Genomic DNA, 93,714 nt, shown 5'->3' with positions numbered 1-93,714 from the left:
TTTTCACGTGAGATTATCTGACACCTCGTATTTTAACAGGTGGTATTTCTTTTTTCAAAGTTCATTTTTATTTATTACAGGAATGCTCCTTGTTATTATTTTTAATGCATACAAATATAATTTATTATAAATTGTATCTATGTTATAATACTATTATGTCATTTTTGTATTGATGTATCAATACTTTTTTAAAAATTGTCCTGATGTACCATTTAATTGTATCGATTCAATTTTACAAAAAGTTTCTCAAACAATATGTTTAAGGAACTATAATTTTACCTATTTAATTATCACTTACCAATTGGAATCTGAACCTCTGTAAATCACTCACTTCATCTTCTTTATTCCAAATTCTATCGATATAAGATTCTCTTGGTTATCCTACTACTTTATATCCATTATCTTTAATCCATTCAAAAGCAAAATGATATGCCTCAGATAAGCCTCATATAAATTAATAAAACTGTTTTGCCCATACTTTTTTTCCTATTCTTTATTGCTTTTTCAGTTTAAGCCTTCTCCTAAAGGCAAAGTCAATAGGTGAACTTCATTTATTTAGAGATAATAATAAAAAAACCCATAATTCATATAAAATTAATGGGGTTCTGCTATTAATTATATTTATTTTTAGATTCATAAAAAACTAATACAAAAGTATCTCTTTTAATAACTCACTTTTTTAAAAACATTACTTAATTAATTTTAGAAATATAAACTTGTCTTGATTCATTAAATATGTAATCCATAATGTCTTGTTACATCCTTATATAAGTAGAACCTACTACTTTTAATAATATCAAAACTTATTTGTTAAAGAGAAATATAAAAACATAGAAAAAATCCCCTCCATAGCGTGCTCTTTCAGCTATGAGAGGGATTATAAGAATTTAGTATCAGAAATTACAGCAAAGGAATACCATGTTCAGATGCGTAAAAATGCCACTCTGCCATGAGATAGCTGTTATGCTGTATAGGTACTTTCAGTTCACTCAGATACTGTGTATCAGAACGAAGTCGTGGCGAAATTATTATAACTCTTGAAGTTATGATTTTTCCATGTAACACTCAGCAACAGTAGTCCATTTTACAGGTATCCATCCTGCTACCAAAAAACGAATCAATTGTAGTTAAACTCTAATTATCCTAGCCAGTTATTTGTATAAGCTATTATCCCAAATATACCACCAATTAATCCAGCAATTACAACCTTAAAATAAATCTCGTGCTCACACTTTTTCAAATCAATAGAATTCTTTTTTTCTGTATCCATTTGTTTCACCTCACAGGTATATATAGATATTTATTGTACAGTATAGTTCTACTATTATGTAGACATGAAATTATTGTACGATACATCTACTTAAGACATCGCTTCAAAATCTCAGAAAAACCATATTCCATAGGTTATTCAGTACGAATCATCAAAACTTGTTGTACACATATGTTTCGGTAGAAAAATAAAATTGTGACTATTGAGGAATATGTTGTTGTGCCTAGTGTGGAAGTAATCTATTTTTTATATATATTATATCAGAAAAAGCTATGGCTTCAACTGACAGTGAAGAGAGCCATTTGGGGATTGACGTCTATAGTCCTAACATAGTAAAACTTAAGTTTATTTTCTTTAAAAATCTTTTTTTAAATAGACCATATCTACAAGTTTTTTCCCATTCTCATAGATTGGATGATTGTAGTTATCTATAAAAAAGTTTTTAATACAGTGAGATTTTGTAAATCCACAGTTTTCATAAAAGGGAATTGTAAGTGGACTATCTCCTGTTCCAACAAGCATAGTTTTACATTTACCTTTGTAGTATTCAAAAACATACTCTATTAGCTTTTTACCATAGCCTTTTCCTTGACATTGTTCATATGTTGCAATGTTTTTTAACTCATATACGCCATTATTTTCGCGTGTAATAACACAAATAGATTTTAATTCTCCATCGTATAGAGCAAACATATCTCCACGTTCTAAATATCTGTCAATCATATCTTCTTGCTCATCTGCCAACAAAAGCAAATCAAGAAATTGTTTTTTATTACTCTCAATCTTTATAATTTTCATTTATTTACCACCCATAGAATTATTTGTATAATATTACTGGTTATGATTATTGCTGTGGTTCGAAATTTAGCAATTCAGTCCTACTTATTTTAATAAATACTGCTACCTAATTTCTTTGCCTCAGTCAAACTCAGATGTCCATCACTTTTTTACTAAAGTGTAAAGCAATAATTCTGCTTTCTTTTCATGCCACAAGAATTTGGCTCTACATATTCAAATCCAAATTGAGAATAGAGTTTGTCTGCAGGCCTATTAGCAATCAAACATACATATGCATGTTGATCAGTGTTCTGCTCTAAATAGGAATCAATTTCTTTCATAATCATTTTTCCTAAGCCTTTATGCTGATAATCTGGATCTACCATAATATCAGAAATAACAAAAGTTATGCCTTGATCACCAACAATTCTTCCAAATGCAATCAACTTTTCCTTATCCCATAAAGTAACAATGAACAATGAATTTTTTAAGGCAATCTCAGTCTTTGATAAGTCTTTTGTTCCCATTCCTGTTCTATGTCTTAAAGAAATATAATCTTTTGCTGAAGGAGCACTATATCTTATATCCATGCCTATTTCTACCTCCGTTATTATAAATAATTTTCAATTAACTTTACATTTCTAGGCTTTTAATAGCATTTTCTGCCCAAGTAGAATCTTTATATATAGCTCTACCTACACCGATAAGATCAGCTTTTCCTGTAGAAAGTAGTTTTTCAGCAGCATTAATTTCAGTTATTCCACCAGTTAGAATAACTGGAACTGACACAACATCCTTGATAGCTTCGGTCAATGATGAAAAATAACCTTGTCCTGTTAGGTTTGGAACACTATAACCACAGAACCCACCAGAAATATCAAGAATATCTACTCCTGCTTTTTCAAAAGCCACTGCTGCAATTTTGCTATCTTCAATTGTAACTCCATCCTTCATATAATCAGAAGCACCTAGGCGAAGAAGAATTGGGAAATCATCTCCAATAACATCACGTATTGCTTTAATAATTTCCAAATGAATCTTAATTCTACCTAATATATTGCCTCCATATTCGTCTGCTCTCTTATTTGTAAGAGGAGAAAAAAATTGGTTTAGAAGATACCCATGGGCAGAATGAATCTCCACTCCATCAAAACCAGCTTCTTTTACACGTAGTGCAGCATCCTTAAAACATTTAACAATATTCTTGATTTCATCTTTATTAAGTTCCTTTGGAATATCGCCTTTACGTGGATTCACTATAGGTGAAGGTCCAACTGGTTCATATCCTGTAACATCTTTATAAGCTGCACTTCCAGCATGATTAATTTGCATTACTGCTTTAGATCCATTTTTATGGATAGTGTTTGCCAATTTTTTTAAGCCTTCTACAGCATTATCATCTGCTATAGAAAGTTGTCTTTCGCTAGCCTTTCCTTGTTGTGTAATAAAGCTATGTTCTATAATAATCAACGATATATATCCACCTTGTGATTTTTTATCATAGTAATCTAATAGTTCTTTGCTAATCTTTCCATCCTGTTCAGATTTTGAAGTAGCAATAGGCGGCATAACTAATCTATTGTTCAGAACCAATTTACATTTATTCAGTGTTTTAAGTAAATATGACATTTTTATATCCTCCCTAAAATCATAAATTTTGTTTTCTCCCAAAACTCCTATATCTTTATTAACACTAGGTACTTCATTTTTTCATGGTTATTAATTTCAGCAGAAGGTACTGATATACCTGTTTTTAATAATTCTTCAACAATCTTATCACTCACCTTTATGTCCTTATACTTTCTTATACTTGTTCTATTAAATATAGCATCCAGCTAGACATCAGTGTCTATGTCAATATCATCCTAATCCCTAAACTATCTATATGCAAAAAATATAAAGCAATGGGATGCCTTTTAACAATTTTTTCAAAAACTTAATATAGTGAAAAGCCAAAGAACTAATTACTATGTCAAGTGAATTTTAAATAAAAAAATATCCTCTATAGACTTACAGATATAGCATATATTTTTATCTGTCTTTTCTTTTTCTACTGTAAGCATTTTTTCTGAAATATCAACTCCGATGACATCCTTTGCATCATGTTCTCTATTACATATTAACAATGCAATCTAAATCCAAGACACATTTGTTGAGAATCATTATAGTAATACACTTATTTCTATATTTTTTGCCTAATATTTCTCCTGGCAAGCCATCTATTTCTCATATTTCGCCTGAAATAAATCCATTATTAATTATACTAGATGATTCAGTCCCTCCTCTGATGTTAGCATTTCAAGATTATCAAATATCTTTTTTTCATTCCAATTCCACCATTGGAGCTTTAGCAGCAATTCAATTTTCTCATCACTAAAACGTTTCTTAATAAATTTAGCAGGATTCCCACCATAAATTGCATAAGGCTCAATATTTTTTACTATTGTCGAGTTAGCAGCAATTATCGCACCGTCACCAATCTTAACACCTGGCATGATGGTAACATTTTGACCAATCCATACATCATTGCCAATCACAGTATCACCCTTAAATGGTAACTGCTCTACTGTGGGGGTGACCTTTTCCCAGCCTCCTGCGAAAATATTAAAGGGATAGGTTGTAATTCCATCCATTTTATGATTCGCTCCGTTCATAATGAACTTGATACCCTCTGCAATTGCGCAAAATTTGCCTATTATCAATTTGTCTCCCAGGAATTCATAATGGTGTTCTATATTATCATAAAATTTCTCTGGAGATTTTTTGTTGTCGCTATAATAAGTGTATTCACCGATTTCAACATTTGGTCTTTTAGGCAAATTACTTATATAGCAAACCGTCTTTATATTTTCATTCGGATAAAGCTTTTTCTTATCTGGTCCAGTCATAGAATACTCACTCCTCTCTAGATTTTTTTATTTTTTCATAAAGCCCTATTATAATCATTAAAAAAACAAGCCTAATTGGAGTAAATCATATTCACTAATTTCTCCATTGGAAGACTATATGCATCTATGTTTATACTCATATATTTATCACCCTTTCACATTTATAAACAAAACAAAAACCTTCCGTGCATAAAAGCTTTGGAAGGTTTATAGATATCACATATAAATAAGATTAGCACAGAAATTAAATAATTAAAAATAATTTAGTAAGTGCTCTATAAATATACTCTAAATATGATACTATCATAATCCTATCCAAAACTCTTATAGCAGTTTATGGCAATTCTAACTAGACTCTCCTATTTAAAAACATAAAAGATGTTTGAATTTCACCATAACTAATTTAACTACTTAAAACTGGATAAGATTATTTGATCATTTTAGCTGATCACCCCTTATTTTTATTTTAATATTTCACATTGATTATAAAACTTTTAGCTTATAAATGTCAAGAATCATGTCTTCAACAATTTAAATAACTATGACTAATAATTTTTTAAGAATAAAAATTGACCTGCTATAGAATTTTCATCTAACATTAGATCGTCCAGAGTTCCTGCTGAAATTACTTTGCCTCCAATGATTCCACCTTCTAGCCCGAGATCTATTATCCAGTCAGAAGCCTTTATGACTTGTTGATTGTGTTCTACTACAATTACTGTACTTCCCTGAATCTACTGTTTAGTTTAGAGGTATAAGAGAATTTTCTACATCAATTGGCTGTAATCCTGTTGTTGGTTCATCGATTAGATATAGATTATTCTTACCATCGTTATTAACCAACTCTTTCGCTAGCTTTAACCGTTGTCCTTCGACCCCAGAAAAAGTAGTTAATGCTTGACCCATCTCTATATAGCCAAGCCTACATCTCCAAGCAACTTTAAAACATATACAATTTTAGAATAATCATTGAAGACATTCAAAGTATCTCCAACAGACACCCGTAGAATGTCCTTTATAGAATAATCCTTATATTTTATTGATAACACCGTATTATTAAATTGGTTTCCACCGCAAACTGGACAAGAAATTTCCAAGTCCATGAAAAATAGCATGTTGTTTGTTACATATCCAAGTCCTTGGCAATTTTCGCAACGTCTTTCTTTCAATTTAAACGAAAAATGCTTAGTGGTTAATCCTCTGTCTTGAACATCCTTTAATCCATCAAAAATTCTCCTTATTTCAGAATAAACCCCAGAGTAAGTCGTCACATTTGAGGGCTTGATTCTAGTAAGGGAAGCTTACTCCACTGCGATAATCTGGTCAAAAGCTTCAGCTCTGGTGCCCAACCGACAATCTCTTTTATCATTTCATGTCTATAGCATCAAAAAAATTAATATTTTTTTACAATATGTTTATATATTTATTAATCATGGTGCCTTTTAATTAATAAAGAAGGGTAAACATGTTCTATTAATAACTGTTCGAAATATTCGTACTGTTTTTCTTGTTTGCTTAATAAATTCTTTATTATATTCTTTCCGTTAAAATAAGAAAGAGAGTAAATTCTTTTAAAGACTGATTCTTTAAGATTGGTAATAACACGATATAATACTTCATCAGATTGCAAAGTATATTCTTTCATATATTTCTTTACCTGTTCTTCTGAACAACCGTCATTAAGCAAAATAGCAGCATTTCCATAAATCTGGTCTAATGAATTTGTTCTAGCAGCTTTAATTAAACAAGCTAAGTTAACATCATCTGTTTTTATATCTAGTCTTTTATATATATTTTCCTGCATCCATCTTGCTGCATCTTCTGGTTCGAATATTATGTCAAAAGCAATCTCTCCAATTCCTTCAGAAATAACAAGTCTTGGACTAATTAGAATAGCTATTTGATGTTCAGTATAATCAATAGCATGTGAGTATTCCATTTCCTTCATGCAAAACTCCGTATGGTGCCCAGGGTATAATTCATGACTTATAACAGGCAATAAGTTAAATACATTCAGTGGAATATCTTCATTTATTTGCATAAGCGAACTATAATTCCCTAGATACCAAGTAGCTGCTCCAAATTTTTTATTGGAAATCATCTTAAGTATTACTTTTTCCTCTACAGGAAGATCTACTACTTTTTTTGTACGTTTACGTATTTCATCTATAACAGAATTTATTATAATCATTTTTTCATTTCTATTTTTAAAAGAATAAATATTTCTTTTATTCCAGTTATCAAACCTATTAAATATATCTCCTTTACCAGGTAACCCTTGCTTATATAATTCTATTCCTTGTTTAAAATATTCTTCAGGAACCCATTTTAATTCAATATCTAGACATTGTTCAACTTGTTTATTAAAGCTAATTTTTTCCTTATTCAATATACGTAATGTCATTTCCATCGCTTGAACTTGCTTTTCTAAAAACTCATATCGTTGATTTTCAAAATTTTGCTTAGGTAAAGCCTGTATCAACCTACTTGCAGATTTCATTAAGTTACCTATACTTTTATAATTTTCCTTTACTACTATTTCACTTAGTTCATCAGGCCCAATATATGCATCAATAAAATGATCACCAGACTTTTTAAACAGTTTATCAATCCGAAGTGCCAACAGAATGTATTCTTTAAACCATGGATGTAACATAATCCTCCTCCTCTATTATTAGATTATTAACTCAAAATCTAAAGTAGTTAAAACTCCTTTAGTTAAATATATCTAACTGGGTATACCCAAGCACAATATCTTTTTTCTTATTTACTGATGATCTAATTGTTCTTTTCAGCAGTAAATTTCTACCGAATGCACTGTCACCTCACAGGGTGATGAAGGGTAGATTATGCTCATAATTTGTATATTTTATGTAACTATAATTTCTCCTTAATAGGTAAAAGTAAATCAATTTGAATAGTACTGTCATCAGGCGAAAGCATATATTTATTAATATAATTTAAATGTTCTTCCATACATTCCTGCTCAATTAATTGCTCTTTGAGATTGAGTTCATATTTGCTGTTATTTTGCACCCAATTAAGTAGTTTGAACCACTCATCAAAGTTCCCCATAGGGATCATATAAGCGCAATATAAATCCCCGGCAAAATACTTTTTGACAAAAGGAGGGTTTACTTCATAATCATCGGGAATAGTAATCCATCTTTCATAACCATGGTCACTTCCATCTGGCTTGTTTCCATTCGGATTGTTAAAACCGTAATGCCTGAAGTCTGGCTTGATTTCAAAAAGTTTTGTGTCCCTAATAAACTGATTCAGCAAATTACCACTTTCAATTTCAGGAACGTCACCTATACAATGAATACTTGCTACTGTGGAAGGTGACACATAAATAATTCTTACCTCATTATCATGTAATTTGTTTAAGCTTTCGACTGCTTTACTTAGCTCTTTCATTGATTTTTCCTCCTTAAAATTGATCTTAGAAAGGCTCAATGGTTCAACAATCCTTAAAATATCATTATCCTGAAGTAAGTCCAACTTGACATTGACTTTTATACTTTCACTCAGTCGAACAACCAATGTATTCAAAATAGTCCTTATAGTTGTGAGAGCTATTATTTCATTATCAAGCTCAGAAATGTTTTGCTGAAATACTTCAATTATCTCTGTTTGTTCGGTATCTTGAAAAACAAGTTTTATATGTTTTAAAAGTATCCGCAATTTTCGCAATATGTTAACTTGCTACAGACGCTTCACAGCAGCTTCATCATATGTACAATATGCATAATCCTTTATCTTTGTACTTGCCAATATTTCAATTTGTTCGTAAGATGCTGTCAAGTAGGGATTAAGAAAAATTGGTATTTCAGTTATTTACGTCAATACCATGCATACAGTTGTCTCGGTTTATATAGTGTAGATAATCCGACTACTCATGCGGCTATATCGTTACGGAGACAACATGGCAGTTTGCTTATACTATTCATTGCTACTCACCAACTGAAAACAGATAACCCGAACTATACTTGTCACAACCATCAAGAAATACTTCCGCAGTCCAGTATTTTTCTGGGTACGGAATATTAACGCCATCGCCGAGGATAATATTGCGCGTGACATCGTACATGGCATCGTTATCGTAACCCTCACGGGAATGCATGGCGTCCATGTCGCCGGAGAACGTTGCGAACGCGAAGCGCGAATAGTAAGGCGGCCCCGCCTCAGGAACGTCGTGCGGCACAAAGTCAAACGCGAGAAATCCATCAGGCACAGGAGTGTCCGCTTTCATGAACCGCCCCCAAACACCATGCCACGGGCCAACATCCACGCCTAGCCCGTAATGGTGCATAAACAAAACATCATAGTCAAAGTCCGATTTATGCTCGTTCATGGCGTCCAGAATACAGAAAAGTTTCTTGCGAACCTCCATATTGTCTAAGTCATCGCTTTCCCGCCCGATAAAGCGCATAGCGGACATTTTTTTGTATTCAAAGCTGTCCACTTTGAAGCCCTTTTGTTGCCTCTCAACCATATCTGGCATAAACAGCGCCCACTGTACCCCTGCATCGCTGTCCTTCAAGCAATTGATATATCCAAATAAATCTACACTATCAGTACCTGTAGGGCCTGTTTTATTGCCTGCAATTTGCTCCCGTATACCGCGCTCCCGCATGGCATAAAAGTCATCAAATACCTGGGCTACCAATTCTTGTAACCGCTTGTCATGAACCAACCCCGACAGCTCGTCATCAAATCGATCCAACGCCTTGAACACCGCTGCGTTAACCACGCCAGACGGCTCTAATTCTGACAAGTACGCCCGAAGTTGTGCGTTCTGTTCTTTGAACCGCGCAAACACGCCCTGTATCAAAATTTGCTCGTTTTCGGCGAGTTTTTCGTCACTCCATTGTGAATCGTCCAGCACCCATTCGGTCAACGCATCAAAAACGCCCGGATTTTGCCCCCTTGCTTTAGCCGCCCAGCTAACAATCCTTTTGTATTTCTCGGCATCCGTCAGTTTCTCGCCCTTTTGCCATTCGATGTCGCTCCAATAAAACTCGTCAATCAGTTTACGTGACATATCAAATCCTCCTTGAATGATAACGTTAATGGACAGCGGAAAAAACAGCTTAACCTTTCCCCACTGCACTTTCGATGGCGGCACGCCGTGAAACCGCGTAAACGCCTTGGAAAAGCTCTCCTGCGTATCGTATTGATACCGCATAGCCACATCAATGATTCTGCTATTTGGTTGTAACAAATCTTGTGCAGCTAAACTAAGTCGTCTGTTGCGGATGTACTCGCCTATGGTCATGCCCATCACCAAATGAAAAATAAGCTGAAAATGCGAGCTTGACGCATAGGATTGGTTCGATACTTCGTCTATGTTAATATCGTCAGTCAAGTGCTTTTCGATGTAATGAATAGCTTTCGAAAGACATTGAATCCAGTTCACAAGCCACCCTCCTTTCAATGAATATTTTACAATAGCATCACCCATAAAGTCATGTCTTAAAATGCGGCGTTTTGTCCGCTCTAAAAAACTCACCGCTAAGAACAGTTTTTAATTATAATGGTTCCGTCTATATTTCAATCAATAGGCATTTAACAAAGTCTTCAAATATACGATTTAATCTCTCATAATATAAATTTACAGCACCTGCGCAAATCAAGTAGTAAGCTCATATAATAAAACAACTTTGCCTTAAATAATACCAACCGAACCATTCATTGTCAATTCAGCGTTTTAGTCCCAACCGAACATCAGCCCCATCTTTTCGTAATAACGCAACGTTCTTGTGGAAATATTGAAGCTTCTTGATACCTCACTAATTGTCATCAAAACCACCATCCCCTTTCCAATTAAATTATAAAGGACAACATGACATCAAAGTCAATAGTAATTTATAAAATATCTTTACATGAGATTATATAGAAAGTCTTTAACTATAAAATCTATTCCCGTATACTTAATTCACTCCTGGCTGTACGTCTGAAATGATGCAAACCATCATTATACAACTAATATCTTTGTAGTAAAACATGTATAGAGAAGGGAGCTTACGGCAGCAAAAATCTAGCCTATTCATCTTTTATAGTTTTTTCACTTTTGTAGGAATCATAATTGCCAAGATAGCTTACGAAAGCTTGATCTTCTATTGCAATTAATCTATCACAGATTTTATTAATAAAATATCTGTCATGGGAAATAAAAAAGATTGTCCCCTTAAAATGAGATAGTGCCGCCTCTATACTTTCTATAGAAGCTATATCCAAATGGTTTGTTGGTTCATCAAGAATTAATAGATTGACATTTTGAAAAAGTAGTTTACTTAGCTTTAGACGGACTCTTTCACCTCCAGATAAAAGTTTGATCTTTTTGAAAACATTCCCCCCAAAAAACATGAATTTTGCTAAATACTCTCTTGCCTTTCCTTCAAGGACAGAAATATCCTTCCGAAAATACTGGAGGACTGTGAGTTCTTCATTTTCAAAAACTATGTTCTGAGGTAAATAAGCCATCATTACATTTGCACCTAAAACCACTTCACCTTTATCTGGTAATACCTCTCCTAGCAGCATTTTCAGAAAAGTGGTTTTGCCGCAGCCATTAGGACCAACGAGTGCAACCCTTTCACTATATTTAACTAAAAGATTGGAATCTTTGAAAATTATTCTATCTTCAAAACTTTTGGATAAATCTGTAGATTTTATTACTATATCTCCTGAGCGTTCCGTTGTTTTAATATTCATCTTCATATTACTCTTGTTTAAAATGGGCTTTTCAATCCTTTCCATTTTATCAAGCTTAGTTTGCATACTAGCAACCCTTTTGAAAAATTTATTGTTATCAGCTTTCATAGCCCACTGCTTTAATTCCTTGATAGACTGTTCAATACTATCTATTTTCTTCTGCTGCTCTTTATAATCATTGGATTGAATTCTTAACTTCTCTTCCTTTTGCCTAATATACTCAGTATAGTTACCCATGTAAGATTCACTTTCTTTATTCTCTATCTCAATGATTTTTGCAACAACATGATTAAGAAAGTATCTATCATGGGATACAACAATAACTATTCCTTTATAGTTCTTGATGTAGGTCTCTAACCATTCTACTGAATCCATATCAAGATGATTGGTAGGCTCATCAAGTAGTAACACATCTGGGGCATCAATTAGAAGTTTACCAAGAGTAACAGTCGTTTTCTCTCCACCACTTAGCAAATTAAAGTCCTTATTCAAAAAGTTTTCATCAAATTTTAGTCCTTTGCATATCTTGCTTATCTTTTCTCCAATTTCATATCCTCCCTTGAATTCATATAACTGGGTTAGCTCACTGTATTTCGTCAAAGTTTTTTTTAAATCATTGTCATCAAAATTCATCATATCTTTTTCTAGCTCACGCATTTCCATTTCTATACGATATATCTCTTCGAAGCTTAAGTTTAAAACATCTATTACCTTCATTTCATCATCATATTGTGGTATTTGCTCAAGATAGGCGCAACTAGTATATTTGGAAATATTCACCCATCCCTCATCATATCCAGGAGGGACCGGAGCATAAGGATACCCCGCACAATGATTAAGCTTTAATATTCCTGCAATTAATTTAAGAATGGTAGTCTTACCGCTTCCATTATCACCTATTATGCCTACCTTTTCGCCCTCTTTAATTAGAAATGAAATATTCTTAAAAATAAGCGCTGTACCCATATATTTTTTTACACAATCAAAAGATATTTCATGCATTTTAATTTTTTCTCTCCATTCTAAAACTTATTGAAATATAAATACCTCTATAAAACAAACGTTATTATTTTTTTATACAACTTGTGGTAATTTATCATCAATATATAATATATCATGTGCTTACATGAGTTAATACCTTAATCTTTTTTCATAAAAATACTTGAAATCGATAGTCATTAATTATATCAATTACTGTATTTAAAGGAGACCTACTATATGGAAATTTTAGTAAGTTACTAATCTTATTAATGTATATCATAATTCTTTTCTTTTTTATAAACAACATAGAACATTATCACAGTGAAGTAATTTTTTATAGGGGATTGCTTCTATTAAAAAGAATTATTTTTGAATAGCTGATCAAAAGTACATATTTATTAAGCATGCATTTTTTGTTTAAGGATGATTTGTTTTATAGGTTCAAAAATGGTAATATATGTACATAATGTAATAAAAAAGGGGATAACATATGAAAATACATAACCATATGACGTATATTAATATTAATGAATTGTATCATGAATTTCAAAAATCATACAATCATTATAAACAAGAGGAATTGAATCTAATGAAAGACCAAATTATAAACCTTGTTGAAAATAAAGTGATTGATGCCATCAGATTAAACGATGAATGGTTTGTAAATGAACTTGATGCGAGTCATTATGTCCATACCATGATCAATAAAGAAAGGTCTGAAAAAGTCTTTTATGGTGGAAGATTTGGTTTTGATTTATCAGACACAAAACTTGAGGGTAGAATCTTAGATTTAGGTGGAGGTGGTGAAGGCGTCATCGGTCAACTAAAAGGTGAGCAAGTGATTGCGATTGATCCTAATAAAGGTGAATTAGAACAAGCTCCTGAGGGTGGGTTAAAAATCGTCATGGATGGAAAAGATCTAAAATTTTTAGATCACACGTTTGATACTGCAACATCTTTTTTTACTCTAATGTATATACCTAAAGCGGATCATAAGCAAGTTTTAAGTGAAATCTATCGTGTTTTAAAAACGAATGGTGAGTTTGTAATGTGGGATATTAACATTCCACAAATTAATGAACCTCAAAAAGAATATTTTGGCGTTTATCTTGAAGTGCATCTCCCCAAAAAAATACAAACAGGGTATGGTGTGAGGTTAAGAGAACTTCAAAAAGAAGACTATATTGAGTTGGCCAAATCAGTAGGATTTGAAATTGTTGAAGCAATCGATTATGGCATAACTGCCTTTTCCATTCGATTTATCAAAAGATAAAGAAGGGGCTATCAATAAAAAAATCATAAAATTCTTTAAAAATATTGATAAAGTATAATATTTAAGGTTACTAGCGAAACTCACAGTAGGGCTCATTTGTTAATAATGAACATCCGGGATTTTTACATTACCATCAATTTCACCCTCATCAAGTGTTATAACATATCTCTTTTAAATGTAAACAACCCCCAAACCTTTCGGTATGAGGGTACTTATCTTTATATTGAATATTTGCCGAATATTTAAAACCCTGAATATATAGCTTATTTTCTAACTATCAACGCCACCGTCTCCACGTGCCTTGAGAGTACAATAATGATGTCGTCTGGATCTGTTTATTCCTTGATGGGAGAGTATTTTCAAACATTTTATGTTTCATATTAATACCCAATTTCTAGCACAGAAATTTAGCTTATTATAAGTTTGATTATTTTGAAAGCAGATTAAACATTATCTGGGCCATTTCTGCCCTTGTAGCCCTCCTTGTAGGATTGAGTTCTCCAGCACTTCCAGTTATTGTTCCCTTTTCTATCAGTAATGTAATTGCTTGTTTTGCCCATGATTCTATCTGTTCTGCGTCTGTGAAATCTGCCATGGTCATCTCAGAACTACCTTCTGGAAGACTACCGATTATCTTCAATGCATTATATATTAGAACAAACATCTCTTGGCGAGTAATCTCTCTCTCTGGTTCGTATCTGTTGTTTCCTACACCTTGGGAAATACCTAGAGCTTTTGCTGATGACAAATAGTTTGTATAATATGTGTTCCCAGCATCTGCAAAATTATCTGCTGGATATACATCAGGAGAAAATCCATATGCTCTCATGAGCATCGTTATAAACTGACCTCTAGTTAGTTTATCATCAGGACTGAAATTCCCATTGCCTGTTCCTGTTGTAATACCTCTTGCAGCTATGAAGTTTACAGCTTTACTGTACCACTGGTCATTTCCCACATCTTTAAAGTTTATTTTGTTATATACTATACCATAATCACAGAAATAGTTAGTATGAAATTTCATAGTTCTAGTAGTAGCATTATAAACTCCATTAGGTATGGATCCTACATTACCACCTTCATCAATGTGCCATATCACCATACTTTCAGCATTGAAAAGCTCATCATCATTTAGAGTATATGGTATTGATATAGATATTGGTATATAAGATTCCTTCAAGTCTATTTCTTTTCCATCAACTAACATCGTAAACTTCGTAAATGGCCTCTCCCCTATGGCTTCTCCTATTTTTCTTGGCAATAATGACTTATCACCAGATTCAATAGTAATACTGGTGGTCTTATCTAGGTTTTCTGACATTGCAGAAAACATGACTCTTGAGAGCGTTATACTTCCTAAAGGTGTATCAAAGGTAATTAATCCATTATTAGATGAAGTTATTAAACCTACTGGTACCTCCAAGGCATATGATTTTGCTCCAGAAATCTTCGGAATAGACAATACTACATTTTCATTTTCCGTAAAGCTCTTACCTTCCAACGCCCCAAAGGTAATTATGGCATTGCCATCTATAATCCTTATTGAAACCCTATGTTGTATGCCATTTATAAGGACAGTCATGGTGGAATTATTCTCAGTTTCTCTATCATCTACTTTCCCACTATTATCATTATCTTCTTCATCTTCTTCTCCACTATCTTCAGAACTGAGGTTTCTAATATTGACAATATAATCCTGTTGCTGTTCTCCATTCACTACGGTTACTACAAATCTGTTTATTCCATAGGATAGGGTAACAAGCTGAGAGATTGTAATTGGACTACCATTTTGTTTAATCGTAATAGTGCTTTCTGGGTCTTCTGCCTCTGCTAAAATAAAGGTTTTCTTCAAATCCTTAACATCAATATCATATTGGTATACATCATCTTTAAAATCTAGATAAACTCCATCCATTTTAAGCATTGAAAGCTTTGTACTATTCTCATTGATTTCAGTAAAGAAAACATCCACTAATGCACCTTCCTGTGTAAAATCTAAACTAGTATTAAAACTCTCCTCTCCACGGATTTGAACTAAGCTACTTAAACCATTATTTGGGTCATAGCTTTGCTGTTTTTCTAAAATTTTACCACTTTCATCCTTGAGAAATGCTACGAAATTTCCATTGGAAATTCCATTGATGGAATTATTAAAAGCTTCTATCTTAACCTCCGTCTGTCCCTCTGTTCTATGAAGCATACTTCCAATATTAACAGGCATACCGTATTTTTCTACAAGGCTGCGGATTAATATATAGTTCATGTCGTTACCAATTTCAGCATCTTCAATAATTTCTTCATTTTCTATAACTTCAGCATTAAAAAATACTAAGGCACCGCCATCTGGAATCTCTCCATCTTCATTTAAAAATTCCTTCAAACCATCTTCATCTAAGACCATATCTAATGATAGTGCCCCATCATTTATTAATTCTAATCTTTCTCCATCTGAAATAGTTTCTTCTGAAATAGGGCTATTCATATCAAAATCAGGTGAGTTGTATATTTCCAATTTAACAGTATGAATACCTTCTTTAAGCTCACCGTAAGCCTTGTTACTGAGCTGAATGTTGAATCCTCTTTCCCTTTGTTTTTCCTTAGTCACAGTAATTTTATCTATAGCTACATCCACCATATCTAATTTTAGGATTCCACTTTTAATGTCTTTAGAATCTTCATATTCTGCAGTAATGGTATAATGTATATCATCGACTGGGTCGGGTACAGGGAAAAACACAACTAATTCCTTAGTATCCCCTGGATTTATATATTCATCAAATGTATGAGTTACACCTTCAATGGTTATAGTTATATTATCAATTGACTTGATTCCCAGGTTTTGAATATTGAAAGCTACAGGCATATCCATCCCGGGAATAACATCCTCAAATAAATAATCAGGTTCATCAACAGATATTTCATTTTGATAGCTAAATTTTGCCGTAATTAAATCACACTTTTCATCTATAGAACTGTAATCAGATACCATCATAACAAATTGAAGTTCATCTGTTTCTGGAATTGTAACTACCTCATAAAAATCAGCAGTATTTTCCCCATCTAGTTCTACTAATTTAACCTTTCCTGAATATCCTATGGTTCCGTCAGCCTCTTTTATTAGCTTTATTCCCCATATATTATCTCTATAAATATCTGAAGCACCTTCTGCTGAGCTTATATCTGGTTCGTCCCATACAATTGTTAAATCATCCAGATTTTTCGCTCCTTTTACAAAGCAAAAATCCGAGTAAGAATAATTACTTATTTCTGATGGATTACCGATCTCTTGTTCAAGTTCTTTATATAGATTTCCATTACCATCCATGGCTAGAATTTGAATAGTATTCTCTGTGTTCCAACCAATTACAAAACCTTCATCACCATCTGGTAATTCAACAACAGTAATTTGTGGATTTGTATCTTGAATATCATCATTAGTCAATCGAAGATTGTTCTTTATTTTTCCTTTCTCATCAAGCAAAGTAGCCATAATTTCTGAGCTACCTCCTTCTTTTTTAACCTGATAAAGAACAGCTGATGTTCCGTCTGTTAGCATTGCTACTTGAGTATCTTCTACATGATCAATAGTATCGTTATATAATACCTTAGGTACATCCCAATCCGTCCCATCGTAAGTTGAATACAATATTTCATATCCTGCACTAAAATCCAAAGGATTTTCTCGATCTCCTGGAATCACACTATGCCAAGCAACAATTGCCCTGTTTCCTTTTGCAGCTACAACAGGTACCATATCTGATGTACTATTGTTGGTCAATTGTATGGTTTCAAATTCTCCCGTACTAGAATCATATACTGCTGTCATTATTTCTGTAGCATCTAGTACATTTACTATATCCTCATCAGTAGCTTCTTTCCCTTCCATGTCTTCAATATCTGTAAATGTTCGTGTCCACACTACTACAGCATTTCCCTCTGTACCAGCGATTGCTGCATCGCTATCTGGGTAGTCAGATGATAAGATTTCCTCACCCTCTGTAAATACTCCTTCTATACTATCTCGAAGGGCAAAATTTACAGCGGTATCCTGTAGATTAGTACTATCCATATCATGAATATATACCATTATTTTCCCATCTTCACTCATTACAGGATTAGAAGAAGGATATGCATTAGTTAAAATTGGGCTTATACTCTCCGAAGAAAATATATCAAGGCTCTTTAGTCTAGATCTTCCAGAACCTTCACCCCATGACCTATAGTTATTGTAAAGATAGTTTCTATCTTGGAATGTTAAGTTATCAATTTCGGACTCATATTCTTCCTCAGCTTCAATGATATAATATCCGTCACTCATTCTGATAATTTTACCACTTTTGAAAACATCGTTGATTTCGTTAAAATCATTATATGTCCATGATTTCCCTGCACTTAATAGCTCATACTTTCCTTTTTTAGAAAAGAATAGAAATTGAAGCTTATATTCTATACCAGTTGATCCTGATACAGTTAATTTCTGTCCATTTTTTGAAATATCCTCAAAATCGTACCATAAAAATTTCTGTTCATGGTTAATTTGTCCATATGGACCTATTTTTATTGCGGTGACTTTTAAATCAACACCTGCTCCACCAAAACCGTAGATATATCCATTAGGCCTCAACTCAGTAATATAGGCTGTTGAATCTTCAACTATATCATAGATGGTTTTTAACCCAATTTCTGTTGTTACTCCAGTTTTAAATTCTGCTGTAACAGGAAATCCACCTATTGAGGTGTTGTGAATTTTAGAATAGTGAACTCCTCCGCCGATATAACTATCGGATTTAAGCAGTCTCATATCCCATTTGTTTTTATTCTTATTCCAGTAGATTTGACATTCCATATAGGAACCGCCACCATAGGTTTTACTCCTACCAGATACTCCTATTCCAGATTTCGCTTCCTCCATAGTCTTTTTACTCTGCTTAATGTAATTACCCTTGCCCATAGCCTTGATATCACTAAAACCAGGTAGATACTCATAAGATGTTGATTTCCCTTGGGTAACAAATAATCCAGAAGGATTATCCCTTGCATAGTTGCCTAAAGAAAACCTAATTATACCTCTATATATTAAAGGATCCTCCGTAGGGATTATTTCAAGACCTATAGAACTAATACTGCCACTAAAGCCACTTAAAAATTCTAAAATCTCTTTTACATCACTATCTTCCCCGAGACTACTGTATGAACCTGCATCTTCAATAGAACTTAAGACATTGTAGCGAATATCATAGATCCCATTCTCCCAATTATTACTACTAGTCATTGAAGGAAGAAATAAATTTTGTAATATCAAAGGCTTAGATAGTTTAATTAAAGTTAGTTCATCGATTTTTCTAATAACAGGAAATAGTTGAACTGATTCTCCCCTTCCGGTACTTAAAACTAGACCATTGTTTATAGAATGTTTCATATCCATAGAAACGTGTAATACGCCCGTTCTTGAAAAAGGATAGATATCCGTAGGCTTTACTCTAGTTGTGCTTCCCCAATAAAACCCAAACTTATCTTGTAAACTAACCTCATAGATAGCATCCTTTGCATTAGAAAAAATTAAATCCATAGATACTATTGCCTCATTAAAGGTATTACCTATACCTATTATGCTATCAAAACTGTATTTTTCTCCATCCAATGTAAGGGACTGAGAAGTGACAATAACATTGTTTTGAATGCTACTATCCTTCGTTTCTTGAATTTTTCCAGATGCATAAATCCCTTTATTCGCATTGTTAGGATCTCGGATTTCATTATTTGTTAACTCTATCATTAATGGATAGTGAGTATTTTCCCTAGTAGAAACTTCAATTTTATACTCAATTTGAGTATCAGGATCTAAGCGTCCATAAATGTCTGTAAATTCTTTAGGATTAAATGTTAGATTATATATTCCATTAGTTGCACTGACAATCTGATCTTCATTGCCCTTTTTCCCGTTTATAGTAGTTCTTTCTATATATTCTCCATTGACATATACGCCTCCACGTATGATAATATCCTCTGTAAAAGGAGATCCATCATCGTATTTGTATAAATTTAGATTTACATTGTATTTACTTGATGGCACAAGCTTTACTGTGTTTTGTGGATAAATATCAAAGTTATTTGAAGAATTTTGATTGGCTACTAATTGAGAATGATTAAAAACCGTTGTACCATAAACATCTGCTTTATCTATGGGATAAAAAACCACATCACTGGCGATTCCAGTTTCTTCATATACTCCGAGACGACCCCAGTAATCTGTTTTAACTGTTTTTTCTTCTTTATTTCCATTTTTGTAGGTTACCAGACATTCACTTTGTGGATAGGTGTAAAAAACATATAGTTTATCTATAGGCTTGTCTTCAACTATAACTGGTAATGTGGTTTCTATACCTGTATTGTAGTGGGTAGCTGTTACAGAGCTAATTCCACTATCAATAGCCTCAAGAACCAGTGATGCTCCTGGCTTCATAAGCTGAGTGGTGTCCTCAGTTATATCAATATCTTTATATTTTAATACTAAATTCCCTTCATTTCCTACTTTCCAAGTAATTTTATCTGCTATATTGCTTAAATTATAGTTTTCATTATATATAGATAGCTGAGAGACTTTGTCAGAAAAATTCATTTTTCTATTATTGCTAACTGCAGATATAATTTGACTACTGTCCATCTTAGAGAAATCAAGAGATGGCTTGATAATAAGTTCATTTGTAAACTCTTCATTTACCAGTATTTTTAATGCATTGCTATTATAAATATATATCGTATATGAGTCAAAAGACCATACTTCGTCACATTCATTCTTTGCTTCCAAAGAAACAGTATATACATCTAGTAGACCATCTGGATCCACAGACTCTATTGAAATCCTATGATACCGATTCATATCTTCAGGACTATTGGCTGAATATATAGGATCTTCTCTTTTATTTTTCTTAACAGAGAGACGATACTCCGTATTTTCATTTTCATTTTCAATATTAAAACTAACATCAAAATGAGAAGAATCATCAGTCATATAAAAACTATCTGGTCTATCTAGAATAGCCTTTACAGGCAATGATTTTACACGAATATTTGCTTCTGCAGTATAGATATACCCTGTTTCATTTTCTCGAGAAGATACCTCTGCAATATAGCTATATCTATCCTTAGCAGCAGTATTGGTCAGATATTTAGAAGGTATCATGAAGAAATTATTAGCACTATCTCCTATTAAAATTTCATCCTCTGTATACACTATCTCTCCCTTTTTAAAATCATAACCATCGTAATTAGCTTCATACAAGGTATAGGTAAAAGTTGTTTCTGCTTCACTTCCTCCATATACAACATTGTTATATGGAATATTGGTAGAATATTGTATCATTACATCTTGCCCATGCATACTTTCTATGTTCTTCCCACATTCAGGAATAGATAGAAAGGAACTTCCTATAGGCATTACTGTGAGAGTGCGACTTGTCACTTCAACTTCAGTTGCCAATCCTGCATTTGATGCTGTAAGTGTGAATTGAACTGTACCAGCTTTACCTGTCAAATTAATTATCCCTGTACTGCTATTAATAGTTGCCACAGTTTCATCACTGGAAGTCCACCTAAAATACTCAGAATCATCCCAAGTAGCATCAACCTTAATATTGTAGTCCAAGGATAGATTCACTTTTCCATCAGCAGAAACCCTGTCTGTAGCAGGCCATTCTTTATACTCAATCTCTAAATCTTCAGGAGAAGTAATAAAGATAATTGGCTGAACAATATATTCTGCTGTAAGACCGTAGACCAGCTCAAACTCGCTAGACTCCATTAAATATATCTCTGCAATATACTCAATATCCTCACCAGTCAAGTTTATCGGTGGAATAAATTGCCCAGTCAATTCAGTAATAAATCCACCTTCTATCTGAGCATATAGAGGGACATCTATTGCAATCCCTTCCTGTCCTATAACTCTAGCCTTTACCACGGTTATCAAGTTTTCAGTATCGTTGAGGTTGTCCGAAAGCCAGTTAGACAAATCTGTATGTTCTTTTAGTGGAATAGAAATGTAACCCATCGGCTGTATAGTTGTACCTTGCTCTATATTCACTATAGGCTCTGCACAAAAGAAAAAATCATTTATAATATTCATAGTATTCATATTAAAATCAACATAGCTAGGTAAGGCTTCTTCCTGCTCATTCCCAGAAAGATCCATTGCTCCGCTGATATTCTCTATGTATAATATTCCATTATTTTCATATAACTCTTCATCTACTTCATAAAGAAAGGTTAAGCTTTCAGAAATTGTACCATCTTTTTCTATTGGATAATAGTATTCATTATTTATACTTATTCTAATATCATCGATATAAACAGGCTCATTATATCTCAATATAATGGGAACAGTATCACCCAAAGATACATCTGAATCTAACTCAAAAGGCCTGTCAATTCCATTAAATATAGGTGCTTCTTGGTCTGAAAACCGTATTTGCTCCGAACTATCGAAACATGTATAAACCGCTTCCGTAACAGTCGAATAATCTAGGGTAAATTTAAGTGATGTACTCACCGTATTACCTTCAAGATTTCTGCCTAGTCCTACATTTTCAAGTATTTCCTCTCCTCCAAAGGAGATTTCAGTTTCGCCATCCAATATCAATGCTTCTTCTTTCTCAAAATAAGTATCATTTTTAATTTTGTAATTAGCCGAACCTGTAGCTCCACTTGTATTCTCAATGTAGCCTGTAGGCAATTGGAGATGTGTAAATACGCCCATATCAATCATAGTTCGTACATCATCTTCAATATCTATATCAATTGTAATTTCTTCCTTTTGATTTATATACTTCAATGGGTCTTCGGGGATGCTTTCAACATCCTCCAAATCTTCTAAATCATAGAGATACTCACCAGCATTTTCATATGCAATTTCATAATCAAAGCTATTTTCTATAGGTACAGGTATAGTTTCACTTCTTTTACCATCTGAAAACAAAGCATTCTCAATATTATAACAATAAATAAAAAATATACGTTCTCCTGTCCAAAAATCATCAACTTCTGATATCTGGCCATATTCTGTAGGTTTATGTATCCATGGTTTAAGTTCAATTTCCAGTTCTATCTCTGTTTCTCCTGCTTCAAAGGATATCTTGCCAGAGTCCACACTTTTTATTTTGTCAATATAGGAGCTTCCTGATAATAATCTATAGTCGAAAGAAACTTGTTCATTTCCCGGATTATCAAGAGTAAATCTAACCCTAGCTGACCTTGGAGCTGTTTCATCTATTTCTCCATTATTTATAATTTGGTAAGATATTCGTGTTCTGTGCTCTACTTCTGATTGTTCTTCTATAGAGGGTACATCCTCCCATGATAATGGTAGGGTTATACCCTCTGTGGATAGTTGGTTTATAAGAGAATCTAAAGATGATTCATGAGTTATTGAAGGCAATGAATACCCATCATGATCGTAAGTTTCTGTCCCTCCTTGAGCCAAAACCTGAATTGGTATAATGTTTATAAACATAATCAGGACAAGAAAAATTGAAAAATACCGTTTCATTAATCTCACTCTCCTTTAATTGACTTAAATATGGTATTATATATAAAAACAAAACTTTTTATGACTACAGTCATATTTGCTATCATTATATACCATATTCTGTTATAATTCAACAAGGAGGTTAAAAATATGAAAAAAGAAATTTCTAACTATAAAAATACAAAAGGAGAAAAAACAAAACGAAAATTACTTGAAAGTGCCACACGACTTTTTGAAAATAACGATTTTAATAATGTAACTGTAGACGCCATTGTGGAAGCAGCAGGAGTATCGAAGGGTACATTCTATATATATTTTGAATCAAAGGATGCATTAATTGCCAATATTCTTTCCGATTATGTCACTATTGTAGACTCTGACTATAAAAATCACTTAAGCTCTATTACACCTGATACTAAAGCTGATGATATTATACTTTCCCTCATCGCTAAAATTTCTGATGTCCTGATCAATACAATTGGCCGCGATAATATGAGTTTCATCTATAAACTACAGCTTGATAAAACATTTAATACAGATTCCATCAAGGGTTATAACCGAGAATTATACCAAATCTTTAGTGATGTCATTCAATTGGGTCTAGATCAAGGCATTTTCCATAGAGAAATTCCATTGCAAACCATAACAAACCACTTTGTCATGGCTATTAGAGGTATTAGCTATGAGTGGTGTATACGCTATCCTGATTTTGATTTGAAAGAACAAGCACTTTTACACTTTCAATTGCTTTTAAAGGGGATTCAAGTAGAAAAATAAGAAAAGCCTGTAAATCATTTTATGTTTATGATTTACAGGCTACTTTTTTGACATAATAAAAGATCCGATTTCTCAAATCTAATGGTATGAAAAAGCACCCATCAGTTCTGACAGATGCTTTCGAATTAAGCTTTATTGAGATTTGATATTATATTTTGGGTCGTATTTCTCCATAGATGCCTGTACAGCCATGAAGGCATTACAGTAATCCTCTTCCTTGCAAGGTTCGCCTTGGAACATCATATAATCTGCAGCGAGAAGTGTTACCACAAACAAAAAACCATTGAATGTCATCTATACACTCAATGGCTTAAACTATTGTTATTACTTAATTTTATTATTTTCAAGCTTCACTATCACCTCCACGTGTGTTTTGATAGAATAATGATAGAAATACGCATTAACATTAGAGTAGACCCCCTACGACCCACTTTGAGTTCAGGTGACATTTTTTGATAATAGAGTGAGCCAAAATTGCTTAGATTATACTTGATGCTATAATCGTCAAATTTATTATTTAAAACTATACTCTTAATAATTGATATAATAATAACTATATATATAACTATATTTATCTTTTATTTTTATCTAATAATTTTCAGCAATTTGAACTAACCATTGTTTATCTTCATAATTTTGAGTAACAAAATACTCATATGACTGTTGAGTTGATTTTCTCCATTGCAATATATAGTTCCCTTCAAATCCTTCGAAATCTATGGCATGTTTTCTAATCCAAATCATATTTAGTATATTCTTATTCTTTACCCTTTCAAAGTCTACAAATGATGTTGAAATGTTAGAAGTCGTCATAAAAATAATTTCCTTACCTTCATTGTTTCGAAAATATACTCTGAGTACAGGAGTTGTAAAATTATCATCATGATATTTAATAGTATATATTGAATATTCTTCTTCAATCTTAGGTAATTTTATTTGTCCAATCACTTGTTCAGCCTCATTAATACTACTAAATGTTAAATCTCTATTATTAGTAATTTTAAAATATCCCACTACTACAAAACTAATAATTAGTAATATAAAAATTGCTATTCTTTTATACCTCATACAATCCCCTTTCACATCTACTTATAGCTGGATAGTAAACTTGGTGGTTCTTCTTTTACAATTCTATCTTCTAATTTATATTCAGTTATAAAATCTTTTAATGCCAACTCCTGTCTAAAGGCTTCTTCAAGAGTGTCCGCAGATTTCTCTATCTCTAATAATAATGGATATTTTAGAACTGGGCTTTTCATTAGTTTAAAGTCTATTTGTAATTCTTCATTATATCCTGTTATGTTAGTGCCTATTATAGACATAAAATGCCTATGTCCTAATGATTCAAGTAATTTATTTATATTTCTTTTATTAACTTGATTGTTTCTCCCTAAATAAGATTTTAATATACAGCTCTCATTTGTTTCATCAGTTATCTCTTCATCGATTTCATTTCTTACATTAAAAATTCTACCTACATCGGGTTCCTTATATCCCAAATAAACTCGTGTTGTATTGTATTTGCTTACATTTGAAACTCTAAGTATTTTCCCAGCATTAAACAACTTAACTCCATACATCTTTGTTTCAAATTCTGTTGCTTTCTTCAAACAGCTATGTAAAAAAGGCAATATTTTAAAAGCTTCTTCTTGATTTTTAAAATAAAATCTTGTTTCTACTTCATAGAGTATTTTATTCTTCATAATTAATAATCCTCTTAATCATTTCTTGTATTTTTTTATTTTACTCTTTTCATTAAGTATTTCTTTAATGTTATCACATGCATAGGATAAAAAGAATTTTCACTATTTTCTAATAGGGAGTGTAATTCTTTCAGAGATAACCACCTAATATTCTTAGTTTCATTAGTTTTTTTTAGTAATTCTCCCTTAGCCTTACATATAAATGTTTGCACCATTATAGGATATTTTCCTTGTATATTCTGACTAGATAAAAATGGTGTATAATTTAAAACTTTATAGTTATTTGATTCGAAGATTTTAGCTTCCTTTTCTCCTTCAATATAAGTAACCTCTAGCCCTGTTTCTTCACAAATTTCTCTTCTTAAGCAATCAAATATATTTTCAAATTCTCTTATCTTTCCTGCTGGAATTTCAATTAATCCAGTTTCTATCATAGCATCCTTCTTATGCCTTTCTTGAACTAGTATATAATCTACTCCATCTATACTTTTTTCAATTATTCCACCTACACCAGGTTTAGCAAATAGTTCCATTTTAATTTCCCTCCAATAATATATTTGTTTACATTATCAATTTTAATTTTTTAGTTTAAAAGACCATCCTTCTTCTTTAGATTTTGAAATATTTATATAAACTATTTCATCTTCATTATAGTTGAAATTAGCAATAAACTCAGAACTTTGAATTACTTGGTCATTTGAGTCTGTAATTTCCACCCTAAAAGTACATCCATATTCTTCCCCCATATCAAAATGACAATTTTCATTAGGATCAAGCTTACTGCCCATAACATGAGTTTCGCCTAGCTTTTGAATTGCAACACTTTTAATGATTTCAGAACTTTCATTTGTAATAATCAGATTGTTTGGTGAATCTACTTTACTACAAGAAACCCCGAAAAGTACAGCAAGTAAACTACTTAATAGAACTAAATATAATAATATTTTTTTCATCTGGGATTACTCCTTTCATTTTAACCGTTCTACTTCCTACAAACTTGATTAATTTTATATTACAAGTATATTATAATAAAGGATTTTGTATTTAAAAAACGAATTATTTTAATAGTAATAATTAATAAAATTGATAATTTATATATAGGAGGTAGCTAAGTGAACATAGAAGCTATTGAGTCATTTATTTTACTTGCAGAAAACAAAAGCTTTACCAAAACTGCTGAGCTTCAATATGTTGTCCAATCAACAATTTCAAATAGAATAAGCGAGATTGAGAGGTATGTCGGAAAAGATTTGTTTAATAGAAATAACAGAAATGTAGAACTAACTGAGGCAGGAATGGCTTTTTTACCTTATGCCGAAAGAATTCTTATATTAAAAAAAGATGGAATTATCAAAGCTAGGTCTACAGGCAAGTTTGAAGATAGATTAGCAATTGGAATGGTAGAATCAATATATAAGGGTAATTTATCATCTATAATAAAAGATTATTTCAATAAATTCTCTACTATTGCACTAAAGCTCAAAATTAATGATTCAGAAGAAATTATACAACTTTTAGGAGACGAGATAATAGATGTTGGCTTTATATATACTAATCCTAAGTTAAGCAAATTTGAAGTAATCAGCATTTATGAAGATGATATAATTTTAGTTACTAACAATAATAAAGCAAGTGTAAAAAAAGAAATTACAATTAGTGATTTACTAGAATTACCTTTACTTTATGCAGATTTAGGTCCTGACTTTTTTAATTGGTTAAGTGAAACTATTGGATTTAGTCCATTATTAAAGTTTTCAGTGAATAGGATTTCCTGTGCTGTTGATTTTGTTAAAGATGGATTTGGCTATGCCTTCGTTACTAAATCATCAGTAGAAAAAGATTTGTTTAAAGGAAATTTAATTCAAATTAATTTAAATGAATTTAAACCACCCTCAAGAAAAGTTTATATGTTGATTAATAAAAATAAAATAAATTCTTTAGGGGTTAAAAATTGGCTAACTATAATGGAAAATTTATACTAAAAAGATATTTTACTAGCTCTTCAATTAATAATATTATAAATACACAAATCTCATATCCCTTTATATTTCGTATAAATACGCAATATTTCTTTTTTGCGTATTTGTTTATTTCTGTGTAAAAGTACGACCCCAATAAATAAAAACCCCCCAAACCTAAGTTTGAGGGAACATAAAATTGGTCTAAATCCGCTCTATCAACACGACCGTCTCCACGTGATATGTCTGTGGAAACATATCAACAGGTTGTAATTCTTTAACTATATATCCATACTTAGTTAAATATCTTAAGTCACGTTCCTGTGTCACTGGATTACATGATATGTAGATTACTTTTTTTGGCGAAAGTTGAATAAGAGATGATAAAAATTTTTCATTACTTCCACAGCGGGGTGGATCCAAAAATACTGTATCAATGTTCTTCTTTTCTTTAGCAAGATTAATCATAAACTCCCCAGCATCATCATTATAAAAATAAACATTTCTAATATTATTTCGTTTTGCATTGTTTATTGCATCTTTTACTGCATCTTTATTTAGTTCAACGCCTATGACATTTTTTACCTTACTGCTAACAATCAATGAGATAGTACCAATACCACAGTAAGCATCAAGGACTATTTCATTTTTATTTAGCTTCGCCATGTCGATTGCTTTATTATATAATACTTCAGTTTGTATAGGATTAATCTGATAAAAGGATTTCGGCGAAATCTGAAATACACATCCACATAGAGTATCTTCTATATATCCTTTTCCATACAGTATTTTTTCAGTGTTTCCAAGTACAGCACTAGTTTTGCGATTATTAATATTCATAACAATGGTATTGATCTCAGGATGTTTTTTTAGCAGTATATTAATAAAATTCTTTTTCCCTGGAAATACATGAGATGATACTATAAGTACTACCATTACTTGCTCACTAGCAAACCCAGTTTTCACCAAAATATGACGTAAAAAACCCTCACCGGTATCTTCATTATATGGCTTCATTTTAAAAGTCTTCATGATTTCACGTATAGATAAAACGATTTCATCTGCTCGTTTATCTTGAATGCTGCACCGTTCTAAAGCTATTACATTATGTGTATTTTCTTCATAGATTCCTGTGATAATATTTCCTTTCCTATCATAAGACGGTGTTGAATGCACTTTATTGCGATAAAAATATGGCTCCTGCATACTCAATATTTCATTAATATTGCCATAATGCTTCATAAGTTTTTCAACAACATTCTTTTTAAACTCTGATTGGCCATGATAGGACATGTGCTGCAATTGACAACCTCCGCACTGATTATAATGCTGACACTTTGGTGCAACCCTATTTTTTGACTTTTCTAGAATGCGAATTACCTTAGCATTTAAATAATTTCTCTTTTTAGACAATTCTACAATAGCAGTTTCTCCTTCAATTAAGTAAGGAACATGGATTTCTTTTCCTCTTATTTTAATTATTCCTTTTCCTTCTTCGTCCATTCCAACACATTTTATCTTTACTTGATCATTCTTCATATTTTCACCTTTTCCTTTATAGTGTATCTATGCATACTTATTATTAAGTATATGTACTATTTATAAAGCTGGTTGCTTTAGTTATTAAAAGGTTTATACTTGTAAATAATCTTCTCTGCTGCCTTGATTCCATCAACAGCAGCTGAAATAATTCCTCCTGCATAGCCTCCACCTTCTCCAATTGGATAAAGACCTGCAACATTTATACTTTCCATAGTTTCCTCTTCTCTTTCTATTCTAACGGGTGCAGAGCTTCTTGTTTCCACACCAGTCATCAAAGCATCAGATAACGCAAATCCCTTGAGTTTTTTGTCCATTTCTACAATAGCTTCTCTCATAGATTCAACAACATACTCTGGTAAACATTTTTTCAAATTAGTCAATTTTATTTCTGGCAAGTACGAAGGCTTAACATCCCCTAGCTTTTCTGATGATTTATCCATAAGAAAATCTCCGACTAACTGTGCTGGAGCACTATAATTTCCTCCACCCATTTCAAAAGCAGCCTTCTCCCATTTTCTTTGAAATTCTATTCCTGCAAGAGGATGGTCACTTTCAAAATCCTCTGCATTTATTTGTACTAGTAATGCACTATTTGCATTATCCTTATCTCTTGCATATTCACTCATACCATTAGTTACTACTGTATCAGCTTCAGAAGCAGCTGCAACAACTGTTCCTCCTGGACACATACAAAAAGTATACACAGCCCTTCCATTTTTACTTTGGTAAGTTAATCTATAATCGGCAGCTCCTAGTCGTGGATGTTCCGCTTGTTGCTTGTATTGAGATTTGTTGATTAAAGGTTGAGGATGTTCAATTCTTACTCCTATGGAAAAAGGCTTTTGCCTTATTTTTACTTTTCGTGAATTAAGCATTTCATATGTATCTCTTGCACTATGGCCTATTGCTAAAATAACCTCCTGTGTATCAAGCTTTTGAGATTTATTTATCTCAATACCAGTTATTTTACCATTTTCAATAAAAACATCTGTTACTTTGCTATCAAATCTCACTTCTCCGCCAAGGTCTATGATACTTTGCCTAATATTTTTGACAACAGATTTTAAAATATCAGTTCCTATATGAGGCTTATATGAGTATAATACTTCTTCTGGTGCTCCAGCATTTACAAACTCTTCAAGCACTTTTCTACATCTTATATCCTTAGTTCTAGTAGTTAATTTACCATCTGAAAAAGTTCCAGCGCCACCTTCTCCAAATTGTACATTCGATTCTAAGTTTATTTTCCTGTTATTCCAAAATTCATTAACATCTTTAGTCCTTGTATCTACATCCTGCCCTCTTTCCAGCAATATAGGCTTATATCCCCTTTGTGCTAAAACAAGCCCTGCAAACATACCTGCTGGTCCAGTGCCTATTATTACTGGTCGATAAAATAATTCATTATGACCAGATTTTACTTCCTTATAACTAAAGTCTGGACTTTTATTCACATTTTTGTTTTTACTTAAAACTCTATCTTCATTCTCCACATTCACATCTACAATATAAACAAAGTTTATTTCATTTCTTTTTCTAGCATCAATTGATTCTTTATAGATTTTAAAATCAATTATTTCTTGGGGGCTTATTCTAAGTTTTTTTGCAATTTTATTTCTTAATGTTTTTATATCTTCATCTATAGAAAGTTTAACCTCATTAACTCTAATCATTACATTTCTCCCTTTCATATATACTAAATGATATTATACCACATGGAACTAAACAAATTCTCCAATTAGCTTAAAAGCATGAATAGTTATTTTAAATACAATTCTTAGCCTAATACTTATTATTCTATAGCCAACAACTCTTTCAATATCAAGACTAGCACACATAAGCTTTATTAATTAAGTTTATTATATAAAAGAAATATAACTTATAAAACACCTTACTTCAATTCACATTTAAAGTAAGGTGTTTTATTAAAAACTATCTAATTACATTGAAGCCATTTCCCTACATTCATCAGCACACATGCGACATATTTGAGCACACTTCTGGCAATGATCATCTTTAAACATATCACACTCTGTTGCACACTTATCACAAATCTGAGCACATAGCTGACAATGTTCCTTTGAAAACTGTCCGTTCATCGACATCATAGCAGCAGACATTTGGCACATCATTGCACATTCAACTAATATACCAACACAGTTCTTCCTCGCATTTAAGTCAGGTTCATTTAAGCACGCATTAAAGCATTCATAGCATACCTGTGTACATTTTGCACATGCATCAATACATGCTTGAAACTTATCCGTTAAATTTGTTACCACACCCATCTCATAGCTCCTCTCCACTAGAATATTTTTAACAAATTTATTATTTGTGCGATTAGAGCTTTTTATTCTTTTTTTACCTATTTCTCGATGATAAAAAACCTAGTAAACTACCTACAGCCCCAATACTTAAGCTTACCAACATTACTATAGTAGCCAAGTTCGAAACCAGTTCTTTACTAGATGGTAATGGAATAAAGGGAAGTGGACCAGCCATCTTAGTATAAATATATTGAATTAAAAATGATGCTAGAATTGTTGCAACTATCCCTCCTATTATAGTTAACATCAATCCTTGTATTAAAAAAGGAGCTACAATGAAACCTTCAGGCGCGCCTAGTAACCTTAAGGTATTTATTTGCTCTCTGTTACTATATATACCCATTCTAATAATATGTGAAATAATAACAATTGTAGAAATACTAACAGCAACCACCACAAGGCACCCCAAGACTTTAAGCATATCTAAAATACTATTAAGGCGTTCTAATACTTCTCTATTATCCCTAACAGTTTCGATGCCACTCATGAACTGCAATTCTTCTAAGATGTTATCCATCTCCACAAGAGAAATTTTTACCTCGATGAAAGAGCTGAAGGGATTTTCATCGAAAAACTCTAGTACACGGGCATCTTTACCAAGAATCTCCTCCATCCTTCCATACGCTTCATTTTCATCAACTACTCGAGCTTCTTGTACACCCTCCACAGTCTTTATTTGCTCAACTAGCTTTAAAGCAGTACTATTATCGATGTTTTCATCACAATATACGCTTATTTCTGCTTCTCTCTGAAGTACTTCAACAACATGACTACTTACCCCCCAACCAGACAGCACCATTGAAAGAATAAAAAAAATAAGACTTATGCTTATAGCAGATAAAACGTGATATAATAGATTAATTCTTATCATCGTTTTAACTTCTTTTAAAAAATAACCTGTATTGTAAAAAGTATTCTTCATTCTCAGTTTACCCCAAGGCTCCACAGCAAATGTTTCCTCCTTCCACTTGTATCAGTTTACCCTCTTTTTTATCTTCAATCAAATGAGTTGCATGAGTGGTAATAATAACAGCTGTCTTATCATCTTTAAAGGAAGTCAAAAGATCTAGTATATTTAGCGCATTGTATATATCTAAATTACCAGTGGGTTCATCAGCTAGTATTAATAGTGGTTTCCTAGCCACCGCTCGTGCAATAGCTACTCTTTGGCACTCTCCCCATGACAAGTTCTCTACCAATGAAAATACCTTGCGTTCTAGCCCAACCTTTATTAGTGCATCATTTGCATTTTCCTTTAATTGCCCGTAAGGTATCCCTAAGAAACGCATGCCTAACATAACATTTTCTATTGCAGTTCGTCCCTTTATTAATCTAAACTCTTGAAAAACTGGCCCAATCTTCATTCGAAGCTGTCTAATGTTTTCAGTGTTGCCTTTAGCTATATGATATCCCAGCACTTTTAAAGAACCTGTTGTTGGATACTCTACTCCCATAAAAAGCTTCAATAGGCTAGTTTTTCCTGAACCACTCGGCCCTGTAATATACACTATTTCACCAGGATCAACTTGTAAATCAGTATTTTTTAAAGCCAATGTACCATTAGGATATTTTAAGCTAATACTATTTGCTTCAATCATGAATAACACCTCCAGTTATTGTACTAAAACATCTTAGGTTTTATAGTTAAAATTATCTTCTCTTTTTCAATTTCAACAGAAGAAAGGGTATTATCTCCAAGCAACGGCTTTAGATTTAATATTAAATGACCTTCTTGAAACAACTCTTCTATTGAAGACTGTTCTAACGTCATACCGTAAAAACTGCCTTCTTTTGCTTCAAATTTTATAACATTATTGTCTAAAATAATAAGATTTCCTGATAACACAAGATTTTCTTTAGGCAATTCAATTGTCATTTTTCCTGGTTCAAAGTTAAATTTCATTTCTGAAAGCAGAGGATTTTGGGAAATTATATCATTGAAGGTTTTCTCATCTATTGATCCTTTGATGCTAAAAATAGAAAATTCTATTTTTAGCGCATCTAATGACACGTTCCCTTCTTCTATAATATTTGAAAATGCTTTTGTAGTATCTGATAATAATGGTTTTAGTTTGGCCCACATCTTTTTGATATTAGTCATATATTCTTGATAATATTTACGTTCTTCCTTTAAAGACACTAAGTAATCCTCCATATTCAATTTTAATTGTTTCTTATTATCTAAGGATACTTTTAATTGTTTCTGTTTCTCTTCAATTAAAATAAGCTTTTTATTTAATTTTGTTTTTTCAGAAGACATATTTTTTTTACTTTCATCTAATGTGTCTAAGAGTTCACCAGTACCATGAGTAATATCCCTTAAAGTATTAATGTTTCTTAGAAACTCAGAGAAATTTTCTGAGTTCAAGATTATCTCTAGGTAAGACCCTGGACCTTTCTTCTGATAACTTTTTAGTACTTGCTTAAGTGCATTTAGTTTTCGTTTATAAACTGCTTCTTCACCTGAAATCTCTTGTTCTATTCTCTCTATTTCATAGTTTATTGCTTTTATTTCTTGGATAAGCTCCTGTTCTTCTTTCTCCATTGCTTCTATTTCTTGCACAGTAATAAATAATTTTTGAAGGATTTCCTTCTCATCATCAGATATGTCTGCCATTTTTTGCTGAATCTCTGTAAAGGGCTCATCGTCACCATCACCCATAGTAAAATAAAAAGGAATTAAGATAATGATAATTATTAGGCAGAAAATCACGAATACCTTTACTTTTTCTATTTTAATCATTTAACCGCTCCCTTTACTTCAGTTTTAAACTTATCTCATTAACCGTCGTATAATAATTTCTTGTCCAATTGTTTAATTCCTCTTTTATATCATCATTCATTTAATAATTCATCCGCATTTTTCGACAAAATTTATTTGTTGCCATAAAAAAAATGTATTTTTTATTCTTGGAAATAACCTGAAAACTTATTTTATAAGGTACTTGATTATTTGAATACATCATCATATAATCTATTAACGAATCTTAAAGAATTAATAATCTTCAAATGGGTATATACTAAATAAATATACTTGGTATACTAAAATTCAATAATAATTGTGGAGATGATTTCATGTTAGACAAAAAACAATTGACTAAAAGAATTCTACTAATATTAGCAGGAAGCTTCATATCTGCTGTAGGAATTAATGCATTTATAATACCTCACAAACTCTTGAGTGGTGGTGTCACAGGGTTAGCGCTTATTATTCAATATTTAACACATATTAATTCAGGTGTTTTTATATTGCTTTTTAATATACCCATTTTTCTCATTGGAATTAAGGAAGTAAACAAAGAATTTACTTTGTTTAGCCTTATTGGAATGGGTTCTCTTTCTCTATTTCTGTTGATCACTAAGGATCTTAGTCAATATCTAAAAACACATGAAATTCTTTTATCAAGTATATATGGTGGGGTTCTAGTCGGAGCAGGACTTGGTATTACTTTTAGCAATAGAGCTTCTCAGGGCGGTACTGATATAATTGCTGTGGTTATTAAAAAACGTACTGGTGCTAGTATTGGAAATATTTCCTTCATTATAAATGTTTTTATAGTTCTACTTGGCGCTTCAATAAATGGTATTGAAATAGCGTTGTATACCTTTATAACCATGTATATCTCAGCTAATGTATTAAATAGAATAATAGATGGCTTTGAAAGAAAAAGAGTGCTGTTCATAATCACACAAAAGGATGACGAAGTTGGGCAGGCTATAATGAGTGAAATAAAAAGAGGCGTAACTTTTTTAAATGGCATGGGTGCTTATACTGGGAATGAAAAAAGAGTTATCTACTGCACAGTGACCTTAAGGCAGCTCCCTAGAGTAAAGGTTCTTGTAGAAAAAATCGATCCTACTGCATTTATGACTATTTTAGAGGCTTCTGAGGTTAACGGCAGAGGATTTAAAAAATCTTCATTCTAAATATAAATCTTGTGATAATTTCAATATTAATTCTTCTTAATATAAAAAAACTGTCCTATGAGGACAGTTTTTAAGTTTATCTGCTTGTTTATTTAACTAGAGTTTACTCAATGATTACAGTGCCGTTTGACCTTACAAAGAAAGTTAACAGTTTGTTTCTACTACTATCGTCTTCGATAAATCCATCGACGTCTGCATCTTTAAATTCATCTAGAATATCATCAACTATAGCATCAAGAAAAGCTTGAGCATAGTCATCAAGAACATTCCATTCACTTTTGGATACATAAATTTCTACTGTAATATCATCCTCTTCACCATCTAGATAGATGTCTATATCTAAGTCTCTATAGCTTCCATACCAACGGTTCAAATTCCTCTCTAAATCATCTAAATCAACAGTATTCTTATAGCTGACACTGACTTTACCTTTAGATGATACAGTAAATTCTAGCAACTTATCCCCACTGTCATCATCTTCGATAAATCCTGTAATATCTGCATCATCAAATTCATCTAATATATCATCAACTATATCCTGTAGATAGTCTTCTATATCACTTTGTTTCAGTCTATTCCATTTACTCTTATAATCGCTAAGATCTACATATATCTCAACTTCAATATCATCCTCGTCGCCATCTATAGAAATATCAAATTCAATATCTTTATACTCTTCATAGTCATCCATCAAATCGTCTTCTAAATCATCTAAATCTACTGACTTATCTTTTTCACTCTCCAGTAGAGCAATCTTCTTCTCTAATTCATTAATCTTCTTATCCTTATCAAATAATTGCTGCCATAGCAATGTGTCAGTTGGATCTGGTTTGTCTGCAATTATCACTGAATATGTACTGCCATCCCAGCTTACAGTTTTTCCTAATGCTTCACCTAGCATTCTAATAGGTACATATGTAGTATCATTCACCATAAACGGTTTTATACTAGAAACTACTTGTTTACCATTGGCTACTATTTTAATGTCTCCATACCATGCATTGAGGGTTTGATACGTACCCTTTGCATACGCTACAGAAAACAAGGATAGCATCATAGTTAGTACAATTACTATAGCAACCAGTTTCTTTTTGTTTTTCATCATATTTTCCCTCCTAAATTTTTATCTGTTTTTTCGTACATAATACAACTTCTATATATTCCTAATAATTCCTTCTTTTTTTATAAAAAAGTCTTCTATTGAAGCATTAATATATTAAGTAAGCCTTTTTTGAAACCCATTTAACGGAAAGTTTATATTAAAGAAAACTAGGATTTTCCAATGGGTTATAAAAAAAACCCTGCGTTAGCAGGATTTAATTATTTATTATATCTTTTTACTTTAGACTTATTCAGTATTTTTTCTATTACTTATCTTTCTAGTTGATTTCTATCATGAGACTTTTTACCAGTAATGAGCTTACTGTTATTTATCATTTCTTCATTATCAATAGCTCCTATATCACCAGCCAACTCATAGGACATTGCATTAAAAAAATTATTCATATTATCATTTTGTATTTTTTCCTTTTTCACTAAAATCACCTCTATTTTATTTTTTACTCAAATTGTTTTTATATGCAAGGTAATTTGAGTGAGATTTTTTACAAACAACCTTTAAAAATTTTCTTGTCGTTGCTATATAGAATATGCCATATATTATAGCAAAAGCAATAATACTTATTATTGTAGGAACTATTAGTGAACATTCAAGAATGTACTCAATACTGCTATTGCAAAGCAGCTGTGAAATGCACCTACTATTAAAGGCAAAATAAAGGATATGTCTACATGTTTAGAAACTGCTTTAGAAATCTCTTTCTTATTCATACCGAGTTTTGTTAGAACTTCGTACTTAGTTTTATCCATAAAGGCTTCACTTAACATTTTAAAGTAGATAATGCTTCCTGTAGCGATAACATATACTAAAGACATAATTGCTCCTAGAAAAAATATTATTGCTATTGGCTGATAGGTTGAATAAAATGCTCTTATATGCGCAAATAGCCCTCTATTTTCCATAGTTCTACCCATTTAAGAAATCAAATACAGCTGAGCAGCTCCTATGTGAAAAACGCTTTCAGATACATTAAATTTTGGATTATGAGATGAAATAAAATTCCCGTTTGAGCCATATGATAATGAATTTTATGATTAATTATATATCTGTAATTATCATAAGTCAATTCATTAGCTATGTGTATAAGATATCAGATTTCCTAGGAAACAAATAAAAGCATTCATCTATTAATATATATACTTTTTCTAATCTTAAGAGAAAAATCCATAAATAATATTTTAAGAATATCATTTATGATTTGAAATATCTTTATTCTTATTCATGTGTATTAACTTAATTATAATTGAAATATCCATAATCCATTCTTTCTTTTTTAATTTAACCATACACATCCTATTTATTCTTATAAATCCTATTGGGGTTTTGCGGGAATCTTCCTTCTAAAACCCTTTTTTCTTGTTCTAAAACTTCCTTAATGCTCCAAAAACAGCAAAAAGCTAATATTCCAAAAAAAGTTGAACCAGTTATATTCTCCATAATTAGTGACCCAACTAATGATAATACTCCTACCAACACAAAAATAACTATACTCCTTCTTCCTAAATAATATTCTCCTTTTATTACAATAGGATGAAATATTCCGATTAGAAAAAATGCAATTAGACCATGTAAAAAACCTAAGTAGTTCATTAAATCACCCCTTAAAAACATTCATTATTTTCTGTGTAATTGTTCATATTGTACTGTATATTATTTAAAGTTTTTAATGTCAATAGAAATAACATAAGTCTACACTCTCCTCGAACGCAAAAAACAGCCACTCATTTGATTAATCTTTGTGACTGCAGTTTTAGTATATTCTTAGTTAAACTTTTCTTCAATTTTCATTATTAATAATTTTGTAATAGATACATTTCATGAATCTTTCTTCATTACTGATTATAAGTATTCAGATATTATAAATACTACAATCCTTTGTTTCAAATTTATAATCTGTAAATTTGTTATTCTAACCTTTTCATAATCTTTAAGCTATAACCTATTTTGTTTAATTGGTCTATATTCAATATAATTCCCTCAGGTGGTCTTGTGTTCAGCTTAAACACAATGGCAATTTGACCTACCTGTTGATGAAACTGTATTCTGTTCATTGGTATTTCTTTACCTAATAATTCTGACATGATTTGAGCTGTAGCTTCATGACCAATTGCTGAAATAAAACCATTCTGTTCTACATATTTTCTAGCAGTCTCAATATCTATATTTTGAATAGAATATATTCCGTTAGTGGTAGCAACCGTTCCATTAAATAGTGCAATAGGCAAATTGGTATCTTTAATCAAAGTTCTCCCCCCTCGTTTTGTCCTTATAATCTAATAGTATATACGAGGAAATAAATAAAAACAATGCTTTATAACAGATATCATTTCATCACTTGTTTCATATGGCCTAGTCTCTACAACATTGAGTTCTAAGAGAAAAAATAATTATTTTAGCTTATATATATATTATACGTTGTTTTGAATTATCTAAAATAATGAAAGTTGAGTATTATTATATTTTTGCTTATAACCCTTGATAATATCCTCCATTTTATAAAGAATTCCATGCTTTTCACATTCTTTTCGAAACACGTGCCACAGTTTTTTTGCTTTAGGAGAACGACATTCATATGCATTGCCAAACTGATTTATGTATTTTTGTTTGAGACCAGGGAACTGTTCTTCTAGCTTTTTCAAGTACCAATCTCTTTGGTTTTGCCTCAATGTTACACCAAAGGCAGGATAAATAAATCTCGCCCCACTTTCATACGCAAAATGTATTATGCCCTGTATGTTTTCCTCATTATCCTCCAGAAATGGTAATATAGGCATAAGTAATATCCCCACGAATATCCCATGCTTTGAAAGCTCTTTAATTACAGCAAATCGCTTGGATGATGTCGCCACATTTGGCTCTATCTTCTTACATAAACCATCATCACAGGTGGTAATTGTAATCTTAATTAGCACCGGAGAATGAACTTGTATTGCTTTTAATATATCTAAGTCCCTTGTAATCAAATCACTTTTAGTTGCAATAGAAACACCAAACCAATTTTTACCAATTAACTCTAATGCACCCCTTGTCAGACAGTGTTCTTTTTCAAAAGGATTATAGGGATCACTCATTGCACCTGTTCCAATTACTCCTCGTTTCCGTTTTGATTTAAGTTCCCGTGTGAGTATAGTTAATGCATCTTTTTTTGCTCTTACTTCATCAAATTTCTCAACTCTATAACATTCACTGCGGCTATCACAATAAATACAGCCATGGCAGCATCCTTTATAAATATTCATGTTATAGTTATTACCAAACCAAGAATTATTATCTGTATAGCCTGATAGGATTGTTTTAGACGGAATATACTTCATATTACAAACCTTTTTCATCAAGGAATTTTATAAATTTTTTCTCAGAAAGTATTTCATTAGTTACAAATTCACCATTATAGAATAGACTATATGTGGTAAATGGTGCAGGCGCATTTTGTGCTTGAACAGTTGTCTGATATTTTATCAATTTGAGATCGATTTCTCCTAATTCAGCAATTTTTTGAATCAACATAACATATTTTTCAGTATGTGGACATTGGTTTGAATAGTAAAGTACTATTCCTTGTTGATCTATTTTTCCATATTTAGCACAATCTTTGAATCTTGGTTTTTCTGTCTTTTCGTCGAAAGGTAAATACAATAATTCATAATATGGATAAGCTGTATCACATACCTTAAACCCTTTGTATTTTAGATATTTAGGATCTGATAAAAAAGGCTTTTTTGTTTTAGATGAAAGAACTACAATACCAGCTTTCCCTTGTGATTTGGCATCAGATATACATTCATTTAAAAGAGCATTTGCATAACTTTGTCCTTTAAATTGTCCAGAAACCCAGAAACAGTTTATGAACATATATCTATTTGCAATAATTGGACACCATGCATTTTCAGCTGGTATATATTCTATAAACACCTTTCCTCTCACATTAAGCTTTTTAAATACGAGTCCCTCTTCAAAGCGTTGCTGCAACCATGCTTTTTTAGATGATACACAATATTCATTCTTTTTATCAGAAATTGCACAGCAAATATGTTCATCAGTTATATTGATTTTGTTTACAGATATTATATCCATGCTCCACCTCTTTTCTTTTAATAAATTCAGTATAACACTCACAACTTGACAACAGTATGTCGTATTATAAATATTTTTTTGACGTTTAGGAGTAAAGAATTTTATTCAGCGCTTTCATTCCATTTAAAGATTATTTATGGTAAAATAGTAGTAGGTAATTATAAGTCCCACAAGGTCTATTTGGGTCCCGTTTTTATTTAAAATAATATATTTATCATGTAATACTATACAATAGTATTAAGGAATTTAAAATAGGCCTAGAAATACATATAAAATAATAGTTTAAGAATAGGAGGCGTCATATGTTAGTATCTGCAAGGGAAATGTTAATTAAGGCAAAAAAAGAAAAGTATGCTGTAGGCCAGTTTAACATCAACAATCTTGAGTGGACAAAAGCTATTTTATTAACAGCAAAGGAGAATAATTCACCAGTCATCTTAGGTGTATCAGAAGGTGCTGGAAAATACATGGGTGGTTATAAGACAATTGTTGGAATGGTTAAAGGATTAATAGAAGAATTAGATATCAATGTTCCTGTTGCATTACATTTAGATCATGGTAGTTATGAAGGAGCTTTAAAAGTAATAGAAGCTGGCTTCTCTTCCGTTATGTTTGACGGATCTCATTACCCTATTGAAGAAAATATTCAAAAAACAAAAGAAATAATTAAAATTGCTGAAGAAAGAGGTCTTTCTGTAGAAGCAGAAGTTGGTTCTATTGGTGGAGAAGAAGACGGTGTTATAGGAGCTGGAGAGGTTGCTGATCCTGCTGAATGTAAATTAATTGCAGATTTAGGTGTCTCCATGTTAGCCGCAGGTATTGGCAATATCCATGGAAAATATCCGCCAAACTGGAAGGGCTTAGACTTTGAAACACTAGCTGCAATTAAAGCTGCTACCATGGATGTACCTCTAGTTTTACATGGTGGTACAGGTATTCCAGCAGATATGATTAGAAAAGCAATATCCTTAGGTGTTGCTAAAATAAATGTGAACACTGAATGTCAGCTAGCCTTTGCAGCTGCCACTCGTAAATACATCGAAGCTGGAAAAGATCTTGAAGGAAAGGGTTTTGACCCAAGGAAATTATTAGCGCCTGGCTTTGAAGCAATTAAGTCAACAGTTAAAGAAAAGATGGAACTATTTGGTTCAATTAACAAAGCATAATCTCTAAATTAAAACTATAGCTTTTAAAAAACACCAAGGACTGTGATTATCACATTATTATATGCATAACCCGTCCTCGGTGTTTTTTATTTTGGAGTATTTGATAAATTTCTCAAGTAGCAAGGTGCTTTGTACCTAATAACAAAAATTGCAAAGAATCATATTCATGCTGTCCATAGTCTCTATATATAGAATTAGGATGCCCCTTTATAATTCAAGGTGCCCAAAAAATTATCTAATTTGTACAATACTCTTTTAAATATTGGCCTGTAATAGACTCACAACAATTTACTATATCTTTTGGTTGTCCTTCAAATATTACTTTGCCTCCGTCCTGACCTGCCCCAGGACCTAAATCTATAATCCAATCAGCTTGACTTATGATATTTAGGTCATGTTCTATCACAATTAAGGTACTGCCTTGCTCAACTAGACTATTCATAATTTTAATCAACTGTCTAATATCAGACATATGCAGTCCAGTAGAAGGCTCATCTAGTACATATATATTTCCTCGACTTTCCAACTCAGCTGCAAGTTTAACTCTTTGAAGTTCCCCACCTGATAAAGTATTTAGAGGTTGACCTAAAATAATGTACCCTAATCCTGCATGTATTAATCTTTTTAAAACAGATATTATCTCATGTTCATAAAAAAATTCCACAGCTTCATCAATAGTCATTTCAAGAACCTCGCTAATATTTTTCCCCCTTAATTTAAACTGGATAACTTCATCCTTAAATCTATGCCCTTGGCATGCTTCGCAAACACTTTCAACCGTATCCATAAAAGCTAAGTCGGTATATATTAATCCCAAACCATTACATTCTGGACAAGCACCCTTCGAGTTAAAACTAAAAAGAGAGGCATCAACATTGTTCTGTTTCGCAAACAAATTTCTAATGCAATCAAAAATTCCAGTAAAAGTAGCAATATTAGAGCGTTTTAAGGTATGAATTGCTCCTTGGTCTACTAAAATGGCTTCAGGATAATATTGAGGGAGTACTTGATTGATAAGAGTGCTTTTCCCTGAACCAGCTACTCCAGTAACTACAGTCATAACACCTTTAGGGATAGAAATACTAACATCTTTTAAATTGTGCAAGGATGTATGCTTTATAGAAAGCCATCCATTGGGTTTTCTTAGTTCTTCCTTTAAACTAGGTTTATAGTTCAAGAATTTTCCTGTCAATGTGTCTGCCTTTACTAAACCTTTTAAGTCTCCTTCGTATACTATTTTACCACCTTTTGTTCCGGCATTAGGCCCCATATCAATTACATAGTCTGCAATTTTAATGACATTAGGATCATGTTCTACGATTAGTACAGTATTTCCTTTGTCTTTTAGTAGTTTTAAAAGACTGTTAATTCTATTTACATCATGAGGATGAAGTCCAATACTTGGTTCGTCAAAAATATAAGTGATGTCAGTTAAACTACTTGTTAATTGTCGAACCATTTTAATTCTTTGAGATTCGCCACCAGAAAGAGTAGATGTTTCTCGATTCAAGCTCAAATATCCTAATCCTATTGAATTTAAATGATCTAAGCGATGGATGATAGCTTCCACTATTGTGGAGGAAGAAGCTCCCTTAATAGCCCCAATAAAATTAATAAGGTCACTGACTTGCATCCTTGTACAATCCGCAATATTTTTGCCATTTATTTTACACTCCAGTACTTTTTGATTAAGCCTGGCACCTTTGCATAACGGACAAACATCTCTACTTACTATATTATCAATTGCTTGTTTATATCTATTCTTTTCAGTGGAGTCTTTTTTCAGGAAGCTTCTTTCCAGCCTTGGAACAACTCCCTCATATAGAGATGTTTTTGGCCATTCAGGATGTGGATTTTTTATTTTCATGCCTGTTTTATAAAGAAGCCATTCCATCTCTTCACCCGAATATTCTACTACTTTTTTATCATTATCAAATAAACCTGAATAGACATATCTTTTCCATCTCCATCCGCCTGGTTCAAAAGTTGGGAACATGATAGCTCCTTCGTTCAATGATTTATTCTTATCAATCAATCGTTGAGTATCGATTGTAATACTCTTCCCTAGTCCTTCGCATTTGGGGCACATTCCTGCAAGATTATTGAAAGAAAAGACATCCGAATATCCAACAAAAGGCTTTCCAATACGTGAAAACAATAAACGCAGCAAAGAATATATATCCGTAATAGTCCCGACTGTTGACCTTGCATTTCCTCCAATTCTTTTTTGATTAATTACAATTGCTACAGATAAATTCTTAATTGAATCCACATTAGGCTGCCCATAGTGAGGTAGGCGATTACGGATAAAGCTTGAATATGTTTCGTTCAACTGACGCTGTGATTCTGCTGCGATAGTATCAAACACAAGGGCTGACTTTCCAGAACCTGAAACACCTGTAAAAACAGTAATATGTTTCTTTGGAACTATTACATTTACACCTTTTAAGTTTTTTTCTCTAGCCCCAATTACCTGTATATTATTTCCTTTGCTTTCTTTTCTCATAACAATTCTCCTTCCCAGTTTTAAATCACATTAGTTTCATCACATTTTGAAAACTGTTCTTCATATAATATCTATTAGGCATAATGATTTTGACTATCTGCAATAAATAATATATACTAAAAACATGACAGTTATTGTCATGTTTTTAGTATATATTATTTTAATATCATAAATACTTAGGAGGAGTTATGCCAAAAGCTAAATTAATATTTGATTTGATTATGTATGTAAATGCTAAAAGGAATTTTACTGCTCAAGATGTGGCATATGAATTTAATATATCTGTTAGAACTGCACATAGATATTTAATGGAAATAAGTGAATTAGGTGTTCCTTTATATACAGAACAAGGTCGAAATGGAGGTTACCGTATACTGAAAAATAGGATTCTTCCTCCTGTCATATTTGATGAAAATGAAGCATCAGCAATTTTCTTTGCTTTTCAATCTCTAAAATACTACAATTCCTTGCCATTTGATGCAAATATCAATTCAGCTTCAAGAAAATTATATCTTAGTCTTCCTGACGACACTAAAAAGAAGGTAAGCCGTTTAGAATCAATTTTATCTTTTTGGAATCCAAAACGTACTGTTTCTTCTCCATTTTTAAAAGAAATAATTGAGGCGTCTATAGAGAATAATTTATTAATAATTGAATATTTATCAAAAACAAAAAATAGTAAAAGAAAAGTTAAGCCTATTGGGGTTTATGCGTATGATGGATTTTGGTATATGCCTGCTTTAGATATAAAAAAAGATAGGGTTCTGTTATTTAGAGTTGACAGAATACTATCTTTAAAAAATTCTAATAAAACCTATGAGTTTCAAATGGACTTAGATGACTGGTTTAATAGCTATAAAATTGAAGCACCCATTCAATTGTATGTTGAGTTAACAAGAGAGGGATTAAGACAATGTAAAAGTATGCCATGGCTAGAACCTTATCTCCATATTATTGATAATGAAAATGGATATGTTGATACAATAATTGATAAAAGTGAAATAGAATTTGTTTCAAGCTATTTTTTTCAGTTAGGCACTTGTGCAAAAGTTATTGAGCCACAAGAGATAGTGGATAATATAAGACACCAGGCTTATAGTCTTCTAAACCATTATTTATAGTGAAGATCTTCGTGTAATGTAAGTTTTCACAAATAAATTCTAGTTATCACTTCAACACCTCAAAATATCAATAATTTTTGAAATCTTGATAGGTGACAATAACCCTTAGTGTCTTTAAGAAAATCTAGTTAGGATTTAAAGAATACATCACATTTAACATGTATCAATCCACAATAAGTGATATTATCTTTGAAAACTCAACTAGTTTCTCTTCTTCTAAATATTTAATAACAGATTCTAAATACGTCTTATCTGTAATAATAGTTTTTGATAAGGATTGAATTAGCTTAAGCATCAGGTCATCACTCATTCCTTTGTGATAAGATGCTAATCCAACTAAGTTGAATTTGAGCAAGCCGTAAATCACACATAATTTCAAATAAGAATTCCAAATTTCATTCGATTTAAACAGTTCGATACCGTAAACGAAAATGTAATTTACAAGAAAGTTTTCTATAATATAAGATTTTTTGTCTAGATAAGGCTTTAGATATTTTTCATTATTTGTCTTGTAGTACTTCTCCAACCCCTTGGCTTCCACACTTCCAAAGGCGTCTATGACTTGCATTAAACACTCTACATACCTCTTTGAAAAAAAGCTAATGCTATCGCCTTTTTCAAACTTCATTGAAAGTATAGTATTTAAATGATCAAACTGCTGCCTATTTTGATGGTGATTTCTTGTTACTTTAAACGCTCTTAGATTAGTTAGGGATTTTACTTCTTTAATTCTAGATAGTGTTTCTTCATGATGAAGACATGAAAAATCAACACCCTCTATGACTTGACTTAAAAAGTACCCTACATTCGCTACTCTTTCACTTAACTTATTTGTTCGATCTTGCAGAAGATTAATAACCTCTGTTCTAATTTCTTTAATAACTTCTATTTGCTTCACATCTTCAGTGGTTGGAACAACTACATAAAAGTCATTCAATTTTACCGTATCTATTATGTGCTCAAATTCGATGCCACCTGCATCTAATAAGGCTAGATCAGCTGCAACAGAACACGACATTTCTAAGCCTCGTTCCATTACATCTGTTACTAAGGTAATTGCTCGAGGGTAACTTTTACATGTCTTCGATAAACTGCTCTCCCCTATATTGATGAATACTTCGCAAAGATTCTTCTGATTCAAAAACGGACACAACATTTCGTTATTTAGATTAATGATTGCATAGTTATCATCATTGATAGCTGTTTTGTTTAAAGAAAGTCCTGTTTTTACAATCTTTCTAATAGTCTCATTTTCACTCATAATATATTTTTCATAGGTCCTTTTATCTATGATTATTTTCCATCGTTCACAACAGGTTTCATGACATTTGATTGGGTCGCATTGAAACTTGCTATAATACTTTGGCTGTAATATCTTAAATTCTTTTTCAGTAGTCATCTTCTTGAATTGTCTCCTTGTTAATAAGTTTTGTATCTTTACGTTGGTAATTTGCTTTCATTTATATAGAGCAACATTAATTAATATTTAAACATCAAAATCTCCTAAATTCAAGATATTTTTATATTTTATTTTCCCTACTGAAGCCTAGCTCTAAAAAACTGCTGACTTACATATCCACACAGATGAGTACATGTTTATATTTTAATGATTTCACTGAAATTATCGTTAATAAAATCAATTTTTAAAATAATAACACACCGTTCATTCAATTGATCGGTGTGTTATTCTAGTTATTCTTAAGATTTTGTTCAACAAACTCAATGAAACCAAGCATTCTTTGCTTAATCTCCCTAAGAGATTCATTATTAATTACGTGTGATACATTGTCACAATGTTCGATTGTAATGTTATCAACATACCTTATATTCCCTATTCAGGATATTTAGCTACTGCTGCCTTAGTAGTTTCAATAGCACGATTTGCTAGTTCTTCGATAGATAAGTCATTTTCCATGTTTAGTTCTAAAAATGCCATCGTGTTCAAGCCTGCAACAGTATAGTACTTTCCAGGATGATTTACACAAATAGTTGCAGCCACTCGAAATGGTGACGCACCCAATAAATCACATGCAAAAAGTACTTCATCATCATTAAAACCTTCCAATAAATGATTGACTTTATTTTCAAAAGTGGATAAGTCATCTTCTTTAGTTAAATCAATAAAATACATATGTTCTGATTGTGCGACAATCATATCTAAGTTCTGTTTTACGCCTTCAGCATATCCACCATGTCCCATCACTACTACTCTTTTCATTTCATGTCTCCTTTTCGTCTGAAACCTAAATATAAGAATATTGAGGTCCCTGTACAACTCTATAATTTAAATTTTTATTATACTAAACAAATAATGCAACTATACATAATAACCTGTTAAATAGCCAATAAATGTAAGCGCACACGCAATAGTCAAGATTAATCCCATTAATTTAAGTGGAGACCATTTTTTCTTTGAATATAGATAATAAACACCTAACGTTAATAATAATGGTAGTATCTTAGGAAAAATTGAATTAACAATTTTATCGGCATCAAAAATAACTTGGTTTTCTAATAAAGTTCCCTTTGTAGCATCAAACACATCTCTAACAATTTTAAAAGGTAAAGATGCACTAACAAATGATGCTGTCAATGCACCAACAACGATCAAACCTAGTACTGTCATTGTATCTGTTAATGTATCAAGTTTACCTGTTGACATGAATCCATGCATGCCTTCTATACCAGACTTATAACCTAGTTTAAATAGATTCCAACTTAGAACGCACGTTCCTATAGGATAAGCAAGCATATAGACAACAGGGCCTAACCACGCAATTGCTTGTGATGTTTGTGCAATAGATAAACAAATTGTTAATAATATAGGAATAATCGTTGCAACCCATAGTGAATCACCAATAGCAGATGTTGGTCCGATTAGTGCGACCTTAACACTACTGATTAACTCTGGAGTACATTCTCCATTAGCATTAGCTTCTTCTAGACCACAAACAACTCCATTACAAATTGATCCCACTTGTGATTCTGTATTAAAAAGTGTTATATGTCTTTTTAATGCAGCGGCTTTATCTTCTTTTTCATCATATAATTCCTCAATTACTGGAGCCATAGATTGGCCAAACGCCATTCCTAACATACTTTCCGCCTGTTGTGAACATCCATTCCAGAAAAACCAGTTTAAAAATGATTTTTTTAGTGTTTTTTTACTGATTTTCTTTCTCATACCTATGCCACTCCTTTCTTAACTGCTAAGCTCGAAACAGCAACATAATACAAAACTGCAGTGATAATTGCTACAACTGCAACTGCCATTGTATTTAGATTGAAGTATGTAACAAGGATAAATCCGATCAGGAAAATTGCCAAATGATATTTTTTCTTTAATAAGAACGAAAGAATAATTCCCATTCCTAACGAAGCCATCATACCACCAAATACTCCTAATACAGTTGTAACCCAGCCAGGAATAAGTGTTGCGAAATCAGCTTGACCAGAAGCTGCAGTTATAGAAGTCAAGACAATTACTGCAGGAATGAATCGACATACGAAGCCAATCAATTGTCCTAAAACAACGTTTGGAATATACATTTTTTTAGTTTCACCTGCTTCAGCATACTTATTAGCAATACGATTTATTGGAAGGTTCAATGCATATGAAACATTCCACATAATTTGTCCTACTAATCCGCCAATACCGGCAAATACAACAGCTAAACCAATGATTTCAGTTGTTCCTAATCCCTTACCGAATACAAGTGCACCTGCTGCACCAATATATGTAGCATAAGATAAATCCCAGGCTACTGCACCGCCTGGTGTTACGTTGCCCATATACATAATTTGGAGTGGAATACCAACTATCATAGCGGTTTGTACATCTCCTAAAATTGCTCCAACAATAAATGAAGCAACTAATGGCCTTCCCAAAGTATACCAACCAATTGTATTACCAACTATTGAACCAATTGAACCTAAATATACAAATAAAGCGATTAAGATAATTTGACTAGTTCCCATAGCTCTCCCCCTTCAATTTAATTAAATTGTTTTTTAAATGATCCCCAGCTTATTTTTGCAGTATTTGGTAATTGTTGAAAACATACTTCTATTCCCTTCGATACCAAAGCATCAATAATTGCTACATCATTATCACTTAAATAGAAAATTCCTGTTGCGCCGCTTACTTTGTGGATTGTATCATCGCGTTTTGCAATGTTACCTAAAATAATCAATTCAGCATTAGCTATTTCAGCTTCAATGACTGGCAATTTACTGGGCATTTTTACAATCACTAAGCGGTTGCAGCAACTTTCTTGTACAAGTATTTTCTTTGCTTCTTCAGTTGTTACAATATGTGTTTTGTAAGTTGAAGGAACACCCATTGTCATAATTGATTTAAGCATTGGATTTTTTGCACTTTCATCATCAATCGCGATAATTTCATTAATTGAAAGTGTTGGGCACCACGCTACAATCGTTTGACCATGAATCAATCTATCATCAACCCTTACATAAGTTTTGGCCATTTTTCTCCTCCTTTCTTTTTATTTATAATTTGAAACTATATATCTTAATTAATTATTGATGCATTTTCTTATAAAACCATGATTTTCTATGATACTTTTCTCTGCTTCCTCTTTTGTAGCACCTGTTAATATCATAACAATTGCAATTTTACTGGAGTAATCGGTTAATTCTAATGTGCTAGCAGCAGTGTCAATATCACATCCAGTGCTTTCCATTACAATTCGTTTTGCTCTCTCAATCAATTTAAGATTTGTAGCTTTCATATCAACCATTAAATTCCCATATACTTTTCCAATTCCCACCATAGAAGCTGTTGAAATCATATTTAAAATGATTTTTTGACAGGTACCTGCCTTTAAACGCGTCGACCCGGTTAATACCTCTGGACCTGCATCGACTTCTATAGCTACATTAGCATAATTTGATAATTTGGAATTTTTGTTACAAGAGATACTAATGCATTTAGCTTTAAGTTTTTTAGCATGTTTTAATGCACCAATTGCATAAGGGGTTCTTCCTGATGCAGCAATTGCTACAACAACATCATTTTCATTAATATTAATTTCATCCAAATTTTTGGCAGCTAATTCCTCAGAATCTTCTGCTCCTTCTACTGCTTTTACAAAGGCTTTATTTCCACCTGCAATAATACCAATTACTTCATCAGTAGTAGAGAATGTAGGAACACATTCGACTGCATCCAAGATTCCTAATCTACCACTTGTTCCTGCACCCATGTAAATAAGCCGTCCATTCTGTCTTAAAGCATGAATGACTAACTGAATACTTTTTTCAATTTGTGGTAAAGCTTCGCTAATAGTATCAATTACTTTTCGATCTTCTTCATTCATGATACTAATCAATTCCATAGTTGACATTGTATCTAGATACAATGTTTTCAGGTTACGGCTTTCTGTTTTTAAATGATCAATTTTTACTTTATCCATTTCGCTCACCATACTTTATTTTCAATCAAACTTGCATACATATAAGCAACTGTATAACCATCATTATTTGATTCAATTTGACGGACTCTTCCTATGGTTGAATAGTATGAATTATATGGAAAATCATTGATTTCGCCTCGGAAAACAGAATATTCTCGCATACCTGAGTACCATTGTTCAACTTCATTTTGTTCAAGTTTGAAATAAGCTTGAGGAATAAAGCCAACTAAATCCTCAAAATTTTCCCCATAAACTAATCGAATATGACTTCCTTTTTCACGCAAACGTTTTACTGCAGTAGTCACTGCATCATAGGTATTTATATGACGAGGATGCATTGAACCACGCCAATGAGTAATCACTAAATCCACTCTTTCATCAATAAAATATTGCTCTAGCTTTGCAGAAAATTCTTCTATTGAAGGCATATTGTTGGAAACATATCCAAGCCAAATTGTATCTCCATTCAATTTTTCAGCAGCACATTTGTTCTGATTTAATAATTCTTTTAAATATTGATCTTTTTCTTCTTGAGATGCATTAGGATTTTCTAAACGTCCTTGTGTAACATGAATGTACGTGCAATGCACTCCTTGTTTTGCATACTTTAGCATAATTGGCCCACCTAAAATTTCGGCATCCAATGAATGGGCACCAATACTTACAACTCGTTTTATCTCACTCATATTTCTCTCCTAAATAGTTTTTTTATAATCTACAAATGTTCTAAAGACTTTAACACCATGTCTTTCATAAAATCTTCTACCTGGTGCATCAGTTGATATAAAATATAAATGATATATTCCTCGTTTCTCCATCTCCAACTGCATAATATCAAACAGAATACCACCAATTCCAAAATTTCTAATTTCTCCTTTAACCCCAAATGGGCCAAAGCGCATTGGATTGCCATCAATCATTCGCATACAAAAGCCAACGATTTCTTGCTCACGATTTAAAACTAGTAGAATACAATCTTCTGCTGTGTTATTTTGCATTGAAATCAATGCATTTCGTTTCCAACCTCCGCCAAATTCATTCTTTAAAAATTCAAGTAATTCTAAAGAATATTTATATTTAAAGTTTACAAATGAAAATCCAGCTTCTTGTACTTTAGATAACTTATCTAGTGTTTCTTCACTAATATTATAGCCGTGCAAATCTTTACACATTGAGTAGCTTTCTTCCCCTGCCTGGTAACCCATTTTATCAAAAAATTTAATTGCACAACTATAATTATCTTTGTCTACACCTGGAAAGAAATAATTTGGACTGTATGCTCCAAGAGTTACTGTCTCTACACCCATTGATTTTAACTTAACTTCAACATATTTAACTAAAGCTTCTCCAATACCTTGTCGTTTATGAGATTGATCAACAAACATAACATTAATCCATCCACGAGTAGGTTCCAGTCCTCTTTCAAGATACGGGAACTTCCTTTTGGTTGCCATCAAAAATCCAACTACACAGTCATTCTTTACAGCTATAAAGCAAAGCTCTGTATCAAAATTTTCGTCAAACAATGCTTGCTTCCGAAACTTATGAATAGTAATTGGATCAGCAATCAATGTTTTGTTCCATAAATCAACTACTTCTTTTTCATGTTTTTGACTATAATTTTGTATTTCCATTTCTTCACCTCCTCCACTTATTTTTAATCGAACACTAATTACTTTAGTTGTTCATATCAATATATTAATATGTTAATATATTAAGTTGGTTTAATTATATAACTATTTAATAAATTTGTCCAAGCTTTTTAAACTTTTTTTCAAAAAAACTTTATTTATATAAATAAAAAAACAAGCTCTTCTAACTAAATGAAATGAGCTTGCTTTCATAAAACTATACTTTTATATTCACAGTGACAGAATACCAATCTTTATTAAAATACGTTTCTGCATATTCAATGATTTCATCGAATTCATTGAACGCAATTCTTTTAACAAAAAATGTATCTGTATTCTTTTTTATATTCATCAACTTAGCAATTCTGTTATCATTAACTTGCCTTACTGAATAATTCTCATTTACCCAAATCGGAATAATCCCATATTCCTTTAGTGTTTTATAAAAAGATGCATTTTCATAGATTTTATTAGCTTGGCTGAGGCTTAGAATACGACTATCTACAAAAGAACTTTGATATGCAATTGGCTCATTATTTGCAAGCCTTATTCTTCGAACACATATCATTGACTGATCATGTGGTATTTCCAATATATCTGCAATATTTGAGTTTACAACTTCTTCAATTTTATCAACATGCATATCAATCTCATAGCCTTGCTGCAATAATTCATCGCTAAAACTAATTGAAGTCAAACCACGAATCATTTGTTTTTTTGCAACAAACGTACCTACTCCCTGCACACCATTCAAATAACCCTCTTTTATCAAATCATTAAATGCTTTTCTAACCGTAATGGTAGATACATTATATTTTTTCTTAAGCACGGATTCACTATCCACTTTATCACCTGGTTGTAAAGTACCTGATTTAATAGCGTTTATTATATCCTGTTTAATTCTAATATACTTCGCAACTTTATATTCCATAGTATAATACCTTCTCCTAACATATTAATATGCTTACTGATAAGTATTATATCATAACCATCGAAAATTGTTTATATGATATTAGAGCAGTACTGCCTTTTTCCAAAAAACGACTTTCCTATCTTTTTTATCCTTCATAATTTACGTCATATTATATACACTTCTTATATAATTTTACGCTTATATGACAGTATATTCAATCTTCTAATAACGCCTAAAATATACCTACCATATAACATAAGTTATCATTTAAAGGAATCTAAAATGTAGTATTACCTCATTCAATATAATCAATTATTATGATTTTTATATAGTTCAAGTAAGCGATTATACTGCCATTCATGCTCAATATGATATCATTTTAAACATATCCTACAGCTTTTCATTATCTTCAAGTAGCCTCACATAGGTTCCTTTCATTTGATCTTGTAATATTTGATCTAGAAATTCTATTAACTCTTCAGGTGATTGATTGATTCCCCCTAAAGTCCAATTTTCTACAACGCTTCCGAAAGAAAGAATATAATAATGAGTTAATAGATCAGAATAGTTTTTCTTAATATTTAATCCTTCAGTAAATGATAAGATAGCCTTTTTTATTATGACATAAATATCATCATAAAAATACTTTAGTATGGATTCATGCCCTAATGAATTTATAATATTCTTACAAACTATCCTATTCTGATCGATGTATTTTAACAACTTTAAAAGTCCCTCTTGCCAAAGTTCTTCACCTTCTAAATCATTAAAAATAGCCAATGCTTCTTTTTGAAATATCCATTCAACAAGATGATAAATATCTTTAAAATGATAATAAAAAGTTTGTCTATTTAAGCCACTTTCTCCAACGATTTCTCTTATGCTAATCTTATCTAATGTTTTATTTACTAATAGCTTTTTTAAAGAATCTGCTAAAATATGCTTAGTTATTTCAGCTTTTGCATTATTTTGCATAAAATCTCATTCCTTCATTTATTCATATTATACTGAGTATAATTATATATTGTCAGTACTACGCCAGCCAACTTATCCAATGTGTAATTTTTTGTAAAGTATAGTGATATATATCTAAAGAAGAATGTATTATAATATTATTTTACCAGTGATTTCTCTGTTGTAAAGTTTAAGTATTAAGCAAATATAGTTCCATTTAGTTTATTAATTTCATTTTACTTAGCATAAAGAAATCAATCCGGTCAAATGTAGCCTATCCAATGTAATTTTAAGACACTTTTAAATAATTGTCTAGTTTTTATACATATCGTTAAAAGTGACTATAGTAAAGTTTTAAAAATAGTCTTATAATTTTTTGTACATTTATTTTGAATTAATGATAGTGAGGGTTAACTATGGACAATAATGAAAACAAATTATCACTCATAGAAAAGATTTCAACTCAAATTGTTGATAAAAGAAATGCTTTTTTTCTTATTTACACATTACTAGTTATTTTTTGTTTTTTTTCAAGATCGTGGGTAGTTGTTAATAATGATATTACATCCTATTTACCTGAAACTACCGAGACAAGACAAGGTCTGATCATAATGGAAGAAGAATTTATAACCTATGGGACTGCAAAGGTTATGATATCAAATATTACCTATGAGCACGCGTTAGCAATAAAAAAAGATTTAGAGGCCATAGAAGGCATCTCTAATATTCAATTTGATGAAAGTGCTGATCATTTTAAATCAGCTTCAGCACTTTTTCTGATTACATTTGAAGGCGAGGATAAAGATGAAATAACCCAAAATGCCATGAAAGATGTTCTTACTTACTTGGATGATTACGATCATTATATATCAAGTACAATTACAGAAGATTCTGTAGCTTCACTAGAGTCAGAAATAAAAGTGGTACTAATTATTTCAGTATTTATTATCTTAGGTGTTTTATTGTTCACTTCAAAAACTTATATGGAAATACCTGTTTTAGTACTCACTTTTGGAGTTGCAGCTATTCTGAATATGGGAACTCATTTTTTATATGGTGAGATTTCTTTTATATCTAACTCAATAGCCGTTGTTTTACAACTTGCATTGGCCATCGACTATGCGATTATTCTGTGTCATAGATTTACCGAAGAAAGAGAACATCTTCCAGCAAGAGAGGCAGCAATTAAAGCTTTAAGCAAAGCTATACCAGAGATTTCATCAAGTAGCTTGACGACAGTATCTGGATTAATGGCATTGATGTTCATGCAGTTTAGACTCGGTTTTGATATGGGACTGGTCTTAATCAAGGCTTTGTTATTTAGCTTGTTAGTTGTGTTTACCTTAATGCCAGGACTTTTAATGGTGTTTAGTAATGCAATGGATAAAACTGTTCACAAAAACTTTGTACCTAAAATAACGAAATGGGGTAATCTTGTAGTCAAGACAAGATATGTTATTCCCCCATTATTTGTTATTTTAGTCATAGGATCATTCTATTTTTCAAATCAAACAAACTATGTTTATGGTTATAGTACGCTAACGACAGTTAAAAAAAATGAAACCCAAATTGCTAATAAAAAGATAAAAGATACCTTTGGAAGCGATAATTTACTTGCTGTTATTGTACCAGCTGGCGATTATGAGAGTGAAGGAAAGCTATTAAAAGCTTTTGAAGAATTAAAGGTAACAGAAACAGCCATTGGCCTTGCAAACTCAAAAGTAAATGACAGACATTATGTTACTGATAAATTAAATCCAAGACAATTTGCCGAATTGACTGACATAGACATTGAAATATCTAATTTACTTTATAGAGCCTATGCTGTTGAGCAAGGTACATATAGTAAGTTAGTTAATGGTCTAGATGAATATGATGTACCGTTAATAGATATTTTTATATTTTTGTACAATCAAAAAGAAGCTGGATATTTTACACTAGATCATGAGTTAGAAACTGAAATAGATGAGTTGTATGAGATGTTAAGTGAAGGAAAAGCTCAATTACAAGGTAAAAATTATTCTAGATTATTACTCAATTTAAATATGCCTGAAGAAGGTGAAGAAGCTTTTGAATGGTTAGATAAATTCCATAACATAGCCTATCAATACTATGACGAGGTTTATTTTGCTGGAGCTACTACAAGTAATAATGACTTAGGAGTCTTTTTCTCAAAAGATAATATTATCATTAGTGTTTTATCTGCTTTATTTGTTATGATTATTTTATTGTTTACATTTAAATCAGCAGGACTACCAGTTCTATTGGTTTTAACTATACAAGGTAGTATTTGGATTAATTTCTCGTTTCCAGCTGTTGAAAACACCAATATTTTCTTTATGAGTTACTTGGTTGTAACATCGATTCAAATGGGTGCAACTATAGATTACGCCATCGTAATTACTAGTCGTTATATGGAACTAAAGAAATGGATGCCAATACATGAAGCTATGATAAAATCTTTGAACCAAGCTTTTCCAACTATCATTACTTCAGGTACCATTTTGTCATCAGCTGGCATATTAATTGGACGTTTAGCTTCTGACTATGCCATTGCTTCTATTGGTACCTGTTTAGGCAGGGGCACAGTTATTTCTCTTGTTTTAGTTATGGGAGTTCTACCTCAGACACTTTTGTTTGGTGATAAGATAATTGAAAAGACAGCATTTGTCTTAAAAAGACCAGGGCTGATAACAACACATAGAGGTAACTTGCGAATTAGTGGTCGATTGCAAGGCTATGTTTCAGGTTATATTGATGCTGAAATTAAAGGTACCATCAAAGGTGAAGTTACAGGAATCGTTGAAGTCGGAGGAGCTTCACTCGAGGACCAGCTTTTGACAACAAAGGAGGTTGAAGAATGAAAAATTTCAATAGATATCTATCTGTTGTACTCATAATCCTTATTCTATCATCTCAACTGTTATCTTATAATGCATTTGCAGAGGCCACTTCTAATACTATATATATTTATACAGCAGAAGACTTAATTAAGTTTTCTAAGAAGTGTACTTTGGACACATATTCTCAAAAAAAGATAGTGAAATTAGCTAATGACATAGACTTGTCTGGTAAAGATTTCAGCCCAATCCCAAGTTTTTCTGGTATCTTTGATGGTGATCATCATACCATAAGTGGTTTAAAAGTTTACGGTGCTGGTTCTGTTCAAGGTTTGTTTCGTTATTTACAAGAAGAAGGCGTTATAAAAAATCTTCATGTAGAAGGTATTGTTAAGCCTAGCGGATCTAAAAGTGAAGTAGGTGGCATCGTTGGTACTAATAAAGGACTAATTTTCAATTGTTCTTTTAAGGGTAAAGTAAACGGAACTACAAGTATCGGTAGCATAGTTGGTTATAATGATAAAACAGGTATTATTAAGGACTGTCAATCCACTGGTTCAATCATTGGTGAACATTATACAGGAGGAATTGTCGGGCTAAATTTAGGTTATGTAGCAAAATGTTTCAATAACAGTAAAGTCAATACGACAGATAGTGCAATTCCAAATAATGATATAGCATTTAATAATTTGAAAGATCTTGATATGAGTCAATTAAACTCAACAGAAAATATTAATACTCAAACAGACACTGGTGGCATTGTAGGGCACAATCAAGGCATCATAGAATCTAGTCAAAATCATGGGACCATCGGTTACCAACATGTTGGGTATAATATTGGTGGTATAGCAGGTAGGCAATCAGGCTATATATTGAACTGTAAAAACTATGGTATAGTAAATGGCCGAAAAGATGTTGGGGGTGTTGTTGGACAGGCGGAACCCTTTATTCGTCTTTTGTTTTCAGAAGATACTCTAGGGCAAATTGATAAAGAGCTAGTTGTTTTACATGATTTAATAGAAAAAGCAGTTAATGAAGGAGATCAATCTTCAGAAGTTGTTCATGATAGATTAGAGAGTTTAAATGAACTCACAGCTTCTGCCTCTAATGAAATGCAAAACTTGACGGACAGTACCACTGACTATGTTGACACATCAACAGACACAATAAATACTGGTATTAATAGAATGCGTAATGTTATGATTCAATTAGAACCTGTTCTCGATAGCTTTATAAAAGGATCTGACAAAATGAAAAGTGGTTTTGATAAATTAGAAAAAGGTTTTCAAAAATTATCCAAATCTTCAGCTTCCATAAATAATAGTATCAAAGACTTAGATGATGCTTTTGAAGATTTAGATAAAGCATCAAAAAATGCCAATCTTGCTTTTAATAAAATTTCAAAAGCAATGAAGCTTATTGAAAAAGCTGCTGAAAATTCAGAAGAAGTTGATAAAGCGTTGAATGAACTAGATAGTGCATTATTAGATCTTCAATTAGCAATGGATGCTGGTATTGAAGCTCTTGAGAAGATTGCTGCAGCATTAGAGAATGTGGATGATCCTGCAAATATCGATTGGGATACCATCAGTAAAGAATTACGAGATGAACTTCAAATTATGTCAAAACATATCAATTCTGCAATACCTAAGATAAGGCATGCATTACCTATACTTGTAGAAGAGCTTGGAAAAGATCAAGCTCTAATAAGAGAAGCTATCACTGAGATAAATGATGCCATAAATGATTTGAAAGTTTTCTCTGATTACGTCAGTGATACTTCTGAAGATATACAATCCTCTATAAAAGATCTGGACTCAGCATCATCAGCCGCAACAGCTGCTATGAAAGATATTTCAAAAGGTATGGGGTATTTTTCAGATGCTTTAGATGCTTTTTCAAATGGCTTAAGTGATGTGGAACTAATTCTCAAAGAGCTTAATGGACAAAAAAAATTACAACTACCTAATTTAAGTAGTTATGTAACTGAAAGTAGTGATTCTTTATTTAAAGAAATGAATAAGATTTCAAATGAGCTATCTTTGCTCAATAAGGACACAAAGAATGCGTCTGAATCTTTCTACAATAATTCTAGAGCAATTAATAAACAATTTGAGGTCATTGTTGAGATTATAAGGGAAGGCTTAAATTCATTATCCTTTGAACATAAAGATTTATTTGAAGATATTTCAGATCAAAGCTTACAGGAAGAATCAACTATTGAGAATGGCCTCATCAGAGATTGCTATAATGAAGGTTCTATTTTTGGTGATGTAAATGTAGGTGGTATTGCAGGTTCAATGTCCATAGAGTATGATTTTGACCCAGAAGACGATATAGTAAACAAGGGAAATAAGTCATTCAATTTTAAATACCAAACAAGAGCTCTTTTAATATCATCAAGCAATAAAGGAAGTATTCAAGCTAAAAAGGATTACGTAGGTGGTATTGTAGGAAAAATGGATGTAGGTTTAATTAACAAAAGCGAAAACTACGGCTCTATAGAGAGTCTATATGGAGATTATATTGGAGGAATAGTTGGTTCTTCAAATAGCATAATTAGAAAATGCTATTCTTTGAGTGAAATTTCAGGTAGAAACTATGTTGGTGGAATCGCTGGATTTGCCACTGATGTTTTCGATTCCTTCGCATTGATACAAATAAATAAATCTAATGAATTTACAGGTGCCATAGCAGGTGATATTGCGGGAGAGTTTAAAAACAATTACTTTGTCAGGGGCAAATGGGAAGGTGTAGACGGAATTAGTTATGGTAATAAAGCTACCCCTCAATCTTATGATAATTTTATCTTACATGAGGGTTTGCCAGAATCATTTAAGTCATTTCAATTAACTTTTGTTGTTGATGGTGATATTATAGATATAATACCATTTCAATATGGCGACTCACTTGATTTAGGAAAGTTACCAGATATTCCTCAAAAGAAGGGGTACTATGGTAGTTGGCCACCTTACAATTATGATAAATTATTCTTCTCAAAAAAACTTGAAGCAATTTATATGCCTTTGATTCAAGTACTATCGTCAGATAATAATAAATCTCATCCGAAGTTATTAGTAGAGGGATCTTTTAAACCTAGTGATACATTAGATATGAATGAGATTAATTCTTCGAATCTTACAATTAATAATATTTCCGTAATTGAAGAATGGTCAATACAGTTGAATGCAACATTAGACAAACCTTTAACTTTTAGATATTTAAGACCAGAATCAAATAAAAATGTTATACTATACCAAAAAAAAGATAATGAGTGGAAAGAGCTGAAAACAACAGTAGATGGTAAATATTTATTGTTTGAATCGGATCTAACAAGCTTTAATTTAGCAGTTGTAGAAAAGACAAATAGTAAAATTGCATATTATATTTTAAGTCTCATGATAATTGCAATCACCATTTTATTAATTTCTAAGAAAAAGAATACTACCTCTAAAAGCTTGGGATAAAACCTTGATTTATTAAATCAAGGTTTTATTATTTTCATTTCTATGTTATTTAAAATGTTAAGAATTTCCTTATTAATAATATCAGGCACGTACTGATGCATGTTATGATTTGATCCTTTAATAATCCTTTGTTGACTCTTCGTAGACCAATTTTTTAATGCTTCCTGACTATTATTCCATTCCAGTTCGTTAGCTTCACTCTCAGAAGTAAGTATTATAAGAGGAATATCACCTATTTTAGAGAATTCCACAACTTTTGAGGCATTAATTTGTATATTATTTTCTTCATCATGTTTGTTCTTATTTACCATGTTTCTTATATACATTGCCTTATCAATTTCTTTTAAACCTTCAGGTACAAGAGAAAAATTATTTCTGGGAGCATATACTGTATCCACGAAATTGGGGGAATTATTGAACAAAAGTCGAATTACACCTATTTTATTCAAGAATGATTTTAATGACAATGTTGAAGCTGCATCTTCATCAAATGTTTTCTGGGCATAATATTCAGGGTTCCCAGCATCTATTAAAACAATCCCTTTCACTTCATCCTTGTACAATTGCGCAAACCTTAATACTTCAAGAGAAGCCAAGGAATGTCCTACAAGAATATAAGGAGGTTTTGCACCTGATTTCTCAAGTAATTCATGTACTTCTTCGGTTATTGTATCAATATCTCTAGGCGTTTTAGAAATACTACTCCATCCGTATCCAGGTCTATCGTATACTGCTATCCTTGTTTGTTTGGATATTTCGTTATATAAGGGATAATATTCGACATAAGGACATGGAATGCCCCAACCAGATGCAAAAACTACAGTAGCTTTCCCTTCCCCTTTTGAATAGATATGCATATCATGTCCATCTATATTAATTATTTGCCCTGGTGGAGTATATTTTCTATTATCAATATATTCAGCAGATTTTTCATAAATAATTCCTACTGTGACTATTAAACTTATGCCTACCATTCCTATGATAAAAAATTTTTTTATCCATTTTAATACTCTCCTCTTAATGCTTAAGTTATTTTTTTTAGTTCCATTTTTTTTCATAATGTCAACTCCTTACTATATGTTCAAGTATTAGTATAAAGATGAAATCTCACGATTTTTTATATAATTTCTTAAGATTTCTTTACAGCTATTACACATTTTATTTACAAATGATATAATCAAACTATGTTTTTGTGAATTTATTTAAGGGTGGAGTACAATGAATAATTATAATATTTTAATAATTGAAGATGACAAAGAGATAGCTGATTTAATTGAGACTTTCCTTGTTAATGAAGCATACTGCGTGTATAAAGCTTATAATGGAAATGATGGCTTAGAACTACTAACGAAGCATAAAATTCATCTAATTGTGTTAGACATTATGCTGCCTGGAATTGATGGTCATGAAATCTGCAGAAAAGTAAGAAAAAAATTAGATATACCTATAATAATGCTTAGTGCTAAATCTCAAGATATGGATAAAATATTAGGTCTAGGAATAGGTGCTGATGATTACATGGTGAAGCCTTTCAATCCCATGGAGCTAGTTGCCAGAGTAAAATCTCAGCTAAGACGCTATATAACCTTAACTAAATCTCAAGTAACCAATCACATTGATAGTATTATTGAAATTAAAGGATTAACAATAAATAAACAGAATCACTCAGTTTATCTTTTTGATAAAGAAATAAGCCTTACTCCTACGGAATATGAAATATTGCTCCTTCTTGCAAGTAATACGGGGAGGGTTTTCAGTTCAGAAGAAATATTCGAAAGGGTATGGCAGGAAAAATATTATAAATCCAATAATACTGTTATGGTACATATATGGAGGCTCAGAGAGAAAATTGAAGTTAATCCTAAAGAGCCTAAATTAATTGAAACTGTATGGGGAGTAGGGTATAAAATTGAAAACTAATTATATGAAAATCAGATATAAGATTATTCTTACTTATTTTTTAAGTGCTGTATTATCTGGAATATGCAGTTTGATACTGTCCGTTATATGTGCAATTGTCTTTCATGAAAGAATTTATGACTTGCTTGGATGGTTAGATTCCCACGTTATCGCTATTCCAGTTCTATTATTATTAATTATACTTTTTTTCTTTTTACTTATGAGTATATTTTTTCTCTTATTAACTCAGAAAAGCACCAGATACCTTGAGGAAATAACAAAAGCTCTCCAAAGAATATCTAACGGTAGCTTAGATACAAAAATTCCAGTAAGAACCACCGATGAATTAGGTGAATTAGCACAAGTCATAAATAGTATGACACTTAAACTTACTTCTCTTTTAGAAGAAGAACGAAACTGGGAGCGGTCAAAAAACGAATTAATAACAAACGTCTCTCATGATTTGAGGACACCCTTGACATCTATACTAGGTTATGTAGAACTGATATCTAAACAAAAATACTCAGATGATATAAAATTACATCAGTACTCAAATATTATTCAAGAAAAATGCATACACCTAAAGAAACTAATTGACGACTTATTTGAGTATTCAAAGTTAAGCAGCAAAGAAGTTTCTGTAAACAGATCAGAAGTAAATCTACAAGAATTACTAGAGCAAGTAGTTATTGGTTTTATGCCTGTATTAAACGCGAATGGAATGGAGTACAGGATTCTCTCACACAAAGTTAAAGTTATGTTATTGGCTGATCCTATTTTACTTGCGAGGTTATTTGATAATCTGATAAGTAATGCTATTAACTATGGAAAAGAGGAAAAATATATAGATATAGAACTGTTAGAGGAATCAAATGAAGTAGTTGTGAAAATAACTAATTATGGTGAAAATATACCTGAAAACGACTTACCTCACATTTTCGAAAGATTATACCGTGTTGAAAAATCTAGGTCGAGGCAAGACGGTGGTACAGGCCTTGGCCTTGCAATTGCAAAAAGTATTGTAGAAATACATAAAGGTAAGGTCAATGCATTCAGCAAAAATGGAAAGACTGTATTTGAGGTAAGATTAAGTACCCTTGACAAGGGTTGATATTATATTATTTTCTAATTGATTAACATACTAAAGGATGTTACGCTTAGTAACATCCAATTAAAAAGGTGACCAGCTCCTGAATAAATTTTTTAAGTAAAATGATGTTTTCTGATATAATTTGAAATGCTCCTTATAGTCCTTTAGGCAGAACCACAGTAAATGTTGAACCTTTTCCATGAGTACTTTTAACATAAAGTTGGCCACCATGCATTTTGATAATTTCATCTGCTATAGCTAGTCCTAGTCCCATTCCGCCCTCTTTTGTACTTCTGCTTTTATCCTCCCTAAAAAATCGTTCGAATATAAATTCCAAGTTCTTGCTATCAATTCCACAACCATTGTCTTTCAATTCAATACGTAAATTATCATAATCATCTGCCAGTGTAAAACTAATTATTACTCCGTCCTTACCATATTTAATAGCATTGTCTAATAGATTTCTTATGACTCGTGCAATCTCATCTTTATCTATATTAGCAAAAATGGTGTATTCCGGGATTTCAACATCAATTTCCATCATGTTTTCCTGTAATACTGGCAAATATTCAATAAGCAACTCCCTTAACATTTCAGATACATCGACCTTCTGTTTATTTATCACAAAATGCCCAGATTCTAGCCTTGAAAAATCGAGAAGCTCTCGTAGAAGCTTTTCCATATACAGTGCTTTTTTTCTTATAATTGTTATATATCTTTTTTCCTCTTCTTCATCTTCATAAACATTGTTCTCTAATGATTCTGAATACCCTATAATAGATGTCAGAGGCGTTCTAATGTCATGAGATATATTTGAGACTAGTTTTTTTCTCTGTTCATGGTATGCTTTTTCAACATCTACCTGATTCTTCAACCTCTCTGACATCTTTTCAAATGCAACTGCTAGATATCCTATTTCATCTTGTGAAGTATCATTTATAGCTATATCCATATTATCCAATTCAAATTTTGAAATCTCTTTATAAAGTATATTGAACCGCTCGGAAATGCTTTTCGAAAACATATAGGCAAAAGAACTTGATATAATAAGTGTAATTCCTAGTCCAATTAAAAACATTTTACCGAAAATGCCTGCTCCTTTGAGCCCATTTATACTAAACGAAAGAGCAGTATAGTATTTTGCAGGTACTATTATCACTAAGAAACCTTTCTCATCATTTGCCATGTTTATCTCTCTAGCAACCATCCATCTTGTTTGAGAAAACTCCCCATGCTTCGATAAGCTTTCCATTAGTTCACTCATAGTCTCAATTTGCTGATTTGAAGCGGTGGTATATACTAGTTTCATTCGTTCAGATAGTAATTCCAATTCTATACCATTGTATTTTTCTTTCCACTCATTCAATATTGATTTAATTTTCAAATAATCAAATGAATTAAGTTTTTGAACTTGACTCGCTGCACCATTTGCCACACGCTCCATATCATTTGTATTAATTCCAGCCCACCAACCATTATTTATTAAATACCAGTTTATAAAAATAAAAATAATTACAGATATTATGATAGACAAAATAAAAATAGTAAAAATTTTCGTCCTTAGCCTCATCTTTTACCCCCAATGCATATTATGAAACTACAAATTTGTATCCTATTCCTCTTATGGTTTTTATGAAGTTTGGGTTTTTGGGATTGTCCTCAATTTTATCTCTAATATGACTTATATACACCATAACAGAGTTATCATCTTCAAAATTGTCTTCCCAAACATTATTATAGATTTGTGCCTTTGTGAAAACTCTTCCTGGATTATCCATAAAGAATTTTAATAATTTGAATTCTATTGCTGATAGTTCAATTGGTATACCATTTTTGGTAAAAGAATAACCCTTAAGATCAATACACAAATTACCTCTGATTATTTTCTCAGTAACCTCAACAGGCTCCCGGAAAGCACTACTCCGTTTAATATGTGCTTTTATTCTTGCAGTAAGTTCTGCCGGACTAAATGGCTTGGTTACATAATCATCTGCACCTAGACCAAAACCTAGTATCTTATCATAATCTTCTTGCCTTGCACTAAGGAAAACCACAGGCAAATAAGGGTTATTCTTCCTGATTTCTCTGAGCACTTCAAAACCGTCTATATCATTCATCATAATATCTAATACGATCAGGTTATATTTATCGAAGTCAATCATCTTCAAAGCCTTTCGTCCACAATCAGCCTGAGAAACTTGCATCCCTTCTCTTTTCAGGTGCGTGACAATAAGCTCACGTATTTCTTTCTCATCATCAACAACCAATATTTTCTCACCCGGCATTGGCCATTCCTCCTTACCAGATACACATGTAATTTTTCAGAAAAATAAAATAAAACTTGCCATATCAAGTATATAATTTCAAAACTCCTATTTGCAACAATATTTTTAAAGGATACTTATTACAGATCATTTTATTAGCATAGCGATTCTAAAACATCTCAATAACAACTCCTAATATCTAAACCCTAGCAAGTTCCAATAATTATATATCCAAACAAAAACCAGACATATGACTGCACCTGCAGAAGTATTAATTCTGAAAAACAAACTGCCGTGCTTACACTTCCAGCTGACAACCGAATATACAGCCAAAACGATAGATATCAAAGTATTAATAATTGGTATGATTAATATGAACTTTGCATCTAATGGTATTCCATACCTTAGTCTCTCACCCCAAGTCATCATACTTATTATGAAAAACATGATATTAAGTAAGGAATTTACACCAACTATCCAGTATACATATCTGACTATTTTAAATCCTATTGTATTTTCTTTATATTTTTTTATAATGCATCTTACAGAAAAAACAATCCACAACATGATTTCAAGAAGGAACACTATAATGCAAACAATGAATAAACCAATTTGGAAAAAATTTTCATCATACCAGTTAATTCTTTCATATGTTCCATGCCAACTATTGGATGTTTGAGCCATATATGCTATGTCACTTCCCTTACCTTGCTCAAATATAATATATTCCCCATTTGACTTCCTAAATACCATTTTAGTAATCTGAACTGCAGAAGTAATTGATTCCTTTCCAGTGAATGGGTCTATCTCATTAACAGTAATAGATCCATCTTTATTAACAGATATCTTTACATCTTCTCCTGCCCCAAATATGTCCCCTTTGTTCAATGTGCTTCTTGCATACTCACCAAACCTATAAGTGCCTTCTACATTTTTATTTATGTCACTACTAAAAGAAATCTTATGAGTATTATTTTCAATAGACGGATAATAATGATCTATAAAATCATTTACAAAATACTGTGGAAATGAATTATTAGAGCCTTGGTTAACAGAAACAAATATTCCTATATTATAATCAGGAAACAAACTTACTTCAGTTGAAAAGCCATCAGGTGAATAACCAGGATGTCTTATTGTACGTAAACCATTTCTCAACCCTTCACAAAATCCATAACATGTTCCAGGAATTTTAGAATCAAACCCCGCCTGGCGACTATGCATTAGTATTGCCGTATCTTTTTTTAAAATACGTTTACCATTGTATTCACCGTTATTAAGGTGAGCCATCATAAATTTAGCCATGTCATCAGCAGTTGAAATAATACCACCTACAGGATATAAATTGAAGTATCCTTTCATTTCCCTTGGTTCTATGGTTTCGCCAATCGATACATACCCTTTTGCAAGTTCTGGTAAATTCATCTTGAAACTAGTATTTGTCATTTCTAACGGCACAAATATATTTTTATCTATATATTTAGCACAATTCATTCCAGATACTTCTTCAACGATACATGCCGCAAGTGCCATACCATAATTGCTATATTGAATATACTGACCTGGCTCTCTAACTACAGGAAGCATTCTTTTCTTCAAAACTCCTGACACAGGCTTTGCTTCAGATTCTTTTTCTGATAAATCCCCTATGACATCGCTATCTATACCTGATGTATGTGTAAGAAGATGAGCCATTGTTATTTTCTTATTATAGGTATTCTTTATTTCAAAACTATTAAGATATTTGTTAACATCTTCATTTAGATCAACTTTCCCTTCCTCAACCATTTGCATTGCTGCACTAGCAGTAAAAAGCTTTGTTACCGATGCTATCCTAAATAGTGTCTTGTCTGGAACAACAGGTATTTTCTCTTCTAAATCTGCATATCCATATCCTTTTGATAATATGATTTCTCCGTCTTTAACGATTGATATAACAGCTCCTGGAATATTGTATTTTTTCATGTTGCTATTGAACGCAGTATCTATATAACGCTCTAATTCTCCTGAGTATATACTTTCGTTTAGCTTACTTAAAAAGATTGATTTGTCTTGAATAACATGCTGAACAGCTAATGCATGACTAGTATAAAACATACATATCACTGAGCAAACAATTATTAATACCAATTTTCTTGAATTTCTTTTACAGGACAAGTAGTAACTATTAATATCTTTCAACAACTTCACACCTTTCTCATTTATTTCTTATTTGATCAATAGCTAAATTCTAACAATCTCAATTTAAATACAGCTTAATAGATTCTTAAAATAATATTAAAAATAGTGTGAGGTTTTTGTTTTAATTAATTCCATCTAAACATAGAGTTATGCATTCTCTTTTAACAAAATACAAAAGCTGAAGGGAGTGATGTTTATAACACCACGCCCTTCAGCTTTGATTAATTACTATTTAATTAATGGTTTTTTCTTTAATTGGATGTCCACTGTTAAATATATACTATAATAGAATGAAGTTTGGAATGAGAGTTCTTTAACATAATTATTGGTATCCTATATCTACTTCAATTTTTTATTGAACCTAATAACTATTATTGTCTTCTACATTCAAACTTTCAAGTGCTTTTTTAAATAATCGATCTGATTCTTTTTGTATTTGATCATTTACTTGATAATTATTTTTTTGCAGTATATCAAGTAATTCTTTTGTAATTTGAGCTGTTGTGGTTCCTTCATGTTCATCTACTACTCTTTTATAAGCATTAATTACTTCATCATTAATTTTATTCGGTTCAGAATAATCATTCATTGGATGAATATAAGGTCTAATATAACCAATATATAAGTTTCCTACTTCTTTTATCTCAGGAACATCTTTATATTTTAATAAATATGACTCAGTTTTTAAGGCTCTATCTGCTAGTTCATCCCAAGATATAGCAAGGTGTGCGTCTTTAAATGAAAGTTTTTCAGACTCTGTTGCATAAATTTCTATATAGTCTTTCATATCATTTGATAAGTAAGGAATATATTTTTTCAAAAGACTATAGTTCTGTATTGGATAAAAATCACCTTCTAATACAACTAGTTTGTACCCACCATTTATTATTTCTGTTATAAGTTCTTTTAGATCTGAATCTTCTATTGTATCAATTTTTTCTTTATCAAACTCAAATCCAAAAGTATTATGTAATTGATTGGCTCTATCATTTTCAAATAATGCACTTGAATATTCATAAGTATAATCTCGTTGTATATTTTCTAATCCTAAAATCATTGCACCTGCATTTTCTTCAGAAACTTTTTCAATGTTTTTGTCAATATATTCCATAGCTACATAAGGCTTCTCGTTTTTAATAATTTCATTATATTGAAGAACAATTTCTTCTTCATCTTCTTTGGTAATCTTATTTTCTTCTTTATTTTCGTTTTCACTTTCCTGACTAATACTCTGATTTTGACTATTTCCTTTTACTACGTTGTCCGTCTTTTCTGTACAGCCACCTAATATAAAAGTACTTATTAATGCTATAATCAGTAATTTTTTCAAAATAGCCTTACCTCCTCTGATCACATAGTCTTATACATGCAATATACTATCATAATATTTCGCATGAAAGTAGTTACAAAATGATCTCAAAATCAACATATCAACCTCATGCTTGACTTATTTACTAGTCTATAATACTATAACCTTAGAATATACATAGCTAAGGAGCTGATCCCATGGTTTATGCAGATGATTTATCCCTTCCTTTTTAGATTATAAAAAGAGAAGGGTGCTAAAATGATAAATGAAAGTTTGAATAGTAAAAATAAAATAGATTCAAAGAAGATTAACAAAATGGCTTTACCACTAATCTTAAACTCGGTAACAGCTATGATAATTGGTCTATGTGATCAAGCTATGGTTGGAAGAATATCCTTAGAAGCTTTTGGTGCAGTTGGTCTCATTGCCTCTACAATAAACAGCCTTACAGGTGTTTTTGGCATGACTTCAGTTGCTTTTAACATTTTAGGTGCAAAATGTAAAGGTAAAGAAGATGTTATAGGTTTATATGGAAATTTTGCTGTCAATTTGTTAATAAGCTTAGTTACAGGTCTAACCTTTTTTATTTTAACCTTGTTGTTTGGTAAAGCTATTCTTCAAAACCTTTATAACCTAAAAGGTATAGTCTTAAGTGAAAGTGTAAATTATCTTTATGTATTCAGTCTTTCTTTAGGGCTAAATATGATACTTTTCACATTTTCATCTTACTTAAAGATTGTTAACAACACAAAGCATATACTTTATGCAAATGTTACATCATCTATTTTAAATGTAATATTTGATTATATACTTATTTTCGGACATCTTGGTTTTCCTAAAATGGGTATGTATGGAAATGCTATTGGTTCTGTTCTCTCACTTGCTGTAGGCATTGGTATTTATGTAGCTGCAACTAACCCTTTAAAGCTTTTTAAAGGGCTAAATATAAGCTTTAAAAAACTAACTAAAGATACTGTAAAAGTATCCATGCCTCTTATTGGACAAGAAATATTAGAATCAACCCTGCTTATAATATTCATAAATTCAATATTATCTCGTATAGGCATATTAGAGGTTTCTGTCTATAGCATGCTATCCTTAATAACAAGTATAGCCTTAATGCCAATGTACGCATATTCACAAACTTCGCTAACTTTTGTTAGTGAAAGCATTGGATCATCCAATAAAACCTCGCTTAAAAAAACTCCAAAAACTTGCATGATTTTTGCATTGTTTTTATTCTTTATAATTGCAACAATAGCCTATACTTTAAACCATTCTATTTTTAGAATTATAACTAATGACCTAACTTTGATTAAAACATCATCTATTTATATAGGTTTTGCCTTGATTGTTAACATTTTTAATGTACCAAATACCATTTATAAGTACAGTCTTCAGGGCATAAGCTATGAGAGGTGGGTATTTCGTACCTCAATAATTATTAATTTTATTGGAGTAAGCCTTATGTTTGTTCTTTCAATGTTATTTAGGCTAAATTTATACGGGATTTACCTCGGTTTGATGCTTAACTTCATAATTCTATCAATAGTTTTCAATGTTAAATACAATAAAGTATGCACTATAGTACAAAAGTAGCATTAAAATAATGCCTAAACATATTCATATATGTTTAGGCATTTGCATATAAAAGTTCTAGCATTTATGATGGATTTCACAAAAAAAGCTGATGTAAATGCAATTTCATCACTAACACATATATCCAAGACTTCAACTTATTTACGACCATTAATTATAATATTTCATTAAAGACATTACTAAATCTTCAATATAAATTACATGTTATCGTATTTTTATACCTTTATTGGTTTGTTTGATCAAATTTTCTAATGCCTCTGATATCATCCTATTTCTTCTCTACTAACACAATTCATTCAACGTGCACTTTGATAGAAAAATGATGCTAATACTCATTAATATTGATTTTATATAAAGATATACTTCCAGAACAAATGGGAAATAAAATTCATAGATTTTCAAATATAAGTATTATAATTTCAGAAGCATAGCATTCATGTAAATCCAAGCACATTCTCTGAATATAGAGCATATGATAATTTTATAATACTATGAAAGGAATGAACAATATGTATAGTGTATATAAACCACATCCGTGTCCTTACTACGCTAACACTCCCATGTATAACTCATACAACATGTATAATTTCTATAAAACGTATCCATATCTTTACTGGGTTAATACGCCAATGTATAACTCAGAGTTTTGGAAAAAATTTATTAAATTAAAGGATTATGGTCCAGAACCGTTTGTAGTTAATATTAATGAGGCTACAAAACAAAACAATACTTTTCGTACCGCTTTATGGACTGGAGACAATTTGCAGGTTACTTTGATGAGCATCAATGTTGGAGAAGACATAGGTTTAGAAGTTCATCCCACAGTCGATCAATTCATACGTATTGAAGAAGGGCAAGGACTTGTTAAAATGGGTGATAAAAAAGATAAGTTGGATTTTCAAGAAAAAGTCTATGATGACTATGCAATCATGATACCTGCTGGTAAGTGGCACAATGTAATCAATACAGGTAATAAACCACTTAAATTGTACGCTATTTATGCTCCACCTGAACATCCACGTGGCACTGTTCATGAAACTAAAGCAGATGCAGAAGCTGATGAAAGGAATCACGGCAAGTAATATCAAAATTAGCTTTAAAAGAAGTATGTAAAAACAGCCTTCCACGATAAAATCAAATTATCATAGGAGGCTGTTTTTTCAGAAATGTACCTTATAATAAAAATATTATCTAAATCTATTGACTTATCTAAAAGTATCAGGATATATTTTTTGATTTTAGACCAAGTAAAATTAAAAAAGCTCCCGGAATTAAAAATGGTATAACAATACTTAGATTTGAAAGTGGACCAAATATTATCATTCCAAAAGGTGTAGCTAATGAGGAAAATAAATCTACAAAAGAAAAGGTACGCCCAATGTATAATTCCTCGGTAATTTCTTGAATATGTGTTGTTAACGGAGTGTAATATAATGGGCTTCCTATTCCCATTACAAACATTAGTATAATAAACAAAACAATATTTTTACTTGGAATCAGCAATATCATTACTAACCCAAATAACGTTGCAGAAAAACCTATTAGTTTAAAAGGTGCAATTGACAATGTTTTGTAGGATAAAAAGAGACTAACTAGCAAAGCACCAATTGAAAAAGCTGTTTCAATTGTACTCAATATCCAAATCTTATCTCCAAATGATTGAAAAGCTAAAAGCGGAGTTAGTTGTGATGCTGGTACAACTAAAAAAGAAAAAGCGCTGTAAAACAAGATACTGTTCTTCAATGAGAGGTTGGATAGGATATAGCGCACTCCTGATTTTAATTCCTCTATTGGCTTATATTTGCCCTCACTGTTTTTTCGTACTGGTATAGATATGGTTGAAAGCAGTGAAATTCCAATTAAGGCAGTAATTACATCAATGAAAAAAACTCCAGACATTGATGTGAAGCTCATAATAATCCCGCTTATACCAGGTGAAATTAGCTGAATAACACACCAAATACTTGTGTATATACTGTTTGCTCTCATCAACTCTTTTTCTGGTACAAGGAGTGGTAACATGCTTTTGATTGCAGGCATCTGAATCCCAGATCCAAGGGATCGCAAGCAGTTAAAAAAGAATATCCAGCCAATGCTATCAATCCCAATCAAAAAAAATACAGCTAAAATAAGTGTAGAAAAGGCAACTGAGGAATCCGCTAACATTACAATTTTTTTAGGAGAATGGCGGTCTGCCATAACACCTCCAAATAGCATGATTAGTGCTTGAGGTAAATAGGTGGTGATTGTGACTCCTGCAACCGCAATTCCTGACCCTGTTTTTAAGGTAACATACCACATAACTGCAAATGAAACGATAGTGGAGCCAAGCAAAGATACTCCTTGGCTCGTCATATAGGCAAATAATTTAAAATGCCAATTATCGATTTCTATTTTTCTAAGCATATTTTATCCCCCTTAAATATATTTACCGGTGATACTTCTGCTGTCATTTCGCAGATCATTTGGTGTACCAGTTGCAACTACAGTTCCACCAAGATTACCACCCTCTGGCCCTATTTCGATAATCCAGTCCGATGCTCTGATAATATCCGTGTTATGCTCAATGATTAGTACCGTGTGATTGGAAGTGACCAGTTTCTTGAAAATAGTAATCAGTTTTTCAATATCATTGAAATGCAGACCGGTAGAGGGCTCATCCAGAATATAAAGCATATGCTTCTTTTGTTTGCGACTCAGTTCCTTTGCCAGCTTTAATCGCTGTGACTCACCGCCGCTGAAAGTTGTTGTGTTCTGTCCTAATTTGATATAGGGCAGACCAACCTCTTCTAATACTGATAACTTATTGAAAATTTCTGCTTCATCTTTCCAGAATATTGTAGCTTGGGATACATCCATATTTAAAATATCTGAAATGTTCTTATTTTTGTACGTTATTTCTAACACTTGATTTTTATATCGTTTTCCTTTGCAATCTGGGCAGGTAACGAAGTGATCAGCCATATATTGAAAAGCTACTTTGATTTGTCCCTGTCCCTCACAAGTTGGGCACTGCCCCTCTTTGGAGTTAAAGCTAAAATGCTTTTCATCCAAACCAAGTTCACGAGCATCTTGTTGTGTTGCAAATATTTTGCGTATTTCATCAAATGCCCCTATATAGGTGACTGGAGTAGAACGAGTTGACTTACCAATAGGGCTTTGGTCCATGTGAATGAAGCCATCAATTTCTTTGAAACCTTTTAGTTGTTTGAAATTGTGATTTACCAGGCGTTTCTTATTAATAGATTCATCTAATGCAGGAATAAGCGTATCAAATACCAGCGTGCTTTTCCCGGAACCACTCACTCCGGTAACGCAACACATTTTGTACAGAGGAAAATCAACCGTTATATTTTTCAGATTATTGGCCGTACAGCCTAACAAAGTAAGCCATTGTTTAGGCATTTGCAAGGCTTGCAATGTTTGAGATTTAATATCTTTTAAATATTTCCCGGTTAAAGACATAGGATTCTTAATAACATCATCCACACTGCCAAATGCAACAATTTCACCGCCATGAACTCCAGCACCGGGACCGACATCAATTAAATAATCAGCTTCAAGCATTGTGTCTTTATCATGCTCAACAACAATAACCGTGTTTCCTTTATCACGAAGTTTTTTCATGGTATCTATCATTAAATGATGATCTCTAGGGTGTAGTCCTATGGACGGTTCATCTAGAATATATGTTAATCCCACAAGATCACTGCCTAATTGGCACGAAAGCCGAACTCTTTGAAGTTCTCCACCAGACAGAGTAGGTGCTGTTCTGTCTAGGGTAAGATAAGATAGCCCAACCTGTATTAAATTTGTAACTCGAACTTTAATTTCTGGAAAAATATCTTTTGTCTTTTCATTTTGCGCTTCAGTCAGATTATTGACTATAGTAGTAAGCCAATTGTATAACTGTTTAATAGGCATTTTTGTCAGTTCAGGTAACCGCCATCCTAATATAGTTGTGTATCGAGCTTCTGTGCAAAGTAGTTCTTGTTTGCATGTGGGACATGGAATTTCTCTCATGTATTGTTTATAAGTATTGTTACCTGTTTTTGATTCTCTAAATAGACGAAGAATATGAGAAAACGCTCCAGCAGCAGGTCGTGAAATAACAGTTTCTCTACCACGAGAATTGTAGGAAAAGTTATAAATCTTATCACCGGTTCCATAGAGTATAGCTTTTTTAAAGTCCTCAGGCAGACTTTTCCACGGCAGATTTAGATCTACTTTCATATGCTCTGCAACTGCATATAGTTCACCTACCCACCAGTTCCCAGTAAGCTTTTTTCCTCTTAATTTACCCCACCAGTGAGTAGCTCCATCTAAAACAGATAACTCGTCATTCATTATGATTGCATCAGGATTTATTTCGTACATAAATCCAAGACCGTTACAATCATGACAGGCTCCACTATGGGTATTGGGATTAAATGAGGATGTAGTGAGGGTTGGGAAAAGAAGATTACAACTTGGGCAACTATTTTTATTTTTACTCTTTTTTACTAAACGATTTCCGCAATAAGGGCAATGTGAAATGCCTATTGCTACATATAACATCCTCAAATAATCAAGAATACCTGTTAATGTACCAACTGTAGAACGTGGATTTTGACTGCCCTTCTTTTGTTCAATTGCGATAGTCGGAGTGAGACCATGCAAAGAGTCAAATTCTGGTTTTTCAGTCTGATCCTGCATTCTTGCAGCACTTGATAAATTGTCAAGATAACGCCGCTTACCCTCAGCATAAATTGTGTCAAAAGCCAATGAAGATTTTCCGCTTCCACTAACTCCTGTGATTACTGTTAGTTTTTGTTTAGGAATAGCAACAGTGACGTCTTTAAGGTTATTCTGTCGACCGCCTTTCAGAAGTATTTGATTGGGTATGGATGATATGACATCAGAAACAGCCGATTCCTGCTGCTTTTTTACATCTTCTATTTGAAGTTTGTCACTTAACACATTTGGGTCAATCATGTTTGATTTTCCGACTACATCTAAAATAACGAGTTTAGAACGAATTGATTGCAAGTACTCATCTGGTAAACGTTCATGAAGATTTTTAAATTCATCAGTCGAAGCATTACAATTTGAAGTAAGGTCTGCCATTTCGTCAAGAAGCTGCTTTTCACTTTGAGAAAGCTCACTGAATTTTTTCGTACTCAACTCTGTCCATAAATCCCACGGCAACAGTTCAAGTCCCTGTAAGCAATTGAAATCATGTAACAAGTTTCCTTTGACAGAATGCCAGCCCTTCCAGTTTTTATTGTAGCCAAAATCCTCAGGGTGGCGTTCACCTAATCTGCTTTTTATCCATGCCTCTCCTGCAAGAAGAAAATTGGAGCTTTTCCCCATATCATAGGTATCAAATGTAATGCCATAATATTTTTTTTGAACCTCATCCACCTGAGCATCTACACGAATCCAACGGTTCTGTTTAGTATCGTAATACTCTGCTACCCAGTGATCCTCAAACATCAGCTCACTATCAAAATAGTTGGCAAATCCAACTCTTAGTCTAGCAGGTATTTTTTTATGACGCATAAAGGAGATTAGAAGTAGGGCGTAGTCTCTACACATGCCCACAAGACGTTGTTTGGGTTCTCGTGCTTCCTTCAAAGAACAGCGATCAAGTTGGAATATAGCGTCTAACATTTGAGGTACTGTACGAAGTAATTCTTCATCAGATTGTTTCTTACTAAAATTAATACCATATAACTTACCAAGGGCGCCATGTATGACAAGTCCTTGCACGATATTTAAAAGTTGTTCTGGATTTTCTGGAAGTGCATCTAGTTCTTTCTCATACTGCTTAGGATCAGTGATCACACTTTGTTTTACATAATAATCCACGTTATTCCTATTTATTGTCATTTCAATCCCTCCTAATTCTTATTTATCATCTTTTTAATTCCTCCTATCGAATTTGATATTAAACCCTCACACGGTGTCAGTGTCAAGGGCTAATTTTCTAAATAAGATTAGTTTTTTGTTATACCAAAAGTTTGAATAGAAATAAAAAACTTATATGTCAATTGAAAATAAGCTCTTTAAACCTATTTTAATGGCGTTCAAACATGAACGCCATTAAAATAGGTTAGTATTGTTTTGTACTATTTGTACTGGAATTTGAATTTCTGTCAAATAATCATTTGGATCAGAGATATCTGATTTACCTATTATAGTAACTTGCCTGCTTAGTCCTTTCATTTTATATTGACTATGTTCATCTAACCAATAGATAAAGCTCTGGTAAGCAGCCGACAGCTTATCATATGAACCATACACCATCATACAGGCCATTTGTTCGACACTTTCCAGTTCTCTAAACACAAAATGGTCTATATTTTTTGAAAGCTTTTTTACAATAAAAGCTACTTCAACATCAGCGTCGGCATCAACATGTCCTTCATCATGATATATTGCGATGTTGTTATAACTACGTCTTTCAATATCAAGATGCTCTCTATTTATAAAATTAGTTAATTCATACCATAATGCTCCCTCATATGAATAATCAGGTATTTTTTTTCGTAATGAAACGATATTATATCTTGGTATAGATTTTATTATAACGTTATAATGAATATCAATTTGGTCTTTATGTATATCATTAATTGTTGATCTAATTCTATTAATTCGCTCTTTTTCCGCGCGTATATTCTGTTCTGTTTCAAAAATTTTATTGTTTAATTGCTCAATGAGAAAATCATCATTCCAATTTTTAAGCAGCTTTTTTATATCTGCAACAGAAAAGTTCAAATCACGCAATAGCACTATTTTTTGTAATTCAGGTAGCTGTTTAGCAGAATACATGCGATATCCAGATTGTTTATCTATATGATCAGGTTTTAATAAGTCATGTTCATCATAATAACGTAGCATGCGAACTGAAACATGCGTTAATTTTGAAAAATCACCTATATTAAGCATAATTTCACCTCCATGTTTTTCAGTATATATAAACTTTAATAATACTTCAAGTAATTTGAAAATACCCTATTGACACTAGCACAATGTGTGCTTTTAAGGGAAGAACCTTAACCGAAAGGAAATGTAAAGTATGATTGATACTTGTAGAGATATCCATATTGTTTTTTTACCACACATGTTCTGTGCCACTATAAAATGTATCAGTATTTCACAAAATTTAGTTACTTTGAACTCTATATTCAACTGATTTCCAGCTTTTACATAGTAAAACTGTAACCCTGGATACAGATTGCATAATATTCTATCAGGAAGAAATTAAATACGCAAAGTATCATCATAAATTAGAATTAAAAATAAACTAATAAGATTACTTAAAGTAGTAGAACTTTAAGTAATCTATCTTAAGAATATAATGTAAGTAAATATACTATAAATAGTCTGAGAAAAAATTAGAGAGAAAAAATCATTTCTTAAAAAAGGCTTGAGCCTTAAAGAAACAAAAAGGACTAAGAGATTAACCCTTAATCCTAGAACTCCAACTTATTATATATACTTTTAAATTATGGATATATAACATTTTGTGCTGGTAATCGAGCATCTTTCCCCGGTCGTCAGTCCTCAATGTTCTCGTTGATCCATAGATTTGCCAGGTGAACAGCACCACGAAAGCCTACAAGTGGAGGCTCGTATGGATGTAATCGCCATTTTATATCCGGATTAGAGATTTGCAGTTCTGTATTATGACCTCCCCATTCCAGTGCCTCACCGCTTGCCATAAGATATCCCTTTTTATGAGCTTGAATCACCTGTATCCATTGGTCTTCCGAAAAATATGGAATATCCTCGCTTCCCATATTAGGACAGTCGCACCAGCAAGTTCCTTTGTAAAGGAATAGTTCTTCACATCCAAAAGAAAGAATTCCACTTACCACATCTGCATGTCCTCCAAGAGATAGTGCGGCTTCATCTGGATGTGATCTTACAATATGTCGGAAATTAGGCATTACAGGTACAAGACGTCTCCAAGAAATTTCACGCCCTTCTTTGATAAAAGCTATATCAGCAGTTAGACCGGATATTTTAGCTATTTCTTTAATCCACTGTATAGTCCCATCAATACCGTATGGACGCCCTAAAAGATATGGTATACCAAATCGCTTTTGTAGATGTTTTGCCGCAGGTTCACCTTCTCGACGTATGACAAGGTTGATATGTGCACTGCCCATTTTCTCAATTTCTTCAATGGATGTATCCGAGGTCATTACACAAACTGGTTTCATGCCAAAAGCCCCTTCCATTATACGAAGTATTTCTCTTGCATCGGCTTGAAAGCGGAACAAGTCGGCACATGATCCAATAATATTAAAAGTCGGCTGTAAAGTTTTTTTCGTATCTACTGGCAAAGTTTTGGCTAGCAATAAAAGTGTTTCCTGAACACCTTTATGCTGAATAATATCAAAACCACCATAACCGAACGGCAACAGACGAACACCAAGATATTTAGGTTGCAATTCTTCGCATAACGCAGGAATATCCGTCCCTATCACCTCAGGAATCGAAGAAGGTAATAAAAAAATCACCCGAAGATTATCACGCTTTATAATATTGTCTATGGTATGGTTGAGTCTACTGGTGCCACCAAGAGCTATATCTGTTTCATCAATATGGGTTGAGTAAAGCTTACAAGCATCATGTACACCCGTATGTTTCAGAGTTAAGCCACTATAGAGCATATGTCCCATGCAGCCAAATTCCACAATAGCAGCGTCACGGATTGTAGCAAGTGTCCAAAGAATACCCATACGTCCTGAAGGGATTGGTTTAAATCGATGCAGCCCCATATTCAATTCCTCCTTTCTCTAATTCGTACATTTCGTCTAATACATCTAAAGTTCTTCTTAACAAGTTAATGGTACGTTCATATCCAACTTGACCATAAAAATCAAGCATATCCGATACACATGGGATAGCTTTATTTTTATAAGATAAATAACCAAAACATAAATCAGGATTAAGTTTTTCTAAAATTGATAAATCAGCTTCTTCATTCACCATCCGGCAAATCCATGGATTGTGCCCCATAGATATAAGCTCTTTGGCATAGTCCTTATCCTCTGGATAGTACTCTTCTAAATGTAAAAGTAGAGGCTCCATTCCTAATTTAACAAGATAAATAGCCAGTGGAATAGTCACATCAATTCTAAGGGATAATACATATTTAAGTCCTTTAAGCCTTTCTTGTGCCTCAAGCTGTAAAGCAAGAGCTTTTTTCTTTTCTTCTTCAATTTCATTATGCCATGAAAAGCCAAAACGTTGTGCAATACTTGTATAAACCTTGCTGATATCCTCAACACCATACAGATTGTGCAGAGCTATATAAGGGACTCCAAATTCTTCCTTCATTCTGACAGCAAGAGGATGGGTAAATGGAGAAACTACCAAATTAAGCACAGCATCTGGTGCACTTTGGAAGTCCTCTAAAGAAGCGCATGGTGCAAGGTATCTCAAAGCAAACCCACGTCTCTCAAGCTCAGACAATATAGACGGCATAGGAATATGCTCTTCTTCAGGCCCACGTCCTAATACATTAATCCGCCTATTATCTGCCTCCTTTGCTTCCATTAATGTTCCTAGTGCCTCAATTGTTTTCCACGAACCTGGAGGATAACTGACATTTTTAAACTGACCTAGCATCACAAATGTAACTTTTGCAGACAATTCTGGCTGTACTTCATTAATAATTCCTTCAATATCTTCTCCAATAAGCTCAGGTATGCAAGTAACAATAAGCAATATTGCCTTTGCTCCTGCTTTGTCCATCTTTCTAAGAGCATCTATCAGACCCTCTCGACAACCGAATACAACCTCTTGTCCCTCTAAAACATACAACCAGTGCAACTCTCCATTCTCACCTTCAGGTTTAGGACTAAAAAGTCGTGAGTGGGTAGTACACTCCTGCATCCCAACAAGTAAAGATGAAAGCCCCTCAATATCCTCTACAATTACGGAAGCGATACGCATAGGACAATGATTACCAGGAGAAACAGCAGGTGTTAAAAATTTAATACCTGTGTTTGATTTAACTTCCGAGAGACGCTTTAAATGTTTAGTTTCATTCAAGAGTTTCTCCTCCTTCTAGCAATAGTTTTGCAAGTGCCTTATAATGAGCTGCCATATCAGAATCCGAAAAAGCTTCCACTACGGTTTTACCCTGGGCCTCTCCTTGCTGTACAAGTGGATGTCGAGGCAAACGATAGATTACTGGAACTTCAATTTCCGCTGCCGTCTTGTCTACCAACTGATTTTCTCCTTCGATGTTCTTAGCGTTGAGAATCAGACCCCTCAGCGAGGCGTATCCACGTTTACCAAAGTTCTTTACCGCATGGGAGATATTCGCCGCTGCATATAGAGACATCATCTCACCAGAAGTTACAATACATACATCATCAGCATAGCCACCTCGAATAGGCATAGCAAATCCACCACACACCACATCACCTAATACATCATAAAGCACTACATCTGGCTTGTAGATTTCGTACGCATCCAACTCCTCTAGTTTTTCAAAGGCAGTGATGATACCTCGCCCAGCACAACCAACACCAGGAACAGGACCTCCTGCTTCCACACAAAGTACCCCTGTAGTGCTTTTTACTACAAGATCATCTAACTCTGCGTCACCGTTTTTTCTCAACATATCCAGTACTGTTGGAATGTTTTTACCTCCTGTAAGGTTGCGGGTAGAGTCAGCCTTAGGATCGCATCCAATTTGCATAACTGTCAGTCCCATGGCTGCCATGGCCGCCGAAATATTTGATACAGTAGTAGATTTACCAATACCACCTTTGCCATAAATCGCTATTTTTTTCATTTAATCATCCCTTCTTATATATTGCTCCATTACTTAACAAGATCATAAAAAATACAGGTGGGCCTTCCTGTTCGAGGCTCCGATACAATCACTGCGTCAATATGAAAAGTTTCCCTCAGCACGTCAACGGTCATCACTTCCTCTGGAGTTCCATTATGGATAATATCTCCGCAACGAATTGCTACCATGTAGTCTGCAAACCGTGCGGCAAGATTTAAATCATGCAGTACCATCACAATTGTACAGTTCTGCTCTCGATTTAAACGATACAATAACTCCAACACCTCAAGCTGGTAGGGCAAATCTAGATAAGTCGTAGGTTCATCAAGTAGAATAAGTTCAGTCTGCTGTGCCAGCGCCATAGCTATCCACACACGCTGACGCTGACCTCCTGATAGGTTGTCCACCGCTGTTGTTTCAAACTCCGTGAGCTTTGTGACCTCCAACGCCCACGTAATGATTCTTTTATCCTCTGGCTTGAGCTTGCCAAATCCCCGCTGGTGAGGGAAACGCCCGTAAGCCACCAATTCACCTACTGTCAGTCCAGCTGGAGCCTGGGGAGACTGTGGTAGGATCGCCATCTTCTGTGCCACTTCTTTGGTTGTTAAACGTCGTATATCATCTCCATTTAAATACACCATGCCGCCCTCCGGCTTAAGTATGCGCCCTACAGTTTTTAAGACTGTAGATTTCCCGCAACCATTGGGTCCGATAATAGTTGTAATTTTGCCACGGGGAATCTGCATATTCAAATCGTCTACCACAAGATTACCCTCATACGCAATAGCTAAATTCTCTGTTGCAATGCTGTTCATCTGCATTCAGCTCCTTTCGTTATTGTCTACTTTTTGTCAGCATATAAAGAAAGTACGGGGCACCTATGATGGCCACCATAATGCCAGTGGGAATATCAAAAGACTGTACGATCACCCGCGCGATGGTGTCTGCTGCCGAAACTAACCCAGCTCCTACTAATGCACATGTAGGCAAAAGAATACTATGCTTTGACCCTACAAGCCGTCGCGCCAAATGGGGTGCTATTAATCCAATAAAACTGATGTTGCCGCTAACCGCCACACTGGAGGATGCCAGTGCAACTGAAGCAGCAAGCAATTTGCGTCGTTCCTTCTCCACCAAAGCGCCCAAACTGCATGCGACATCATCATCCAGATTCAGCACATCCAACACACATGATTTTGCAAACACATAGGGAATTAGTAGCAATAACCACGGAAGAAGAGCCAACACAAACTTCCAGTTGCTTCCCCAAACACTGCCTGCTTGCCAAACTGCCACAAAGTCGAACTGTGTATCATCCAATTTGACTACCAGCACTGTAGTAAGGGCTGATATACCTGCCTGCACCGCTATACCAGTTAAAATTAAACGCATAGGCGCAATACCTTCCCCATTTTTAAAAGCCAACACATATATGGTAACCGCTGTAATACCTCCGCCTAGCAACGCCAAAAACGGTAGCGTGAATATTGATAAAAAGGATTGAGCCCCGAAGAAAAGCACATACAGAATAACCATCAATCCTGCACCCGCATTGATACCCAAAAGCCCGGGATCTGCCAGTGGGTTCTTGGAAATGCTTTGTATGATGCAACCAGATAGAGACAGTCCTACTCCAATAAGAATTGACACCACAGTGCGAGGTAGCCGTAAATCAAACAAAATCATGTTTTCCTTGTCTGTCCCGCCGCCAAATAAGGTTCGCAGTGTATCTAACGGAGATAATTTCACATAACCTGTATTCATGCTGATTATGAAGGAAATTATCAATAAAGTCACGCATCCGAAAACTATTGCTGTATTTCGCATAGCTATTTTTCTTTTGTAAGTTTCGTTTTTTCTCTGTTGGTTCGTCATTATAGTGCCCTCCTTTGCTTACGAGCCAGATACAGGAAGAAAGGAACTCCTACCAAGGCAGTCAGTGCGCCGATAGGCGTTTCAAAGGGTGGGTTGAGCATCCGAGCTCCCAAATCAGCCGCCACCATCAACAATGCTCCCAGAACCGCAGAGAAAGGTATGATCCAACGGTAATCTACTCCTACAAGAAAGCGAGCCAGATGTGGGATAATAAGCCCAACAAACCCCACCACACCCACTACAGAAACGGAAGCACCTGCCAGTATCAACACAATAAGAGAACAAAGGTGGTTGATCACCGCTATGTTGAGTCCTAATCCCTTTGCCACATCCTCGCCAAGACTCAGTAATGAAATCGAACTAGATAGGGCAATCGCCACCAAAAGTGCACCGAGTATCCAAGGTGTCATAATCCTAATTTGCATCCAATTAGAGCCGGATACTCCCCCAGCTGTCCAGAACATTATATCCTGCGCCACGTCAAAGTATAGAGCAATGCCCTGACTAAGAGCCGTCAACAGTGCACTAACCGCCGCACCAGCTAATACCAGACGCATTGGGGTTATACCTCCGCGCCGCAGAGAGGCAATACCATTCACCAACGCCGTGCCCAATGCCGCTCCTAGAAAGGAAAACAAGATGACATTCATATAAGAAAGTCCTGGAAAGAAGGCAAAGCAGATGGAGAGGGCAAAGCCTGCACCGGCATTTAAGCCCATTAGCCCCGAATCAGCCATGGGGTTTCGCGTCGTGCCTTGCATAATAGCACCTGACACAGCAAATGCTGCACCGACTAAAGCACTTACAATGACACGTGGTAGACGCAGGTCTACAACGATTAAATGCTGCGTGTTTTCTCTATCAAAGTGGAAAATAGCATTCCATACTGAGGACAGCGGTATCTCCGCCGCACCCTTGCTGATGGAAAACGTCATAAGCAGGACGAGTAACCCCAACCCAAATAGGATGATCAACCATACCAGCCAAGGGCGACCTTTTTTCTGGTTAAGTATCGCTTGGACAGGTGTTTTCGATTTTTTTGTTTGATTCATTCGATAGGTTACCTCCTTTTCGCTATAATTTAGTATAACCTCCAATAGGTTTTGCCTTACTTTTTATCATTGCTATTCTCCAAATACCTTAACTAATTTTTCCGCTGTAAGTCGCATGGCAATCGGTCCAAACGTATTAAAAGAATCATCAAAATAAAAAACATGTCCATTTTTTACAGCATCCAGATCCCTCCACACCGAGAAAACTTCCTGTGTTTTCACAAATGTCTGTGCAGTTTCAGTGAAGTCCTGAAAGACGATATAATCCGGGTTCATTTCAGCTACAGCCTCTAGAGATAATGGTTTATAATCATCTGGATATCCCGACGGCTTAGAAATTCCAAAAGTTTCGTAATAACCCTTATCGCCACGTGAGATAAAGAATTTTCCATCTGTGCGGAAAAGTGCAATTGTTTTGTCACTGTACTTACTCAACTTATCCTTTGCTGAAGAAATAATTGTCTCGGTTTCTTTAATAAAGTTTTGGGCAAAAACTTCTTTCCCAGCAATTTCAGCACAAGATAATGTTTGATCTTTCCAAGAAGCTTTAAAATCTACTTGAACTACAGGGGCAATCTGCACCAGTTGGTCGTAAATTTTATCTAAATTACCTTGACCTTTAAATGTAACAATTACATCCGGTTTTGCTTCTAAGATCGCCTCTAAATTTAATTCCCGAGAACTGCCTAAGTCTATGATATCTGCTGTTCCAGCATAGGGTTTAAGCGTCTCCCATTCTTCCAAAGCCTTCATTGCAGTCCCTTTCGAAGATCCAGCAGATGCAATAGGAGGCGTTTCCAGTGCAAAGAAGTGTTCTAAATACAATGAGTGAAGTATCGCTATCCTTTGAGGTTGGTCTCCTAAAACAACTTCATTCCCTGCCGCATCTGTAATCGTCCTAGGCCATACAGTTTCTTCCTCATTACTGCCATTTGTCTTCGGCGTGCTTGTGCTATTTTCTGTAGACATTCCAGTGCAACCCGCCAACAACCCTGTTATAAGTATCAGTGAGACAATCAGTCCCATAAATTTTTTCATTATCCATTCCTCCAATAAATTATAGTTTGTCTTGACTAACTCTACAAAAGTTAGTATAGCAAAACACGTTTTATATTGGAATGGAATCATCCTGAAAACCATATGGATTATTCCTGAATTTCTCCCGCAAACCGCTTGGGGAAATACCAAACCGTTTCCTGAATATCCGACTGAAATACAATGCGTCGGAATAACCTACACTTTTTGCTATTTCACACACAGGCGCGTCACCAGTGATCAATAGTTCCTTTGCACGGTTGAGCCGGTATGTCATCAGGTAATCACCAGGACCCATACCCGCATACTTTCTGAAAACATAGAACAATCGGTTTTCGTTAACCCCGTTTTGTTCCGCCAATCCTCGTACCGTCAGAGCATCCATATAGTGATCGCAAATGTAGGATGATGCTTGCTTAAACAGATCCTGCGCGTCATCCTTCGTTTGGTTGCAGGCACAAACAAAGACTTCCTCTAGCACACAGCGAAACAGTGTTTCTGTCTGGAATGAAGGTATAGCACCAGGCTGATTGAATGCCCTCCATAAACGCCATAAAAGTTCCGTCAGCCGCGGACTTTGCCCCGTGGTAAGCTCAAAATGTGAGTCCGGAAGGCAAATTCCTTCTGGTTCGGGGGCATGAATGTTATACAATACAGAGATATACTCCCATCTCGTTTTTCCTACCACACGCTTATCGAGGCTCATATCAGCACCGCCGTGGATTACTTTCCCTATGTCCGCCAGATATGGTGTACTATCAAAATGAAACTGTGCCTTTCCTCTCAGTGGGAAAATGAAGCCAGGAAACGGCGCTGACTTCTGCCATCCAACCGTATCCGGCTCGATCTTATAGTGATACACGCCCTGTACACAAAAAAAGGTGTTTGTAAAATGTTCTACCAACTTATTGAGTTTTATTTTCATATTGTCTGTCTCCTTTCATTTTACTATTTCATCAGCTTCTTTATTATCACTTTATGTGTATGTCTTTTGAATTTGCTTCCTTAGTAAATAGCTGGAGCAAACATGAGTTAGTCACGTCTAACTCCGATATTGTATCATGATTTTATATATACTTCAACAACAAAGCATTAACAGCAATTAATGTGTAATTTTGCTAGACTCTCATAAAACACTTGTCAACTAAATAGCTTAGGATGAATCGCTTGCCTATTTGATGACGGAATATCTACAATATAACTATTCCCTATGTAAAAACAACAATTCAAGCGAAATAAACAATAAAAAATGATCGAAAAAACTACACCCGATCATTTTTTATTGTTTATTTTATTCAATTATAAACTTAATCCTCTACTATTCATTAGCATGTTTCCATACACCACATCATAAAACAGTTCTTATTTCTATACTCTTTTTTGGTTTTTTTCAATGCAATTTTCGCTATTTTCCCTAAAAAATAGAAAACACAAAACTGCTGAAACTCTAGTAAAATCAAAAGTTTTGATGACATAGTTGCACCACACATTCAACATGACATTATTGTGCATTTACAACATTTACAATATCCATTTTGTTTATTTTCTTCACTGGTCCTATGACAGATAAAATTGTAGCGACAACAGAAAGTGCAATAATTACAGCAAGTGCAGCAAACGGAAGCTTCCATTCAAGACCCCAATGTGAAGTAATCATCGAATGAAAAATAAGTCGGTGCAAAGGCAAACCCAAAACACATCCGACTAAACACCCGCAAACTGTATAGGTACCAGCATTAGCAAGTAACAAGCGGTGAAGCTGCTTTCCAGACATGCCTACTGCCCGCATTATACCATACTGGTTCATTCGCCCTGTAATACTCATGTTTATACTATTTATAATATTAAAAACCGTGATAGATGCAATAAGCAGTAAAAATCCATAGATAAAGATTGCAAAAGAATAAAACACAGCTTTATCTTCCTCATTGCTTTGTCGCTGATCCGAGAACTGCATTTGCGATGTTGTTAAACTACGTATCTGAGAAACTATCTCATCACCTGCACCTTTTTCAAGTTGCATATCAATAATTGTATATCCTCTTTCTCCAGTTAACTCTCGAAATAGCTTTTCTGAGCAGATTATAGTTTGCGTTCCTGGAGCACGATCAAATGGACAGTCAGATAATATCCCATCAATTTTAATCTTTTTCTCTCCTGAAGGAAGTTTTAATGTAATGGAATCTCCTAGCTTGCAAGCCAAATCTTCTGAATAAACAATCAACACACTGTCTGTTCCTTCTGCCACCTCATCAATGCTTCCCTGAGTCAATTGTTCCTCCGCCCAAGCAAATTGATTTTCCTCATAAGAAATCAGGTTAATCCTACTATCGCCATGCTTGCTTGTTACAGGTAAATCATATGCAAACATACGACCATAAGCACGCTTTATCTTTGGGTTCTCCTTCAGCTGCTCAAATAAGTACGTATCCAATGAACAGGTATTATCTCCACTGACAATAGAAATATCCGGAGTATAAGGTCTTAGCGATTTTACTCCCTGATGCATAAAGTTTACCAGTACACTAAAGGATAAAAACAAAATAATACTTATGCCAAAGGAACCAGTCATTAGCAAAATATTTTTTCTACTAGCAAAAGCATGATGAATCCCCATCGCAATATCTACCTGCACGTGCTTAGTCTTCGCTGCTGTTTTGGACTGTGGTACATTGTTCTGATTGATGTTTCCAGTCACTGCACTAAGTGGAGAAACTTTAGATGCCTTTTTGCACGGAGAAAGTGATGCAAGTATTACTGTCAAAAAACCCATCACAATTCCTGTAATTATGCTGGGCCAACTGATACCAAACAAGGGCATATCGCTGAAATAAACAGGATTTACATATTTTAAAAATACTGAAGACACCCAAACGATGATTGTTCCTATCAATAAGCCTATTGGAATCCCTTTCAGACTAAAATTGATTCCCTCCAGCAGCACAAATTTTTTGACCTGTCTTTTGGATGCTCCAAGGCAACGTAACATCCCAAAAAATTGGATACGTTCAAGAATACTCATGTTGAAACTACTTGCAATCATCAAAACTCCAGCGATTAGCACCAACACAAACAAGACAGCTGCGGTCACATAAAGCTTCATCATATAACTATCACGGCTGTGACCAACTAACGCGAGAAGAAAAGTATTCTCAGAAACCTGTTCATCTATTAGCTGAAAGTTTACCTTGATTTCATCAATTGCATTTCGCATATTGACACCTTTTTTAAATTGAACATAATAGCGGCTACCATCTGTATTTCCCGCAATTTCCCGTATTCCTTTATTCGATAAAATCAGTCCATGACTATCTTGTCTCTTAAGGCTTGCAAAGTCTTTATAAACACCAACGATAGTATATTTGTCAGTTCTTCCTTCGGATAGAGTCACAGAAACCATATCTCCCAAAGAGATGCCAAACTGCTCCATGGCTTGTCTGTCAAGCAAGGCCTCATCAGCCTTCTTAGGAAAGTGTCCTTTTTCAATATCAACACCCATTTCGTAACAGATTGCTTCTTCCCCACCTAGCACTGCTAGTGGCTTTTCTTTCAGCATACCATCATCAATCCTCTGCACCCAACCTGAAACTGCCACATCGACACGGTTGTCTAGCAATCTTGCAGTTTCGTCGTCTATGTTCTTGATGCTAACATGAAAATTGCCATACTCTTGGATAGCACCTATCTTCCTAGTTCGAACCTCCATATCAGCCATACCAAAAATTGCAGTGACCAAACATACAGCAATTGCAATACATATAATTGTAATTCGATTTTTTTTCTTATGCACCTTTGCGTATTCTCCAACTAAATCAAGATAGCTTTTCATTCTTTCTACACCCCCAGATCAGTTAGCACACCGTCTGAAACCTGTAATACACGGTCAGCAGCAGAAGCTATATTTTGATTGTGGGTGATCATCAAAATAGTCTGTTTATATCGCAAGGCAGCAGCTTTTAACAGTGAAATGACATCTTTACTGTTTTTGCTGTCAAGATTTCCTGTTGGCTCATCAGCTAAAATCAGCATAGGATGGGTAATAAGTGCTCGCCCGATTGCAACACGCTGCTGCTGTCCGCCAGAAAGCTGCCTAGGTAAGTGATTCCGCCTACTCTGTAAACCTAGTACATCTAAGACTTCTTCAACATATTCAGCATCTGGCTTTTGATAGTCCAAAAGCAAAGGAAAAATGATATTTTGCTCTACGTTAAGTTCTGGAATCAGATTGTAAGCCTGAAAAATAAAACCAATATTTCGGCGACGAAAAATTGTTAGTTTTTCTTCTTCCATAGTGAAGATATCTTTTCCATCAATAAATACTTTGCCTGAAGTTGGAGTATCTAATGCACCAATTGCATTTAAAAGTGTACTTTTTCCAGAGCCAGATTCTCCAACCACAGCAATAAATTCACCTTTTGAAACTGAAAAAGATACATTTTTAAGTGCCTCTACTTTGGTGTCTCCACTTCCAAAGGTTTTACATAAATTTTTTACTTCTAATATATTCATTTTTATACCACCTTTCTTGCTACTAACACCAAAATATCATATGAACCTTACGCTCAGGTGAATTTCAGCTTACATATTTGTAAGTTTCAAAAAATTAAGCGCAAAAGAACTACCCTTCCCCAATGTGCTGTCTACAGTAATAGTACCATTATGAGCTTCTACAATTGATTTTGCTAAAGACAACCCTAGTCCAACACCATGTGTGTTCTGTGAAAAACGACTTCTATAAAAGCGTTTAAATATATAATGTATATCCTCTGGATAAATACCACTACCATTGTCTTTGATGATTATTTTTGTAATAACGGAAGTTTCTTCCCATAAAATTATGACTTTCCCCCCTTCTCTCATGTGGTCCAGTGCATTTTTAATAAGGTTTCCTATGGCTTCTATCATCCAATCCTCATCGCAATATAGGACAGTATTATCTGAGCCATTCAGGGTGATACTTTTCTGTTCTTGTGCAGCTCTAGTTTCAAGACTGGAGATACTCTCTTTTACAATTGCCCGAATATTTTTTTCTCTCTTATTCAGTACGATTGTTCCTGCATCGAGTTTTGTAATCTTCAAAAGATTTTGTATCAGAATTTCCATACGTTCTAAAGAACTTTCCATTTTGACCGCGAAATTTTTTACCGTTTCTTCATTGTTACTTTCTTCTTGCATGATTTCGTTGTACATTTTTAAAGCAGCAAGAGGTGTTTTTAACTGATGAGAAATATCTGCTATCAAATTTTTTAAAAACTCCTTGGTATGTTTCTCCACTTCAATATGTGCATTCAGAGAAGTAGTTATTGAATTAATGGAAGCAAATAATTTATATAAACTTCCTTCTTTATCACTATCAATCCGTGCTGTAGCATCACCATTCACAAAAGTGTTGATAGCAATATTTGCTTTTTCAATCACATTCTGCTGACGTTTAAAATATACAAAAAAAACAGTTATAATGGATGTCCCAAATATAACCACAGACAAAGAAGAATATAAACGATACTTTGAAACAAGCTCATTTGCATCCGGCAACAGCTGATTATTAACATCTAGCTTATATCCTAGTGAATGCAAAAGATTTTTCCCAGATAAAAATTCCTCTTCTGTTTTTCTAGCTGCAAATGCATCAGAAACATCAGATGGTTTTGCTCCATGCTCCAACAAGTATCCTGCAATCTCATAATCATGAGTAAGCATCTGTGCTTTAAAACCGGAGACAATCAGTTGCAAAAAAATTAGACTGGAAAACAAAGTCAATGTTAGTATAACTAAAATTATCCAAAACAAATAGCGAATATCTTTGTTTGTAAGCAATCTCATAGACCAAACACTCCTTATTTAACCACATTCCATTTATAGCCAATACCACGCACAGTGAGAAGCATTTTAGGATGGTTCGGATCATCCTCAATTTTACAGCGCAGTCTGCGGATATAGACAGAGAGAGTGTTGTTATCTATAAAATCACCATCTCTATCCCACAGTTTATCGAGTATCATTTCTCGTGTTAAAATAATATTTGAATTTTTCATAAGCAAACTAAGCAATTTATATTCAGCCAGAGTCAACTCTAGAATCTGTCCATTTTTTAAGGCACGGTTGTTCAAAAACTCAATAGTAATACCATTGGAATACACTGTGGAAGTCTCTTCTTGAAAAGCTTTTGCTCTGCGAAGTAATGCCTTTATTCTGGAAATTAATTCGTTTAGTTTAAATGGCTTTGTTATATAATCATCTCCACCAATATCTAGCCCCATAATGATATTTACTTCCTCATCAGAAGCCGTTAGAAATATAATTGGGACAGTTGATGTAAGTCTCACTTTTTTGCAAATTTCGAAACCTGTACCATCCGGTAGCGTTAAGTCCAAAACTAGCACGTCATATTTATTGTCTTCATAAAGAGAAAAAGTTTCTTTAACAGTTCTCGCAATATCAACATGAAATCCATTTTTTTTGATAAAATAATCTAAGCCATCAATTAAATTTAAATCATCTTCAACTAATAATATTTTTCCCATCTCTATATTCCTCTTTTCCTAGATTGTCGTAGGGACGGAGTTATTCACAACATCATGATTTCTATACAACTCCTCTATTGATCCCTGTAATTCTTTCAATTTGCCTAACCGAAAATTATATTGTTTCTTCAATTTCCTCAAATAAGTATCTCTTTGCATTTTATTAAACTTTTGTAGTTCAATTACATGCTTAATTTTACAAACTTTCTTTATTATCGTTCTTGTTTCTTCATCTGCTACACGTTTTCCTTTCTCTATCTCTAAGCATTTATCAGCATTTACTTCATTATTATAATGAATAAAGCTATTTAGTGATTTTCTTTTGTCATTGCTAAACATATTAAGAACAAAATCTGAATCAATAATTATCAATTCTCCTAGGTATTCATTATAGTTATTTCATTTATAATTCCCTATACTGCTTTTTAACTCAGCTTTTATCGGATTTTGATCAATGTACCTTAACACTGTTAAAAATATCTATCATCATTTATTGGTTCGCTTTTAAATCTATCTTGAAATAAATTTCCCATTAAGTTATATACATACACTTTATATCCACTTTTTTCTTTATATTTTAGTACTGTTTCCATAAATATTTCATAGTCTTGTTTGTCCTCAAAAATACTTTGTTTGTCTATTCCCTCATTATTATATGATATATACCAATTTGGCTTTTTTCTCTCACTTTTCTTGGTATAAAATACATCTCTATTTCAAAATATCTTAATTAAAAAATGTTGTCAACACCCCCGTCCCCTTTTTCAATTCCTCCTTAATGCTATCAATAGAAAATAGCTTGTTCTTTTTTAAGCTTCTAAAATAATCATTTACTACATTTCTTGTTATAGCAAACAGCCATACTTTAAAGAGTGATTTACTTTCAGAATATATGTCTATTTTAACCATTATTTTTCCAAAAATCTGACTTGTGAAATCTTCTGCTGTATAGTGGCGGCTAACTTGACAATATATATAGTTATAAACTCTTTTGTAATAGGTTTCAAAAATATAAGTAAATTCTTTTTTCTTAGAATGCTCTTTCCTTTTTAGTTCCTCTGGCATGTTTAATAAGACAAATTGCTACATCTTTTAAAATTCCTCCCTCTATAAATTAAATTTTTCTTTAAAATACTCACTTATTCATAGAATTTCTCCACTTTTTAAAAGAAGCTATTTGTATATTTGTTGA

76 protein-coding genes are annotated in these 93,714 nt (G+C 33.1%); 12 read left to right on the top strand and 64 right to left on the bottom strand.

Annotated features, from left to right (window positions below; translation table 11 throughout):
* Window positions 1-1,138: 1,138 nt before the first annotated feature.
* The 12 genes from HNR33_RS17710 to abc-f all read right to left on the bottom strand — a co-directional run bounded on the left by HNR33_RS17710 (window position 1,139) and on the right by abc-f (window position 12,657).
* Window positions 1,139-1,270: a hypothetical protein gene (locus HNR33_RS17710; protein WP_429085888.1), complete on the bottom strand. Its 132-nt coding sequence runs from the start codon at window positions 1,268-1,270 to the stop codon at window positions 1,139-1,141.
* A gap of 354 nt (window positions 1,271-1,624) precedes the next feature.
* Window positions 1,625-2,068 (bottom strand): GNAT family N-acetyltransferase, encoded by a 444-nt coding sequence (locus tag HNR33_RS17705; RefSeq protein WP_429085886.1) that lies wholly within the window; start codon window positions 2,066-2,068, stop codon window positions 1,625-1,627.
* A 152-nt stretch (window positions 2,069-2,220) separates the two neighbouring features.
* Window positions 2,221-2,637: a GNAT family N-acetyltransferase gene (locus HNR33_RS17700; RefSeq protein ID WP_429085883.1), complete on the bottom strand. Its 417-nt coding sequence runs from the start codon at window positions 2,635-2,637 to the stop codon at window positions 2,221-2,223.
* A gap of 43 nt (window positions 2,638-2,680) precedes the next feature.
* Complete coding sequence (locus HNR33_RS17695) at window positions 2,681-3,676, bottom strand: NADH:flavin oxidoreductase (protein ID WP_429085880.1); 996 nt, start codon at window positions 3,674-3,676, stop codon at window positions 2,681-2,683.
* Window positions 3,677-4,305: 629 nt separating this feature from the next.
* Window positions 4,306-4,935, bottom strand: coding sequence for a Vat family streptogramin A O-acetyltransferase (locus tag HNR33_RS17690; protein WP_429085878.1), 630 nt, complete (start codon window positions 4,933-4,935; stop codon window positions 4,306-4,308).
* A 741-nt stretch (window positions 4,936-5,676) separates the two neighbouring features.
* Window positions 5,677-5,841: a hypothetical protein gene (locus tag HNR33_RS17685; protein WP_429085875.1), complete on the bottom strand. Its 165-nt coding sequence runs from the start codon at window positions 5,839-5,841 to the stop codon at window positions 5,677-5,679.
* Between the two features lie 2 nt (window positions 5,842-5,843).
* Window positions 5,844-6,206, bottom strand: coding sequence for a hypothetical protein (locus tag HNR33_RS17680; protein WP_429085873.1), 363 nt, complete (start codon window positions 6,204-6,206; stop codon window positions 5,844-5,846).
* 155 nt (window positions 6,207-6,361) lie between these two features.
* The gene (locus HNR33_RS17675; RefSeq protein WP_429085870.1) at window positions 6,362-7,591 is read right to left on the bottom strand and encodes a hypothetical protein; all 1,230 of its coding nucleotides are present in this window, start codon (window positions 7,589-7,591) and stop codon (window positions 6,362-6,364) included.
* Window positions 7,592-7,812: 221 nt separating this feature from the next.
* Window positions 7,813-8,622 carry an effector binding domain-containing protein gene (locus HNR33_RS17670; protein ID WP_429085868.1) on the bottom strand — a complete coding sequence of 270 codons (810 nt, stop codon included), beginning with the start codon at window positions 8,620-8,622 and terminating at the stop codon, window positions 7,813-7,815.
* A 268-nt stretch (window positions 8,623-8,890) separates the two neighbouring features.
* Window positions 8,891-10,357: a helix-turn-helix transcriptional regulator gene (locus HNR33_RS17665; RefSeq protein ID WP_429085865.1), complete on the bottom strand. Its 1,467-nt coding sequence runs from the start codon at window positions 10,355-10,357 to the stop codon at window positions 8,891-8,893.
* A gap of 291 nt (window positions 10,358-10,648) precedes the next feature.
* Window positions 10,649-10,741, bottom strand: a complete 93-nt coding sequence (locus HNR33_RS17660) for a MerR family DNA-binding transcriptional regulator (protein ID WP_429085891.1) — start codon at window positions 10,739-10,741, stop codon at window positions 10,649-10,651.
* Between the two features lie 242 nt (window positions 10,742-10,983).
* Entirely contained in the window at window positions 10,984-12,657 is a 1,674-nt protein-coding gene (gene abc-f / locus HNR33_RS17655; protein WP_429085862.1) for a ribosomal protection-like ABC-F family protein, read from the bottom strand.
* Window positions 12,658-13,126: 469 nt separating this feature from the next.
* On the opposite strand from abc-f, the gene HNR33_RS17650 reads away from it, so the two are divergent.
* On the top strand, window positions 13,127-13,909 hold the full coding sequence (locus tag HNR33_RS17650) for a class I SAM-dependent methyltransferase (RefSeq protein WP_429085859.1): 783 nt from the start codon (window positions 13,127-13,129) through the stop codon (window positions 13,907-13,909).
* A gap of 427 nt (window positions 13,910-14,336) precedes the next feature.
* Here the strand turns inward: HNR33_RS17650 and HNR33_RS17645 are convergent, their stop codons facing one another.
* Window positions 14,337-23,453: an S-layer homology domain-containing protein gene (locus HNR33_RS17645; RefSeq protein WP_429085856.1), complete on the bottom strand. Its 9,117-nt coding sequence runs from the start codon at window positions 23,451-23,453 to the stop codon at window positions 14,337-14,339.
* 129 nt (window positions 23,454-23,582) lie between these two features.
* Here HNR33_RS17645 and HNR33_RS17640 point away from each other — a divergent pair, with 129 nt between their 5' ends.
* The gene (locus HNR33_RS17640; protein ID WP_429085854.1) at window positions 23,583-24,209 is read left to right on the top strand and encodes a TetR/AcrR family transcriptional regulator; all 627 of its coding nucleotides are present in this window, start codon (window positions 23,583-23,585) and stop codon (window positions 24,207-24,209) included.
* 588 nt (window positions 24,210-24,797) lie between these two features.
* On the opposite strand, the gene HNR33_RS17635 is transcribed toward HNR33_RS17640, so the two are convergent.
* Genes HNR33_RS17635 through HNR33_RS17620 form a run of 4 tightly spaced genes read right to left on the bottom strand, consistent with a single transcriptional unit; the run spans window position 24,798 to window position 26,865 of the window.
* Window positions 24,798-25,277: a hypothetical protein gene (locus HNR33_RS17635; RefSeq protein ID WP_429085851.1), complete on the bottom strand. Its 480-nt coding sequence runs from the start codon at window positions 25,275-25,277 to the stop codon at window positions 24,798-24,800.
* A 17-nt stretch (window positions 25,278-25,294) separates the two neighbouring features.
* Entirely contained in the window at window positions 25,295-25,912 is a 618-nt protein-coding gene (locus HNR33_RS17630) for a hypothetical protein (RefSeq protein WP_429085848.1), read from the bottom strand.
* A gap of 35 nt (window positions 25,913-25,947) precedes the next feature.
* Window positions 25,948-26,445 (bottom strand): NUDIX hydrolase, encoded by a 498-nt coding sequence (locus tag HNR33_RS17625; protein ID WP_429085845.1) that lies wholly within the window; start codon window positions 26,443-26,445, stop codon window positions 25,948-25,950.
* 42 nt (window positions 26,446-26,487) lie between these two features.
* Entirely contained in the window at window positions 26,488-26,865 is a 378-nt protein-coding gene (locus HNR33_RS17620; RefSeq protein WP_429085843.1) for a hypothetical protein, read from the bottom strand.
* Between the two features lie 159 nt (window positions 26,866-27,024).
* Here HNR33_RS17620 and HNR33_RS17615 point away from each other — a divergent pair, with 159 nt between their 5' ends.
* On the top strand, window positions 27,025-27,894 hold the full coding sequence (locus HNR33_RS17615) for a LysR family transcriptional regulator (RefSeq protein WP_429085840.1): 870 nt from the start codon (window positions 27,025-27,027) through the stop codon (window positions 27,892-27,894).
* A gap of 180 nt (window positions 27,895-28,074) precedes the next feature.
* Here HNR33_RS17615 and rlmD read toward each other — a convergent pair whose 3' ends face one another.
* From rlmD to HNR33_RS17585, 6 genes are all read right to left on the bottom strand, one after another.
* Entirely contained in the window at window positions 28,075-29,409 is a 1,335-nt protein-coding gene (gene rlmD, locus HNR33_RS17610; RefSeq protein ID WP_429085837.1) for a 23S rRNA (uracil(1939)-C(5))-methyltransferase RlmD, read from the bottom strand.
* Window positions 29,410-29,486: 77 nt separating this feature from the next.
* Window positions 29,487-31,085: an NAD(P)/FAD-dependent oxidoreductase gene (locus tag HNR33_RS17605; protein WP_429085834.1), complete on the bottom strand. Its 1,599-nt coding sequence runs from the start codon at window positions 31,083-31,085 to the stop codon at window positions 29,487-29,489.
* 267 nt (window positions 31,086-31,352) lie between these two features.
* Entirely contained in the window at window positions 31,353-31,700 is a 348-nt protein-coding gene (locus HNR33_RS17600; RefSeq protein ID WP_429085831.1) for a four-helix bundle copper-binding protein, read from the bottom strand.
* 73 nt (window positions 31,701-31,773) lie between these two features.
* Window positions 31,774-32,661: a cell division protein FtsX gene (locus HNR33_RS17595; protein WP_429085828.1), complete on the bottom strand. Its 888-nt coding sequence runs from the start codon at window positions 32,659-32,661 to the stop codon at window positions 31,774-31,776.
* A gap of 7 nt (window positions 32,662-32,668) precedes the next feature.
* Entirely contained in the window at window positions 32,669-33,337 is a 669-nt protein-coding gene (locus HNR33_RS17590; RefSeq protein ID WP_429085826.1) for a cell division ATP-binding protein FtsE, read from the bottom strand.
* 23 nt (window positions 33,338-33,360) lie between these two features.
* On the bottom strand, window positions 33,361-34,482 hold the full coding sequence (locus HNR33_RS17585) for a coiled-coil domain-containing protein (RefSeq protein ID WP_429085823.1): 1,122 nt from the start codon (window positions 34,480-34,482) through the stop codon (window positions 33,361-33,363).
* 332 nt (window positions 34,483-34,814) lie between these two features.
* Between HNR33_RS17585 and HNR33_RS17580 the strand changes: the two genes are divergently transcribed.
* The gene (locus HNR33_RS17580; RefSeq protein WP_429085821.1) at window positions 34,815-35,666 is read left to right on the top strand and encodes a YitT family protein; all 852 of its coding nucleotides are present in this window, start codon (window positions 34,815-34,817) and stop codon (window positions 35,664-35,666) included.
* Window positions 35,667-35,769: 103 nt separating this feature from the next.
* On the opposite strand, the gene HNR33_RS17575 is transcribed toward HNR33_RS17580, so the two are convergent.
* The 7 genes from HNR33_RS17575 to HNR33_RS17545 form a co-directional block, all read right to left on the bottom strand.
* Window positions 35,770-36,771, bottom strand: coding sequence for a copper amine oxidase N-terminal domain-containing protein (locus HNR33_RS17575; RefSeq protein WP_429085818.1), 1,002 nt, complete (start codon window positions 36,769-36,771; stop codon window positions 35,770-35,772).
* Window positions 36,772-37,037: 266 nt separating this feature from the next.
* The gene (locus tag HNR33_RS17570) at window positions 37,038-37,202 is read right to left on the bottom strand and encodes a hypothetical protein (protein ID WP_429085815.1); all 165 of its coding nucleotides are present in this window, start codon (window positions 37,200-37,202) and stop codon (window positions 37,038-37,040) included.
* A 162-nt stretch (window positions 37,203-37,364) separates the two neighbouring features.
* Window positions 37,365-37,700: a hypothetical protein gene (locus tag HNR33_RS17565; protein WP_429085812.1), complete on the bottom strand. Its 336-nt coding sequence runs from the start codon at window positions 37,698-37,700 to the stop codon at window positions 37,365-37,367.
* Between the two features lie 379 nt (window positions 37,701-38,079).
* Window positions 38,080-38,376 carry a DUF4491 family protein gene (locus HNR33_RS17560; protein WP_429085809.1) on the bottom strand — a complete coding sequence of 99 codons (297 nt, stop codon included), beginning with the start codon at window positions 38,374-38,376 and terminating at the stop codon, window positions 38,080-38,082.
* A 314-nt stretch (window positions 38,377-38,690) separates the two neighbouring features.
* Window positions 38,691-39,029, bottom strand: a complete 339-nt coding sequence (locus HNR33_RS17555) for a YddF family protein (RefSeq protein ID WP_429085807.1) — start codon at window positions 39,027-39,029, stop codon at window positions 38,691-38,693.
* A 186-nt stretch (window positions 39,030-39,215) separates the two neighbouring features.
* Window positions 39,216-40,100 carry an SPL family radical SAM protein gene (locus HNR33_RS17550; protein WP_429085805.1) on the bottom strand — a complete coding sequence of 295 codons (885 nt, stop codon included), beginning with the start codon at window positions 40,098-40,100 and terminating at the stop codon, window positions 39,216-39,218.
* A gap of 1 nt (window position 40,101) precedes the next feature.
* Window positions 40,102-40,860 carry a YoaP domain-containing protein gene (locus HNR33_RS17545; protein WP_429085802.1) on the bottom strand — a complete coding sequence of 253 codons (759 nt, stop codon included), beginning with the start codon at window positions 40,858-40,860 and terminating at the stop codon, window positions 40,102-40,104.
* A 302-nt stretch (window positions 40,861-41,162) separates the two neighbouring features.
* On the opposite strand from HNR33_RS17545, the gene fba reads away from it, so the two are divergent.
* Complete coding sequence (fba, locus tag HNR33_RS17540) at window positions 41,163-42,026, top strand: class II fructose-1,6-bisphosphate aldolase (RefSeq protein ID WP_429085800.1); 864 nt, start codon at window positions 41,163-41,165, stop codon at window positions 42,024-42,026.
* Between the two features lie 235 nt (window positions 42,027-42,261).
* Here the strand turns inward: fba and HNR33_RS17535 are convergent, their stop codons facing one another.
* Window positions 42,262-44,532 carry an ATP-binding cassette domain-containing protein gene (locus HNR33_RS17535; protein WP_429085797.1) on the bottom strand — a complete coding sequence of 757 codons (2,271 nt, stop codon included), beginning with the start codon at window positions 44,530-44,532 and terminating at the stop codon, window positions 42,262-42,264.
* A 188-nt stretch (window positions 44,533-44,720) separates the two neighbouring features.
* On the opposite strand from HNR33_RS17535, the gene HNR33_RS17530 reads away from it, so the two are divergent.
* Window positions 44,721-45,653: a helix-turn-helix transcriptional regulator gene (locus tag HNR33_RS17530; protein WP_429085794.1), complete on the top strand. Its 933-nt coding sequence runs from the start codon at window positions 44,721-44,723 to the stop codon at window positions 45,651-45,653.
* A 163-nt stretch (window positions 45,654-45,816) separates the two neighbouring features.
* On the opposite strand, the gene fliB is transcribed toward HNR33_RS17530, so the two are convergent.
* From fliB to HNR33_RS17480, 10 genes are all read right to left on the bottom strand, one after another.
* Window positions 45,817-47,052, bottom strand: a complete 1,236-nt coding sequence (fliB, locus tag HNR33_RS17525; RefSeq protein WP_429085791.1) for a flagellin lysine-N-methylase — start codon at window positions 47,050-47,052, stop codon at window positions 45,817-45,819.
* 432 nt (window positions 47,053-47,484) lie between these two features.
* Window positions 47,485-47,871: a PTS sugar transporter subunit IIA gene (locus tag HNR33_RS17520; protein ID WP_429085788.1), complete on the bottom strand. Its 387-nt coding sequence runs from the start codon at window positions 47,869-47,871 to the stop codon at window positions 47,485-47,487.
* Window positions 47,872-47,970: 99 nt separating this feature from the next.
* Window positions 47,971-48,837, bottom strand: a complete 867-nt coding sequence (locus HNR33_RS17515) for a PTS system mannose/fructose/sorbose family transporter subunit IID (RefSeq protein ID WP_429085786.1) — start codon at window positions 48,835-48,837, stop codon at window positions 47,971-47,973.
* A 2-nt stretch (window positions 48,838-48,839) separates the two neighbouring features.
* Complete coding sequence (locus HNR33_RS17510; RefSeq protein ID WP_429085783.1) at window positions 48,840-49,631, bottom strand: PTS mannose/fructose/sorbose/N-acetylgalactosamine transporter subunit IIC; 792 nt, start codon at window positions 49,629-49,631, stop codon at window positions 48,840-48,842.
* A 17-nt stretch (window positions 49,632-49,648) separates the two neighbouring features.
* Window positions 49,649-50,140, bottom strand: coding sequence for a PTS sugar transporter subunit IIB (locus HNR33_RS17505; protein WP_429085781.1), 492 nt, complete (start codon window positions 50,138-50,140; stop codon window positions 49,649-49,651).
* A 48-nt stretch (window positions 50,141-50,188) separates the two neighbouring features.
* The gene (gene murQ / locus HNR33_RS17500; RefSeq protein WP_429085778.1) at window positions 50,189-51,100 is read right to left on the bottom strand and encodes an N-acetylmuramic acid 6-phosphate etherase; all 912 of its coding nucleotides are present in this window, start codon (window positions 51,098-51,100) and stop codon (window positions 50,189-50,191) included.
* Window positions 51,094-51,774, bottom strand: coding sequence for a PIG-L deacetylase family protein (locus HNR33_RS17495; protein WP_429085775.1), 681 nt, complete (start codon window positions 51,772-51,774; stop codon window positions 51,094-51,096). Before HNR33_RS17495 ends, murQ begins: the two co-directional genes overlap by 7 nt.
* Window positions 51,775-51,783: 9 nt before the next feature.
* Complete coding sequence (locus tag HNR33_RS17490; RefSeq protein WP_429085772.1) at window positions 51,784-52,722, bottom strand: GNAT family N-acetyltransferase; 939 nt, start codon at window positions 52,720-52,722, stop codon at window positions 51,784-51,786.
* Between the two features lie 214 nt (window positions 52,723-52,936).
* Window positions 52,937-53,650: a GntR family transcriptional regulator gene (locus tag HNR33_RS17485; RefSeq protein WP_429085769.1), complete on the bottom strand. Its 714-nt coding sequence runs from the start codon at window positions 53,648-53,650 to the stop codon at window positions 52,937-52,939.
* A gap of 372 nt (window positions 53,651-54,022) precedes the next feature.
* The gene (locus HNR33_RS17480; RefSeq protein ID WP_429085766.1) at window positions 54,023-54,607 is read right to left on the bottom strand and encodes a TetR/AcrR family transcriptional regulator C-terminal domain-containing protein; all 585 of its coding nucleotides are present in this window, start codon (window positions 54,605-54,607) and stop codon (window positions 54,023-54,025) included.
* A 395-nt stretch (window positions 54,608-55,002) separates the two neighbouring features.
* Between HNR33_RS17480 and HNR33_RS17475 the strand changes: the two genes are divergently transcribed.
* Together HNR33_RS17475 and HNR33_RS17470 are read left to right on the top strand one after the other, a co-directional pair.
* A complete protein-coding gene (locus HNR33_RS17475) occupies window positions 55,003-57,450 on the top strand; it encodes an efflux RND transporter permease subunit (RefSeq protein WP_429085763.1) in 2,448 nt (815 codons plus the stop codon).
* Window positions 57,447-60,893 (top strand): coiled-coil domain-containing protein, encoded by a 3,447-nt coding sequence (locus HNR33_RS17470; RefSeq protein ID WP_429085760.1) that lies wholly within the window; start codon window positions 57,447-57,449, stop codon window positions 60,891-60,893. Before HNR33_RS17475 ends, HNR33_RS17470 begins: the two co-directional genes overlap by 4 nt.
* A 17-nt stretch (window positions 60,894-60,910) precedes the next feature.
* Here the strand turns inward: HNR33_RS17470 and HNR33_RS17465 are convergent, their stop codons facing one another.
* A complete protein-coding gene (locus HNR33_RS17465) occupies window positions 60,911-61,951 on the bottom strand; it encodes an alpha/beta fold hydrolase (RefSeq protein ID WP_429085757.1) in 1,041 nt (346 codons plus the stop codon).
* Between the two features lie 160 nt (window positions 61,952-62,111).
* On the opposite strand from HNR33_RS17465, the gene HNR33_RS17460 reads away from it, so the two are divergent.
* Complete coding sequence (locus HNR33_RS17460; protein ID WP_429085755.1) at window positions 62,112-62,813, top strand: response regulator transcription factor; 702 nt, start codon at window positions 62,112-62,114, stop codon at window positions 62,811-62,813.
* Window positions 62,814-62,817: 4 nt separating this feature from the next.
* On the top strand, window positions 62,818-63,903 hold the full coding sequence (locus tag HNR33_RS17455; RefSeq protein ID WP_429085753.1) for a sensor histidine kinase: 1,086 nt from the start codon (window positions 62,818-62,820) through the stop codon (window positions 63,901-63,903).
* Between the two features lie 133 nt (window positions 63,904-64,036).
* Here HNR33_RS17455 and HNR33_RS17450 read toward each other — a convergent pair whose 3' ends face one another.
* From HNR33_RS17450 to HNR33_RS17435, 4 genes are all read right to left on the bottom strand, one after another.
* Entirely contained in the window at window positions 64,037-65,452 is a 1,416-nt protein-coding gene (locus tag HNR33_RS17450; protein WP_429085750.1) for a sensor histidine kinase, read from the bottom strand.
* A 19-nt stretch (window positions 65,453-65,471) separates the two neighbouring features.
* Complete coding sequence (locus HNR33_RS17445) at window positions 65,472-66,167, bottom strand: response regulator transcription factor (protein WP_429085747.1); 696 nt, start codon at window positions 66,165-66,167, stop codon at window positions 65,472-65,474.
* Window positions 66,168-66,338: 171 nt separating this feature from the next.
* A complete protein-coding gene (locus tag HNR33_RS17440) occupies window positions 66,339-68,243 on the bottom strand; it encodes a serine hydrolase domain-containing protein (protein WP_429085744.1) in 1,905 nt (634 codons plus the stop codon).
* Between the two features lie 445 nt (window positions 68,244-68,688).
* Window positions 68,689-69,657 (bottom strand): hypothetical protein, encoded by a 969-nt coding sequence (locus HNR33_RS17435; RefSeq protein ID WP_429085742.1) that lies wholly within the window; start codon window positions 69,655-69,657, stop codon window positions 68,689-68,691.
* Window positions 69,658-69,894: 237 nt separating this feature from the next.
* Here HNR33_RS17435 and HNR33_RS17430 point away from each other — a divergent pair, with 237 nt between their 5' ends.
* Complete coding sequence (locus HNR33_RS17430) at window positions 69,895-71,235, top strand: MATE family efflux transporter (RefSeq protein WP_429085739.1); 1,341 nt, start codon at window positions 69,895-69,897, stop codon at window positions 71,233-71,235.
* Between the two features lie 491 nt (window positions 71,236-71,726).
* Window positions 71,727-72,317: a cupin domain-containing protein gene (locus tag HNR33_RS17425; protein ID WP_429085736.1), complete on the top strand. Its 591-nt coding sequence runs from the start codon at window positions 71,727-71,729 to the stop codon at window positions 72,315-72,317.
* A gap of 136 nt (window positions 72,318-72,453) precedes the next feature.
* Here HNR33_RS17425 and HNR33_RS17420 read toward each other — a convergent pair whose 3' ends face one another.
* The 18 genes from HNR33_RS17420 to HNR33_RS17335 form a co-directional block, all read right to left on the bottom strand.
* On the bottom strand, window positions 72,454-73,641 hold the full coding sequence (locus HNR33_RS17420; RefSeq protein WP_429085733.1) for an MFS transporter: 1,188 nt from the start codon (window positions 73,639-73,641) through the stop codon (window positions 72,454-72,456).
* Between the two features lie 12 nt (window positions 73,642-73,653).
* Entirely contained in the window at window positions 73,654-77,106 is a 3,453-nt protein-coding gene (gene uvrA / locus HNR33_RS17415) for an excinuclease ABC subunit UvrA (protein ID WP_429085731.1), read from the bottom strand.
* Window positions 77,107-77,319: 213 nt separating this feature from the next.
* The gene (locus HNR33_RS17410) at window positions 77,320-78,165 is read right to left on the bottom strand and encodes a MerR family transcriptional regulator (protein WP_429085729.1); all 846 of its coding nucleotides are present in this window, start codon (window positions 78,163-78,165) and stop codon (window positions 77,320-77,322) included.
* A gap of 611 nt (window positions 78,166-78,776) precedes the next feature.
* Window positions 78,777-80,006: a nitrogenase component 1 gene (locus tag HNR33_RS17405; RefSeq protein WP_429085726.1), complete on the bottom strand. Its 1,230-nt coding sequence runs from the start codon at window positions 80,004-80,006 to the stop codon at window positions 78,777-78,779.
* Window positions 79,987-81,285, bottom strand: coding sequence for a nitrogenase component 1 (locus HNR33_RS17400; RefSeq protein ID WP_429085723.1), 1,299 nt, complete (start codon window positions 81,283-81,285; stop codon window positions 79,987-79,989). The genes HNR33_RS17405 and HNR33_RS17400 overlap by 20 nt, the downstream gene beginning before the upstream one ends.
* On the bottom strand, window positions 81,278-82,036 hold the full coding sequence (locus tag HNR33_RS17395; RefSeq protein ID WP_429085721.1) for a nucleotide-binding protein: 759 nt from the start codon (window positions 82,034-82,036) through the stop codon (window positions 81,278-81,280). The genes HNR33_RS17400 and HNR33_RS17395 overlap by 8 nt, the downstream gene beginning before the upstream one ends.
* A gap of 29 nt (window positions 82,037-82,065) precedes the next feature.
* Window positions 82,066-82,851: an ABC transporter ATP-binding protein gene (locus tag HNR33_RS17390; protein ID WP_429085718.1), complete on the bottom strand. Its 786-nt coding sequence runs from the start codon at window positions 82,849-82,851 to the stop codon at window positions 82,066-82,068.
* A gap of 19 nt (window positions 82,852-82,870) precedes the next feature.
* The gene (locus HNR33_RS17385; RefSeq protein ID WP_429085715.1) at window positions 82,871-83,911 is read right to left on the bottom strand and encodes a FecCD family ABC transporter permease; all 1,041 of its coding nucleotides are present in this window, start codon (window positions 83,909-83,911) and stop codon (window positions 82,871-82,873) included.
* The gene (locus tag HNR33_RS17380) at window positions 83,911-84,963 is read right to left on the bottom strand and encodes a FecCD family ABC transporter permease (protein ID WP_429085713.1); all 1,053 of its coding nucleotides are present in this window, start codon (window positions 84,961-84,963) and stop codon (window positions 83,911-83,913) included. The genes HNR33_RS17385 and HNR33_RS17380 overlap by 1 nt, the downstream gene beginning before the upstream one ends.
* 72 nt (window positions 84,964-85,035) lie before the next feature.
* A complete protein-coding gene (locus HNR33_RS17375; protein WP_429085710.1) occupies window positions 85,036-86,001 on the bottom strand; it encodes an ABC transporter substrate-binding protein in 966 nt (321 codons plus the stop codon).
* Between the two features lie 70 nt (window positions 86,002-86,071).
* Window positions 86,072-86,923 carry a helix-turn-helix domain-containing protein gene (locus HNR33_RS17370; protein ID WP_429085707.1) on the bottom strand — a complete coding sequence of 284 codons (852 nt, stop codon included), beginning with the start codon at window positions 86,921-86,923 and terminating at the stop codon, window positions 86,072-86,074.
* 576 nt (window positions 86,924-87,499) lie between these two features.
* Window positions 87,500-89,827, bottom strand: a complete 2,328-nt coding sequence (locus HNR33_RS17365; RefSeq protein ID WP_429085704.1) for an ABC transporter permease — start codon at window positions 89,825-89,827, stop codon at window positions 87,500-87,502.
* 5 nt (window positions 89,828-89,832) lie between these two features.
* Window positions 89,833-90,507, bottom strand: coding sequence for an ABC transporter ATP-binding protein (locus tag HNR33_RS17360; protein ID WP_429085701.1), 675 nt, complete (start codon window positions 90,505-90,507; stop codon window positions 89,833-89,835).
* 69 nt (window positions 90,508-90,576) lie between these two features.
* Window positions 90,577-91,821, bottom strand: a complete 1,245-nt coding sequence (locus tag HNR33_RS17355) for a sensor histidine kinase (protein ID WP_429085698.1) — start codon at window positions 91,819-91,821, stop codon at window positions 90,577-90,579.
* 14 nt (window positions 91,822-91,835) lie between these two features.
* Window positions 91,836-92,522, bottom strand: a complete 687-nt coding sequence (locus HNR33_RS17350) for a response regulator transcription factor (RefSeq protein ID WP_429085695.1) — start codon at window positions 92,520-92,522, stop codon at window positions 91,836-91,838.
* An 18-nt stretch (window positions 92,523-92,540) separates the two neighbouring features.
* Window positions 92,541-92,894, bottom strand: a complete 354-nt coding sequence (locus tag HNR33_RS17345) for a hypothetical protein (RefSeq protein WP_429085692.1) — start codon at window positions 92,892-92,894, stop codon at window positions 92,541-92,543.
* A gap of 98 nt (window positions 92,895-92,992) precedes the next feature.
* The gene (locus tag HNR33_RS17340) at window positions 92,993-93,115 is read right to left on the bottom strand and encodes a hypothetical protein (protein ID WP_429085689.1); all 123 of its coding nucleotides are present in this window, start codon (window positions 93,113-93,115) and stop codon (window positions 92,993-92,995) included.
* A gap of 133 nt (window positions 93,116-93,248) precedes the next feature.
* Window positions 93,249-93,587, bottom strand: a complete 339-nt coding sequence (locus tag HNR33_RS17335) for a sigma factor (RefSeq protein ID WP_429085687.1) — start codon at window positions 93,585-93,587, stop codon at window positions 93,249-93,251.
* Between the last annotated feature and the right edge of the window lie 127 nt (window positions 93,588-93,714).

The organism is Brassicibacter mesophilus, from assembly GCF_050433385.1.
Lineage (GTDB): Bacteria > Bacillota > Clostridia > Tissierellales > Proteiniboraceae > Brassicibacter > Brassicibacter mesophilus.
The sequence above is the reverse complement of the archived record's forward strand: the minus strand, read 5'-3'. Positions and strand labels throughout refer to the sequence as shown.

What these genes read in the sequence shown, in the direction of transcription:
- HNR33_RS17710 (WP_429085888.1), bottom strand. Translation starts at nt 1,270, where the DNA reads ATGGATACAGAAAAAAAGAATTCTATTGATTTGAAAAAGTGTGAGCAC.
- HNR33_RS17705 (WP_429085886.1), bottom strand. Translation starts at nt 2,068, where the DNA reads ATGAAAATTATAAAGATTGAGAGTAATAAAAAACAATTTCTTGATTTG.
- HNR33_RS17700 (WP_429085883.1), bottom strand. Translation starts at nt 2,637, where the DNA reads ATGGATATAAGATATAGTGCTCCTTCAGCAAAAGATTATATTTCTTTA.
- HNR33_RS17695 (WP_429085880.1), bottom strand. Translation starts at nt 3,676, where the DNA reads ATGTCATATTTACTTAAAACACTGAATAAATGTAAATTGGTTCTGAAC.
- HNR33_RS17690 (WP_429085878.1), bottom strand. Translation starts at nt 4,935, where the DNA reads ATGACTGGACCAGATAAGAAAAAGCTTTATCCGAATGAAAATATAAAG.
- HNR33_RS17685 (WP_429085875.1), bottom strand. Translation starts at nt 5,841, where the DNA reads ATGGGTCAAGCATTAACTACTTTTTCTGGGGTCGAAGGACAACGGTTA.
- HNR33_RS17675 (WP_429085870.1), bottom strand. Translation starts at nt 7,591, where the DNA reads ATGTTACATCCATGGTTTAAAGAATACATTCTGTTGGCACTTCGGATT.
- HNR33_RS17660 (WP_429085891.1), bottom strand. Translation starts at nt 10,741, where the DNA reads ATGACAATTAGTGAGGTATCAAGAAGCTTCAATATTTCCACAAGAACG.
- abc-f (WP_429085862.1), bottom strand. Translation starts at nt 12,657, where the DNA reads ATGCATGAAATATCTTTTGATTGTGTAAAAAAATATATGGGTACAGCG.
- HNR33_RS17650 (WP_429085859.1), top strand. Translation starts at nt 13,127, where the DNA reads ATGAAAATACATAACCATATGACGTATATTAATATTAATGAATTGTAT.
- HNR33_RS17645 (WP_429085856.1), bottom strand. Translation starts at nt 23,453, where the DNA reads ATGAAACGGTATTTTTCAATTTTTCTTGTCCTGATTATGTTTATAAAC.
- HNR33_RS17640 (WP_429085854.1), top strand. Translation starts at nt 23,583, where the DNA reads ATGAAAAAAGAAATTTCTAACTATAAAAATACAAAAGGAGAAAAAACA.
- HNR33_RS17635 (WP_429085851.1), bottom strand. Translation starts at nt 25,277, where the DNA reads ATGAGGTATAAAAGAATAGCAATTTTTATATTACTAATTATTAGTTTT.
- HNR33_RS17630 (WP_429085848.1), bottom strand. Translation starts at nt 25,912, where the DNA reads ATGAAGAATAAAATACTCTATGAAGTAGAAACAAGATTTTATTTTAAA.
- HNR33_RS17625 (WP_429085845.1), bottom strand. Translation starts at nt 26,445, where the DNA reads ATGGAACTATTTGCTAAACCTGGTGTAGGTGGAATAATTGAAAAAAGT.
- HNR33_RS17620 (WP_429085843.1), bottom strand. Translation starts at nt 26,865, where the DNA reads ATGAAAAAAATATTATTATATTTAGTTCTATTAAGTAGTTTACTTGCT.
- rlmD (WP_429085837.1), bottom strand. Translation starts at nt 29,409, where the DNA reads ATGAAGAATGATCAAGTAAAGATAAAATGTGTTGGAATGGACGAAGAA.
- HNR33_RS17605 (WP_429085834.1), bottom strand. Translation starts at nt 31,085, where the DNA reads ATGATTAGAGTTAATGAGGTTAAACTTTCTATAGATGAAGATATAAAA.
- HNR33_RS17600 (WP_429085831.1), bottom strand. Translation starts at nt 31,700, where the DNA reads ATGGGTGTGGTAACAAATTTAACGGATAAGTTTCAAGCATGTATTGAT.
- HNR33_RS17595 (WP_429085828.1), bottom strand. Translation starts at nt 32,661, where the DNA reads ATGAAGAATACTTTTTACAATACAGGTTATTTTTTAAAAGAAGTTAAA.
- HNR33_RS17590 (WP_429085826.1), bottom strand. Translation starts at nt 33,337, where the DNA reads ATGATTGAAGCAAATAGTATTAGCTTAAAATATCCTAATGGTACATTG.
- HNR33_RS17585 (WP_429085823.1), bottom strand. Translation starts at nt 34,482, where the DNA reads ATGATTAAAATAGAAAAAGTAAAGGTATTCGTGATTTTCTGCCTAATA.
- HNR33_RS17580 (WP_429085821.1), top strand. Translation starts at nt 34,815, where the DNA reads ATGTTAGACAAAAAACAATTGACTAAAAGAATTCTACTAATATTAGCA.
- HNR33_RS17575 (WP_429085818.1), bottom strand. Translation starts at nt 36,771, where the DNA reads ATGATGAAAAACAAAAAGAAACTGGTTGCTATAGTAATTGTACTAACT.
- HNR33_RS17565 (WP_429085812.1), bottom strand. Translation starts at nt 37,700, where the DNA reads ATGGGTAGAACTATGGAAAATAGAGGGCTATTTGCGCATATAAGAGCA.
- HNR33_RS17560 (WP_429085809.1), bottom strand. Translation starts at nt 38,376, where the DNA reads ATGAACTACTTAGGTTTTTTACATGGTCTAATTGCATTTTTTCTAATC.
- HNR33_RS17550 (WP_429085805.1), bottom strand. Translation starts at nt 40,100, where the DNA reads ATGAAGTATATTCCGTCTAAAACAATCCTATCAGGCTATACAGATAAT.
- HNR33_RS17545 (WP_429085802.1), bottom strand. Translation starts at nt 40,860, where the DNA reads ATGGATATAATATCTGTAAACAAAATCAATATAACTGATGAACATATT.
- fba (WP_429085800.1), top strand. Translation starts at nt 41,163, where the DNA reads ATGTTAGTATCTGCAAGGGAAATGTTAATTAAGGCAAAAAAAGAAAAG.
- HNR33_RS17535 (WP_429085797.1), bottom strand. Translation starts at nt 44,532, where the DNA reads ATGAGAAAAGAAAGCAAAGGAAATAATATACAGGTAATTGGGGCTAGA.
- HNR33_RS17530 (WP_429085794.1), top strand. Translation starts at nt 44,721, where the DNA reads ATGCCAAAAGCTAAATTAATATTTGATTTGATTATGTATGTAAATGCT.
- fliB (WP_429085791.1), bottom strand. Translation starts at nt 47,052, where the DNA reads ATGACTACTGAAAAAGAATTTAAGATATTACAGCCAAAGTATTATAGC.
- HNR33_RS17520 (WP_429085788.1), bottom strand. Translation starts at nt 47,871, where the DNA reads ATGAAAAGAGTAGTAGTGATGGGACATGGTGGATATGCTGAAGGCGTA.
- HNR33_RS17515 (WP_429085786.1), bottom strand. Translation starts at nt 48,837, where the DNA reads ATGAGAAAGAAAATCAGTAAAAAAACACTAAAAAAATCATTTTTAAAC.
- HNR33_RS17510 (WP_429085783.1), bottom strand. Translation starts at nt 49,631, where the DNA reads ATGGGAACTAGTCAAATTATCTTAATCGCTTTATTTGTATATTTAGGT.
- HNR33_RS17505 (WP_429085781.1), bottom strand. Translation starts at nt 50,140, where the DNA reads ATGGCCAAAACTTATGTAAGGGTTGATGATAGATTGATTCATGGTCAA.
- murQ (WP_429085778.1), bottom strand. Translation starts at nt 51,100, where the DNA reads ATGGTGAGCGAAATGGATAAAGTAAAAATTGATCATTTAAAAACAGAA.
- HNR33_RS17495 (WP_429085775.1), bottom strand. Translation starts at nt 51,774, where the DNA reads ATGAGTGAGATAAAACGAGTTGTAAGTATTGGTGCCCATTCATTGGAT.
- HNR33_RS17490 (WP_429085772.1), bottom strand. Translation starts at nt 52,722, where the DNA reads ATGGAAATACAAAATTATAGTCAAAAACATGAAAAAGAAGTAGTTGAT.
- HNR33_RS17485 (WP_429085769.1), bottom strand. Translation starts at nt 53,650, where the DNA reads ATGGAATATAAAGTTGCGAAGTATATTAGAATTAAACAGGATATAATA.
- HNR33_RS17480 (WP_429085766.1), bottom strand. Translation starts at nt 54,607, where the DNA reads ATGCAAAATAATGCAAAAGCTGAAATAACTAAGCATATTTTAGCAGAT.
- HNR33_RS17475 (WP_429085763.1), top strand. Translation starts at nt 55,003, where the DNA reads ATGGACAATAATGAAAACAAATTATCACTCATAGAAAAGATTTCAACT.
- HNR33_RS17470 (WP_429085760.1), top strand. Translation starts at nt 57,447, where the DNA reads ATGAAAAATTTCAATAGATATCTATCTGTTGTACTCATAATCCTTATT.
- HNR33_RS17465 (WP_429085757.1), bottom strand. Translation starts at nt 61,951, where the DNA reads ATGAAAAAAAATGGAACTAAAAAAAATAACTTAAGCATTAAGAGGAGA.
- HNR33_RS17460 (WP_429085755.1), top strand. Translation starts at nt 62,112, where the DNA reads ATGAATAATTATAATATTTTAATAATTGAAGATGACAAAGAGATAGCT.
- HNR33_RS17455 (WP_429085753.1), top strand. Translation starts at nt 62,818, where the DNA reads ATGAAAATCAGATATAAGATTATTCTTACTTATTTTTTAAGTGCTGTA.
- HNR33_RS17450 (WP_429085750.1), bottom strand. Translation starts at nt 65,452, where the DNA reads ATGAGGCTAAGGACGAAAATTTTTACTATTTTTATTTTGTCTATCATA.
- HNR33_RS17445 (WP_429085747.1), bottom strand. Translation starts at nt 66,167, where the DNA reads ATGCCGGGTGAGAAAATATTGGTTGTTGATGATGAGAAAGAAATACGT.
- HNR33_RS17440 (WP_429085744.1), bottom strand. Translation starts at nt 68,243, where the DNA reads ATGTTTTATACTAGTCATGCATTAGCTGTTCAGCATGTTATTCAAGAC.
- HNR33_RS17430 (WP_429085739.1), top strand. Translation starts at nt 69,895, where the DNA reads ATGATAAATGAAAGTTTGAATAGTAAAAATAAAATAGATTCAAAGAAG.
- HNR33_RS17425 (WP_429085736.1), top strand. Translation starts at nt 71,727, where the DNA reads ATGAAAGGAATGAACAATATGTATAGTGTATATAAACCACATCCGTGT.
- HNR33_RS17420 (WP_429085733.1), bottom strand. Translation starts at nt 73,641, where the DNA reads ATGCTTAGAAAAATAGAAATCGATAATTGGCATTTTAAATTATTTGCC.
- uvrA (WP_429085731.1), bottom strand. Translation starts at nt 77,106, where the DNA reads ATGACAATAAATAGGAATAACGTGGATTATTATGTAAAACAAAGTGTG.
- HNR33_RS17410 (WP_429085729.1), bottom strand. Translation starts at nt 78,165, where the DNA reads ATGCTTAATATAGGTGATTTTTCAAAATTAACGCATGTTTCAGTTCGC.
- HNR33_RS17405 (WP_429085726.1), bottom strand. Translation starts at nt 80,006, where the DNA reads ATGGGGCTGCATCGATTTAAACCAATCCCTTCAGGACGTATGGGTATT.
- HNR33_RS17395 (WP_429085721.1), bottom strand. Translation starts at nt 82,036, where the DNA reads ATGAAAAAAATAGCGATTTATGGCAAAGGTGGTATTGGTAAATCTACT.
- HNR33_RS17390 (WP_429085718.1), bottom strand. Translation starts at nt 82,851, where the DNA reads ATGAACAGCATTGCAACAGAGAATTTAGCTATTGCGTATGAGGGTAAT.
- HNR33_RS17385 (WP_429085715.1), bottom strand. Translation starts at nt 83,911, where the DNA reads ATGACGAACCAACAGAGAAAAAACGAAACTTACAAAAGAAAAATAGCT.
- HNR33_RS17380 (WP_429085713.1), bottom strand. Translation starts at nt 84,963, where the DNA reads ATGAATCAAACAAAAAAATCGAAAACACCTGTCCAAGCGATACTTAAC.
- HNR33_RS17375 (WP_429085710.1), bottom strand. Translation starts at nt 86,001, where the DNA reads ATGAAAAAATTTATGGGACTGATTGTCTCACTGATACTTATAACAGGG.
- HNR33_RS17370 (WP_429085707.1), bottom strand. Translation starts at nt 86,923, where the DNA reads ATGAAAATAAAACTCAATAAGTTGGTAGAACATTTTACAAACACCTTT.
- HNR33_RS17365 (WP_429085704.1), bottom strand. Translation starts at nt 89,827, where the DNA reads ATGAAAAGCTATCTTGATTTAGTTGGAGAATACGCAAAGGTGCATAAG.
- HNR33_RS17360 (WP_429085701.1), bottom strand. Translation starts at nt 90,507, where the DNA reads ATGAATATATTAGAAGTAAAAAATTTATGTAAAACCTTTGGAAGTGGA.
- HNR33_RS17355 (WP_429085698.1), bottom strand. Translation starts at nt 91,821, where the DNA reads ATGAGATTGCTTACAAACAAAGATATTCGCTATTTGTTTTGGATAATT.
- HNR33_RS17350 (WP_429085695.1), bottom strand. Translation starts at nt 92,522, where the DNA reads ATGGGAAAAATATTATTAGTTGAAGATGATTTAAATTTAATTGATGGC.
- HNR33_RS17340 (WP_429085689.1), bottom strand. Translation starts at nt 93,115, where the DNA reads ATGGAAACAGTACTAAAATATAAAGAAAAAAGTGGATATAAAGTGTAT.
- HNR33_RS17335 (WP_429085687.1), bottom strand. Translation starts at nt 93,587, where the DNA reads ATGCCAGAGGAACTAAAAAGGAAAGAGCATTCTAAGAAAAAAGAATTT.